At 60.8% G+C, this 115,343-nt stretch carries 109 protein-coding genes and 1 tRNA gene (1 of these 110 only partly in view); 74 read left to right on the top strand and 36 right to left on the bottom strand.

Features of this window, described 5'->3' with window-relative positions:
- Together HP556_RS27070 and HP556_RS27065 are read left to right on the top strand one after the other, a co-directional pair.
- Window positions 1-222: the 3' end of an ATP-binding protein gene (locus HP556_RS27070; RefSeq protein ID WP_420878717.1), read on the top strand. 1,152 nt of this gene lie to the left of the window's left edge; only the last 222 of its 1,374 coding nucleotides appear in the window; the start codon falls outside the window, past its left edge; its stop codon occupies window positions 220-222.
- Entirely contained in the window at window positions 212-745 is a 534-nt protein-coding gene (locus tag HP556_RS27065) for a response regulator transcription factor (RefSeq protein WP_089263395.1), read from the top strand. Before HP556_RS27070 ends, HP556_RS27065 begins: the two co-directional genes overlap by 11 nt.
- A gap of 39 nt (window positions 746-784) precedes the next feature.
- On the opposite strand, the gene HP556_RS27060 is transcribed toward HP556_RS27065, so the two are convergent.
- From HP556_RS27060 to HP556_RS27045, 4 genes are read right to left on the bottom strand one after another with little or no spacing between them, the layout of a single operon-like run.
- Window positions 785-2,224 carry an amidohydrolase family protein gene (locus tag HP556_RS27060; RefSeq protein WP_175369233.1) on the bottom strand — a complete coding sequence of 480 codons (1,440 nt, stop codon included), beginning with the start codon at window positions 2,222-2,224 and terminating at the stop codon, window positions 785-787.
- Window positions 2,225-2,237: 13 nt separating this feature from the next.
- On the bottom strand, window positions 2,238-3,263 hold the full coding sequence (locus HP556_RS27055) for an ABC transporter substrate-binding protein (protein WP_120287570.1): 1,026 nt from the start codon (window positions 3,261-3,263) through the stop codon (window positions 2,238-2,240).
- Between the two features lie 27 nt (window positions 3,264-3,290).
- On the bottom strand, window positions 3,291-4,064 hold the full coding sequence (locus HP556_RS27050) for an ABC transporter permease (protein ID WP_068729960.1): 774 nt from the start codon (window positions 4,062-4,064) through the stop codon (window positions 3,291-3,293).
- A 3-nt stretch (window positions 4,065-4,067) separates the two neighbouring features.
- Complete coding sequence (locus HP556_RS27045) at window positions 4,068-4,922, bottom strand: ABC transporter ATP-binding protein (protein ID WP_210269347.1); 855 nt, start codon at window positions 4,920-4,922, stop codon at window positions 4,068-4,070.
- A 165-nt stretch (window positions 4,923-5,087) separates the two neighbouring features.
- Here HP556_RS27045 and HP556_RS27040 point away from each other — a divergent pair, with 165 nt between their 5' ends.
- Window positions 5,088-5,789, top strand: coding sequence for a GntR family transcriptional regulator (locus HP556_RS27040; RefSeq protein ID WP_120287567.1), 702 nt, complete (start codon window positions 5,088-5,090; stop codon window positions 5,787-5,789).
- Window positions 5,790-5,803: 14 nt separating this feature from the next.
- Here HP556_RS27040 and HP556_RS27035 read toward each other — a convergent pair whose 3' ends face one another.
- Window positions 5,804-7,198, bottom strand: coding sequence for an aminotransferase-like domain-containing protein (locus HP556_RS27035; protein WP_175369232.1), 1,395 nt, complete (start codon window positions 7,196-7,198; stop codon window positions 5,804-5,806).
- A 273-nt stretch (window positions 7,199-7,471) separates the two neighbouring features.
- Here HP556_RS27035 and HP556_RS27030 point away from each other — a divergent pair, with 273 nt between their 5' ends.
- The 4 genes from HP556_RS27030 (at window position 7,472) to HP556_RS27015 (ending at window position 12,250) form a co-directional block, all read left to right on the top strand.
- Entirely contained in the window at window positions 7,472-8,782 is a 1,311-nt protein-coding gene (locus HP556_RS27030) for a hydroxymethylglutaryl-CoA reductase, degradative (RefSeq protein ID WP_175369231.1), read from the top strand.
- A 165-nt stretch (window positions 8,783-8,947) separates the two neighbouring features.
- Window positions 8,948-10,186 (top strand): CaiB/BaiF CoA transferase family protein, encoded by a 1,239-nt coding sequence (locus HP556_RS27025; RefSeq protein ID WP_338117623.1) that lies wholly within the window; start codon window positions 8,948-8,950, stop codon window positions 10,184-10,186.
- Complete coding sequence (locus tag HP556_RS27020) at window positions 10,186-10,944, top strand: enoyl-CoA hydratase/isomerase family protein (protein WP_175369229.1); 759 nt, start codon at window positions 10,186-10,188, stop codon at window positions 10,942-10,944. The genes HP556_RS27025 and HP556_RS27020 overlap by 1 nt, the downstream gene beginning before the upstream one ends.
- A gap of 76 nt (window positions 10,945-11,020) precedes the next feature.
- Window positions 11,021-12,250, top strand: a complete 1,230-nt coding sequence (locus HP556_RS27015) for an ABC transporter substrate-binding protein (RefSeq protein WP_175369228.1) — start codon at window positions 11,021-11,023, stop codon at window positions 12,248-12,250.
- Window positions 12,251-12,316: 66 nt separating this feature from the next.
- Here the strand turns inward: HP556_RS27015 and gyrB are convergent, their stop codons facing one another.
- The 7 genes from gyrB to rpsT all read right to left on the bottom strand — a co-directional run bounded on the left by gyrB (window position 12,317) and on the right by rpsT (window position 24,161).
- Entirely contained in the window at window positions 12,317-14,758 is a 2,442-nt protein-coding gene (gene gyrB, locus HP556_RS27010) for a DNA topoisomerase (ATP-hydrolyzing) subunit B (RefSeq protein ID WP_089263407.1), read from the bottom strand.
- A gap of 226 nt (window positions 14,759-14,984) precedes the next feature.
- Window positions 14,985-16,136: an FUSC family protein gene (locus HP556_RS27005; protein WP_175369227.1), complete on the bottom strand. Its 1,152-nt coding sequence runs from the start codon at window positions 16,134-16,136 to the stop codon at window positions 14,985-14,987.
- A 101-nt stretch (window positions 16,137-16,237) separates the two neighbouring features.
- Window positions 16,238-18,409, bottom strand: a complete 2,172-nt coding sequence (locus HP556_RS27000) for a hypothetical protein (RefSeq protein ID WP_175369226.1) — start codon at window positions 18,407-18,409, stop codon at window positions 16,238-16,240.
- 109 nt (window positions 18,410-18,518) lie between these two features.
- Complete coding sequence (gene recF / locus HP556_RS26995; RefSeq protein ID WP_175369225.1) at window positions 18,519-19,667, bottom strand: DNA replication/repair protein RecF; 1,149 nt, start codon at window positions 19,665-19,667, stop codon at window positions 18,519-18,521.
- A 205-nt stretch (window positions 19,668-19,872) separates the two neighbouring features.
- Window positions 19,873-20,991, bottom strand: coding sequence for a DNA polymerase III subunit beta (gene dnaN / locus HP556_RS26990; protein ID WP_089263411.1), 1,119 nt, complete (start codon window positions 20,989-20,991; stop codon window positions 19,873-19,875).
- Window positions 20,992-21,235: 244 nt separating this feature from the next.
- Window positions 21,236-22,669, bottom strand: a complete 1,434-nt coding sequence (gene dnaA / locus HP556_RS26985) for a chromosomal replication initiator protein DnaA (protein ID WP_089263412.1) — start codon at window positions 22,667-22,669, stop codon at window positions 21,236-21,238.
- A gap of 1,225 nt (window positions 22,670-23,894) precedes the next feature.
- Window positions 23,895-24,161 (bottom strand): 30S ribosomal protein S20, encoded by a 267-nt coding sequence (rpsT, locus tag HP556_RS26980; protein ID WP_068729934.1) that lies wholly within the window; start codon window positions 24,159-24,161, stop codon window positions 23,895-23,897.
- 355 nt (window positions 24,162-24,516) lie between these two features.
- On the opposite strand from rpsT, the gene HP556_RS26975 reads away from it, so the two are divergent.
- From HP556_RS26975 to HP556_RS26960, 4 genes are all read left to right on the top strand, one after another.
- Complete coding sequence (locus HP556_RS26975; protein WP_068729932.1) at window positions 24,517-24,831, top strand: hypothetical protein; 315 nt, start codon at window positions 24,517-24,519, stop codon at window positions 24,829-24,831.
- Window positions 24,832-25,015: 184 nt separating this feature from the next.
- Window positions 25,016-25,672 (top strand): peptide-methionine (S)-S-oxide reductase MsrA, encoded by a 657-nt coding sequence (msrA, locus tag HP556_RS26970; protein WP_175369224.1) that lies wholly within the window; start codon window positions 25,016-25,018, stop codon window positions 25,670-25,672.
- A 183-nt stretch (window positions 25,673-25,855) separates the two neighbouring features.
- Window positions 25,856-26,482 (top strand): polysaccharide biosynthesis/export family protein, encoded by a 627-nt coding sequence (locus HP556_RS26965; protein ID WP_089263414.1) that lies wholly within the window; start codon window positions 25,856-25,858, stop codon window positions 26,480-26,482.
- A 228-nt stretch (window positions 26,483-26,710) separates the two neighbouring features.
- Complete coding sequence (locus HP556_RS26960; protein WP_175369223.1) at window positions 26,711-27,712, top strand: Bug family tripartite tricarboxylate transporter substrate binding protein; 1,002 nt, start codon at window positions 26,711-26,713, stop codon at window positions 27,710-27,712.
- Between the two features lie 162 nt (window positions 27,713-27,874).
- On the opposite strand, the gene HP556_RS26955 is transcribed toward HP556_RS26960, so the two are convergent.
- Window positions 27,875-28,546 carry a dienelactone hydrolase family protein gene (locus tag HP556_RS26955; protein WP_175369222.1) on the bottom strand — a complete coding sequence of 224 codons (672 nt, stop codon included), beginning with the start codon at window positions 28,544-28,546 and terminating at the stop codon, window positions 27,875-27,877.
- Between the two features lie 75 nt (window positions 28,547-28,621).
- Window positions 28,622-28,963 carry a hypothetical protein gene (locus HP556_RS26950; protein ID WP_093757685.1) on the bottom strand — a complete coding sequence of 114 codons (342 nt, stop codon included), beginning with the start codon at window positions 28,961-28,963 and terminating at the stop codon, window positions 28,622-28,624.
- Window positions 28,964-29,177: 214 nt separating this feature from the next.
- On the opposite strand from HP556_RS26950, the gene HP556_RS26945 reads away from it, so the two are divergent.
- Window positions 29,178-30,272, top strand: coding sequence for an HD-GYP domain-containing protein (locus tag HP556_RS26945; RefSeq protein WP_089263417.1), 1,095 nt, complete (start codon window positions 29,178-29,180; stop codon window positions 30,270-30,272).
- Between the two features lie 12 nt (window positions 30,273-30,284).
- Here HP556_RS26945 and HP556_RS26940 read toward each other — a convergent pair whose 3' ends face one another.
- Window positions 30,285-31,880, bottom strand: coding sequence for an AMP-binding protein (locus tag HP556_RS26940; RefSeq protein ID WP_175369221.1), 1,596 nt, complete (start codon window positions 31,878-31,880; stop codon window positions 30,285-30,287).
- 122 nt (window positions 31,881-32,002) lie between these two features.
- Window positions 32,003-32,416 (bottom strand): VOC family protein, encoded by a 414-nt coding sequence (locus tag HP556_RS26935; RefSeq protein WP_175369220.1) that lies wholly within the window; start codon window positions 32,414-32,416, stop codon window positions 32,003-32,005.
- Window positions 32,417-32,570: 154 nt separating this feature from the next.
- Between HP556_RS26935 and HP556_RS26930 the strand changes: the two genes are divergently transcribed.
- Together HP556_RS26930 and HP556_RS26925 are read left to right on the top strand one after the other, a co-directional pair.
- Window positions 32,571-33,560: a Bug family tripartite tricarboxylate transporter substrate binding protein gene (locus tag HP556_RS26930; RefSeq protein ID WP_089263420.1), complete on the top strand. Its 990-nt coding sequence runs from the start codon at window positions 32,571-32,573 to the stop codon at window positions 33,558-33,560.
- A gap of 155 nt (window positions 33,561-33,715) precedes the next feature.
- Complete coding sequence (locus tag HP556_RS26925; RefSeq protein WP_246297920.1) at window positions 33,716-33,976, top strand: DUF3551 domain-containing protein; 261 nt, start codon at window positions 33,716-33,718, stop codon at window positions 33,974-33,976.
- Between the two features lie 24 nt (window positions 33,977-34,000).
- Here the strand turns inward: HP556_RS26925 and HP556_RS26920 are convergent, their stop codons facing one another.
- Window positions 34,001-34,681: a spermine/spermidine synthase domain-containing protein gene (locus HP556_RS26920; RefSeq protein WP_175369219.1), complete on the bottom strand. Its 681-nt coding sequence runs from the start codon at window positions 34,679-34,681 to the stop codon at window positions 34,001-34,003.
- Between the two features lie 425 nt (window positions 34,682-35,106).
- On the opposite strand from HP556_RS26920, the gene HP556_RS26915 reads away from it, so the two are divergent.
- Window positions 35,107-35,436, top strand: a complete 330-nt coding sequence (locus HP556_RS26915) for a GCG_CRPN prefix-to-repeats domain-containing protein (RefSeq protein WP_231078751.1) — start codon at window positions 35,107-35,109, stop codon at window positions 35,434-35,436.
- Between the two features lie 160 nt (window positions 35,437-35,596).
- Window positions 35,597-37,123, top strand: a complete 1,527-nt coding sequence (hutH, locus tag HP556_RS26910) for a histidine ammonia-lyase (protein WP_120287548.1) — start codon at window positions 35,597-35,599, stop codon at window positions 37,121-37,123.
- A gap of 15 nt (window positions 37,124-37,138) precedes the next feature.
- Here hutH and fliI read toward each other — a convergent pair whose 3' ends face one another.
- From fliI to HP556_RS26895, 3 genes are read right to left on the bottom strand one after another with little or no spacing between them, the layout of a single operon-like run.
- The gene (gene fliI, locus HP556_RS26905) at window positions 37,139-38,470 is read right to left on the bottom strand and encodes a flagellar protein export ATPase FliI (RefSeq protein WP_175369218.1); all 1,332 of its coding nucleotides are present in this window, start codon (window positions 38,468-38,470) and stop codon (window positions 37,139-37,141) included.
- A gap of 28 nt (window positions 38,471-38,498) precedes the next feature.
- Window positions 38,499-39,269 carry a flagellar basal-body rod protein FlgF gene (flgF, locus tag HP556_RS26900; protein WP_093757679.1) on the bottom strand — a complete coding sequence of 257 codons (771 nt, stop codon included), beginning with the start codon at window positions 39,267-39,269 and terminating at the stop codon, window positions 38,499-38,501.
- A gap of 1 nt (window position 39,270) precedes the next feature.
- The gene (locus tag HP556_RS26895) at window positions 39,271-40,053 is read right to left on the bottom strand and encodes a DUF1217 domain-containing protein (RefSeq protein ID WP_175369217.1); all 783 of its coding nucleotides are present in this window, start codon (window positions 40,051-40,053) and stop codon (window positions 39,271-39,273) included.
- A 154-nt stretch (window positions 40,054-40,207) separates the two neighbouring features.
- Here HP556_RS26895 and motA point away from each other — a divergent pair, with 154 nt between their 5' ends.
- The 36 genes from motA (at window position 40,208) to HP556_RS26715 (ending at window position 69,544) form a co-directional block, all read left to right on the top strand.
- A complete protein-coding gene (gene motA, locus HP556_RS26890; RefSeq protein ID WP_256461226.1) occupies window positions 40,208-41,113 on the top strand; it encodes a flagellar motor stator protein MotA in 906 nt (301 codons plus the stop codon).
- Window positions 41,113-42,048 (top strand): FliM/FliN family flagellar motor switch protein, encoded by a 936-nt coding sequence (locus tag HP556_RS26885; RefSeq protein ID WP_089263426.1) that lies wholly within the window; start codon window positions 41,113-41,115, stop codon window positions 42,046-42,048. The genes motA and HP556_RS26885 overlap by 1 nt, the downstream gene beginning before the upstream one ends.
- Window positions 42,029-42,313 carry a hypothetical protein gene (locus tag HP556_RS26880; RefSeq protein ID WP_093757678.1) on the top strand — a complete coding sequence of 95 codons (285 nt, stop codon included), beginning with the start codon at window positions 42,029-42,031 and terminating at the stop codon, window positions 42,311-42,313. The genes HP556_RS26885 and HP556_RS26880 overlap by 20 nt, the downstream gene beginning before the upstream one ends.
- A gap of 33 nt (window positions 42,314-42,346) precedes the next feature.
- Window positions 42,347-42,745 carry a flagellar motor switch protein FliN gene (gene fliN / locus HP556_RS26875; protein ID WP_175369216.1) on the top strand — a complete coding sequence of 133 codons (399 nt, stop codon included), beginning with the start codon at window positions 42,347-42,349 and terminating at the stop codon, window positions 42,743-42,745.
- Between the two features lie 27 nt (window positions 42,746-42,772).
- The gene (locus HP556_RS26870; protein ID WP_093757676.1) at window positions 42,773-43,810 is read left to right on the top strand and encodes a flagellar motor switch protein FliG; all 1,038 of its coding nucleotides are present in this window, start codon (window positions 42,773-42,775) and stop codon (window positions 43,808-43,810) included.
- 12 nt (window positions 43,811-43,822) lie between these two features.
- Window positions 43,823-44,899 (top strand): flagellar biosynthesis protein FlhB, encoded by a 1,077-nt coding sequence (flhB, locus tag HP556_RS26865; protein WP_175369215.1) that lies wholly within the window; start codon window positions 43,823-43,825, stop codon window positions 44,897-44,899.
- 93 nt (window positions 44,900-44,992) lie between these two features.
- Window positions 44,993-45,370 carry a flagellar basal body rod protein FlgB gene (gene flgB, locus HP556_RS26860; RefSeq protein WP_092141368.1) on the top strand — a complete coding sequence of 126 codons (378 nt, stop codon included), beginning with the start codon at window positions 44,993-44,995 and terminating at the stop codon, window positions 45,368-45,370.
- Window positions 45,371-45,381: 11 nt separating this feature from the next.
- Window positions 45,382-45,798: a flagellar basal body rod protein FlgC gene (gene flgC, locus HP556_RS26855; protein ID WP_089263697.1), complete on the top strand. Its 417-nt coding sequence runs from the start codon at window positions 45,382-45,384 to the stop codon at window positions 45,796-45,798.
- 2 nt (window positions 45,799-45,800) lie between these two features.
- Window positions 45,801-46,121, top strand: coding sequence for a flagellar hook-basal body complex protein FliE (gene fliE, locus HP556_RS26850; protein ID WP_068729891.1), 321 nt, complete (start codon window positions 45,801-45,803; stop codon window positions 46,119-46,121).
- 9 nt (window positions 46,122-46,130) lie between these two features.
- Entirely contained in the window at window positions 46,131-46,919 is a 789-nt protein-coding gene (gene flgG / locus HP556_RS26845; RefSeq protein WP_089263432.1) for a flagellar basal-body rod protein FlgG, read from the top strand.
- Between the two features lie 24 nt (window positions 46,920-46,943).
- Window positions 46,944-47,420: a flagellar basal body P-ring formation chaperone FlgA gene (flgA, locus tag HP556_RS26840; RefSeq protein WP_115032323.1), complete on the top strand. Its 477-nt coding sequence runs from the start codon at window positions 46,944-46,946 to the stop codon at window positions 47,418-47,420.
- On the top strand, window positions 47,420-48,517 hold the full coding sequence (gene flgI, locus HP556_RS26835; RefSeq protein WP_175369603.1) for a flagellar basal body P-ring protein FlgI: 1,098 nt from the start codon (window positions 47,420-47,422) through the stop codon (window positions 48,515-48,517). The genes flgA and flgI overlap by 1 nt, the downstream gene beginning before the upstream one ends.
- 65 nt (window positions 48,518-48,582) lie before the next feature.
- A complete protein-coding gene (locus HP556_RS30340; RefSeq protein ID WP_246297919.1) occupies window positions 48,583-49,239 on the top strand; it encodes a MotE family protein in 657 nt (218 codons plus the stop codon).
- 5 nt (window positions 49,240-49,244) lie between these two features.
- The gene (flgH, locus tag HP556_RS26825) at window positions 49,245-49,940 is read left to right on the top strand and encodes a flagellar basal body L-ring protein FlgH (protein WP_175369602.1); all 696 of its coding nucleotides are present in this window, start codon (window positions 49,245-49,247) and stop codon (window positions 49,938-49,940) included.
- Window positions 49,941-49,952: 12 nt separating this feature from the next.
- Window positions 49,953-50,438, top strand: coding sequence for a flagellar basal body-associated FliL family protein (locus HP556_RS26820; RefSeq protein ID WP_246297918.1), 486 nt, complete (start codon window positions 49,953-49,955; stop codon window positions 50,436-50,438).
- Window positions 50,435-51,169, top strand: a complete 735-nt coding sequence (gene fliP / locus HP556_RS26815) for a flagellar type III secretion system pore protein FliP (RefSeq protein WP_068729883.1) — start codon at window positions 50,435-50,437, stop codon at window positions 51,167-51,169. The genes HP556_RS26820 and fliP overlap by 4 nt, the downstream gene beginning before the upstream one ends.
- A gap of 222 nt (window positions 51,170-51,391) precedes the next feature.
- Window positions 51,392-52,645: a flagellin N-terminal helical domain-containing protein gene (locus HP556_RS26810; RefSeq protein WP_120287543.1), complete on the top strand. Its 1,254-nt coding sequence runs from the start codon at window positions 51,392-51,394 to the stop codon at window positions 52,643-52,645.
- Window positions 52,646-52,774: 129 nt separating this feature from the next.
- Window positions 52,775-54,418, top strand: coding sequence for a flagellar basal-body MS-ring/collar protein FliF (gene fliF / locus HP556_RS26805; RefSeq protein ID WP_120287542.1), 1,644 nt, complete (start codon window positions 52,775-52,777; stop codon window positions 54,416-54,418).
- Entirely contained in the window at window positions 54,415-55,110 is a 696-nt protein-coding gene (locus HP556_RS26800; RefSeq protein WP_175369214.1) for a hypothetical protein, read from the top strand. Before fliF ends, HP556_RS26800 begins: the two co-directional genes overlap by 4 nt.
- 1 nt (window position 55,111) lies before the next feature.
- Window positions 55,112-56,449 (top strand): MotB family protein, encoded by a 1,338-nt coding sequence (locus HP556_RS26795; RefSeq protein ID WP_175369213.1) that lies wholly within the window; start codon window positions 55,112-55,114, stop codon window positions 56,447-56,449.
- A complete protein-coding gene (locus HP556_RS26790) occupies window positions 56,446-57,633 on the top strand; it encodes a chemotaxis protein (RefSeq protein ID WP_175369600.1) in 1,188 nt (395 codons plus the stop codon). The genes HP556_RS26795 and HP556_RS26790 overlap by 4 nt, the downstream gene beginning before the upstream one ends.
- Before the next feature lie 245 nt (window positions 57,634-57,878).
- Complete coding sequence (fliK, locus tag HP556_RS26785) at window positions 57,879-58,859, top strand: flagellar hook-length control protein FliK (protein WP_175369212.1); 981 nt, start codon at window positions 57,879-57,881, stop codon at window positions 58,857-58,859.
- 43 nt (window positions 58,860-58,902) lie between these two features.
- On the top strand, window positions 58,903-59,388 hold the full coding sequence (locus HP556_RS26780) for a transglycosylase SLT domain-containing protein (RefSeq protein ID WP_246297917.1): 486 nt from the start codon (window positions 58,903-58,905) through the stop codon (window positions 59,386-59,388).
- A gap of 74 nt (window positions 59,389-59,462) precedes the next feature.
- Window positions 59,463-60,713 (top strand): flagellar hook protein FlgE, encoded by a 1,251-nt coding sequence (locus HP556_RS26775; RefSeq protein ID WP_120287537.1) that lies wholly within the window; start codon window positions 59,463-59,465, stop codon window positions 60,711-60,713.
- A 32-nt stretch (window positions 60,714-60,745) separates the two neighbouring features.
- Complete coding sequence (gene flgK / locus HP556_RS26770) at window positions 60,746-62,215, top strand: flagellar hook-associated protein FlgK (RefSeq protein WP_175369210.1); 1,470 nt, start codon at window positions 60,746-60,748, stop codon at window positions 62,213-62,215.
- A 5-nt stretch (window positions 62,216-62,220) separates the two neighbouring features.
- Window positions 62,221-63,264, top strand: coding sequence for a flagellar hook-associated family protein (locus HP556_RS26765; protein ID WP_175369209.1), 1,044 nt, complete (start codon window positions 62,221-62,223; stop codon window positions 63,262-63,264).
- Between the two features lie 40 nt (window positions 63,265-63,304).
- A complete protein-coding gene (gene flaF / locus HP556_RS26760; protein ID WP_068729866.1) occupies window positions 63,305-63,652 on the top strand; it encodes a flagellar biosynthesis regulator FlaF in 348 nt (115 codons plus the stop codon).
- A gap of 8 nt (window positions 63,653-63,660) precedes the next feature.
- Window positions 63,661-64,068: a flagellar biosynthesis repressor FlbT gene (gene flbT / locus HP556_RS26755; RefSeq protein WP_120288068.1), complete on the top strand. Its 408-nt coding sequence runs from the start codon at window positions 63,661-63,663 to the stop codon at window positions 64,066-64,068.
- Between the two features lie 15 nt (window positions 64,069-64,083).
- A complete protein-coding gene (gene flgD / locus HP556_RS26750; RefSeq protein WP_089263447.1) occupies window positions 64,084-64,491 on the top strand; it encodes a flagellar hook assembly protein FlgD in 408 nt (135 codons plus the stop codon).
- Window positions 64,492-64,494: 3 nt separating this feature from the next.
- Entirely contained in the window at window positions 64,495-64,761 is a 267-nt protein-coding gene (gene fliQ, locus HP556_RS26745) for a flagellar biosynthesis protein FliQ (RefSeq protein WP_068729862.1), read from the top strand.
- Window positions 64,762-64,836: 75 nt separating this feature from the next.
- Window positions 64,837-66,924 carry a flagellar biosynthesis protein FlhA gene (gene flhA, locus HP556_RS26740; protein WP_093757658.1) on the top strand — a complete coding sequence of 696 codons (2,088 nt, stop codon included), beginning with the start codon at window positions 64,837-64,839 and terminating at the stop codon, window positions 66,922-66,924.
- Window positions 66,921-67,667 carry a flagellar biosynthesis protein FliR gene (gene fliR, locus HP556_RS26735; RefSeq protein ID WP_068729859.1) on the top strand — a complete coding sequence of 249 codons (747 nt, stop codon included), beginning with the start codon at window positions 66,921-66,923 and terminating at the stop codon, window positions 67,665-67,667. Before flhA ends, fliR begins: the two co-directional genes overlap by 4 nt.
- Window positions 67,668-67,673: 6 nt before the next feature.
- Complete coding sequence (locus tag HP556_RS26730) at window positions 67,674-68,069, top strand: hypothetical protein (protein WP_175369208.1); 396 nt, start codon at window positions 67,674-67,676, stop codon at window positions 68,067-68,069.
- 36 nt (window positions 68,070-68,105) lie between these two features.
- Entirely contained in the window at window positions 68,106-68,570 is a 465-nt protein-coding gene (locus HP556_RS26725) for a rod-binding protein (RefSeq protein ID WP_175369207.1), read from the top strand.
- A 33-nt stretch (window positions 68,571-68,603) separates the two neighbouring features.
- Window positions 68,604-69,095, top strand: a complete 492-nt coding sequence (locus HP556_RS26720; RefSeq protein ID WP_231078766.1) for a hypothetical protein — start codon at window positions 68,604-68,606, stop codon at window positions 69,093-69,095.
- Complete coding sequence (locus HP556_RS26715) at window positions 69,092-69,544, top strand: hypothetical protein (protein WP_175369206.1); 453 nt, start codon at window positions 69,092-69,094, stop codon at window positions 69,542-69,544. Before HP556_RS26720 ends, HP556_RS26715 begins: the two co-directional genes overlap by 4 nt.
- Before the next feature lie 169 nt (window positions 69,545-69,713).
- On the opposite strand, the gene HP556_RS26710 is transcribed toward HP556_RS26715, so the two are convergent.
- A complete protein-coding gene (locus HP556_RS26710; protein ID WP_175369205.1) occupies window positions 69,714-70,427 on the bottom strand; it encodes a response regulator transcription factor in 714 nt (237 codons plus the stop codon).
- A 902-nt stretch (window positions 70,428-71,329) separates the two neighbouring features.
- Window positions 71,330-72,214 carry a hypothetical protein gene (locus tag HP556_RS26705; RefSeq protein ID WP_175369204.1) on the bottom strand — a complete coding sequence of 295 codons (885 nt, stop codon included), beginning with the start codon at window positions 72,212-72,214 and terminating at the stop codon, window positions 71,330-71,332.
- A 516-nt stretch (window positions 72,215-72,730) separates the two neighbouring features.
- Here HP556_RS26705 and HP556_RS26700 point away from each other — a divergent pair.
- Together HP556_RS26700 and HP556_RS26695 are read left to right on the top strand one after the other, a co-directional pair.
- Complete coding sequence (locus tag HP556_RS26700) at window positions 72,731-73,084, top strand: hypothetical protein (RefSeq protein WP_210269345.1); 354 nt, start codon at window positions 72,731-72,733, stop codon at window positions 73,082-73,084.
- 845 nt (window positions 73,085-73,929) lie between these two features.
- On the top strand, window positions 73,930-74,922 hold the full coding sequence (locus tag HP556_RS26695) for a glycosyltransferase family 1 protein (RefSeq protein ID WP_210269344.1): 993 nt from the start codon (window positions 73,930-73,932) through the stop codon (window positions 74,920-74,922).
- Between the two features lie 74 nt (window positions 74,923-74,996).
- Here the strand turns inward: HP556_RS26695 and HP556_RS26690 are convergent.
- A tRNA-Arg gene (locus tag HP556_RS26690) sits at window positions 74,997-75,073 on the bottom strand.
- Between the two features lie 384 nt (window positions 75,074-75,457).
- Here HP556_RS26690 and HP556_RS26685 point away from each other — a divergent pair.
- The 3 genes from HP556_RS26685 (at window position 75,458) to HP556_RS26675 (ending at window position 78,622) form a co-directional block, all read left to right on the top strand.
- Complete coding sequence (locus tag HP556_RS26685; RefSeq protein ID WP_175369201.1) at window positions 75,458-76,270, top strand: class I SAM-dependent methyltransferase; 813 nt, start codon at window positions 75,458-75,460, stop codon at window positions 76,268-76,270.
- A 185-nt stretch (window positions 76,271-76,455) separates the two neighbouring features.
- Entirely contained in the window at window positions 76,456-77,421 is a 966-nt protein-coding gene (locus tag HP556_RS26680) for an amidohydrolase family protein (protein WP_175369200.1), read from the top strand.
- Window positions 77,422-77,533: 112 nt separating this feature from the next.
- Window positions 77,534-78,622, top strand: coding sequence for an acyltransferase family protein (locus tag HP556_RS26675; protein ID WP_175369199.1), 1,089 nt, complete (start codon window positions 77,534-77,536; stop codon window positions 78,620-78,622).
- 8 nt (window positions 78,623-78,630) lie between these two features.
- On the opposite strand, the gene HP556_RS26670 is transcribed toward HP556_RS26675, so the two are convergent.
- The 5 genes from HP556_RS26670 to HP556_RS26650 all read right to left on the bottom strand — a co-directional run bounded on the left by HP556_RS26670 (window position 78,631) and on the right by HP556_RS26650 (window position 82,945).
- Window positions 78,631-79,131: a hypothetical protein gene (locus tag HP556_RS26670; RefSeq protein WP_175369198.1), complete on the bottom strand. Its 501-nt coding sequence runs from the start codon at window positions 79,129-79,131 to the stop codon at window positions 78,631-78,633.
- 46 nt (window positions 79,132-79,177) lie between these two features.
- Entirely contained in the window at window positions 79,178-79,354 is a 177-nt protein-coding gene (locus tag HP556_RS26665; protein WP_175369197.1) for a hypothetical protein, read from the bottom strand.
- A gap of 208 nt (window positions 79,355-79,562) precedes the next feature.
- Window positions 79,563-80,609: a polysaccharide deacetylase family protein gene (locus tag HP556_RS26660; protein WP_175369196.1), complete on the bottom strand. Its 1,047-nt coding sequence runs from the start codon at window positions 80,607-80,609 to the stop codon at window positions 79,563-79,565.
- A gap of 115 nt (window positions 80,610-80,724) precedes the next feature.
- The gene (locus HP556_RS26655; protein ID WP_093757646.1) at window positions 80,725-81,129 is read right to left on the bottom strand and encodes a YccF domain-containing protein; all 405 of its coding nucleotides are present in this window, start codon (window positions 81,127-81,129) and stop codon (window positions 80,725-80,727) included.
- A 94-nt stretch (window positions 81,130-81,223) separates the two neighbouring features.
- Window positions 81,224-82,945, bottom strand: coding sequence for a putative bifunctional diguanylate cyclase/phosphodiesterase (locus HP556_RS26650; protein WP_246297939.1), 1,722 nt, complete (start codon window positions 82,943-82,945; stop codon window positions 81,224-81,226).
- 612 nt (window positions 82,946-83,557) lie between these two features.
- On the opposite strand from HP556_RS26650, the gene ssuD reads away from it, so the two are divergent.
- Genes ssuD through HP556_RS26630 form a run of 4 tightly spaced genes read left to right on the top strand, consistent with a single transcriptional unit; the run spans window position 83,558 to window position 87,053 of the window.
- The gene (gene ssuD / locus HP556_RS26645) at window positions 83,558-84,715 is read left to right on the top strand and encodes an FMNH2-dependent alkanesulfonate monooxygenase (RefSeq protein WP_068730429.1); all 1,158 of its coding nucleotides are present in this window, start codon (window positions 83,558-83,560) and stop codon (window positions 84,713-84,715) included.
- A gap of 19 nt (window positions 84,716-84,734) precedes the next feature.
- A complete protein-coding gene (gene ssuC, locus HP556_RS26640) occupies window positions 84,735-85,541 on the top strand; it encodes an aliphatic sulfonate ABC transporter permease SsuC (RefSeq protein ID WP_175369195.1) in 807 nt (268 codons plus the stop codon).
- Between the two features lie 32 nt (window positions 85,542-85,573).
- Entirely contained in the window at window positions 85,574-86,425 is an 852-nt protein-coding gene (locus tag HP556_RS26635; protein ID WP_420878715.1) for an ATP-binding cassette domain-containing protein, read from the top strand.
- 25 nt (window positions 86,426-86,450) lie between these two features.
- Window positions 86,451-87,053 carry a flavin reductase family protein gene (locus HP556_RS26630; protein WP_175369193.1) on the top strand — a complete coding sequence of 201 codons (603 nt, stop codon included), beginning with the start codon at window positions 86,451-86,453 and terminating at the stop codon, window positions 87,051-87,053.
- Between the two features lie 73 nt (window positions 87,054-87,126).
- Here the strand turns inward: HP556_RS26630 and HP556_RS26625 are convergent, their stop codons facing one another.
- From HP556_RS26625 to HP556_RS26610, 4 genes are all read right to left on the bottom strand, one after another.
- Window positions 87,127-89,352 carry a CHASE2 domain-containing protein gene (locus HP556_RS26625; protein WP_175369192.1) on the bottom strand — a complete coding sequence of 742 codons (2,226 nt, stop codon included), beginning with the start codon at window positions 89,350-89,352 and terminating at the stop codon, window positions 87,127-87,129.
- A gap of 10 nt (window positions 89,353-89,362) precedes the next feature.
- On the bottom strand, window positions 89,363-90,670 hold the full coding sequence (locus HP556_RS26620) for an HlyD family type I secretion periplasmic adaptor subunit (protein WP_175369191.1): 1,308 nt from the start codon (window positions 90,668-90,670) through the stop codon (window positions 89,363-89,365).
- The gene (locus tag HP556_RS26615) at window positions 90,667-92,424 is read right to left on the bottom strand and encodes a type I secretion system permease/ATPase (protein WP_175369598.1); all 1,758 of its coding nucleotides are present in this window, start codon (window positions 92,422-92,424) and stop codon (window positions 90,667-90,669) included. Before HP556_RS26615 ends, HP556_RS26620 begins: the two co-directional genes overlap by 4 nt.
- Window positions 92,425-92,562: 138 nt before the next feature.
- Window positions 92,563-97,107, bottom strand: coding sequence for a cadherin-like domain-containing protein (locus tag HP556_RS26610; RefSeq protein WP_175369190.1), 4,545 nt, complete (start codon window positions 97,105-97,107; stop codon window positions 92,563-92,565).
- 444 nt (window positions 97,108-97,551) lie between these two features.
- Here HP556_RS26610 and HP556_RS26605 point away from each other — a divergent pair, with 444 nt between their 5' ends.
- Window positions 97,552-98,355: a transglutaminase-like cysteine peptidase gene (locus tag HP556_RS26605; protein WP_309941994.1), complete on the top strand. Its 804-nt coding sequence runs from the start codon at window positions 97,552-97,554 to the stop codon at window positions 98,353-98,355.
- A gap of 45 nt (window positions 98,356-98,400) precedes the next feature.
- On the opposite strand, the gene HP556_RS26600 is transcribed toward HP556_RS26605, so the two are convergent.
- A complete protein-coding gene (locus tag HP556_RS26600) occupies window positions 98,401-100,089 on the bottom strand; it encodes a methyl-accepting chemotaxis protein (RefSeq protein WP_175369189.1) in 1,689 nt (562 codons plus the stop codon).
- Window positions 100,090-100,334: 245 nt separating this feature from the next.
- Between HP556_RS26600 and HP556_RS26595 the strand changes: the two genes are divergently transcribed.
- On the top strand, window positions 100,335-101,177 hold the full coding sequence (locus HP556_RS26595; protein WP_175369188.1) for an SDR family NAD(P)-dependent oxidoreductase: 843 nt from the start codon (window positions 100,335-100,337) through the stop codon (window positions 101,175-101,177).
- 18 nt (window positions 101,178-101,195) lie between these two features.
- On the top strand, window positions 101,196-101,705 hold the full coding sequence (locus HP556_RS26590) for a cupin domain-containing protein (protein WP_175369187.1): 510 nt from the start codon (window positions 101,196-101,198) through the stop codon (window positions 101,703-101,705).
- Here HP556_RS26590 and HP556_RS26585 read toward each other — a convergent pair.
- Window positions 101,686-101,982: a hypothetical protein gene (locus HP556_RS26585; protein ID WP_120287516.1), complete on the bottom strand. Its 297-nt coding sequence runs from the start codon at window positions 101,980-101,982 to the stop codon at window positions 101,686-101,688. The genes HP556_RS26590 and HP556_RS26585 overlap by 20 nt on opposite strands.
- A gap of 150 nt (window positions 101,983-102,132) precedes the next feature.
- On the opposite strand from HP556_RS26585, the gene HP556_RS26580 reads away from it, so the two are divergent.
- Window positions 102,133-102,906, top strand: a complete 774-nt coding sequence (locus tag HP556_RS26580; RefSeq protein WP_120288064.1) for an SGNH/GDSL hydrolase family protein — start codon at window positions 102,133-102,135, stop codon at window positions 102,904-102,906.
- Window positions 102,907-103,031: 125 nt separating this feature from the next.
- On the opposite strand, the gene HP556_RS26575 is transcribed toward HP556_RS26580, so the two are convergent.
- Window positions 103,032-104,258: an LLM class flavin-dependent oxidoreductase gene (locus HP556_RS26575; RefSeq protein WP_120287515.1), complete on the bottom strand. Its 1,227-nt coding sequence runs from the start codon at window positions 104,256-104,258 to the stop codon at window positions 103,032-103,034.
- Window positions 104,259-104,449: 191 nt separating this feature from the next.
- Between HP556_RS26575 and htpX the strand changes: the two genes are divergently transcribed.
- The 4 genes from htpX (at window position 104,450) to HP556_RS26555 (ending at window position 108,016) form a co-directional block, all read left to right on the top strand.
- The gene (gene htpX, locus HP556_RS26570) at window positions 104,450-105,382 is read left to right on the top strand and encodes a zinc metalloprotease HtpX (protein WP_175369185.1); all 933 of its coding nucleotides are present in this window, start codon (window positions 104,450-104,452) and stop codon (window positions 105,380-105,382) included.
- 157 nt (window positions 105,383-105,539) lie between these two features.
- On the top strand, window positions 105,540-106,619 hold the full coding sequence (locus tag HP556_RS26565; protein ID WP_175369184.1) for a DUF4892 domain-containing protein: 1,080 nt from the start codon (window positions 105,540-105,542) through the stop codon (window positions 106,617-106,619).
- A gap of 171 nt (window positions 106,620-106,790) precedes the next feature.
- Window positions 106,791-107,213, top strand: coding sequence for a hypothetical protein (locus HP556_RS26560; RefSeq protein WP_089263479.1), 423 nt, complete (start codon window positions 106,791-106,793; stop codon window positions 107,211-107,213).
- A gap of 53 nt (window positions 107,214-107,266) precedes the next feature.
- Window positions 107,267-108,016: a cupin domain-containing protein gene (locus tag HP556_RS26555; RefSeq protein ID WP_175369183.1), complete on the top strand. Its 750-nt coding sequence runs from the start codon at window positions 107,267-107,269 to the stop codon at window positions 108,014-108,016.
- A 76-nt stretch (window positions 108,017-108,092) separates the two neighbouring features.
- Here the strand turns inward: HP556_RS26555 and sthA are convergent, their stop codons facing one another.
- Window positions 108,093-109,487 (bottom strand): Si-specific NAD(P)(+) transhydrogenase, encoded by a 1,395-nt coding sequence (sthA, locus tag HP556_RS26550; protein ID WP_175369597.1) that lies wholly within the window; start codon window positions 109,485-109,487, stop codon window positions 108,093-108,095.
- Between the two features lie 275 nt (window positions 109,488-109,762).
- On the opposite strand from sthA, the gene HP556_RS26545 reads away from it, so the two are divergent.
- The 5 genes from HP556_RS26545 to HP556_RS26525 all read left to right on the top strand — a co-directional run bounded on the left by HP556_RS26545 (window position 109,763) and on the right by HP556_RS26525 (window position 115,288).
- A complete protein-coding gene (locus HP556_RS26545; RefSeq protein ID WP_175369182.1) occupies window positions 109,763-111,172 on the top strand; it encodes an MFS transporter in 1,410 nt (469 codons plus the stop codon).
- A gap of 144 nt (window positions 111,173-111,316) precedes the next feature.
- Window positions 111,317-112,135 (top strand): chromate resistance protein ChrB domain-containing protein, encoded by an 819-nt coding sequence (locus HP556_RS26540; RefSeq protein WP_175369181.1) that lies wholly within the window; start codon window positions 111,317-111,319, stop codon window positions 112,133-112,135.
- A 1-nt stretch (window position 112,136) separates the two neighbouring features.
- Complete coding sequence (gene chrA / locus HP556_RS26535; RefSeq protein ID WP_175369180.1) at window positions 112,137-113,534, top strand: chromate efflux transporter; 1,398 nt, start codon at window positions 112,137-112,139, stop codon at window positions 113,532-113,534.
- Between the two features lie 105 nt (window positions 113,535-113,639).
- Complete coding sequence (locus HP556_RS26530; RefSeq protein WP_175369179.1) at window positions 113,640-113,888, top strand: hypothetical protein; 249 nt, start codon at window positions 113,640-113,642, stop codon at window positions 113,886-113,888.
- A gap of 212 nt (window positions 113,889-114,100) precedes the next feature.
- On the top strand, window positions 114,101-115,288 hold the full coding sequence (locus tag HP556_RS26525; protein ID WP_175369178.1) for an extracellular catalytic domain type 1 short-chain-length polyhydroxyalkanoate depolymerase: 1,188 nt from the start codon (window positions 114,101-114,103) through the stop codon (window positions 115,286-115,288).
- Window positions 115,289-115,343: the final 55 nt, after the last annotated feature.

Below are 115,343 nucleotides of genomic sequence, written 5' to 3'. Positions count from 1 at the left end.
GGACCGGGTTTCGCCAAGGAGATGCTGGCGAATTTCGGCAAGCCCTATAATTCAAGCAAGGGCCAGTCCGGGCGCGGGCTCGGTCTGTTTCTGGTGGTCAATGCTGTCCGCAAACTGGGCGGCGCAGTGGTGGCGGAGAATCGTCCTGTGGGCGGTGCCCTCGTGACGCTGTCGCTACCACTATCCGCCCTCGCGATTGGAGCGCGCAAACATGTCGGATGAACGTCTGCTGATCATTGTCGAGGATGACGAGGGTTTCGCGCGCACGCTGAAGCGATCGTTCGAGCGGCGCGGTTACACCGTGCTGCATTCCGAGGGCTTCGAGACCTTAACCGAGGTGCTCGGCGACAAGGTGCCGGGCTATGCGGTGGTCGATCTCAAGCTCGGCGGAGCCTCGGGCCTGGCTTGTGTCGAGGCGTTGCATGCGCTGAGCCCTGAGATGCTGATCGTAGTGCTCACCGGCTATGCCAGCATTGCCACGGCGGTGGAGGCGATCAAGCTCGGCGCGTGTCATTACCTCGCCAAGCCTTCGAACACCGACGATATCGAGGAAGCGTTCCAGAAGGCGACTGGCGATGTGCAAGTGGCGCTCACGGAACGTCCGACCTCGATTAAGACGCTGGAATGGGAACGCATCCACCAGACGCTGGTGGAGAGCGATTTCAACATTTCGGAGACGGCGCGCCGCCTCGGCATGCATCGCCGCACGCTGGCACGAAAGCTGGAAAAACGTCAGGTGAACTGAAGCCGCTGAAGGTTTGGTGAGCTAGCAGCGCCCCCGCTGCTAGCAACACCCCTGTTGCCGGAACCAGTGCGACACGGCGCTTTCGAACGGTGCCCAGGCGCGTTCGAACGCCTTGAACTGGGGCACGCTCTTGCGATAGAGCCCGCGCAACTCGGTCTCCATGGCCTCCAGGTCGACGCCGGTCGGCTTGCCATCGCGGCTGATGGTGCGCCCGTCGACCACGACATCGCGGATGCAGCTCGTATTGCCGCGCGCAAACAGCATGTCGATCGGATCGACCAGCATGATGGCATCGCGGTCGAGTTGGCCGATATCGAGAACAATGAAATCAGCGGCTTCTCCGGCGGCGAGCATGCCCGAGCCCGGTGCGCCGATCGACTTCCGGCCGTTGCGGACGGCGAGCGTGAGAAACTCCGCACGGCTCCATGTGCGGTTGAAGCCGAGGCCGTCATGCGCCATCTGCACGAGGCGCATTTCGCGGATCGCGTCGTCGTCTTCGTCGAGCGCGACGCCATCGATGCCCACGGCAATGGGGCAGCCGCGGCGATGCGCATCGGCAATCGGAGCGAGGCCTGAATGCAGATGAAGATTGGAGCTGAAATTCGTCACGATGGTCGCGCCAGACTCGGCGATCATATCGAGTTCGTCCGGCCGGGCATGGATGCAATGGGCCAGCGTCAGCCGGTTCGATAGCAGGCCGATATCTTTCAGATAGCGCACAACGCCGCCCGGAAAGGCGCGATCGGCCCATTGCCGCTGATAGATGGTCTCAAGAAGATGCATGTGCACGCGCCGGCCGGTGGCAGCGGAGCGCTCGGCGATGGCTTCGAGCAAAGCAGGCGAGCACCACTGGACGCCGGCCGGGCCGAATTGCACATCGGTCATCGGACTGGCGATGGCGGCATCAATGGCCTCCACACGGTCAAGATATTCTGATGGTGTCGGGCTCGGACGAATGAACATGTCCTGGATCGTGCTGCGGTCGTCTTCGGGCAATGCGGCAAGCACGTCGGCGCTGTCGCCATAGACGATCGGATTCTGGTCGCGGACGGCCAATGCAAAGGCCAGCCGGATGCCGACATCGCTGGCGGCCTTCGCGATCGCAATCGATTCATCGAGAATCGGCATCTTGCCGCTTGGGCGGGTGTAATGAATCATCGCGCCGCCGCAGCCTGCACGCGCTGAACGGGCGAGCGAGACGGCGGCGACGAGATAGGGATCGGGCGGCGTGCCGAAGGCTGACCGTGCGATCCATGATTCCAGCGGCATATCGGATGCGCCGAAGGATGTCATCGATGGACGTGCGTGGTCGTGGGCGTTGACCAGTGCGGGGATGATCAGGTGGTTTGTCTGCGGCGAAATATGCGCGCCGGCCGAGACGCTCGTGATCAGACCATCCGCATGGTGGATGCTGGCCTGAGGCACGAGGCCTCGATCTGCGCCGGTGAAAATATTCGTCGCAGACAGGATCCCGTTCATCCGCGTGCAAGCCTTAGTTCGCCGTATAGACCAATTCGCGATCCCCGCGCGCCGGCAGGAATTCGCGCGAGAATACTTCCTTCGGGGTCGGGGTGCGCTTCAAGTCGTAACCTTCGACGACCATGCCGATGGCACGGGTCATGCGGTCATCCTTGATGTCGCCGACGCCGATTTCCTTCATCTCGGGCGAGACCATCAGCTTGTCGAAAGAATATTGCAGCCGGCGCTTCTCGACGGGGACATCAACGAGGTTGTCGAAGGCGACGACCGAAGCCATGCCGGCATTCTGATCCTTGGCGACGGCGATGTTAGCCTTGTTGATCGCGCGGACCAGACCGGCAACGGCCTTGGGGTTCGAGGCCAGCAACTTCTGCGACACCATCACGCCGTTGGAATACAGGTCGAGGCCGAACTCACCGAACGAGAACCACTTGTAGTCCTTTTCGGGATCCTGACGGTTCAGGACGAGGTTGAAGTAGCTGGTGATGTTGAACACCAGCGCGGCGTCGATATCGCCCTTGATCAGCATCGGCTCCTGCAGATTGGGAGCCATATTGGTGACCTTGATCTTGTCGGCCGCGAGGCCGTTCTTCTGGATGAAGACAGGTAACAGACGCGTCGTCGGCGTGCCCTGCGCGCCGCCGAGCGTGTGTCCTTCGAAATCCTTGATCGTTTTGATGCCGCTGGTGTTCTTGGTGACGATCGAGAAGGGAGGCTGGTTCCACATCATATAGACCATCACCGGCGCGTCCTGTGGGCGCGTCGAGGAGTTCTGGATGATGGCGTTGACGTCGCCGAAGCCAGCGTCCCAGGCGCCGGACATGATGCGGGTCACTGTTGCGCCCGAGCCTTCGCCCTGATCGATGACAACGTTCAGGCCCTCTTCCTTGAAGTAGCCCTTGTCCTTCGCGTAGAAGAATGCCGCATCACTGCCCTGGGTTTTCCAGCCCAGCGTGAACTTGATGGTCGTCTCCTGAGCGAAGGCAGAGCCTGTGAGCAGGACGCTGCCGACTGCGAGGGCGGTCAATCTCTTCAACATGACATTCTCCTGGTTGATGTGGGTGGATTAGGTGGCAACGAGATCGTTCTTGCGTGTGGCCCAGCCGGTCACACGCGCCTCGATCAGAGAGAAAATGACGTAGAGCGCCACGCCAAGGATCGCGAGAATGAACAGGCAGGCGAACACCAGCGGGACGTTGAAGTTCGACGATGCGCTCATCATCACATTGCCGATGCCGCGATTCGACGCGACGGTCTCGGCCAGAACGGCACCGACAAAGGCGTAGCTGACCGCGACTTTCAGCGAGGCAAAGAAGAACGGCATGGTGCGCGGCAGGCCGACATTCCAGAGAATGTCCATCTTGCTGGCGCCAAGCGCCTTCAGCACGTCTTCCAACTCGGGCTCGGTGGTGGCGAGACCGGTCGCGATATTGACGACGATGGGGAAGAAGCAGATCGACAGCGCGGTGAGGATCGCCGGTACCGAGCCGGAGCCGAACCACAGAACGAAGATCGGCACGACGGCGACCTTCGGAATCGACGAGAAGCCGACCAACAGCGGATAGGCGGTGTCATAGGCGACTTTCGAGACGCCGATGACCGCGCCTAGCACTACGCCGAGGCCGACGCCAAGGACGAAGCCGGCCATGGTCGTGCCGAGGGTCTGCAGAATATGCGGCCACAGGATCGGGAAGCGCGCAATCAGCGTCGCAATGATTTCCGTCGGACGCGGAAGAACCAGATCCGACACGCCCGACATGGCGCAAAATAACTGCCATCCGACGAAGAAGATGACGATCAGTCCGAACGACCAGAGTTTTTGACGCAGGCCTACACTCATGACCTATGCCTCCTGCGTTTCGGGAGCGTTGCTCCGGGCATTGACGATGAGTTCCCGCAGGCGCTGGTTGAGCGCGACGAAATCAGGCTCGAAAGTCATGGGGATGGTGCGCGGGCGCGGGAAGTCCACCGGGCTGTCGTCGAGGATGCGGCCCGGTCGTGCGCTCATCACGCAGATGCGGCTGGCCAGGAAGCCGGCTTCGCGGAGGTCATGCGTGACCAGCAGCACCGTCGGTTTGTGTTGCAGCCAGAGGCTCTGCAGGATCGACCAGAGTTCTTCCTTGGTGAACTGGTCGAGCGCGCCGAACGGCTCGTCGAGCAGCAACATGCGCGGCTCATGGATCAGCGCGCGGCACAGATTGGCCCGCTGCAGCATGCCACCGGACAACTGCCAAGGATACTTGTTGCCGAAGTCCTTGAGGCCGACCTGGGCCAGCAATGCAAGCGCCTTGTCGCGAAATTCGCCTTTGCGCTTCTGTCGATACTCGGATCGGAACGGCTCGACGATCTTGAGCGGAAGCATGATGTTCCGCTCGATGGTCAGCCAGGGCAGCATGGTCGGGTTCTGGAACGCCATCCCAATCCGCAACGCCTTGGCGGCGACCTCACGCCCGCCGACGATGACGACGCCGGTAGTGGGGCGGAGCAGATTACTGACGAGCTTGAGGATCGTCGACTTGCCGCAGCCGGAGGGGCCGACAAGGGCAAGGAATTCGCCGTCGGGGATGATAAGGTTCGTCTCCGCAAGCGCCGGCGTGGCGGTCGGGCCGCGGCCGAACGTTACTGAGGTCGCGGACAGCTCAACGGCGACCGGTCTGCGCTGGCCCTCGGTGGGTCCATTTTCTTGCATACTTGTCATGGCGATAAGTGCATGCAATTGGGGTGCCACTTGAGTCCGGAGCGAAACGTTGTCATTTTACGTTCGCTCGCCATTCCCTGAGGAATTATTGGGCAGTCACTCTCCTCGATTGCATGCACTTCGGGCACGGCCCGGAATGCCCAAATCGCGACAGGTTCGATCTGAATGCCAGAAGCGCCGAATTCAAAAGACAAGGTTGGGGTGATCTGCCGCGCGCTGCGGCGGGCGATCATCGAGCAGGCTCTGGAACCCGGCGCCAAGCTTCCCGAGGACTCCTTGGGTGAGCGCTTCGGCGTTAGCCGCACCATTGCGCGCTATGCACTCGGGCAACTGGCGTCCGAGGGGCTTGTGGAGCTGCGACGTAACCGCATCGCTGTAGTCGTGACGCCGAGCTGGCAGGACGCGCGCGACATCTTCGACATTCGGATGGATCTCGAACGGCTGATCGTCCGCAAGATCGCCGGCAAGCTCAGCAGCAGTCAGATCGCGCGCCTCAAGGCGCATGTCGAGGCGGAGCGCGAGGCGCATGACGGGCCGAACGCCGTGTCCATTCGCTTGGCGACTGAATTTCACATCATGCTGGCGTCGATGACCAACAGTCCGGTGCTGGTCCGCTATGTCAGCGAGATCGCCTATCGCTGCTGTCTGACACTGTCGCTGTTCAGTCGCCCGCATTCGTCGGAATGCGGCATCAGCGAGCATATCGCGATCATCGAGGCGCTTCAGGAGGGCGATGCCAACAAGGCGATGTCGCTGATGCATTCGCATCTGGATTCGGTCGCCAACCGCGCGCTGGTGGAGCCGACCCCGGCGCGGGGCCGGGATCTGCTGGATGTGCTGGCGCCCTATACCGAGGAAGCGACCTGAAGGCGTCGCGGCGTCTATTGCAGCCGGCGCAGCAGAAATTCGTAGAATTTTGGATTGTCCGCCCGCGACACATTGATTCTGATCGCCCGCGCCAGCCGACTGTTCTTGTCGAGGCAGAACAGGCTTCCCGGCGCGATGAAGATGCTGTCCTTCGCGCCTTCGCGCGCCAGCGCCATGTCGTCGATTCCGTCCGGCAGCAGCAGATACAGGTAATAGCCCGTGCGTGCGTCGGTATAGAGCTGATGCCCGCCGCGCACGAGATTGGCGCGCACCTGGCCCATGGCGGCTTCACCCCGCTGTCCCAGCCGCTTCAGGTGCCGTTCATAGTGGCCGTCCGCGAGCAGCCGGTGCAGCAGCCGCTCCACATGTCCGGAACTATTGACGGTGGTGAGCATCTTCAGTTCGGCCAGCGTCGCGATGCGGTCGCTGCGGGCCGCAATGAAGCCCGATCGCAGGCTCGCCGACAGCGTCTTCGAGAAGGTTCCGATCGAGATCACATTGTTCAACTGATCGAGCGTCGCCAGCCGGCTGTTCACCGCCATCGGCAGATCGGCAAACGGGTCGTCCTCGACGATCACGAGGTTCGATCGCATCGCCGTCTGAAGCACCGCATGCGCCACGGGCAGCGTGATCGATCCTCCGGTCGGATTGTGGCCAAGCGACTGCGTGAAAAACAGCTTCGGCCGCTCCGACTGGATCTTTGCGGCGAGGTCGTCGACATCCGGCCCATCCGCCAGGCGGCGAACGCCGACGATGCGAACCTGCGCCAGCGTGAGCTTTGCGAACAGAGGATAGTAGCCGGGCTCGTCCACCAGCACCGTATCGCCAGGCGACAGCATCGCGCGGATGATCAGGTCGAGCGCGTGATTGGCTCCGAATGTGAGCAGAAGCCCGTCTTCCTTCACCGCGATTTGCTGGGCTTGCAGCCGCAATGCGATCTGTTGTCGGAGCGGCAGGAATCCGAGCGCGGAGCCATAGGCGTCAGCGGCGGCCGGCAGGATCCGTCCGGTGCCGCTCAGATGGCGCTTGATCTCCGATTGCTCCGTCCATGACGCCGGCGGCCGTCCGTCGCCGACGCGGATCTCGAAATTCTGCGAGAGCTGGGCACTTAGCAGCGATGCGATGTCGACGGCTTCGCTCACGTGTTTCGGTCGCCCGCCATCATCCCCGCGATAGATGACAACGAAACCGGAGCCTGCCTTTGCCGCGACGAGATTGCCAAGCACCAGCCGGTCATAGGTTTCGACTACGGTGTTCTTCGACACGCCAAATTCCCCGGCGGCCTTTCTGATCGAGGGCAGGCGGTTGCCTTCCGGCAATGCGCCGGAGAGGATTTGTACACGCAACCGGCCGGCCAAAGTCTCGGCCAACGTTGTGCCGCGGTCGGACGGCTCACGAGAAGCAGTCAAGCAATGCCTCCAGGTGCAGTGCTGGACGATCCATCAGAACCGTACCTTTCTCCAAGAGCGACAAGATTGAATTCAATCGTCCAGTCTCATGTCTTCGCGCAGATGGACCTGGTCTGCACTCCATTTGCGCGGAAGAATGCTGCATCCGCGAATACAAAGGTCATATCGCCATGGGTACAGTCTAGGACAATATTTCAGAACTGTCTCTTTCGAACGGCATCCGCGGATGCCTAACGTGCCGCCAACAGAAGACCCTGTGTGGGAGGCGCCGCAATGGCCGGTTCGAAGTCGGGCGAACAGCCCGGAAAGATCAATTCGCGTTTGGAAAATCTGCGCAATCTCGTGCCTGCCGAAAGGCTGGACCGTGTGATCGACGCGACCTCGCTCGGTGATACCGAGCGCGCGGCCTTCGGCCCCGGTGCGCTGCCGCTCGAACTCGCCAATGGCATGATCGAGAATGTCATCGGCACTTTCGAACTGCCGGTCGGTATCGCCACCAATTTCACTGTGAACGGCCGTGATTACCTGATTCCGATGGCGGTCGAGGAGCCGTCGGTGGTGGCCGCGGCGTCCTATATGGCGCGCATCGTTCGTAAATGCGGCGGTTTCCAGACCTCAAGCTCAGCGCCGATCATGCGTGCGCAGGTGCAGGTGCTGGGTGTCACCGATGTGCATGGCGCCCGCGCCCGCGTATTGCGTGAGCGCGATGCCATCATCGAGGCGGCCAATGCCAAGGACAAGGTGCTGATCTCGCTCGGCGGCGGCTGCCGCGACGTCGAGGTGCATGTGTTCGAAAACACATCGGTAGGGCCGATGATGGCCGTGCATCTCATCGTCGACGTGCGCGATGCCATGGGCGCCAACACCGTCAACACGATGGCGGAGACGGTCGCGCCGCTGATCGAGAAGATCACCGGCGGTGAGGTTCGCCTTCGTATTTTGTCGAATTACGCGGATCTGCGCATCGCGCGTGCCATGGTGCGCGTCACACCGGAAGCGCTGAAGACCGACGAATACAGCGGCGAGCGGATCGCCCGCGGCATCGTCGAGGCCTGCGCGTTTGCGATCGTCGATCCCTACCGCGCTGCGACCCACAACAAGGGCATTATGAACGGTATCGATCCCGTGGTGGTCGCCACCGGCAATGACTGGCGCGCCATCGAGGCCGGCGCCCATGTCTGGGCCTCGCGCTCCGGCCGCTATACCTCGCTCACCAATTGGGAAATCGATGGCAGCGGCAATCTCGTCGGCACCATTGAGATGCCGATGGCGCTCGGCCTCGTCGGCGGTGCCACCAAGACCCATCCCGCCGCGCGAGCGGCCCTGAAGATACTTGGCGTGCAGAGTGCGCAGGAACTGGCGGAAGTCGCCGTTGCCGTCGGTCTGGCGCAGAACATGGGTGCGCTTCGTGCGCTGGCCACCGAAGGCATCCAGAAGGGGCACATGGCACTGCATGCGCGCAATATCGCCATCGTCGCCGGCGCCACCGGTGACGAGATCGAGAAGGTCGCCGCCGCGCTCGCCGCCAATCACGACGTGCGTGTTGATCGCGCTAAGGAAGTTCTCGAGAAGCTGCGTTCGTAAAAAGTGGAGGCGTTCTAACGCCACTTTGTGCAACGCAACTTCGTGCAGGCGTCACGCTTGCACGCCCGGCGGGTATGAAAATGTATCTTCGATACTCATGCTCTTGTACGAAAACCACGCGCGCCGATGTTGTCGGCGGATATTCGTATGGACTGGGAGGATGATGTGAACACTGCAGAAAAGATAGATGGGCTCAAGGAGCGCAACGGTCCTCTCAAGGGCGTGACGGTGCTTGACATCACGCGTGTTGTCGCAGGTCCATTCTGCTCGATGTTGTTCGCAGACCTGGGTGCCACCGTGATCAAGGTGGAGCATCCCGGAGAGCCGGATTATGCGCGGACCTTTCCACCCTTCGTCGGCAACGACGATGAGCAGCTCAGCGCCTTCTTCACACAGTTCAACCGCAACAAGAGGGGCATCACGCTCAATCTCAAATCCGAGGATGGCAAGGCCCTGCTGAAGAAGCTGGTGCAGAAGGCCGACATCCTCGTTGAGAACTTCCGTCCCGGCACGATGGACAAGCTTGGCCTCAGCTACGAGGTGCTGCGCGAACTCAATCCCAGGCTCGTCTACACCGCTATCAGTGGCTTCGGTCGCACAGGTCCAAATTCATCCAAGCCGGCCTATGACAATACGGGGCAGGCGGCCGGCGGCCTGTGGTCGATGAACGGCTATGCCGATCTGCCGCCGGTGCGCGTCGGCACGATCATCGGCGACCTCGCCGCTTCCCTCTATGCGGCTATCGGAACGCTCGCAGCATTGCGAGAGGCGGAGAAGACCGGCGTCGGTCAGGTGGTCGATGTATCTCAGCAAGACTCCGTGCTGACACTGACCGAGAACGCCGTGGTCCGTTACACCGCGCAGAAAGAGGTCGCCTCGCCACTGGGCAACGATCATCCGTTCGTTCGGCCCTATGGCCAGTTTCCCTGCAAGGACGGCTACGTTTTCTTCGGCGGCTACACCGACAAGTTCTGGGCGATTACCTGCGCGCTGTTCGGCGAGCCGGAACAGGCCAAAGATCCTGCTATCGATACGATGGAGAAGCGGTTCGATCACGCGGTGGCAGAGACCAGGGTCAAGCCGCTGCTGGAACGCTGGTTCGCGAACTACACCAAGGCCGAACTCGAGGAGATGGCGGGCGACAAGATCCCGCTCAGCGCCATCAAGACCATCGCCGAAGTGGTGGAAGACCCGCACATCGCTGCGCGTAACATGATCGTCGACGTTCCGATCGCCGGAAAGCTGATCGGCATGTTCGGTCTGCCGATCAAGCTATCCGGTGCGGGACAGATGTCGTTCGAAAAAGCGCCGCTACCTGGCGAGGACAATGCAGAGGTTCTCTCCCGGCTGGCGGATGTCACGGCGGCCGAGCTGGCGCGTCTCAAGGCGTCGGGAGCGATCTGATGGCGATTGATTTCACCAAGGACGGTCACGTCGCAACCGTTCGGATCAACCGGCCGGACAAGATGAATGCGCTGACGCTCGCCATGTATGACGACCTCGGCCGCGCATTCCACGCCATCAAGGATGACGATGAGATCCGGGCCGTGGTGCTGACCGGTGCGGGCGATCGCGCCTTCTGCGTCGGTGCTGACCTCCGGGAGTCTATTCCTGCACTTGCGGCGGACACGATCGACATCTCTGCCTGGGATCCGGCCCACATCAAGTTTCCCGGATTCTATAAGCCGGTCATCAGCGCCATTCGCGGCATGTGCATGGGCGGCGGGTTCGAGATCATGCTGGCGACGGACATCCGGATCGCGGCGCGCGACGCTGTCTTTCAACTGCCCGAACCGAAGCACGGTTTCGTGCCGGCGGGAGGCACGCTCGTGCGCCTGGTCCGGCAGATCGGCTACGCGCATGCCATGGAGATCATGCTGACGGCGGAGCGCTTTTCCGCGGATGACATGCTTGCCAAAGGCGTCGTCAACCGGGTTGCCGATTCCGATCAAGTCGAACTGCTGGCCTATGAGATGGCAGCCAGGATTGCGGCACTGAGTCCGATCGCCATCCAGACCATCAAGGAAGCGGCGCTGACGCTTCAAGATCTGCCGCTAGCAGAAGCATTTCGCGTGGAGGCCGCACTCGGTCAGCGCACCTTCACGAGTGCGGATGCCAAGCGTGGCCTGGCTGTGTTTGCGAACAGAGGAAACGGGAAGTGACGATGCGATAGGTCCCTGGAGAGATCGCGCGTTGCAGGCATATTGAAAAATCAAGAACGTAAAAGGGGTGGAGGATATGAGACGATCTGAACTGGGTGCATGCTTTACGACGGCGATTGCCAGCGTTTTTCTTTGCACCGCTTCTGCTGCGGCGCAGAACGCACAGGTCTCGGATGGCGTCGTCCGTGTCGGCGTCATCGAGGATATGTCGGGCGTCTATGCCGACATTACCGGCAAGGGTGCCGTGACTGCGGCGCAGATGGCGGTGGAGGATTTCGGCGGCAAGGTCCTCGGCATGCCGATCGAAGTCGTATTCGCAGATCACCAGAACAAGCCCGATATTGCCGCCAACGCTGCACGCAAATGGTTTGATACCGACAAGGTCGATGCCATTCTCGACGTTGCGTCGTCGTCGCCTGCTTTGGCCGTCCTTGAAATCGCCAAGGAGAAGAAGAAGATCATCACGCTGAGCTCGCCGGGATCGACCCGGATCACGAACGAGGTGTGTGGACCCTATGTGGTTCATTGGGCCTATGACACATTCGCGATCGCGAACAGCACAGGTAAGGCGCTAGTCAGCCAGGGTTTCGATACCTGGTATTTCGTGACGGCGGACTATGCGTTCGGTCAAGGCCTCGAGAAGGACACTGGCGATGTCGTCAAGGCATCGGGCGGCAAGGTCGCCGGTGCAACGAAACACCCGGTCGGGACCGCGGACTTCGCCTCCGTCCTACTGCAGGCACAGTCGTCCAAGGCCAAGGTTGTGGCTCTCGCCAATGCCGGCGGCGACACCATTAACTCGATCAAGCAGGCGGCAGAGTTCGGCTTGACGGCAGGCGGCCAGAAGCTCTCGGCGCTGGCGGGATTTATCAACGACGTTCACGGTCTCGGGTTGAAGGAGGCCCAGGGGCTGACGATCACCGAGGCGTCGTATTGGGACATGAACGACGAGACGCGGAAATGGTCGAAGCGCTTCTACGGGAAGGTGAACGCCATGCCGAACATGCTTCAGACCGGCACATATTCATCGGTACTGCATTATCTGAAAGCCGTGCAGGCCGCCGGCACCGACAGCACCGAAGAGGTGATGAAGAAGATGCGTGAACTGCCCGTCGATGACGTGTTCTACAAGAACGGCAAGATCCGCGAAGATGGTCGTATGGTCCACGACATGTATCTGTTCGAGGTGAAGAAGCCGAATGAGTCCAAGGCACCATGGGACTATTACAAACTGCTCGCCACGGTACCCGCCGATCAGGCGTTTCAGCCGTTGGCGCAGTCGCGCTGCCCGCTGGTGAAGAAGTAAGATAAACGCAAAAAGGCCCGCCAGAATGGCGGGCCTTTTCAGTTTTATCTCTAGGGTGCGATACGCTTACACGTCCACATTCGCACTGAGCGAATTGTCCTGGATGAATTCGCGGCGCGGTTCGACCACATCGCCCATCAGTTTGGTGAAGATGTCGTCGGCCTCATCGACTTCCTTGACCCGGACTTGCAGCAGCGAACGCTCATTGGTGTCGAGCGTGGTTTCCCAGAGCTGGCCGGGGTTCATCTCGCCCAAACCTTTGTAGCGCTGCAGAGCCACACCTTTGCGGCCGGCGTCGGTCACAGCCTCGAACAGCGAGACGGGGCCGTGGATCGGGAATTCGATGTCCTTGCGGCGCAGGACGCCGGATTTCGGATAGGCTTCCTGGAGGCTGCCGGCATATTCGTCGAGCTTGCGCGCATCGGCCGAGCCGAGCAGGGCGTCGTCGATGAAGGAGACGTCCTTCACACCGCGAATCGTGCGTTCGAAGAAGAAGCCCTGGCCTTCGCGGAATTCACCGATCCAGCCACGCTCGACTTCGTCGGCCAGCGCGTCCAGTCGCTTGGCGATGTAGTCGGCAGCGGCATTGGCGGTAGCGAGATCAGCGGTGACCCGCGGATTGAGCACGCCAGCGATTGCGGCCTGCTCGACGACTTTGCGATTATAGCGCGAGTGCAGATTGTTGAGCGTGCCGCGGATGATGCGGGCATCTTCCACCAGCGCCAGCAGATCGCGGCCTGTGCGATCCTCGCCCGAAGCGAGCTTGAAGATGCAGTCGTCGAGACCGGTATCGATCAGGTAATCTTCCAGCGCCCGCTCGTCCTTGAGGTACTGCTCGGACTTGCCGCGCGTCACTTTGTAGAGCGGCGGCTGCGCGATGTAGAGATAGCCGCCTTCGATCAGCGTCGGCATCTGGCGGAAGAAGAACGTCAGCAGCAGCGTGCGGATATGCGCGCCATCGACGTCGGCGTCCGTCATCAGGATGATCTTGTGATAACGCAGTTTCGACAGGTCGAAGTCGTCGCGGCCGATGCCGGTGCCGAGCGCCGTGATCAGCGTGCCGATCTGTTCGGAGCCGAGCATCTTGTCGAAGCGCGCGCGCTCGACATTGAGGATCTTGCCGCGCAGCGGCAACACGGCCTGGAATTCGCGGTTGCGGCCCTGTTTCGCGGAGCCGCCCGCCGAGTCACCCTCGACGATGAACAGTTCGGACTTGGCGGGATCGCGCTCCTGGCAGTCAGCCAGCTTGCCGGGCAGGGAGGCGATATCCAGCGCGCCCTTGCGGCGTGTTAGTTCGCGCGCCTTGCGCGCGGCTTCGCGGGCGGCGCCGGCCTCGATCACCTTACTGACGATGATCTTGGCTTCGGTCGGATGTTCCTCAAACCACGAGGCGAGGGCTTCGTTGAGAACGTTCTCGACCACCGGACGCACTTCCGAGGACACCAGCTTGTCCTTGGTCTGCGACGAAAATTTCGGATCGGGCACTTTCACCGACAGCACGGCAGTGAGGCCTTCGCGGCAATCGTCGCCGGTCAGCGCGATCTTTTCCTTCTTGGCGACAACTTCGGCATAGCCGTTGACCTGACGCGTCAGCGCGCCGCGGAAGCCAGCCAGATGCGTGCCGCCGTCACGCTGCGGGATGTTGTTGGTAAAACACAGCACGTTCTCGTGGTAGCTGTCGTTCCACCACATCGCGACTTCGACACTGATGCCGCTCTGTTCGGCGCGCATTACGATCGGCGTCGGCACCATCGCCTTCTTGTTGCGGTCGAGATATTTGACGAATTCCTCGACGCCGCCCTCATACATCATGTTCTCGGTCTTCTCGACCGGATGACGCAGATCCGACAATCTGATGTTGACGCCGGAATTCAGGAAGGCGAGTTCGCGCAGACGATGTTCGAGTGTCGCGAAATCATATTCGAGTGTCGTGAATGTTTCCGCCGAGGCATAGAATGTCACTTCGGTGCCGCGCCTGCCATTGGCATCGCCGACCACCGAGAGCGGCGCCACCGCGTCGCCATGGGCGAATTCGATGCGGTGCTCTTTGTCGTTGCGCCAGACGCGAAGGATCAGCTTGCTCGACAGCGCGTTGACGACGGAGACGCCGACGCCGTGCAGACCGCCGGACACCTTGTAGGAATTCTGGTCGAATTTTCCGCCGGCGTGGAGCTGGGTCATGATGACCTCGGCTGCCGAGATGCCTTCGCCCTTGTGAATGTCGACGGGAATGCCGCGACCATCGTCACGCACCGTCACCGAACCATCGGCATTCAGAATGACTTCGACGGCGCTGGCATGACCGGCCAACGCTTCGTCAATCGCGTTATCGACGACTTCGTAGACCATGTGATGCAGGCCGGAACCGTCGTCCGTGTCGCCGATATACATGCCCGGGCGCTTGCGGACGGCGTCGAGTCCCTTCAGGACCCGGATCGATTCCGCACCGTATTCGATGGGAATGGCATGCTCAGTGTCGGCGATGGGTTGCCGGGCTGGTTCAGTCATGTAGGGGCCTTCGAAGGTGTGCCGAATCAGCGCGGAAAACGGCGTCTGAATCGCTCTATTTGTGCCACGAAAGGCGCATTGCGCCTAGCGCAAAGTAACGCGCAGCAAGCTATTGAATAAATAGGTTTTTTTGGCGTCATTTCAAGCCGATTTGAGGCCGTTTTCGTAGCCTGATTTCGCGCCTGTTCCGGGCGTCGAAATGCCCGGCTTGCGTGCATCCGAGAGGCTATTTTTCGGCCAATCCCGCAGCCGGTTTGGCGGGGGTCCCCTTCAGGCCGCGCCGGGCGATCAAATGCGCGGCCAGCACGACCGGCTCCAGCAGAACCATTCCGAACAGAATGCCAAACAGGCGGTCATAGCCGGGCTCCAGGGCGGCATTGGCGTAGTTGTCAGGCACCAGCACCACGAGGAAGGCCAAAGTGAATTGCAGGCCCGCATAACTCATGGAGGGCGGGCCATTTTCGATGTGACGGCCGATCATGACGCCGAGCGCGAGTCCGATGGTCATCACGACGGGCGAATGGCGGCTGACCAGCAGGATCGCGCTGGCGAGCAGGCCGCCCGCGAGACAGCCAACCAGCCGGTTCATCATGCGCGAGGAAACCGGGCTGAGCATGCCGTCCGCCAGCGATGCCGCCGGCACCAGCATGACCGCGAAGATCGTGATGCTGGATTGGCTGAGCGACGGGATGCCGAGCCACTGCCAGGCCCACGGGATCAGCGCCAATGCAATGCCGCCGACCAAGGCGTGACGCGCCACCGTGGCGTGCCATTGTCGCGTCGGCTGGTCGACCGGCTTGGCGCGCAGATTGTTGTCCGGATTCGGTAGCGCGCGCCGCACTGTCCAGGTCGAGATCGCACTGACGATGACGCAGGCGGTGGTACCGGCCAGCACTTCGAGCACGCGCGTCGAGGCAAAGCGCAGGATCGGCTCGCGCGCATGCTCCATGCCTTCGATCAGCACCATCAGGAAAGTGAGGCCGGTGAACAGCCAAGCATAGGCGCGGCGGCCGACGATGGCGAAATAGAGCGTGACGCCGCCGCCGATCAGAAGACCGAGACTCAGCAGCACCGGCTGGCGCAGCAGCAAAGGCGCAGCGGCAAGCGCGAGTCCTGCGCCAGCAAGCGTCCCAATCACGCGGAGGATGCCGCGCGTAAAACTTTCGGCGACATGCGAGCGCATTACCATGTAGCCGGAGAACGCGGCCCAGCCGACATTCTCCGCGCCGATGGCGTGCGACAAGACGATTGCCAGCAGCACCGAACAGATGCATTCGGCCTCATCGATCATGCGCGGCCCGGGGATCGGCAGCGAACGCATTTCGGTTCCGAACGCGCGTGCGATCCGCGACAGATGAATGGCCAAAAATACCAGCATGGCCAGATATTTATGCTGTCGAACGTGGTCTACAACAGACGATTTCTCATGGCCCAATGCAGTGGCGGACGCGCGCGCTGGCGCGCTTGCACGTTTTGTTCTTAGTAGAGTTGCAGCGGGAGGATATCCCGACCGTCAGGGCCAACCATCAGGCCCCAGCTGTCGTTGGCCGCCACCTTGATCGTACTGTCATGCGCGGGCTTGCCCGCGGCCTTGATCGTGACCTTGTAGGCGCCGGGCGGCAGTTCCATCGTCGGCCCGTTCGGATTTTGCGGTCCGCCCACGCCGGGCGCGACCTTGATCGTCTTGTTGTTGATGCTGACCGACACTTCGGCGTCGCCCATATTGCCGAACAGCAGCCGAACCTTGCCCAGTGCAGGCAGGATGCCCGCCTTCGTCGCTTCTGCGGGATGGCGCACCACCAGACTGACCGTGGTCTCGTCGTTGCGGCGTTCCAGCTTCAGCATGGCCGGCCCATCGGGGGCCTTGAAGGCGAGCGTGGCGCTGTCCAGCTTGATGACAGCGCTCTTCGTGTCTTCCTGCCACTGTCGCTGCGTGAGTTCGCGTCGGTAGAACGCTAGAACCGAGTCCAGTCCCGCAGGCACAGATGCACTCAACTCATGTCTGAACGGCGCGCCGCCTGGCAGCCCTGAAGTACTCAGCGATCGCAACGTCCGCTGCTTCGGCGTGGGATAATCGGTGTCGCCATCGGACTCGAGAACCTGTTCGGCGCTCTTGGCGTTGCCCGTGGTGGTCGTGTTGCTGGCAACGGTTGCGACAGGCGCGCCCTTCAGGCCCGAGCCTGTCGCCGTGACATTGACCTTCGGGCCCATCTGCATCGCCGTCATTGAGATGCTCTGCTTGGCCTTGCTGAAATTCAACACCACCATATTGGGATTGTTGATGACTGACGGCGTGCTCTTCCAGCCGAGCGTCTTCATTCCGCTGCGGTAAAAATCCGCCAGCGCGCTGACGCTTGATGAGCTGGTGAATGCGAGCCTGCCATCGGCGCCGTCGAAGTCGATCTCGCTGGCGGTGTCGGGGACGGGAATCGGTGTGCTCGAACCGTTCATCGCGCGCAACGCAGTTTCCGGCCCACGCGCGGCTTGTGCCGCTGCGCGCTTCGCATCCGCTTCGGCAATAGCCGCTTGCCCGAACGCGAGTGCATCCTTGATAAAGCGGTCGTCTGCTTCCTTCTTGGCCTTGGCGCGCGCAGTGATCACCGATGGCAGAACCTGTACGTCGATCTGCACGGTGGTCAGATCGTATTTGCGACCGATCTGCATCGTTGCCGTCTCTTCCGGCGATGTGAATGCGAGCGAGGCGCGATCGGCGGTGACGACGGTGTCCTTGCCCTGTTCGACCCAGCCCTTCTTGCCGAGTTCGCGGCGATAGAAGGCCAGCACCGGGCCAAGTTCAGCCGGGATCAGCGCATGCGCTTCACGCCTGATAGAATCCGCGCTGCCCGTGGTTCCTGCGGATTTAATGCGTTCCGGTCGCGGCAGGCCTGCGGATTCAGGGCCCGCAGCGAGATCTTGCGGAAGCGCGAAGGGCGCGACGCGAATTTCGACGTTGGTCTTGTTATCGGCGCTCCGCTGCAAGGTCAGCATCACCGGCAATTGCCGCGTGTTGCCGTCACGAGAAAAATAGACGCGCACGCCATTCGCGATCGTCTCGTCGATCTTCGCATCCGGCCAACGCGCCTCGGCTGCGCCCGCGGACAGCGGCGACCAACCCAATGTAGCGAGTTCTTTCTGAAAGAAGGCGAGCGTCGCATCAACGGTTTCAGCCGTCGTGCATCCAAGATACGGCCGCCGTTCGTCATAGACGATATCGGTCGCGCGATCGGGGAAAGGCAGGTTCACTTCCAGGCGCTGCGAGCTGTAGCTGACGCCCGACCGATCGGTTCTACTGCCGTCGCTCATAAAAGAGGCCGACACACCCTGCGCACCCTTCTTGTACCAGCGGCTCCGATCTGATCCCTCGAGCGGTGGCGTGTAGGCGATCCAGCCATCGGCTGCGAGTATTTTTCCGGTGTTGGCAATGGTGTCCGCGACGCTGCCTGCGCCGAAATAGCTGGCGCTGAGATTGGGGTATTTGGTGGCTTCAGGCCGGGCCATCGCGCCTTCGATATGCGGCAGCGTTCTCACATCCACCAGGCCGTCTTCCGCACGGCAGGCCAGCGAGCCGCCAGCGATGGCGGTGCTGACGAGCAGGGCCAACAGATAGCGTCTGGCTTGGACCTGCGCCCCGTGCTTGCTTGAAAACATCACTGAAAGCCTCCGGCGTTTGCTTGCGTGCATGCAAAAGCGCTGCCCACAAGGGCAGCGACATCATTTGCGCGGGGCACATAGAGTGAGTTGTGGGAGGTGTTGCTTTGGTTCAACCGGCCGGCTGGCGACGCGCGATACGCCCATTGGCGACGTCGAAAATCCCGCCGGATGGGCCGATATCTGCGAAAGCAACAGGATCGGCGCCGGTCATCCAGACCTGGGCGCCCAATTTCGAGAGTTCGCCGAACAGCGACTTGCGCCGATCAGGGTCGAGATGGGCGACGACTTCGTCAAGTAACAAGAGCGGCGTGATGCCGGTCATCTCGGCGACCAGCGTGGCGTGGGCGAGGATGAGCCCGATCAGCAGGGCCTTCTGTTCGCCGGTGGAGGCATCGCGCGCCGGCATGTTTTTCGGCGCATAGATCACCTGCAGATCGGTGAGATGCGGGCCGTCGAGCGTGCGGCCGGCGGCGGCATCACGCGGGCGACCATCGCGCAAGATCTGGCGATAGCGATCTTCGACCGCTGTGGCCGGTTCATTGACCAGCGCATTCTCCATCCAGCCGTCGAGCATGATGAGTGCGGATGGAAAGGCCGATGCTTCGCCGCGCACGCGCAGCATCTCTGCGAGCCGCATTGCAGTCTGGCCGCGTGTCGCAGCAACGGCGACCGCGAGTTCAGCGGTCTCGCGCTCGATGGCATCGAGCCAGTGGGCGTCGCCGTTCCGGTCTTCGAGCAAGCGGTTGCGCGAACGCAGGCTACGCTCGAGTGCAGAGACGCGACCGGAGTGATCCTTGTCAATGGCCAGTACGAGGCGGTCGAAGAAGCGCCGGCGTTCGGAGGCGGCGCCCATGAACAGCTGGTCCATGGCTGGCGTCAGCCACACCATGCGCAGGTGATCGCCGAATGCGGTGGCCGAGCCTACCGGCTCACGGTCGATACGACAGCGACGGCTGGTGGACGCACCTTCTGCCGCGGGGGCATCGATGCCGGTGCCGAGTGTGGCGAGACCAACCTCACCCTCGACAGTCGCCGACACGGCCCAGGAACCGTCGCCTTCGTTATTAGCAACGTCTTCGAGTGTCGCGCGGCGCAGGCCGCGGCCTGGCGACAGAAACGAGATCGCTTCGATGCAATTGGTCTTGCCGGCGCCGTTCGGGCCGACGAGGGCGACCATGTCCGCCGACGCCTCCAGCGACGCCGCGCGATAGCTGCGGAAATTGGTAAGCGACAGGCGATGGATGCGGGAGGCGGTCATTCGTGAATATGGGACTCAGCTAAAGTCGTCGCAACGCGCCGCGCCAATCTCCGTTGTCATCCCCGCCGAGTGCGCCGAAGGCGCATGCGGGGCGGGGATCCATGACCACGGCCGGCATAAAACGGCAGAGTCGTGGCTACCTGGCTGCAACTAGTTCTTCGGAGGCTATGGGTCCCCGCTTTCGCGGGGACGACACCTGAAGGACTCACACCCGCATCGGCATCAGCACATAGAGGGCGCCCTTGGCGTCCTTGTCCTGTACCAGCGTCGGCGAACCGGGATCGGCGAGGCGCAGCACGGCGACTTCGCCTTCGATCTGGGCGGCGATGTCGAGCAGATAGCGCGAGTTGAAGCCGATATCGAGCGCGTCGGAGGCGTATTCGACCTCAAGCTCTTCCGTCGCGCTGCCTGAGTCCGGATTGGTCACGGACAGCACCAGCTTGCCCGCCGACAGCGCGAGTTTCACGGCGCGGCCGCGTTCGCTGGAGATCGTCGAGACGCGGTCGACTGCGTTCTCGAAATCCTTCTTGTCGATCACCAGTTCCTTGTCGTTGTTCTGCGGGATTACGCGGCCATAGTCGGGGAATGTGCCGTCGATCAGTTTCGAGGTCAGAACCACATTGCCGAGCGTGAAGCGGATCTTGCCCTGCGACAGCTCGATGGTGATCTCGGCTTCCAGATCCTCGATCAGGCGCTGCACTTCACCGACCGTCTTGCGCGGCACGATGACGCCCGGCATGCCGTCGGCGCCCTTGGGCAGCTTGAGGTCGATCTGTGCCAGACGATGACCGTCGGTGGCGACGGCACGCAGGGTCGCCGCGGTCGCGGTGCCGGCGGCGTGGAGATAGATGCCGTTGAGATAATAGCGGGTCTCTTCGGTGGAGATCGCAAACTGCGTGCGGTCGATCAGGCGCTTGACGTCGGAGGCCGGTAGCGCAAACGAGTGCGTCATTTCGCCGGCGGCGAGATCCGGGAAATCATTCTCCGGCAGCGTCTGCAACGTGAAGCGCGAACGGCCGGCGCGGATCGCCATCACCGAGCGGTCGCCATCGGCTTCGAGCACGATCTGCGAGCCATCCGGCAGTTTGCGGACGATGTCGTAAAACATATGGGCGGGCACGGTGGTGGAACCGGCGGTGCCGACTTCGGCGGCCAGGGTTTCCGTGACTTCAAGGTCGAGGTCGGTGGCCTTCAGCGACAGCCGCGCATTTTCGGCACGGATCAGCACGTTGCCCAGGATCGGAATCGTGTTGCGGCGCTCGACCACGCGATGCACGTGGCTCAGCGACTTCAGGAGTTGCGCGCGTTCGACGGTGACCTTCATAACAAAACCCGCCCGATTCAATCCGGTGTCGTGTGGAAATGCCTGGCGGCCCGAATGGGCGCCGCGGCGATGACACCCGCAAGCTCGATCAAGTGGATTTTGCTCAATCCCGCGGGGGACCGCAAGGTGGCGTGGATAGCCGGGAAGCGCAAGAGAGATGCGCTTCCGGCCCCCAATGTTTTGACGGTTAACACCCTCGTCCTGCCCCGGCGCACGCTTTGGCGCGTCGGGGGCGGGGACGCTTTTACTCCTGCAGTTGGCGCTTCAGCGTCTCGACCTCATCCTGCAGGGCCACGTCCTTGCCAACCAGCGCCTCGATCTTGCGTACGGCATGCAGAACCGTGGTGTGATCGCGGCCACCGAAGCGGCGGCCGATTTCCGGCAGCGAGCGCAGCGTCAGGGTCTTGGCCAGATACATCGCAACCTGACGGGGGCGCACGACATTGGCGGTGCGGCGCGACGACAGGAGGTCGGACCGGCTGACATTGTACTGACGCGCGACGACACGCTGGATGTCCTCGATCTTGATGCGCTTCGGCTCCTGCGGGCGGATCAGGTCGCGCACTTCGCGCTCGGCCATTTCCAGCGTGACCGGCGTGGCGTTCAGCTTCGAATGCGCCAGCAGGCGGTTGATTGCGCCTTCGAGATCGCGGCCATTGTGGGTGATGGTGCGGGCCAGATAGTCCAGCACCGGTTCCGGTACGTCGAACGAGGCATGATGTGCACGGGCCGCAGCAACGCGCGACTTCAGGATGCCCAGGCGCAGCTCTTCGCCGAGCGAGCTCATTTCGACGACGAGACCGCCGGCCAGGCGCGAACGCACGCGTTCGTCAAGGCTTTCCAGATCCGACGGCGGTCGATCGGCGGCGATCACCACCTGGCGGCCGGCATCGATCAGCGCGTTCAGTGTGTGACAGAATTCGGCCTGCGTGGTCTTGCCCTGCAGGAACTGCATGTCGTCGATCACCAGCACGTCGATGCCGCGTAGCGCTTCCTTGAAGGCGAGCGCCGTCTGCGTCTTCAGCGCAGCGACGAAGCCGTACATGAACTTCTCGGCGGTGAGATACAGCACCTTGCGGTCGGGGCCGGAATTGCCAGCCCAGGTCACGGCCTGCAACAGATGGGTTTTGCCGAGGCCGACGCCGGCATGGATGTAAAGCGGGTTGAACATCACCGGATCGCCGCGGCGACCTTCGGCGACCTGACGCGCGGCAGCATGGGCCAGCGTGTTGGCGCGGCCGAGCACGAAGCTCGCAAAAGTCAGGCGCGGATCGAGCGGCGAGCCGCCGAGTGCTTCATGGCTTGCGGACACCGGCGCGGTGGCCGTAGCGCGGAGTTCGGGCGCGGGACGGTTGTTGAACGTCTCGGTGCGGCGCGCTTCGGTCGGCGCTGCGGCTTCCTTGTTGGCGGGCGCAACGTTGCGCATCGCCGAACGCACGGTGAGATCGACGCGATGAACTTGCGGCATCTCGGCCTGCCAGGCGTTCAGCACGCGCTCGGCGTAGTGGGCCTGGATCCAGCTCTTCAGGAATCGGGTGGGTACCGAAAGATGGACGCTGTCGTCCTGCACGCTTTCGAGATCCATCCGCGCGAACCAGCTGGAGTAAACGTCTTCGCCAACCGTCGACCGCAGCCGACCTTTCACGCGAGACCAGTGATCCTGTTCCATATTAGCCATTGTCAAAGAACTTTTCAGATAGAGTGAGTGTCCGGCACAACGCTGCCGATGAATGTCCGCGTATGGAGACGCGGTGCGACCTCGTGTGACGCGTCGTCTTCGGGCACAGCTCCGCCAACGGCCATCCGGCCGAGGTCAGATCAGTGATGTCGAAGAGGACCTCGTCGCGAGGTCAGCGCGTACTGGAGGGTCTGTCGGGAACGTGGGCGGAGGTGTGGATCGCCGTATCTAAACGAGACGCAGATCGCGGTCGCTGGAATGCTGTCGTGGTCGATTTGCGCATAAAGCCTCCCCCGCTCACCGCGGTCGCTCGCGGCAAGATGTCAGTTCACATGTGGTTCAAAGTCAGTCCGCAACGCTGAACATCGAAACTCGTTCAGTCGCATTCCCGTATCGTCGTCTTGCCCGCTCGCCTGCCCGCTTACTTCCGCACCGTCAGCTTTGCTGGTTGCGATTGGCCGGTGCGCATTTCTTTTCAAAGCATCCGGATGGATACCCGAGAAATTTCGACACAGAACAACCCTTCCCATATTGCTATGGGCTGCGATCCGATCAAAGCTTGGAAGGTGTCGCTAACCTGAAGACCGTCGCTGATCCTAAGGTCCGTCCTGGTTCTTAAATCGCGCTGATCTGAAGAACCGCGGGCGCCGCGAGTGATTAAAGAAATACAGCACGCCCGGTTTCTCGCAACGGAATCATTTTTCAGGTGCCCCGCAAAAGCCTCACTTGCGCAGCCCGGAACACGTCGTGATTTTTTTGACGATGCGTCAAGGTTTTGAATCAACGCGCTGAATCGTAATGTGACAGTGCCGTTGCAGATTCGATCCAGCGAAAAAAGAAATTCATAATTCATTTACGAATGAAGGGGCCGAGTCCGCGTTTTCAAACTGGTCCGCTTCGCTATGCCGATAAGTGATTAGAGCCGCGCGTTTTTTTCTGTGCGTTGAGTCAGGGTAACCCTAGACATCGGACTCGTGCTGGCGGCGTGGCGCTGTTGCTTTTTCAGAATCACGCTGACGCAAGCGATAACGCGGATTGGCACTCGGTGTGATGCGTTGTGCGTTCCGGCTGTGCCGTTGAAGAGACATGACGAGACGCGCATCGCGCAAGCGCGCGGCGGTCTTTGCGCTTCATCAGAATTTGTGACGCGATAGCGCGAACGCATTGCGGCATAAAAAAAGCCCGGCGTGAAGCCGGGCTTTTTGGAAAGAATGTTGTCGTCAGATTACTGCGCGAGCTTCGCGATCTGATGGACGAGACGCGAGACCTTGCGGCTTGCGAGATTCTTGTGAACGAGGTTGCGCTGAGCAGCCTTCATCAGTTCGGGCTCGGCGAGCTTCATCGCCTTCAGCGCCGCTTCGCGGTCGCCGCTCTTGATCGCCGCCTCGACGGTGCGGACTGCACCGCGCATCTGGGTGCGGCGGGACTTGTTGACGATGGTGCGGCGGGCAATCTTGCGCGTCGCCTTCTTGGCGGAGGTCGTATTGGCCATATCTCACTATCCTTCAGCAGCGTCCCGTCTCGGGCGCCGGGCTGATTGACGTCTGCCGCTCGACTGCGGCCAACGCTGATCTGTTTCCGGGGTGTTCCTGAAAATGCTATCCCCGGAGCGGCAAAGCTCACGCGTTTCGAAACTCACGGGGCGCGCCGCTCAAAGAACAGCGGCGGCGGGATTGCGCCCACCGCCATTGGCGCTCCTTATAGAGTGCCCGATTTCCACCGTCAACGCCTTCCGGCTGCGCCTTTAGACGAAAAACAGCCGCAGAGTGGCGGTTAAGTTGCTGATGAGGTTGAATTTCTCGGGTTTGCCCGGTATTGCCGGGGGTGAGAGCGATGAGGGGATTCGGATGATCCGCGGGTTTTTCCGCCTGATAGGGCTGTTATTGCTGGCCGGTGGGTTCGTGTTCCTGGTCTATGATGGGGCGCGCTCGATTGCCGATCAAGCGCTGCGGCTGACCCGGCTCGGGGAGTTCTGGAACGACATCAACCAGGCCAGCCAGCGTTCCTTCCAGGCGATGGTCGATGCCAATGCGCCGTTCCTCAGCGGGCTTCTCAAATTGCTGCTCAACCAGCCGGCCTGGGCCGTCATGGGCGTGCTCGGCATCGTGCTGATGCTGTTGTTTCGGCCAAGCAAGCCGTTGATCGGCTATTCGCGGAATTGAACGGCGCTCGACGACGTAACACACCTGCCGTTTCCCTCGTAGATACCTATATTGCCATCTGAGATACGCCGCGCGGCAGGAGTGAATCCGGTTCTGCCTCGCCGGTGCTGTTGGCCCTCAGATCTGCGCGTTCGTCCAGCGAACCGGAGTCCACTTCGTTCGCGAGCGCGCCGGGAGATGATCCATGCTTTTCATGCGCAAGACCGCTGCATTGCCGACCGCCGCCGAAGCACTGCCCGGTCGCGATACGCCGATCCCCACTGCCAAGCATCACTTCGTCAATGGCAGCAACATCCAGCCGCCCTATCCAGAAGGAGTTGAGCGGGCGGTGTTCGGGCTCGGTTGCTTCTGGGGTGCTGAGCGCAAGTTCTGGGAGCTCGGCGACGGCATCTATACGACCGCGGTCGGCTATGCCGGCGGCTTCACGCCGAACCCGACCTATGAAGAGACCTGCTCGGGCCGTACCGGTCACACCGAAGCGGTGCTGGTGGTGTTCGATCCGAAGAAGGTTTCTTACGAGCAGTTGCTGAAAACGTTCTGGGAGAGCCACGATCCGACCCAGGGCATGCGTCAGGGCAACGACATCGGCTCGCAGTATCGTTCCGCGATCTACACCTTCAGCGATGCACAGCGCGATGCCGTCGCAGCGTCGAAGGCGGCGTATCAGAAAGCACTGTCCGCGAAGGGCCTCGGCACCATCACCACCGAGATTGCGCCGGCCGGGAAGTTCTACTTTGCCGAGGACTATCACCAGCAGTATCTGGCAAAGAACCCCGGCGGCTATTGCGGTCTCGGCGGCACCGGTGTGTCGTGCCCGATCGGGGTCGGCGTCACGGCCTAAGCTGACCACGGCTAAGTGTAGATAAACAACGTCAAAAGCCCGCTTTCGGAGCTCCCGAAGGCGGGTTTTTTGCTGCCTGATGGAAGGCCATGACAACGGAATTTTAACCATAAGAGGCCAAAACCGAGGCTGCCTCTATGAGGGATATGTCCAGTGTCGTCTGCCCGCGCGTTTCGTCTGCCCATGATTGTCGCGGTTGCCGCGCTGGCTTTGTCCGGCTGCATGCGGAGACCAGGTCCTGTTGCAGTGGTTGCGCCGGCTGCCGATCTCGACACGCTCGCTTACGGTCGCCCGGGTTACGGGCCGGCAGCAGTGCCGGTTGCTTATGCTCCCCCGGTCTCGACCTATGATGCGCAGTACAAGCTCGATGCCGGCGACAAGCTGCGCGTCGTGGTTTACGGCCAGGAAGGTCTCACCAATTCCTACGCCATCGATGCCGGTGGCGCGATCACCATGCCGCTGATCGGCCGCGTGCCGGCGCGCGGCATGACGCCCGCTGGGCTGGCTGCGAGCATCACCGGCCGCCTGCGTAATGGCTTCATTCGCGAGCCGTCGGTGGCTGTCGAAATCGAAGCCTACCGTCCGTTCTTCATCCTCGGTGAAGTTGCCGCTCCTGGACAGTATCCCTACGTGCCCAATATGAGCGTCGAGAGCGCGATCGCCATTGCCGGTGGCTTCTCGCCACGCGCCAAGCGTGATGAAGTCACGCTGACCCATACCACCGTCGAGGGCTCGTACCGCGCCGTGGTGCCATTGGGCACGCCGATCAATCCCGGTGATACGGTGCTGGTCAGCGAGCGCTGGTTCTGATCGCACGCATCGATCGCGGTCATCACCTCACACGCGATTTTCTCCGCTTCACGGAATAGACGCGCTTTCCCGCGATGAAATTGGCTGCGATGTATCGGCGCATTGGCGTCAGGATACGCGTTGCTCTGTATCAGAATCGTCTCCCGCCCTGTAGCAATGATCAAGCGAGGCCAACTCGCTGAAAATGCGCCGCCATGTCGGCACATATGGATATCAGGGGGAGAAGAGATGAAGACCAGTCCGCCGGTCAACGTGATGCGCGGCGTCACTCTGGCAGCCATCGTGGCGCTGGGAGCGGCGCTGTCTTCGCAAGCATCTGCGCAGACGGCGCAATCCTATCCCGATCGGCGCATTACTTTCGTCGTGCCCTATGCACCCGGTGGTGCCACCGATGTCGCGGCGCGCCTACTGGCGCAGAAGCTGCAGGAGTCCTGGAAGCAGACCGTCACCGTGGAGAACAAGCCGGGCGCCGGTGGCGTGATCGGCAACGATTTCGCTGCCAAGGCTCCGGGCGACGGCTACACGGTGCTGATCGCAATCACGCAGATCATCCAGGCGCCGAGCCTGATGTCGAAATTGCCCTACGATGCGTTCAAAGATCTCGCGCCCGTCACGCAGGTCGCGATCTCGCCGATCGTGCTCGTCGTGCCCGAAGCGCAGCCGATGAAGTCCGTGAAGGAACTGGTCGATCTTGCCAAATCCAGTCCCGGAAAATATCCGTACGGCACTTTTGGCAATGCCACGACGTCGCATCTTTATGGCGAGCTTCTGAAGAAGAACACCGGCATTGATATGACCCATGTGCCGTATCGTGGCGCCGCGCCGCTCTTGAACGACTTGCTCGGCAATCAGGTCACGGCGGCCTTCCTCGACTTCACCACGGCCGGTCCGCAGCTCGAAGCCGGCAAGATCCGTCCGCTCGCGGTGGGCGGCGAGAAACGCAAGCCCAAGCTGCCGAACGTGCAGACCATGGCCGAACTCGGCTATCCCGGTTTCGAGGCTGAAGGCTGGGTCGGCGTCTTCGTGCCAGCAGCGACGCCGAAGGACATTGTGAGCAAGCTGTCGGCCGAGCTCAGTCGCATCATCAATTCGCCGGAGGGGACCGCCGGCCTGCAGGCGGTCAATCTCGTTCCGGTCGGTGACAGCCCCGAATCTTTCGAGAAGAGCCTGCGTCGCGACTTTGAGCGCTGGGCAACGGTGGCAAAGACAGCGGGCGTGAAGGGCGAGTGATATTCCAATCTCTCCCGACTGGCAGGGAAAGATCGAGGCTGCTCCCTCTCAGTCGTCATACCCGGGCCTGACCCGGGTATCCAGCTTTGCCCAAGCGCCTGTTGGTGCCGCAAAGGTGGATTGCGGGGTCAAGCCCGGCAATGACGTGGAGAGGGCGGCGGCTTACTTCAGATGCTTCGCAAGGAACGCGAGGCTCCGTTCTCTCGCAACATCCGCGCTGGCTTTGTTGTAGCTGGCGCGCTGATCGCAATTGAAGCCGTGTTCGGCACCGTCATAGACGAAGATCTCCACATCTGGCCGCTTGGCGCGGATGGTCTCGACGTCCGACAGCGGAATGCCGTGATCCTTTTCGCCGAAATGCAGCTGCGTCGGGACGGTCGGCTTGTCGTCGGCAAAGCGCACCACGGCGCCGCCGTAATAGCCGATGGCGGCGCTGAGGCCCGTCAATTTCGTGGCGGCGGCGAAGGCAATGCTGCCGCCAAGGCAGAAGCCGATGATGCCGACATTGCCGATATCCCCAACGGAATCGATCGCGGCCTGGGTATCGCGCAGCATCGCGGGCCAATCCGGATTAGCAACGAACTTGCGCGCGATGGCGATTTCCTCGGGCGAATAACCGGACTGGAAGTTGGGTTCGGTGCGATCGAAGATCGACGGCGCCACCGCAACATAGCCTTGCACAGCGAAGCGATCGCAGACCGTGCGGATGTGGTCGTTTACGCCGAAGATCTCCTGGATCACCACCACGGCGCCCTTGGGCTTGCCCTCAGGCTGGGTGCGGTAGGCGCCGAGTTTGAAGCCGTCAGATGCAGTCAGCGTGATGTCTTGTCCCACGAGGTATTCCATATCGTTGTTAAGGGGTGAGGTCTGTTTGGCGCGGACGACAGCACGGGTCTACTCACAAAGCGGCTACTGCCACATCCAATGCCGGCCCCAGTCGCCCTTCCAGCCGGTCAGGCGTCCCTTGCGAAACTGGAGATAGAGGCGGTCGCGGCGGTCGAAGAAGCCGCTGCCGCCGAAGGTGCGGATAGCCAGATAGATCTCATCGCCCGGTCGGCCGCTGACATAGGTTAGCGGGGTGCCCAAGATACGGGCGGCGTCATCCGCCGCCATCCCAAAAGCCAGCGGGGTGGCGTTCGAAAGGGTTGCCGTGAATGGCAGATCGGGCCTCGTCCCGGCGGGCTGCCCGTGGGCTGGAACCGTGACGGCGAGGGCGGTCGCGACGCCGAGGATGAACCTGATGGTCTTCATGGCGCGATTGTTTTCCGGATCGGATTCCGGCGCAAGGCGGCATTGCTTAAAGTTTTCGCGAAAGCCCTAACCGACTGATAGTGCTATCCGCCGGAATGAAACCTTCCGGGGGGCGATCAGGAAGCATTAACAATACCCATTAAGCTTCAAGAACCCTGTTCCAAGGTATGTATGTCCTGCTTGCGGCCCGTTCGCCGCAATAGATCGAGGGCATATGACCGCTTCAGTCAACCAATCGCCGGCGCGCCGCCGACTGCTTCTGGCATCGGACCGCAGCGATCACAGCAGCGAACTCGTCGATATCCTGCAGAAGGTCGGCGAAGTCGATGTTGTCCCAACGTCAGCCATTCCGGAGACACCGCCCAGCGAGCTGTCGGGTATCGTGGTCGATATCAATCTGCGTTCGGCAGAGGCCGTGCAGCGCGTGCGCAACAAGCTGCGCCACAAATCCTATGAAGCGATACCGCGCCTGTTCGTACTGGCCGACTCGCTGCATCACGGATCCATGCAGGCCTGGGCGCTCGGCGCCACCGATACGATCGCGCGGCCGTTCGATGCACGTGGCATCATGCAGCGTATCCGCGCCGCGTTTCCGAACCCGCATGACGAGGACTTCTCCGCCCGCGGGAAGGCGCTGAATCGCGGCGTCGAGGCGGCGCATGCGGTCATGGTCAAGATCTTCGAGAAGCTGCCCGCCGGCGTTCCGCTCACCTTCAACGACGTGATGCAGGCCGAGAACCAGATTCTGAAGGCCATCAAGCGCACATCGCTGCGCGAATGGCTGGCCGCCGTCGGCCGTCATCATAATCACAGCTATCGTCACTGCCTATTCGTGACGGGGTTCGCGGTGGCCTTTGCGCAGCATCTCGGCATGCGCGACGAAGATCAGCGCCGCCTCACGCGCGCGGCCCTCGTCCATGATGTGGGCAAGGCCTTCATCCCGGTCTCGATCCTGGACAAGCCGGGTAAGCTCACCGAGGACGAGACGCTCGAGATGCGCAAACATCCGCGTCTCGGCTTCGAAGCGCTGGTGGCGCAGGGCAGTTTTCCGCGCGAGATGCTCGACGTGGTGCTGCATCACCACGAATTCCTGGATGGCAGCGGCTACCCCGATGCGCTGGCCGGCGACCAGATCAGCGACATCGTTCGCCTTATGACCATCGTCGACATCCACGCGGCTCTGGTGGAGCGGCGTGCGTATCGCATGGCCTTCACGCATGCCAAGGCGTTCGAGATCATGGAGCAGATGGGCGACAAGATCGACCAGCAACTGCTACAAGTGTTCCGCCCGGTGGCGCTCGGCGCGTAAGCGCCGTTCGCCTCAGGCCAGCAGCTTGCGCAATTCCGCCTTGGCCACTTTTTCAAGCGTCGAACGCGGCATCTCATCCACGAAGTGGATTTCGCGCGGCACCTTGAAATCCGCCAACCCGCGCTTGCAAGCCGCCATGACACTCTCATGCAGCGCTGGTGGTGCCTGCGCGACGCCGGCATGCGGGATGATGAAAACCACCGGCACTTCATCCAGCATGGGATGTTTTTTGCCGACGACGGCGGCTTCGCGCACGCCGGGCACGGTGATGACGACCTGTTCGATCTCCGATGCGGCAACGTTCTCGCCGCCAACTTTCAGCATGTCCTTCGCACGGTCACCAAACTTGATATAGCCGCGCTCGAGTAGCGTGACGCGGTCGCCAGTGATGAAGAAGCCGTTCGCGTCGAAGCTGTCTGAAGTCGCGGCCTCGTTGTGCAGATATTCCTTGAACAGCGATAGGCCGGGAATGCCCTTGATCGTGAGATTGCCGGTCTCACCCACGGCAGTCGGCGTGCCGTCGTCGTTGGTAACGCGGATGCCATATTCGGTTGCGGCGCGGCCGATGGCCATCGGCGTATTGGGCTGGTCGACCTCGCCAATAATGCCGTGGGTGATGGTCTCGGTCATGCCCCACCAGCCGATGATCTTGACGTTAAATTTCGCGAAGGCGGGCGGATCGCAGAACGAGGCTCCCCACAGACGGAAGTGATGATGCTTCGGCACGTCGTGCTCGAGCAGCGCCTTCATGCAGAACGGGATCGTCGACAGCCAGGTCGCGCGATGTTCGAGCGCCACGTTCCAGAACCGGCGCGCGGAAAAACGCGGCTGAAGCACGAGGGAGGCACCGACCCACAACGTCGCCAGCATCGAATAGGCCAGTGCATTGGTATGAAACAGCGGCAGATAAGTCATATGCGTATCAAACGCATGCAGGTCCTGATGCGCAGCATTTACCTTGCCGCCCCACAGCGCATTGGCATGGGTCCACAGCACCGCTTTGGGCCGCGATGTGGTGCCTGACGTATATTGGACGCTACAATGCGCCCACGGGTCGACCGGGCGGCGCGGACGATCGGCGCTGTCAGCGAACAGGGATTCGAACCGCTCAGCCTTGCCCACTGCATGGCCGTCGGCCGACGCGCCGGCGTTGTGCGACGTCACCGCGATCCAGCGCAGCTTGCGGCAATTGGCGGCGACGAGTTCGGCATAGGATGGCTGGGTGATTGCCGCGACCGCGCCGCAGTGATCCGCAAAATATTCGATCTCCGCAGCCGACGAACGGGTATTCGTGGTGACCGCGATGGCGCCGAGTTCGACACAGGCGAACCAGGCCAGCAACGTCTCGACGCAATTGTCGAGATGGATCAGCACATAGTCGCCCTGGACGATGCCGCGTTGGGCAAGGCCTGCGGCAAGTGCGCCGACGCGATCGTAGAATTCGCCATAGGTCCATGGCCGCGCCGGTGCATCGAATGGCGACCAGATGATGAAAGGGTGATCGCGACGCGTCTCGGCGTGCATGCGCAGCAGCCACGGCACGTCCATGCCGTCGAACGGGCCGATCGAACCGGGAATCATGGCGGGATTCGTCGCGGGGTGGGGCATGCATCCTCCGTCGAAAGCCGCCGGAGCGACCGCTTACGCGGGTGCGGCCTTCTTATTCTTATTTTTACGGAAGATGTTGTGCCATCAGCGGCGGCAGCGCGCAAACCGCAACGCGTGCAGGATCAGCCTATTTCGTAAGACGAAATTTCAATCAGGCTGCCATCGGGATCCCGGCAATAGACCGAGCGCAAGGTGCCGCGCGCGCCCTGTTTGGCCACCGGGCCTTCCTCGATAGCAACATCGCAAGCGCCGAGATGCGCGATCACGGCGTCGGGCGGTGATGCAGTGAGAAAACAGAGGTCGTCACTGCCGGCCATCTCATGATCCGCCGTGAACCACTCGACCTTATCGGCGCCGATCGGCCGCAGATTGATCTTTTGCACGCCAAAACTCACCGATGTGCGGGGCAACTTGCCCGGACCGGGATCGAACACCTTCACCTCCATGCCCAGGACGCGTTGATACCAGGTGGCTGAGCGCTGGACGTCAGTGACATTCAGGACGAGATGATCGAGGGCCGTGACGGTGAGGGACATGAAATGGTCCTTGGCGTTGCCTTGACGTTTCTTTGGGCTGGTGCCGCAGTAGTGTCGCACTGGCCGATAGTTGAATTGTTTGGTAGATACGGCCGTTGTCAATTCAACACACGCTGACCGCGCGCAAAGTTGCGGCAGCCGGAGGGAATAAAATATGACGTCACGTCGTGCCGCGATCGGTCTGATTGCGCTTGGCTTTTCTGCTTTTACTGCAACCGCTCTCGTTCCCGTCAGCTCGGCGCTGGCCGTGGATTATCCGACGCGGCCAGTACGTTTCGTTGTCGGCTATCCCGCTGGCGGTGCAACCGATATTCTAGCTCGGCTGATCGGGCAGAAGCTATCCGAGCGAACCGGCCAGCAATTCGTCGTCGAAAATAAGCCGGGCGCGGGCAACAATATCGGCACCGAATCTGTCGTGAATGCAGAACCCGACGGCTACACGATCCTGCTGGTCAATCCGGCGAACTACATCAACGCCACGCTTTATGGGAAGCTGAGCTTCAATTTCGTGCGTGATATCGCGCCTGTCGCCGCCTTCCATCGCACCGCCAATGTGATGACCGTCAACAAGGACATCACGGCGAAGACCGTCGGGGAATTCATCGCCTATGTGAAGGCCAATCCGGGCAAGGTGAACATGGCGTCGTCGGGCAACGGCACCTCGGTGCATCTATCCGGTGAGATGTTCATGATGCTGTCGGGCGCCAAGATGCAGCATGTGCCCTATCGCGGTGCTGCGCCGGCGATCACCGACATGCTCGGCGGTCAGGTCCAGGTGATCTTCGACAACATGCCGTCAATCATCCAGCATATCCGCTCGGGCAGCCTTCGTGCGCTGGCGGTGACGACCACCGAGAAGTCGTCGCTGTTACCCGATGTGCCGACCGTTGCGGAAACCGTGCCGGGTTATGAGGCCAGCGCTTTGTTCGGCATGGGTGCGCCGAAGAAGACGCCGCCAGAGATCATCGCCAAGCTCAACGCCGACGTAAATGCGGTGCTGGCCGATCCGGCCGTCAAGGCCAAGCTGATCGATCTCGGCGGCGAACCGTTGATCGGACCGCCGGAAGCCTTCGGCAAGATGATCGTCGCGGAGACCGAGAAGTGGGAGAAAGTGGTCAAAGCCGCGGGCCTTAAGGTCGAATGAACCCATGCGGCACTAGAGTGTCTAACCCTCGTGATTGCGCCAGTATAAGTGCGTGATCACGAGACCGGGATGTACCGGAGCCTGCGGGAACGTTCATCCGCAGGCTCTGTTGTTTTCTGGAGATGTCACAGGACCGCTGCCGCGGAGGAAAAGACATGATGCGTAATCTGATGCTGGCCGTGCTGGCTGTTGGTGGTGTTTCGGCCACGGTTTCCAGCCCTGCAGCTGCCGCCCCGACCTATCCCTACTGCATCCAGTCGCAGGCTTTCGGAACCGATTGTTCCTATCCGAGCTATGAAGCGTGCCAGGCCACCGCATCCGGCCGGGGCGTCGACTGCATCGTCAATCCGCGTCTGGCGTTCAGCCCGCAGCCTTATGCCGAACCGCGCCGCAGTCGGCGTTCGGTTGCCTATTAAAACCCATCTTCACGGCGGCAACGGCTATATTTTTGGCTTCGTCGCCAACCAGATGACATGACGGGCGCCACCGCGTGTGCCGGTGGCGCGGATCTTGATTTCCTCGGCGTTGAAGCCTGCCTTGCCGAGGAGTGCCGTGAATTTGTCATATGGAAATGACGACCAGACGGCCAGCACGCCGCCCGGACTGAGCGCGGCCTGGGCCGCGCGCAACCCTTTCAGGTCATAGAGCGCATCATTCGATTTTCGCGTCAGGCCTTCGGGCCCGTTATCGACGTCGAGCAGGATCGCATCATATTTGCCGCGTGCGCTGCCAATGGCCTTGACCACATCGCCTTCAATAATCTCCACGCGTGGATCGCTCAGGCTGTCGCCGGATAGCTCGGCCATTGGGCCACGCGCCCAGGCGACGATCGCGGGCACCAGTTCGACCACCGTGATCTTCGCCTTCGGGCCGAGCACCTTTAGCGCAGCGCGCAATGTAAAGCCCATGCCATAGCCGCCGATCAAAAGCCGCGGCGCCTTCATGTCCTTGAGGCGAAAGCAGGTGAGTGTCGCCAGCGCTTCCTCGGAGCCGAACAGCCGACTGCTCATCAACTCGTTCTGGCCGAGCTTGATGGTGAACTCTTGCCCGCGCTGCATCAGGCGCAGCGGCACGCCGCCGCCGGGTACTTCGGTCGTATCGATCAGTTTCCAGGGTAGCACGGGTGTCTTTCATCAAGCGATTGCGCGGCGGCCCGTGGTAGCGCGAGAACCGAGCTCCACGCAACTCAGCTATCATGCAAAGGCCTTGCGGCAATTGAAGTCGCTCGTGTCGCAGCACTTCGATCGCAGCGGGATCGGATGCAGGGTTCCGGTCTCTGGAATAGCTCCAACACGTCGCTGCATCTTCGTTTAAAGGGAACTACACTGATGGAGTACTTCGCGCGGCAGCTCCGTTCGCCGTTCTTAACGGGCGGATAACTAACCGAACGGGTTGTGCCGGTGCATTGATAGAACGGAATTGCCAACGGTATCTGGTGCCTCTAAGCAGAATGAAGACCAATGCATCTTCGGGTTGCGCATCGCGCGGCAAGGCGAAGACGCTTTCGTCGGGGCCGAGTGATCTTCAACTCATCGAGAGGAATAGAATGACCAAAATTCTGCACATGATGGCGGCATGTCTCGTCGCCATGTTCATCGTCTCGACGCAGGCAAGTGCTGCGCCGATGATGGGCCAGAGCATCGCTGTCGAAGCGCACGTGATCCCGGTTGCGGGTGGTTGCGGTCCGAACGGCTGGCGCGGTCCCTATGGTGGCTGCCGCTATACACCTTATTACGGCCCACTCCCGGGCGGCTACTATCAGGAAGCTCCCGTAATGGGGAACGGCTGCCCTCCCGGTTACTGGCGCGGTCCGTGGGGCCACTGCCGCAACACGCCCTATCACGGCAATCTGCCGGGCGGCGGCTGGAAGCCATAAGGCAAACGTGACGCTGCGTCGCACGTCGCAGCGCACGATCTGACTGTCGATCAGCTGAAAGGCCAGCCGCAAGGCTGGCCTTTTTGTTGCGCGCAAACATTGAAGCGCAGCGTTGAATGTGTTGCCTTGGGCCATCTACAGATGGCCTGGAGACACTTTAATGACGATGCGATTCACACCGGGTACGGTGACGCTGGCGGACTGGCGGTCGATCTATCGGGGGGCAGTACCAGTTCTCGATGGGAGCTGTATTCCCCGCATCAATGCCAGTGTTGCGGCAGTTGCCCGGATCGTCGCCAAGGGCGAACCCGTCTATGGCATCAATACAGGCTTCGGAAAGCTTGCACATGTCGGCATAGAAGCCGAAAGCATCACGGCCCTCCAGAAAAACATCGTGCTGTCGCATTGCGTGGGCGTCGGCGATCCAGCGCCAGCGCCGGTGGTGCGGCTGATGATGTGCCTCAAGCTTGCGAGCCTGGCACAGGGTTTCTCCGGCGTCCGCATGGAGACGGTCCAGTTGCTCAGCGCCATGATTGCGCATGACATCACGCCCATCGTGCCCGCGCAGGGATCAGTCGGTGCTTCCGGCGATCTGGCCCCGCTCGCGCATATGGCGTCGGTCATGATCGGCGTCGGCGAGGCGCTGACGACGTCCGGGCGATTGCCGGCGACGGAGGCGCTCGCTAGTGCGGGTCTGCAGCCGATCGAGCTGCGGGCCAAGGAAGGACTGGCGCTGCTGAACGGCACGCAGTTCTCGACGGCCTATGCACTTGCGGGATTGTTCGAGGCCGAAATCCTATTCAGGACCGCACTCGTCAGCGGTGCCTTGTCCACCGACGCCGCGCGTGGCTCGGATACGCCGTTCGATCCACGCATCCATCAACTGCGCAAACATGGAGGGCAGATCGTTTCGGCCCAGGCATTGAAGGAACTTCTCGCCGGCAGCGCGATTCGCGAGTCGCACCGCACCGGCGACGTCCGTGTTCAGGATCCTTATTGCCTCCGCTGTCAGCCGCAGGTGATGGGCGCCGCGCTGGACGTTTTGCGACAGGTGGCCACCACACTTCTCACCGAAGCGAATGGCGTCTCTGACAATCCTCTGGTCTTTGCCGAGGACGATATCGCGATCTCCGGTGGCAATTTCCATGCAGCGCCGGTTGCCTTTGCGGCGGATATGATGGCGCTTGCGATCTGCGAGATCGGATCGATCTCAGAGCGCCGGATCGCCATGCTGGTGGATCCGGTGTTATCCGGTGTGCCCGCGTTCCTGACACCGAAGCCGGGGCTTAATTCCGGCTTCATGATCGCGCAAGTGACGGCCGCGGCGCTGGTATCTGAGAACAAGCAGCGGGCTTATCCTGCCAGCGTCGACTCGATCCCGACATCTGCCAATCAGGAAGACCACGTTTCGATGGCAGCGCATGCGGCGCGCCGGCTGCTGCCGATGATCGAGAATGCAATGGCCGTCATTGCCATCGAGCTCCTGGCGGGTGCGCAAGGTTGCGATTTTCATGCGCCGCTGAAGTCCAGCGATCGTTTGGAGAGCGTTCGCGCACGTATCCGGGCAGACGTCGCCCATCTCGACGAGGATCGATATTTTCACGACGACATTCAGAAGTCGCTGCGCCTTGTGCGATCCGGTGCGATCGTCGCGGCAGCCAATCTCGATACGATCCCGGGTGTCTAGAACGCGGGAGCGCAGTTAGCCGATTGCGGTCTTGATCACGCTGAGCAATTCCTGGAACGGCTCCGCGCAGGACGGATCGGTCGGGTGCTGTTGCAGCACGTCGTAGATCTTGGGCACGAGCTGGACGGCCTGATCGAGTTCACTGTCGCGGCCGGGCTGATAGCCACCCATCAGGCGAAGGTCGCGGGTGTCCTCAAAGCGGGCGATCATGGCGCGCAGCTTACGCACCAGATTAGCTTCCTCCGGCGACCACACATGCTGGCCGAGGCGCGACACCGATGACAGCACATTGACGGCCGGATAGCGGCCTTGATCGGCGACGTCGCGATCGAGCATGATGTGCCCGTCCAGCGTACCACGCACCGTATCTGCCACGGGCTCGTTGTGATCGTCACCATCGACCAGCACGGCAAAGACGCCGGTAATGGAGCCCTGGCCTTCGAGGCCCGGTCCTGAACGCTCGAGCAGCCGCGGAAGTTCGCTGAAGACACTCGGCGCATAGCCGCGTGCGATCGCCGGCTCGCCGGTAGCGAGCGCGACTTCACGGGATGCGTGGGCGAAGCGCGTTACCGAATCGACGATCAACAGCACCGATTCACCGCGATCGCGGAAATATTCGGCGATGGTCATCGCCGTCTTCGGCGCCAGTCGACGCATCATCGGGCTTTCGTCGCTCGTTGAGACGACTGTGATCGCGCGGGTCCTGTGATGGACCAGCGATTCTTCGAGAAATTCACGTACTTCTCGTCCACGCTCGCCGACAAGTGCAGTGACGACGGTGTCGAAGCCGGCGCTGCGTGCCAGCATCGAAAGAAGGGTGGTTTTGCCGACGCCGGAACCAGCGAAAATGCCGATGCGCTGGCCGATACAGAGCGGTGTGAACAGATCCACGACGCGGACGCCGGTACGGAGCGGCTTGCTCACGCGCGAGCGGCTCATCGCTGGCGGGGGATTAGCATCCGTTTGCATCTCGCGCTCGCCGACCGGCATGTCGCCGGCGCCATCCAGTGGCTCACCGAGCGCATTGATGACGCGACCTTTCCAGGCCGGATGTGGAGACAGTGTCTTGGGAGGCATTCGGAAGGCGGGAACGCCGAGGCCGGCAGCAAAGTGGGAATCGAATGGTTTGGCCGTTACGCCGTCAGTATCGATCCGCACGACCTCACCGAGATGAACCTGCTTGTCGATTTCCAGTCCGATCAATTCACCGAGCCTGACATAGCGCGACAGGCCGGAGACGCGAAAATGCGTCGGCGTCACCTCGGACACCATGCCACCGACACGAACCGTGGGCACGTCCCGGCGCAGGGTTGCGATGGTCGATTCGAGTTTTTCAAGCGCGTTCATCGAGCTCTCCCGCCGGTCACATCAGGCATCAGGCTTTTGGATCGCCCAACGTGCGAATGGCGTTCTGCATGGTACTTTCGGAATTGTCGATCAATGAGCTGACGCTCTGGAAGGTGCGCTGTGCGGTCATCATCTGTGTGAGTTCTGTCAGAGGATCGACATTTGATCCTTCGACGTAGCCCTGCTGAAAGCCGACCGTGACGAAGTCGAGCGCGGTGGTCGCCGGCTTGCTCGGAATCACGCCTGACGTTCCGAATCGTTCCAGCTTTGCGTCCGGAGCGATGTCAAACAGGCCAAGCTGACCGACCTGGATTCGGCCCTGCGAAATGGTGCCGTCGCGCACGATCGTCAGCGGGCCGGCGTCGGGATCGACGATGATCGGCGTGCCGCCAGAATCGAGGATTGGATAGCCGGTGAGGGTCTGAAGCTGCCCGTTGATGTCGATCTGCATGCGGCCATCGCGCGTATAGACGGTGCCGTTCGGCCCAGCAAACGCCATCCACGTCGTGTGGCCGGGATCGGGGCCGCCGGGGTACGCGGCCATACTGTTTCCGGTAACCGCGACGTCCAGGGTATTGCCGGTCTGGGTAATAGCGCCTTCCTTGCGTGAGATGAAATTCTCGCCGGGCGAGGAGAACGCGACCGCCTGCGTTGCTGCGCGCGACATTGCAGTCTCGAACTTCACCGCGTCGGCACGGAACGCGGCGGTCTTCATATTGGCCATGTTGTTGGCAATGGTTTCGAGTCGCTTCTCAAGCGAGACCTGGGCCGAGAGGCTGACATAGAGCGCTGATTGCATTTTATCGTCCGATTTTCAGGTTCTGCAGGGTCGTCAGCACATCCGTGCTGAGGCCCATTTCGAGCGGCTGCGTGATGAAGGTGCTTGAAGCCGACTGGGTGGTGGACGTTCCGTTCTCCATCTCCCACATCACCGAAAAACGCTGGAGGAACGTCTGCAGCTTTTCGGGGGTCTGGAAATCCGCGATGTCGACTTTCGCGCTGAGCATATTCGCCTGTTTGTCGACATCCGCCATCGAGGTCATCGGTGAGATGCCAAGCGCGATCTGGGCGACCTTGATCAACGCCGGATCAGCAAGAATCTGATAGATGCTGGTGATCTTGGGCGCCTTGCGCTCGAAATAGAGTGCCAGACGAACGCCTTCATTTTGCGATCCGGCGTCTTCCTCGAGTTGCTGCCGGACGTATTTCTCGACGGTGCCGACCTGCGCGGCGGTCGTGCTCGTCGCCTGGTCACCCAGTTTGGCGAAGTCGAATGCAGTGGCGAATTCGCGGTAGCGGGCGTCGGAAAGCTTGTTGGCGAATGTGGTCGAGCTGGCAACACCTTCCGTAAGAACCTTGCGCATGAACGCCTTGGCATAGGTCATGTCGCTCAACCCGTAAGCCTTCATGGCATAGCTGAACAACCGATAGTCGCCGACGAACTCGTCGATCGTCTTCACATCGCGGATGTGTGACAGGTAGTATTCCGTGTCCTTCGACACGTCCGGCTTCTCCATCGTCTGCTGCAACGATTTGACAATATTCTTGGAGATCAGCTGGTAGCTTGCGATTGTCGAGACCATCGGCAGTGGGTTCCCAGTCTGCGGGCGCATGCGGCGAGACTGGCCCCAAACTCCCCGCACAAGCTTGCGCGGGGCTGGCCGCCGCAGGCCGATGTCAGCCTCGTGCAAGCATCGTTGCCTAAGTGAATCGTATCCTCAATTTGGAGCGGTGCGCTTGAGCATTCTCTTTGGTGTCATTATCACACTCGCCAGTCTGATCGGCGGCTTCACCGCGATGGGCGGGCATCTCAGCGTGATATGGCAGCCCTGGGAGTTCGTCATCATCATGGGGATGTCGCTGGGCACCTATGTCATTGCGAATCCCTGGAAAACCGTGGTCGACACCGGCCGCGCCACCGTGCAGGCATTGACGGTCGCAGTGCCGAAGCAACGCCATTACCTCGATCTGCTCGGGCTTCTGCATTCTCTGATGCGCGAGGTACGAAACAAGGGTCGCAACGAGGTGGAAGCTCATATCGACGATCCATCATCGTCAGAAATATTCACCGCCTTCCCGACCGTTCTCGCCAATGAGCCGCTTCTGCACTTCATCTGCGACTACTTCCGCCTGATCATCATGGGCAGCGCGCGGCCGCATGAGATCGAAGCGCTGATGGACGAGGAAATCGAAACCATCATTCGCAGCAAGATGAAACCATATGGCTCGCTGATGATGGTGGCCGAAGGACTGCCGGCGCTCGGTATCGTCGCCGCGGTACTCGGCGTCATCAAGGCGATGGGCGCTCTCGACCAATCCCCGAAATTGCTCGGCGGCTTCATCGGCGCAGCTCTGGTCGGCACATTCGCCGGCATCTTCTTGTCCTACGGTCTTGTCGCGCCGCTGGCCCACAAGATCAAGCTGGTGCGCGAGCAGCGCGCGCGGATGTATGTAATCGTCAAGCAGTCACTGCTCGCCTTCATGAACGGGGCCCTGCCGCAGATCGCGATCGAACACGGCCGCAAGATGATCGGCCCCGGTGAACGCCCGTCGATTGATGTCGTCGAAAGCGAAACCATCTCCGGCGGTCCCGCGAAGGCGGCACCTGCTGAATCCTCGGCGAAAGCGGGAGCACGGGCCTGATGTCAGAAGTAAAGTCAGGCCGCGTAGATCAAGGATCAGATCAACTTTTAGGGGCTGCCGGAATTTCCGTCGAACGCATGCCGATGCTGCATGTGATTTTCGACCAGATGACGAATCTTTGTGCCGAAAGCCTGCGATCCATGTCGCCCTCGCAGTCGTATTTCTCGCTAAGCAGCGTGGGCAGCGATCGCCTCTCCGATATCCTCGATCGCTATGAGGGCGAAGCCATTGCCGCGGTGTTCTATGCGCAAGCATGGGATGCGCGCATCCTGATCGGTTTCGATCGCGATTTCGTCTACACCATGATCGAGCTCCTGTTCGGCGCCGATGGTGCGGAGCCGCCGCTGGATATGCCGCGGGTATTCTCGAATGTGGAGTTGCATGTCGCGCAATCGCTGTTCGAGCGCTTTGGCAAGGCGTTGCAGGCGTCATTCGACCGCGCTTCCGACGTGACGTTCAACCTGGAACGTGTCGAGACGCGCATGGACTATCTTGCGATCGGCCGCCTCAACAACATGGCCGTGTGTGCGAAGATCCTGCTGCAGGGTCTCGATCGCGGCGGCGAGATGTTCATCGTCATTCCGCACGCAGCGCTTAATCCGATCCGGCAGTCGCTGTCGCAAATCGTATCCGGTGAGTCGGCATCCACCGATCCGAACTGGAGCCGTCAGTTGCACAGCGAGATCAAACGGACTGAAGTCGTTCTGAAGGCGGTTCTCGAAGAGCGACAGTTTACTCTCGGCGAGGTCGCGAAATTTCACGTCGGCCAGGTGCTCAAGCTTAACGCCACGCCGGACACGATGGTTCGCCTCGAATGCAATGATCAACGCCTGTTCTGGTGCCAGCTCGGCCAAATGAATGGCGTCTATTCACTGCAGGTCAAGGAATCGGCCGACCAAAAACGGGAATTTATCGATGGTATCCTCGCTCGTTGACATCATCCTTTTTGCGGCTCTGCTCTTCACGAGCATTCGCGTTACCAAGATGCATCGTGAACTCGTGAAGTTGCGCGCACATCAGGGGGAGTTCACTGCGGTGGTCGGCAAGACCAATGAGACGGTGGACGACATGGTATTGATGGTACGCGAATTCAGTTCGGACGGACGGCAAATGGTTCAGGCGCTTGGCGACAAAATAGATGAGGCGCGCAAAGCTATCGCGGAAATCGATACTCGCACTGCGGCACAAAATCCGGCTTAGGCCAAGATCTGAGTTTTCAAGAAGGCAGGGGATATGAAGCAACCATTCGATATCGATCCAGTAAGCGCAGCGACCGCTACAGCTAGCGACCCGCTCAAGGCTGACGGCGCGTCGTTCGGCAAACTGGCAGATCTCGCGGCTCGCGCTGCCGAGGAAACCAGCCGGCTGACAAATCTTGAACCTATCCTGCGCATCCCGGTCACGGTGCAGGTGCTGCTCGGCTCAGCCACCATGCCGGTCGCGGATCTGATGAAGCTTGGCCGTGGCGCAGTGATTCCGCTCGATCACCGTGTGGGCGAGCCTGTCGAAGTCGTCGTCAACGGACGCATCGTTGCGCGCGGTGCGGTCGTGGTCGTGGAAGACGAAAATTCGCGTTTCGGTGTATCGCTGACGGAAATCGTCGGAGGAGCGGCCGGGGATCCGGACGCTTAAAGAGATTTTCCCAAAGAGATATTCCTAATGGCATTCAATGCACCTGCTAAGCGCGCCGGCACCAGCATCAAACCGCTGGGTGGTACCGAGAAAGCGGCAGCTCTTTTGCTGGCCATGGGGCGTGAGCTCTCGGGCGGCCTGCTTCGGGAGTTCGATCCCGAAGAGATCAAACTGGTCACGCGCGCTGCCGCTGAGCTCAAGCCCATCTCGGGGCCTGAGCTCGAGGCGATCATCGAGGAATTCGCTCAGAATTTCTCGGAAGGTCCGAATATCTTCGGCACTGTCGGTGAGCTGGAGAAGCTGCTCAACGGTGTGCTGCCGCCGGAACAGATTACTGACATCATTTCCGAAGTTCTGGGCAACAAGACCAAGTCAGTTTGGGAGCGTATCTCTCTCGTCTCGGAAAGCCTGCTCGCCAACTATCTTCTCAAGGAGCATCCGCAAACCGCGGCACTCATTCTCTCGCGGGTGAAGCCGGCATGTGCTGCCCGCGTGATGAGTCATCTTCCGCCGGATATCCGGCACGACCTGATGCGGCGCATGCTTAGCCTCAAGCCGGTTGTCGAGGATGCCATGGGCATTATCGAGAAAACGATGCACGAAGACTTCATGATCAACTTCGCTCGGAACCTGGCATCCGACACCTATCCGCGCATGGCTGACATCATCAACAAGATGGAGCGGACGCAGATGGAGGAATCGCTGAAGAACCTCACCGAATCGCGGCCGAAGTCGGCCGAGATTCTGAAGGGCATGCTGTTTACCTTCGACGACATCGTGAACCTGACCGCCAAGGCACGCATGCTGATCTTCGATCAGGTGCCGACGGACCGTGTGGTGATGGCGCTCAAGGGATCGGATACGACATTCCGCGAGCTCATTCTGTCGTCGCTCGCCTCACGCACTCGTCGTCTGGTGGATCACGAACTGGCAAACGGTATCCCCGCCAATCAGCGCGAGATCCTGGATGCCCGGCGCGCCATTACCGATCTTGCGCTCGATATGGCCGGACGCGGCGAAATTGAACTCAACCCCGATCAAGAAGATCAGCCGGTATTCACCTGAAGATAGAGCATTGTGTCTGACGAACCCGATAAGGACAGTAAAACCGAAGAGGCGACAGAGAAGAAGGTTCGTGATTCCGTCGAGAAGGGCCAAATCCCGGTCTCGCGCGAAGCGCCGATTTTCGCCTCTATGCTCGCACTGCTGATTATTCAAAGCTTTCTGACCACCGACAACGTCAGAAAGCTGACTTTCACTTTAGCCCGATTGATCGACGATCCGTCGGGCATCCGCATCCGTAATGGAACGGATGCTATTGAGTTGCTCACCGCGGTCGGTATGAGTGCGGCGGGACTGGTTATTCCGATTGTTATCGTCCTGATGCTGGCCGGGCTGGCGTCATCTTTCCTGCAGAACGCACCGCGAATTGTGTTCGATCGCATCCAGCCGGAAGCCTCGCGCATCTCAATAGCGAAAGGTTGGGGCAGAATCTTCGGTGCGCAGGGGCGTGTGGAATTCGGAAAGTCGGTCTTCAAGTTCGTCGCTATCAGTCTGGTCGTGATGATCGTCCTGCGGGCTGAGGAGGCCGTGGCCGTGAATGCATTGTTTAGCGATCCGGCGGCCGTTCCGGAATTGGTGCTGACTACCGCAATGCGGCTCGTCTCCGCCATCAGCATTGCAACTATTGTCCTGGTATCGCTCGATCTCGTCTGGGCGCGCTTCCATTGGCGCCGCGAACTGCGCATGACGAAGCAGGAGATCAAGGACGAGTTCAAGCAGGCTGAAGGCGATCCGATCGTCAAATCACGGTTGCGTTCGTTGGCGCGTGATCGCGCTCGCAAGTCGATGCTGGCGGCCGTTCCGCGCGCCACGCTGGTGATCGCGAATCCTACGCATTACGCGATTGCGCTGAAGTACAAGCAGGGCGAAGACGCTGCGCCAACGGTGCTTGCAAAGGGGCAGGACCTGATCGCGCTGAAGATCAGGGAAATCGCCGAGAAGAATGGTGTCCCGGTGGTGGAAGACAAGATGCTGGCGCGCTCGATGTATGATGTTGCTTACATCGACAAGATGATCCCGGCGGAGTTTTTCCGTCCTGTCGCAGAAATCATCTACTTCCTGCATTCGCGCAAGCAGAAGACGAATGCGTAAGCGCTCCGTGCATGTCGTGATGCGCATCTCCAGCCTCGGACAAGTTTCCATTTGTAAACCATGATGAAGGAATCATGTTTGCCTGGGGGATAAGTGGGACCCGTCTATCTCTTCGATGTTGCCTCATCGCATGAGCGATGGCTGTCGCTGCGGCAGTCCGCAATCTCGGCGAATGTCGCCAATGCGAACACGCCGGGCTATCGCGCGCAGGACATCGAGCCGTTCAACAAGATCATTGAATCGAAGGTCGTGCCCGTGACGGTGACGTCACCGGCACACATCACAACCGGTTCTTCAGTTGAGGCCCAGGGCATGCGCAAGGAGAAGAGCTGGGAAACCGTGCACTCCGGCAACTCTGTCAGCCTTGAGCAGGAGATGCTGAAGGCTGGCGATATCAATCGCGACTATTCACTGAATACGGCGATCGTCAAATCGTTTCATCGCATGTTCATGACAAGCATGAAGACCTGAGGGAAATGACGATGATTGATCCGTTACAAGCATCTGTTCAGATCGCAAGTTCCGGCCTCGAAGCGCAGTCGACCCGCTTGCGCGTCGTGTCGGAGAACCTTGCTAACGCCAATTCAACCGGCCGCACGCCAGGCTCGGATCCGTATCGCCGCAAGACCACGACCTTCACAGCCGAGATGGACCGTGCCGCTGGTGTGCGCATGGTCAAGGTGAAGGATGTCGGAACCGATCAGGCGCCGTTCCGCGTGGACTATGAGCCAGGCCACCCGGCTGCCGATCCAACCGGTTACGTGAAGCTGCCCAATGTGAACTCGTTGATTGAAATGGGCGACATGCGGGAAACCAACCGGTCCTTCGAGGCCAACCTACAGGTCATCAAACAAGTGAGATCCATGGTGTCGATGACCATCGATCTCTTGAGGAGCTAACCATGCTTGAAGCGGTATCCTCAGTCATCAGCAGTGCTGGTGAGCTCGCCAAAACCAGCGAAGTCATCAATTCCGCGACACCCGCGGTGCAACCTGGTGCGGCCACCGTCGGTTTCAACAACGTCCTCGAACAGGTCGCAGCCGATGCCATCGGTTCGATCAAGGCCGGCGAAGCCGCGTCAATCCAGTCCATCCACGGCAAGCTCTCGGCACAGAAGGTGGTCGAGGCGGTCATGTCTGCCGAACGGTCATTGCAGATGGCTGTCGCCGTCCGCGACAAGGTCGTTCAGGCGTATCAAGAAGTCAGCCGAATGGCGATTTGAGGTTTAATCATGAGAGCTCTGGCCATTGCTGCCACCGGTATGGGCGCGCAGCAGCTTAATGTCGAAGTGATCGCGAATAATATCGCGAATATCAATACGACCTCGTACAAGCGATCCCGCGCGGAATTCACCGATCTGTTCTATCAGATCGACCGCGCGCAGGGCGTTCCCAACCGAAGCGGTGAGGGCGCAGTACCTGAAGGCGCAAAGCTCGGTCTCGGCGTGCGTTCGGCTGCCGTGCGCAAGCTGCATCTGCAGGGCGCCATGGCGCAGACTGGCAACACTTATGACATGGCCATTAATGGCCGCGGCTGGTTCCAGATCGCCGGTCCGAATGGTGAGACGCTCTACACACGCGCCGGTGCATTCAACCTGAATGAAAACCGCCAGCTGGTGACGCCGGACGGCTATCTGGTGACGCCTGCGATCATTGTCCCGCAGAATGCCGTGGATGTCACTGTCAACGAGTCCGGCCAAGTCTTCGCGAAGGTCGACGGGACCGTTGCGCCCGTTCAGCTCGGGCAACTCTCGCTCGCGAACTTCTCCAATGAAGCCGGTCTGGACCCACTCGGCGGAAATCTCTATCGCGAGACGGTTTCATCCGGCGTGCCCGTTGTGGGCTTCGCAGGCGACATTGGCTACGGCAAGCTGCATCAACACTATCTCGAGAGTTCGAACGTCGATCCGGTGAAGGAAATCACTGAGCTGATATCGGCGCAGCGTTCTTATGAAATGAATTCCAAGGTCATCCAGGCGGCTGACGAGATGGCATCGACCATTTCGAAGGGCATGCGGTAATCCACAGAACGGGATCTCGGCCTGATGCGCGCAGTCACCATCGTCACCCGCTGGCTCGCGAGCTTCGTGCTCGCGGCCGGCATCGCAGGCGTCGCAAATGCTGCGGAAGATGCCGTCCGCTATCCCGTGCCGGCCACGGCGATCTATCCCGGTGACGTCATCAGGGATGAAATGATCATGGATCGCAATTTTGCGCCCAATATTCAGGGCGCAAGTGCATTCATCAACGACCGTGCGTCCCTCGTTGGCCGCATTGCGCGTCGTACACTGTTGGCGGGGCACCTGATTCCGATCAACGGTCTCGAAGATCTGAAGGCCGTCACCCGCGGGGCTGTGGTGAAGGTGCTCGTCGAGGATGATGGGCTCATTATCGTCACCTATGCAACATCCCTGCAGTCCGGCAGTGCCGGCATGATGGTGCAGCTTCGCAACCTCGATACCGGCGTCACGATCCGGGGCATCGTCCAGCAGGACGGATCAGTACGGATTCAGAACGGATGATGCTGCGTCTCCTTTGCGGTCTCCTGCTTTCGCTTTCGATCTCTGCGGCAGATGCCGCTGTGCGTGTGAAGGACATCGCCAATCTCAAGGGCGTGCGGGAGAACCAAATCCTCGGCTATGGCCTTGTGATCGGCCTCAAGGGTACCGGTGACACGTTGCGCAACGCGCCGTTCACCGAACAATCGTTGCAATCGATGCTCGACAATATGGGCATCAATATCCGTGGCACCTCGTTGCGCACGCGCAACGTGGCCGCCGTCGTTGTGACGGCCGATCTGCCGCCGTTTGTCGCGGGTGGCTCGCGAATCGACGTCGCGATCTCGTCATTGGGCGACGCATCATCCCTGCTTGGCGGAACGTTGGTGATGACGCAGTTACGCGGCGCCGATGGCGAAACCTATGCTGTCGCGCAAGGTGCTATCGCTGTAGGCGGTTACAACGTCGAAGGCGCTGCACAAACGCTTAGCCAGGGTGTGGCCACAGCTGGCCGTATCCCAAATGGCGCGCTGATCGAACGTGAAGTCAAGGGGCGTTTCAGCGAGATGGAATCGCTCATTCTTGAGCTAAAGAATCCGGATTTCGTCACCGCAACGCGTATCATGGACGCGATCAACGCGCATGGCAGTGGCCGTTACCAAAAGGCCGTAGCCTTCGAACGCGATTATCGTACTATCGTACTGTCCCGACCGCGTGGCACCTCGCCGGTGCGCTTTATCGCCGAGATCGAGGAACTGCTGGTCGAGCCGGATACGCCGGCACGGGTCGTGGTCGACGAACGCACGGGAACGGTGGTCATCGGCCGGAATGTACAGATTTCGACAGTCGCGGTCACCCATGGAAATCTGTCGGTGCGAATCACCGAGGCGCCGATCGTGTCGCAACCGAACCCATTCGCGCGCGGCGAGACGAAGGTGGTGCCGCAAACCTTCATCGAAGCTAACGAGCCCGGCGCCAAGATCGCCATTCTGCGTGGTGCGGACTTGCAGCGTCTGGTGCGTGGTCTCAATCAAATCGGCCTGAAACCGCAGGGAATCATCGCGATCTTGCAGGCGATCAAGGCGGCCGGCGCGCTGCAAGCGGAACTCGTCATCCAGTAAGCCCGGGTCAGCGTCACGCAAGCCAAAGCGTGCAACGCTCGCTCAGCTGAATCACGAGAACACGAATGGCGCGCGTCGCAAATCGATCGATCAAGTTTCTCATGCTGGTCGGTATGATGCTGTCCACACAAGCATCGGCCGAACCCGAGCAGAAGCTCTCAAGACCACTGAATCTTGGTGAATTTGCAAAGACGCCGCAAGTTGCGCGCCCCCGCCCGGCTGCAAACAAGCAGGACCCGGTGGTGCGTCCGCCCGCTGATTCGGCGCTGATCACTGGTGCAATCGACAAGAAGGACAGCACAGCCGCGAACTCCCAGGAATCCGACGTCGCGCGCTTTTGCAGCAACATCGCGGACCAGGCGCTCGATGCCCGTGTGGCGTGGCAGCAGAAAGAGCTGGAAGCGACAGAATCCAAACTGAAGCTGCGCATTGCCGAACTTGAGGCCAAACGGGCCGAATATGAAGAGTGGCTGAAGTTGCGCGAGGAGTTCCTCAAAAAGGCGGAAGACAGCGTTGTCGAGATCTATTCGCGGATGAATCCCGAGGCTGCGGCGCAGCAGATTGCCAGCATGGCCGATGATACGGCTGCTGCTGTTCTCGCCAAGCTGCGCGTTCGCGTCGCCAGCGCGATCCTCAATGAAATGGAACCGGCACGTGGCGCACATCTCGCCGACACGCTCGCCGGAATGCGTCGCACCGACGACGGGAAAGCCAAGAAATGATGTGGTTGAGAGTGATTCTGATTCCGGTCGCATTGTCGTGCCTGACCGGTTGCGCGAGCAATCTCGCTGAGGTTGGTCAGGCGCCCTACATGTCGCCGATCGGCAACGGCATGCAGGTTGATGCGCGCGCAATTCCGATCGAAAGGCGGGCCTATGGCAGCGCGGGTCCTCACTCGATCTGGAATGATCGCAAGGACCTCTACCGCGATTCTCGGGCAACGCGGGTCGGTGATCTTCTGACCGTGAACATCCTGATGAACGACAAGGCGATCCTCGACAACAAGACGGATCGATCGCGAGACTCGCAGATCAAGGTGGAATCCGATTACTCGGCCAATATTGCCAAATGGCTCTCGGCGGGAAATTTCGACACCAACGTCAAGTCCCAGTCGTCGAACAAGGGCGCTGGCAAGATCGACCGGAACGAAGAAGTACGTTTCTCGGTGGCTGCCGTCGTTGTCGACGTACTCCCGAACGGCAATCTCCTGGTTAGCGGTTCGCAGGAGATGCGCGTCAATTACGAAATGCGCATCGTCAATGTCGGCGGCATCGTGCGTCCGATCGATATCAGCCGCAACAACACCATCGCCTACGAGAAGATTGCCGAAGCCCGCATTTCGTATGGCGGGCGAGGCCGGTCCATGGAAGTGCAGCAGCCGAACTGGGGTCAACAGGTTTACGACCAGGTCGCGCCGTTCTGATGGGAATCGATCATGGCCGATAACACAGCGAATGAAGGCCAGCGCCCCGGGATTATGCAGTGGCTTGGCGCCCTGCTGCTCGTCACCGCGCTGTCGGTTGGGGCAGGAGCCCTTGCAAGCCTTCAGTTGATGTCGACGTTCCAGCGTATCAGCGAGAACCAGAAGGAGGCGCCTGAAAAACCGATCTCGTCGGCCTTCAATGCCAATGATCGTCTGCGCAAGATCACACCGGTCGTGACCAATCTGGCGGCGCCGCCAAATGCCTGGATTCGCATGGAGGCATCGATCGTGACCGATAAATTGACCGAGGAGGAGGCGAGTATCGTGGTCGCCCGCATCGGCGAGGATGTTGCAGCCTATCTGCGCACGCTCACACCCGCGCAAATCGAGGGCGCCCGCGGCCTGCAATATCTGCGGGAAGACCTGAATGAGCGTGCGCTTACGCGCTCAAGCGGCAAGGTTCGTGAGCTGATTATCGAGACGCTGGTGGTGCAATGAAGCGTATCATTCCGATCCTGCTCCTGGTGCTTCTGCCGACGGCTGCAGTGGCGCAGGTTCCGGATCTGTCGACCCTGCTTCCGCAGGGCGAAGGCAGTGCCAGCGGCCGAATCATCCAGATGGTCGCGCTGCTGACGGTGCTGTCACTGGCGCCGGGCTTGCTCATCATGGTGACGAGCTTCACGCGATTCGTCGTCGCACTCTCATTCTTGCGCACCGGGCTCGGCCTGCAGACGACGCCGGCGAACATCGTGATGATCAGCCTCGCGCTGTTCCTCACATTCTATGTGATGGCGCCGACTTTCGATCGCGCGTGGCAGAATGGCCTTCAGCCTCTGATGAAGAATGAAATCACCGAGCAGGAAGCCTATTCGCGTGTCACAGATCCGTTCCGCGATTTCATGCTGCAGCATGTGCGTGAGAAGGATCTGCAAACCTTCGAGAACCTCGCTGCCGAGAGCATGAAGATCAAACTCGAAGGCCAGCGGATCGATCTGCGAATCATCATTCCGGCTTTCATGGTGTCGGAACTTCGCCGCGCATTCGAGATCGGCTTTCTTGTCGTCATGCCGTTCCTGGTGATCGACATGATCGTCGCAACGCTAACGATGTCGATGGGCATGATGATGATGCCGCCCACGGTGTTTGCGCTACCGTTCAAGGTACTATTCTTCGTACTGATCGACGGCTGGAATTTGCTCGCAGTCGGTCTTGTGAAGTCGTTTCTGTAGATCATTTGATTCATCACAAGGTAAGTGACGAATCAAATGATCGCTGTTAACTATACGAGCCGCCGCTCCCTTCAGCTTTGGGTAAGGTTTGGCGGCTAGCTTGCAATTCACGACAGGTTGGGTCGATCAGATATCGACATTCCAAAGGCATGATGCCGCCCTCTCGTACCGGTGAAAGTCCGGTATGTCCCCAGCAAATCAATCAAATTAAAGGGACATACGATGTCTAGCTTGATGACCAACTCCCAGGCCATGACCGCGCTGCAGACTCTGCGCTCGGTCGATGCCAACCTCTCCACCACGATGAACCGCATCTCGACCGGCTATCGCGTGTCGACCGCGTCGGACAATGCCGCTTACTGGTCGATCGCCACCACGATGCGTTCGGACGTTCAGGCTCTGGGCGCCGTGCAGGACGCCCTCGGTCTCGGCGCTGCGACCATCGACACCATGTATACCGGCCTGAGCGCCACGGTTGACGTCGTGTCGTCGATCAAGGCCAAGCTGGTTGCTGCCCGTACGCCGGGCGTTGACCGCGCGAAGATCCAGAGCGAAATCACCGAACTGCAGAAGCAGCTGAAGAACACCGCCGACAGCGCGGTTTTCAACGGTGAGAACTGGATCTCGGGTGATTCGAGCAGCGCCAGCTACAACGCGACCAAGAGCGTCGTGTCGTCGTTCTCCCGCGCCGGCGGCGCCGTCCAGATTGACACGCTCTCGGTCGACCTCAATGCGATCAAGCTCTACGACGCGAATGTTGACACGGCCTATATTGCCCAGACGTTCCCGACGGGTACCAGCACGGCCTATGCTGCTGCCACCGATGTCGGCGGCAACATCACGGTGACCGTCGGTGCCGCTGCGGCGATCAACGTCTCGATCGCCAAGGGTTCGTCGATCAATGACGTTGCCGCGGCGATCAACTCGCTCGGTATCGAAGGTCTGACGGTCGGTATCGCGGGCAATGGCACGCAGCTCGCATTCAAGAGCCGCAACGACGCCAACGTTGTGATCGATGCCAGCGTGGCCGGCTACGGCGCCGCTGTCACACTGACCGCGCTTGCCGCGCCCCTCGACTCCAAGAAGGGCGTTCTCGACGGCACCATGGACGCCTATACCGGCACTGCCTGGGAAACCTTCAGTGTTTCGTCGATGGACATCTCGAAGCTCACCGACAACGCGGCGGACCTCGCCAAGCTCGAGACCTACATCTCGGGTACCGACAAGGCACTGGCCAAGATCACTGACTCCGCCACCAACCTCGGCGCCATCAAGAACCGCATCGGCCTGCAGCAGAACTTCGTGAAGACCCTGACTGACTCGCTCGATCGCGGTATCGGCCAGCTCGTCGACGCAGACATGAACGCCGAATCGACCCGCCTCCAGGCCTTGCAGACGCAGCAGCAGCTGGGCATCCAGGCGCTGTCGATCGCCAACGCCGGCAGCCAGAGCATCCTGTCGCTGTTCCGCGGCTAATCGCTCTCGCATCGTGAACAGGAATGGCCGCGACCAATCAAGGTCGCGGCCATTTCGCTTTCAGGCTCTCCGTAACCCTCGGACAAGCTTCACAATCGATGATCGATTCGGAAGTGGGCAGGGGTATTTATGGTCAATCGCGAGCACGCGCAGAAGCTCTGGAACAATCTGCTTGAGCTGGGTACGAAGCGTCTCATTCTGCTCGCGGTGGTTGGCCTCGCTGTATTCGGCGGCGTTGGCGGCGGCGCATACTACATAAGCCGGCCGGAATACAATGTTCTCTATTCGGGCCTCAGCCGCGAGGACGTGACGCGTGTCAGCTCGGTACTGCGTGACGCGAATATTGCTTTTGATCTGAATACCGCGGGCGATACCGTCTATGTCCGTCCCGGACAGACGGCGCAGGCGCGTACGTTGCTGGCCGACAAGGGCCTGCCCAGCACCACCGGCGGCGGTTATGAGCTGTTCGACAAGATTGGCTCGCTCGGCCTGACGTCGTTCATGCAGGAAATCACGCGCGTGCGTGCGCTCGAGGGCGAGATTGCGCGGACGATCCAGGTTCTCAAAGGCGTCAAGGCAGCCCGCGTCCATATCGTGATGCCTGCGCGTGGCTCATTCCGGCGTGAGCAGTCGCCGCCATCGGCTTCGGTCGTATTGCGAACGGATGGTCCGGCGGATGCACGCACGGCACGCTCCGTGCGTCATCTCGTAGCCGCGGCTGTGCCGGGAATGACCGCGGACAAGGTCACCGTGCTCGACAGTGACGGTTCGCTGCTTTCGGACGATGACGGCAGCGGCAGCGTCGGGGCAACGCCGACCACGATGGCCAATTTGCAGAAGGTCGTCAGCCGCTCGATCCAGGAGAATGTGAGCCGGGCACTGACACCCTATCTGGGGCTCGATAACTTCGAGGTCAGCGTTGCGACCCAGCTGTCGACCGACAAGAAACAGACCAATGAGACGGTCTACGATCCGGACTCGCGGGTGCAGCGCTCCGTGCGCGCTGTGCGAGAGAAGGAAACGTCGCAGAGCCTCGATCGGCAGCAACCGACAACCGTTCAGCAGAACCTGCCAGATCAGCAGGTCAATGCGACCGGCGCCAAGAATCAGAATGATGAGAAGCAGCGCCGCGAAGACATCACCAATTACGAAGTGTCGTCGAAGACGGTGACGACCACGAGCGATGGTTTCGTAGTGAATAAGATGTTCCTCGCCGTTCTGGTCAACCGTCCGCGTCTCATCGCGAGCCTCGGCGACAAGGTGAGCGATGCTGCGATCGAAGCCAAGGTCGCGGAGATCTCGCAGATTGCTGCGACCGCAGCTGGCATCGATCGTCCGCGCGGCGACCAGATTCAGGTTTCGGCGGTCGAATTCATGGAAGGTGCGCGCGATCTCGCGCCGGTGCCGTCGATCACCTTCACAGAGGTGATGATGCGCCAAGCGGGCAGTCTCGTGAGTGCCATCACCATTCTAGCCGTAGCCGGCATGCTGATCTGGTTCGGTCTGCGCCCCGCGATCAATACGATCCTGGCCAGCGCGAAGACGGACGAGACAACGCAGTTCCAGGCGGAGACGAATGCGCTGCTCAGTGGCGGCAGCACGATGGCGGCCGCGGCTCTGTCAGGAGGCGAGGCTCCGCCCAATCTTATCCAGGATGTCTCGAGCAGTATGCAGAATACGCCGCAGAAACGGCTGGAACAGATCATCCAACTCGATGAGAAGCAGGCGGCAGCGATTCTGAAACAATGGATCAGACAAGAGGAAGCGGTATGAGCGCAGAGCAAGTCGCACGTCTGATCGCCGATTTCGATCGACCCGAGCCGCCAAGAACGCGCAGTCGCGTCGTTCCGTTCGACCATCTGCATCACTCCAGCGTGCAGCCGCAGCATCAGCCGCTTCTGCAGAAGGCAAAGCAGCAACCGTCGTTTCAACCGCAGCCGCAGATGCAGCCAAAGCCGCCTCTCGTGCAGGAGGATGATGGCTATGAGCGCGGTCGCGCCGAAGGCTATGCGAGTGCACTCGCCGAGTTCGAGCGGCGCATGGAGCAGGAGAAGCAGGCACTTGCGGCGCAGGCCGCCGAAGAACGGCAGCAATTGCTCAACGAAACGGCGGCCAAGCTCGCCGGCGATATCGCCGAAATGGGCGACCAGTTGCAGGGAAGAATCGCTGGCGTAGCCGCGCGGCTTCTCGAGCCGCTCATCAGTAACGCCGTACAGAAACAGGCAGTCACTGCGTTCATCGAGCATTTGTCGTCGATCACAACCGATAGCCGCCGCCCGGTTCTGCGCATTACCGGTCCATCGGACTTGCTCGAATTGATCCGCAGCAAGCTCGGCGTCCGCGCCATTGCATCGGAGTTGCGTGCCGGCCCCGAAACAGAAGCGTCGATTGTCGTCGACCAGATCGTGCTTGAGACTCAGCTCAAGGTTTGGACCGAACGACTGAAGATGGCGGTCCAGAGCTGAGATGGCCGATCCGCTTCCGCCAGAAATAGTGATCATCCGCCGCCGCAGTTCGCTCGAGAGCGGCGAGACGAAGAACAGTGTCTGGAAAATCGCTTACGCCGACTTCATGACGGCGATGATGGCATTCTTCCTGGTGATGTGGCTGATCAATGCCACCAATCAGGAAACGCGCGAAAGCGTGGCCACCTACTTCAACCCGATCAAGCTGACGGACTCGACGCCGGATCGCAAGGGCATCAACGATGCCCGGCGGGTTGACCCCGGCAAGGCCGTGGAAGGCGAGAGCAAGTGGCCGCACCCGGAGCCAGGTCAGCCGACGGATGCGCTTGCGCGCCCGCAGCCTCCGCAGCCACGCTATGGCGAGGCGACGTTGTTTCGCGATCCTTATGCTGTACTCTCGGAGATTGCCGGCGGTCCTCCGCGTCCGGGACAGACCAGTGCGGCGCTCGACCCAAATCGCAAAGAAGGGCTGAAGGGCGGGGAGGCCTATCGAGATCCGTTCGATCCGATCAACTGGCCGATGGCGTCGATCTCGTCGCTCGAGAAGAAGCTGTCGGGACGCAAGGACGCGGGTAGCCTACCATTCGGCGAAGATGTTGCTGCCGCGGCGAGCGAGGGTCAGGAGCCGCGCCCGCTCGACGCCAAGCCTGATGCCACCGGTACCCCGGGGCAAGAGATGTCCGGATCGAATTCAACTCCCGCGAAATCCGACAAGCAGGAGGCACCGAAGCCCGCCGGGTTGTTTGCCGACGATGGCGACAAGTCCAATCCGGCAGCGGGTCGTCCGCAACCGGCGCAGGCAGACAAGACTGCAGCGCCGGCTGACAAATCCCCGGCGCAGCCTGACAAGGCGCCCGCCCAGCAAGAAAAAGCCCAACCGATGGACGCCGCCAAGCTCCAGGCCGCAATTTCGGCGGCGCTGGCCGCCATTGGACCGGCGCGTCCGGTGGCCGAAGTGAGGGAAACCCCCGAAGGACTTCTGATCAATCTGACGGACGACGTGAACTACGGAATGTTTGCCAACGGCTCGGCCGAGCCCACGCCCGGTCTCGTTCGTGCGCTCGACAAGATCACGCCGATGATTGCGCAGAACCGCGGCCAGGTCATCGTGCGTGGTCACACCGATAGCCGTGTCTATCGCACGTCGGAATATGACAATTGGCGGCTTTCGACCGCGCGTGCGCATATGGCGTATCACATGCTGGTGCGCGGCGGCCTCGACGCCGGGCGGGTCGAGCGCATCGAGGGCTATGCGGACCGCCGGCCGAAAATTCAGAACGACCCGCTTGCCGCGCAGAACCGGCGGATCGAGCTTCTGATCCGTGCTCCCGTGCTATGACCAGCGCCAGGATCATTGCAGCAACGCTTCTAGCCTGTCTTGGCAGTGCACATGCGCAGCCGGCCGACGACCAAATGCGCGAGCCGTATCAGATGGTTCGTTCATTGCAGATGCTGCAAGATCAGATCGCGCGCGGCGATCTCGACGCTCACAATTCCCAACCCGCCCTGCTGAAGCGCTTGGGTGAGAACTTCCTGAAAGCCGATGCCACCGTCTGGAAGGAGCCGCGCAATTCGCGTGCAGCTGTCACCTTCCTCTTGAGTGGCGGGTCGCCGCAAGTGGTTGCGAGCCTCCGCTCCCGCAACGTGCTGAATATTGACGAGGCTATTGTCGATGGCGCCATCGCTTATGTCGAAGGGCGCACGGACGAAGCGAAGTCGAAGCTCGCCAATATCAAGCCACGCAGCCTGCCTGCGGCACTCGGTGCCGAGATCGCGCTGGTGCAATCGGCACTGGTTGCACAGGACGACCTGAAGGTCGCGATCACATTGCTTGACGAGGTGCGGCTGATGATGCCGGGCACGCTGGTCGAGGAAGCGGCACTGCGTCGGGAGATTTTCATCGTCGGACAGGACGACGACTTCGACAAGTTCGAAGCCCTCGCGGTGCGCTACTTTCGCCGATATAGGCATTCTATCTATGCAGGCAATTTCCGCCAGCGCTTTGCGCTCTCTGTGGCACGCTTCAGCTTCGTACAGCGCCCCGATCGTTTCCCGCGTCTTGTCGCTGTGCTCGATCATCTTGATCAGGCGAGCCAGCGGGCACTCTATCTTCTTATTGCAAGAACGGCATTGGTTCGCGGCAAGACTGAAATGACAGTGCTCGCCGCCGACCGTGTATTCGCATTGTCCGATGACGACAGCGCCGAGCGCGTACGCGCGCGCCTGTACCGGGCCGCGGCACGCGTTGCCACATCTGCACACAGTACGGCAATCGCCGAGCTTGAGCAGATCGACAAGGCAAAACTATCCGAACGTGATGTCGAACTGCAAAGCGCGGCGCTTGCCATTGGACTGAATGTTCGAAAGGCGCTGCCGGAGGCAAAAGCCAAGAGCGACGGAAGCAGCGAAGCGAAGACGGCCATGCGGCCGCGCATTGATTTCAGCCGCTCTCTCGCTGCCGTCGATCGGGCACAAAAGTTGCTCGATGCGTCGCAGGAACAATTAAAGGAGAAGGTCCGATGAACAATGCTGATCTCCTGATGGCAGCGCTTCGCCAGACAGCGGCCGGAAAGGCTGGGACGAAAGGCGGATTGAACGGCGGTGCCCATGCCAAGGACGGCAAGGAGAAGGCCGATCACTTTCGCGAGCAGCTCCGTCTGGTCTCAAAGGAGACCAAAACAGTCACGCCGCATGTTGCCAAGACAGCCGATAACGCGAAAATCGTCGACGCAAAGCCGATACTCGACGCGGCATCCGTTCTTGCGGAATTGACCGGTGAAGTCGCGCAAAAGCCAAACGTCAGCGACGATCAAGCTGATGATGACGATTCAAAGGCCACGAAGGGCGACGAGAGCGCGACAAAATCTGCACCCTGGCGCGGACCGGATCCTGCGCTTAGCGCGGTAATGGCCAAACTCGATCACGCACACTCACCTTTGCCAAGTGATGACAAGGCGGCGTCTCGCATTTCGGTATCGGACGTGAAGGCAGATGATGCTCCGCGCGATCCCACGAAGCTCATTCACGCCGCAACAGCCGACGTGCCTGACGCCGATGCGGCCACCACGCAACGATTTACGTTGGCGGTCGAGACGACGGATACCAAGCCGCTTCCGGTTGCGAAGGCGGTCGTCCGTGAGCAAGAGACGCATTTCGAACCCGTGCAACAGATGACGACGCTGCAGAAGATCGTCGATCGGATGGCTACTGATCTGGTGACCGTCGCATCATCTGAAGGGGCTCGCGTGGCTGACGCGCCGGGGCTCGAAACGAACAAAGCTGCGGATAGCCGGCCGGTGCGCATGATGACGCTCGAACTCGATCCGCCCAATCTCGGCTCTGTCACGGTGAAGATGCGGCTTGCCGGCGATTCCGTGGAGATTCATCTCACTGCGGATCGCTACGAAACCACGCAGATGCTGCGGCAGGAGCGCGGTGCGCTCACCGACGCCATGCAGTCGGCTGGCTACACGTTCGACATCGCGGCGATCGATCATACCCGCACCCCCGACGCAAATCTGAACAACGGTCAGCAGCAACAGCAACAACAAGCGCCGTCCGATCAACGTTCTTCGCTGCCGTCGTCAGGCGGATCGCAGGCGGACGGTGGTTCTTCGGGCCGGTCGTCCGGCGATGCGCAGAGCGGCGCACGGCATAACAGGCAGGATCATGAGCAATCGCCAAGGCCGTCAGAACGGCAGCAGGATCAGAATAGCAATCGGGTTCGCAGCAGCACTGTTTATATCTAGCGCTGTAACGGACGCTCGAGCCGGGGGGCCGTGCGAACGGGAGATGGCGCGCGCGGCACGCCGCCACAATGTGCCACTCGGCGTTCTCTTTGCGGTCGGTCTCAGCGAGACCGGGCGCAAGGGTGTGCTGAATCCCTATGCGCTCAATGTCGACGGCAAGACGGTGCTGGCCACCGATCTGCGCAATGCCGTTGCGCGCTTCACAGAAGAAAAAAACAAGGGCGCCAAGCTCGTCGATCTCGGCTGTATGCAGATCAATCACCGCTATCACGGCGAGAAGTTTCCCAGCGTGGAAGCGATGTTCGATCCCGCGCGCAATGTCGATTATGCCGCGCGATTTCTGAAATATCTGCGTGAGCGCGAGGGAAACTGGACGATGGCTGTCGCGCGTTACAATGCCGGGCCGACCAATATCGTCGGCCAAAAACGCTACATCTGCAGTGTTATCGGCAGTCTTGTCGCGAGCGGATTCGGGTCATGGACGAGCAAGGCACGCGACTTCTGCGCGGAACGCACTGCGTCACGATGACCCTGTGGATAACCACCAGCCTCGCACAAGCAACTTCAATTCTAATACTTCACACGTGAAACGGAGGATAATCGATGAGTCTGTATGGGGTGATGCGCACAGGCGGCTCCGGCATGAACGCGCAGTCGAACAAACTGGCGACGGTCGCTGACAATATCGCGAACGTGAATACCACGGGCTACAAGCGCGCTTCGACGGAATTCTCCTCCCTTATCCTTCGCAGCGGAACCGGAAACTACAATTCCGGCAGCGTCGAGACGCAGGTTCGTTACGCGATCTCTGATCCCGGTACGGCGAATTACACGACTTCTGCGACTGATATGATGATTCAGGGCAATGGCTTTTTCGTTGTCAGCGATGCGGGTGGCACGCCTTACCTCACGCGCGCTGGCTCTTTTGTTCCGGATGGCCAGGGCAATCTCTACAATACCGGTGGCTACTATCTGATGGGCTACAACATCAAGAATGGCGCCCAGCCGAACGTCGTTGCCAACGGCCTCGGCAATCTCGAGGTCGTAAACATCGCGCAGCAGTCCTTGTTGGGAAATCCGACGACCCAGGCAGGTATCAGTAGCGCCAACCTGGATTCCAATGCTGCGATCAGCGCCGGACCGCCGAACTTTACGTCGAAAACGTCGGTCATCACCTACGATAATATTGGAAATGCGGTGAAACTTGACATGTATATGTTCAAGACAGCCGCCAATACATGGGATGTGCAGATCTACAACAGCGCAGGCGCGGCAGCAGGCGGCGGCTTCCCCTATGCAGCCGGGTCGCAGCTGGGCACCACCCAGACATTTACCTTCGACGTCAGCGCCACCGGCAAGGGCCGCCTCGCTGCCGCGAGCCCGACCTCGATGGCCTTCACAATCCCGGGCGGCTCGCCCGTCACTTTCGATATGTCGAGTATGACGCAGGTCGCGGACGAGTTCCAGTTCAAGGCCACGACCAACGGCAACGCGCCGAGCGCGCTCGACCGTGTGGAGGTGAGCTCAGACGGCACTATGTATTCGATCTTCGACGACGGCACGCGAATCGCGAGCTACAAGATCCCGCTGGCGACGGTACCGAGTCCCGACAATCTCTCGCCCGAAGTCGGGAATGTCTATTCGATCAGCACCAACTCCGGCAACATCCAGGTCGATTTCGCGGGCAATAGCGGTCTCGGTACCATCAAGCCGGAAGCGCTCGAAGCATCCAACGTCGATCTGGCCAACGAGCTCACGGCGATGATCGAGTCGCAGCGTGGCTACACCGCGAATTCCAAGGTGTTCCAGACCGGCGCTGACCTGCTCGACGTACTCGTCAACCTGAAGCGCTAGCACACAGCGCGGATCACTGACGGGAGTCTCCAATGTCACTTACGGTCGCACTCAATTCGGCCCGCTCGTCGCTTATGGCGTCGGGCGTCCAGTCTTCCGTCATCTCGCGCAACGTCGCCGGCCTGCACCAGGACGGCTACTCCCGCAAGAATGCTCTGATCGTTTCCCAGCCGGGCAGCGGTGTCTATGTCAGTGGTATTCAACGGGCCGCCAGCGCCGGCTTGTTCAACAATGTCGTCAAGGCGGTATCGAACACCGCACAGCAGGATGCCCTTTATAACGGTCTGCAGAAGGTTGCGGCTGTCACCATCGACGACCCCGAGCTCGATCAGTCTGCCGCGGCGCAACTGGCCAAGCTGAAAAGCGCCCTGCAGCAATATGCATCGGCGCCGGATAACGTAACGTTCGCGAATTCCGCCGTCACGGCGGCCAAAAATGTTGCCGCATCGTTGAACGATTCGACCAACACCGTGCAGACTGTTCGCGCGGATGCTGACGCCGAAATGGCGACGTCGGTCGGGAATATCAATCAGCTTCTGACGCAATTCGAGACGGTCAATACGGCGATCATCAAGGGAACGATCTCCGGCTCCGACGTCACCGACTACCTTGATACGCGCGATAGTATCCTGTCGAAGCTGTCCCAGGAGGTTGGGATCACGTTTGCCACCCGCGCAAACAATGACATGGTTGTCTATACGGATTCCGGGGTCACGTTGTTCGAGCGTACCGCTCGCTCCGTAACCTTCGCTCCGACAAATTCCTACACGGCCGCCACAACGGGTAACGCTGTGGTCATCGATGGCGTTCCCGTTACCGGCGCTAACGCGATCATGCCGATCGGCTCCGGCAAGCTCGCTGGTCTCGCGACGCTTCGCGACGACAAGATGGTGACCTATCAGAATCAGCTCGACGAAGTTGCGCGCGCCGTGATCGAGATTTTTGCCGAGAAGGATCAGAGTGCTGCCGCTGGACCAGACCAAACCGGCCTCTTCACCTATGCCGGTGGACCCGGAATGCCGACCACGGGCGTGATCAATACCGGGCTCGCCGGGACGATCAAGGTGACGGCCCTGGTCGATCAGGCCCTTGGCGGCAATCCGAGCCTGATCCGCGATGGTGGGATCAATGGCGTCAATTATGTCTACAATGCCGGCGGTGAGGCGGGTTTCTTCGCCCGCATTCAGGGCCTCGTCGATGGCATGGCGGCATCCCGAACCTATGATCCGGCCGCGCTCGGCAAGCCTAGCGGCAGCCTCATCGACTTTGCCGGCTCCTCGGTGAGTTGGCTGGAATCGCAACGCAAGAGCGTCGGCGACGACGCCACCTATAGCCAGACGCTCCTGGAGCGCAGCGCCGATGCGTTGTCGAACGTCAATGGCGTCAACATGGATGATGAGATGACCTTCATGTTGCAGGTCGAACGCACTTTCTCGGCATCGTCGAAACTGATCTCAACGATCGACGACATGCTGAAAGAACTTCTGATGGCGGTGGGGTAATCGATATGGCTACAAATTTCATTTCATCGAACTCGATCTCGACCACCCTGCGCATCTCCGCGTCGAAAAGCCAGGTGGCGATCTCAAAGGCCACCAAGGAGGCGACGACAGGAAGGCTCGCTGACATCGGGGGGAGTCTTGGTGCACTCACGGGTCGCGACGTGACCCTGCGTGCGGAGCTTCTCGATATGGAGAAAATCGTCGATACCAATGCACTCGTGAGTGCCCGCCTGGACGTCACGCAGGAGCGTGTTTCGCAATTGATCGAGACGGCACAGTCCTTCCAGAAGGATTTGCTGGCGGCGCGCAATTCGGCAAATGGCGGCGTCATCATCGCCCAGCCGGCAGCGTCGAACCTCCAGTCGCTTCTCACGACGCTCAATGTTTCGATGGACGGACAGTATCTGTTCGCCGGCATCAACACGGCGCAACAGCCGATGACGCCTTATCAGACCGGTTCGGCCAGCAAGACGGCGATCGATGCGGCTTTTACTGCCGCTTTTGGTTTTCCGCCCGGTGACGTGGCTGCCGTAAATATCACCCCCGCCGCCATGAATAACTTCCTCGACAATGCGTTTGCGACCGAGTTCGACGATCCGGCCTGGGGAACGAACTGGTCGTCGGCATCCGATCAGGTCATGCGCAGTCGCATCTCTACGACACAAACCGTCGATTCCTCCGCCAGCGCCAATGACAAGGCATTCCGGAACCTGGCGATGGCCTACACGATGCTCAGCGGGCTTGGTCTGGAAACTCTGAATCAGAGCGCGTTCCAGGCCGTTACAGACAAGGCGCTGCTGCTGGTCGGCGGTTCGGTGTCCGACCTCGCGAGTGTCGGTGCACGCCTCGGCACCGCGCAGGAACAGACGACAAATGCAACCAGTCGTCTCAAGGTGCAGACCGACATCGTCAACAAGCAGATCAACGCGATGGAAGTGGTCGATCCGGAAGAGGCATCCGTCCGGGTCAACTCCCTGAAAAATCAGTTGGAGATGTCGCATGCGCTGACCGCGCAAATTCAGAACCTCAGCATCCTTAATTATCTCTGATAGGTGGGCTGATCTATGAAGCAACAGGTTATCGATTGAAATGACACTGGCAGGTTACGACGCGGAAATCGAGGATAGCGGCCGCGAGGCGCGATCCAGAGAACAACAAGCGCTCAATCATGGAATTAAACTACTTCAGAAAATCCAGAGCGGAGCGCTTGCTTCATCCGAAGAAACAGATGCCTTACTCTATATTCGTAATCTCTGGACCTTCTTCATACAAGATCTGTCGAATCCACGAAACGGCCTGCCGGAGCAGTTGCGAGCGCAACTGATTTCGATTGGTCTCTGGGTCATCAAGGAAGCCGAGCGCCTCCGGGAAGGGCAGTTGTCGGACGTGAGCGATCTCGTTGCGATCAATATCGTCATCCGGGATTCGCTGGCATGAAGAAGCCAATGTGCATATCGCTGCGATCGGGCGAGAAAATCTATATTAACGGCGCAGTTTTGCGGGTCGACCGCAAGGTGACACTGGAACTGATCAACGACGTGACTTTCCTGCTGGAAAGCCAGGTCATGCAGGTCGCCGATGCGACAACGCCGCTTCGGCAGCTCTATTTCGTCGTGCAACTGATGTTGATGAGCCCGAGCGATATCGAACAGGCGCGTGCGGTCTTTGGACATCAGCGCTGCGCGATTTACGCGGCGGCCGACAACAAGGAATTGTTGCAGGGCCTCGATGCGATCGAGGAGCTCGTCGAGGCGAAGCGCTATTACGAGGCGTTGCGGAAGATACGGGCTCTGTTCGAAGTCGAACAGGCGATCCTGAGCGGCGCCGACATGCTGCTGCCGGTCGTAGCCTAACCAAGGGAGAGCGAGATGATCGTCAACGGCGTAGATACCGCGAAATCCACAACAAACACGACGTCGACGACGTCGTCGACCAACATGATCGACTACAATGGCTTCCTGCAGCTTCTGATCGCGCAGATGCGCAACCAGGATCCCACCAATCCGACCGATTCAACCGAATATATGAGCCAGCTTGCACAGCTGTCGTCGGTCGAGCAAGCGGTTCAGACCAATGCAAAGCTCGACACGCTGCTTTCGACCAGCGCGATTACCCAAGCAGAAGGCCTGATCGGCCGCACCGCTTCATTCACGGATGAAAGCGGAACGAGCACGACCGGCAAGATCAAAGAAGTCTATATCATCCAGGGCGGTGCGGTCGCGACGCTCGAAAACGGCACGAAGGTCCAGCTCGGGCCCGGCATTACCATTAGCTGAACCATGAACGAGCGCGACGCCCTCGATATCGCCCAGCAGGCGATCTGGACCATCATCGTTGCTGCCGGCCCGGCGGTTGGCGCCGCGATGTTCGTGGGCATCGTCATTGCCCTCCTGCAGGCGCTGACCCAGGTGCAGGAAATGACGTTGACCTTCATCCCCAAGATCGTGGTGATGTTGATCGTGGTCGCCGTCACCGGCTCCTTCATGGGAGCTCATATCTTCGCCTTCACCGAAGTGCTCTACGGCCGGATCGAACGCGGTTTCTAGCCGCCATCGTCTCCACCATCTTCACGCAAGGTCGGCGCTGCACAGTGCGGCCATGATATTCGCGCGAGAATTGCCATGGCCGACGTAACGATTTCAGCCCTGCCGGCCGAACGGCGGGCCGGTACGGACGTCGCCTTTGCATTCGGCATCGTCACCATTCTGGTGATGCTGGTGCTGCCGGTTCCGACGATCCTGATCGACCTCGGCCTGGCCTTCTCGATCGCGTTGTCCGCGCTGATCCTGATGGTGTCGCTGTGGATTCAGCGGCCGCTGGATTTCTCGGCATTTCCCACGGTGCTGCTGATCGCCACCATCCTGCGATTGGCGCTGAACGTGGCGACCACGCGCGTGATCCTGTCGCATGGCGGTGAGGGAGAGCACGCCGCCGGCTATGTTGTCGCCGGTTTCGCCAAATTCGTGATGGGTGGCGACTTCGTCATCGGCCTCATTATCTTTGCGATTCTCGTCACCGTGAATTTCGTGGTGATCACCAAAGGTGCGACGCGTATCGCCGAAGTCGGCGCCCGATTTTCGCTTGACGCCATTCCCGGCAAGCAGATGGCGATCGACGCCGACCTGTCGGCTGGTCTGATCGATGACAAGGAAGCGCAGCGTCGGCGCCACGAGCTGGAGGAAGAGAGCTCGTTCTTCGGCGCCATGGACGGTGCCTCGAAATTCGTGCGCGGCGACGCGATTGCCGGCCTGATTATCACCGCCATCAACATCTTTGGCGGCATCATCATCGGCGTCACTCATCATGGCATGGAGCTGTCACGCGCCGCTGATGTTTTTACCAAACTCTCGGTCGGTGACGGCCTGGTCTCGCAGATCCCCGCACTGATTGTGTCGCTCTCGGCCGGTCTGCTCGTCTCCAAGGGCGGTACCCGCGGCTCTGCCGAGCAGATGGTGCTGAAGCAGCTCGGAAAGTATCCGCGCGCCCAGTCAGTTGCCGCGATGATGATGTTCGCGCTCGGTCTGCTGCCCGGACTTCCATTCCTGCCCTTCGCGCTGCTTGGCAGCGCCATGGCCTTCATGAGCTTTACGCTGCCGCGCCAGCAGGCCGCCCGCGCGAAGGTGGAGCAGGCGCGCATCGCGCAGGTTCAGGAAAAAGCGCAGATCGAGAACAGGGATTCCGTCAAGGAATTGCTCAAGACCTCCGATGTCGAGCTCTGCGTCGGTAGCCAGCTTGCGATTCAGATGCTGAATGCCCATGGCGAACTGGCGCACCGCGTGGCCAAGGTTCGGCGGCGTTTCGCTGCCCAATATGGCTTCGTCATTCCCGAGATCAAGCTGACCGATGACCTCTCCATCGGGCCGAAGTCATATCGTATCAAGATCTACGGCACCGTCGTGGCCCATCACGAACTACGTATCGGCGAGTCCCTCGTGTTGTTTGACGGCGATCGGAAGCCCGATGTTCCGGGCGACGAGACGATCGAACCCGCTTTCGGCATGAAGGCGATGTGGGTTCCGGAGACGTTTATTGATGAAGTCAAACAGGACGGATTCAAGATCGCTGACAATATCTCGGTGCTGCTCACGCATCTCAGCGAGGTCGTCCGCAACAATCTGGCCCAGCTCCTTACCTATAAGGACACCCGGGCACTGATCGATCGGCTCGATCCCGAATACAAGCGGCTGATAGAGGATATGGTGCCATCGCAGATTTCCTATTCCGGGCTGCAGGCGGTGTTCAAGCTACTGCTCGCCGAGCGGATCTCGATCCGCAATCTGCATCTCATTCTGGAAGCCATCGCCGAGATCGCGCCGCATGTGCGTCGTTCCGAGCATGTGGCCGAGCATGTGCGGATGCGCATTGCGCAGCAGATCTGCGGTGATTTCGCCGACAACGGCGTGCTCAAGGTGCTCCGCCTCGGTAATCGCTGGGACCTCGCCTTCCATCAGAGCATCAAGCGCGACGGCAAGGGTGAGATCGTGGAATTCGACGCCGATCCGCGGCTGGTCGAGCAATTTGCGGATGACGTGTCGGTTGCGGTCCGTAAGGCGGCGGCCAATGGCGACACTGCGGTGCTGGTCGCGCCGCCTGACGTCCGTCCTTATGTTCGCATGATCACCGAGCGCATGTTCCCCACGCTGCCGGTGCTGTCGCATGTGGAAATCGCGCGGGGGGCCGAGGTGATGTCGCTCGGAGCTGTATCTTGATCGCAAGCAGCTCGGTCTCCATCCTGGCCACGTTCCTGATCTTTTGCCGCATCGGGACTTGCATGATGGTGGCGCCGGGCTATTCCCGCGTCAATATCCCGACGCAGATCCGGTTGTTCCTCGCTATCAGCGTCACTCTGATGCTCACGCCCCTGCTGGAGTCCACGGTTCGCCCGGCTGTGGAAGCGGCGACGGCGCCGGATCTCCTCCGCCTGATCATGTCCGAGCTGATGGTGGGCCTGGTCATTGGACTCACTGCACGCATGTTCTTCGCTGCGCTGGAAACGATGGCCACATTCGTCGCGTCGGGGATCGGTCTGACCCTCCCTGGTGTCGCCGACGATGGCGAGCATGTGCCGGCGCTGGTGCCGCTGATCACGCTGACTGCGACGGTGGTCTTCTTTGTAACCGACCAGCATTGGGAATTGTTGCGCGGCCTAGTCGGGTCCTATCAGATCTGGTTGCCGGCAACCGGGATCAGCGCCGAGGGCGGGCTAACGCAACTCGTAGATCATCTCTCCATGGCCTTTACGCTGGCGCTCCGGGTCGCCAGTCCCTTCGTTATCTATGCTGTCATCGTCAATTTCGCGGTCGGTCTCGCCAATAAACTGACGCCAAGCATTCCCGTCTACTTTATCTCGATTCCATTTGTACTCACTGGCGGTCTACTGCTGCTCTATCTCACGGGCCGCGAAATGGTGCTGCAATTCAGCATCGCCTTCGCGTCCTGGCTGTCCGGGTGACGAGCCATGCAGAAGCGCGACCGCAAGATCCGCCGTATCGCCGCCGTGCAGGCCAGGCTGCATCGGATTGCCGAGTGGCAGCTGATGGAATGCCAGGCACGAGAAAACCAGCTCGAGGAAAAGCAGCGCGTCATTCTCGAAGGTTTCAATGACGAGAGCAAACTTCCGGACCTCGCCGTGCAGACGGCGAGCCAGAGTTTGCGCGCCGCGAGCATCGAACAAGGCGTCGTGGCCAAGGCCAAGGAAAGACTGGCGGTGCATGCACGCGATGAAGGCCGCAAGCTGAAGCATGCGCTGAAAATGGTGAAGTCGGCGGTCGGACGCACGGTTCGGGCCGACGAAAAGCGGGTTCTGGACGACGAAATCGACAAGGCCGTGCGGCGCTCGATCGAGGGAGGATAGGCCGATGAAAGCTCTCACAACTATGCAGGGCGTGACATGACAGTCGCCCCGGTATCGAACGATCTAATTGCGGATGTCATGAAGGCGGCGGATCCGGCCGCTCAACGTGTCGCGGCAACGAGGCTCGAGCGTATGGCGCCGGCGGGCGATGCGAACTTCGCATCTGCGGTCGCCGACGAGTTTGCCGCAGGGCAGGCCGCCCAGAGCGCGAAGTCTGCCCCCGTCAGCGGCGGAGAGATAGTGTCAACGCCGATCATCCGGAAGGCTGAGGGAAGCAACCCGGTTTACCGCAAGTTCGAAGCCTTCGTGCTGCAGATGTTCGTGGAAACGATGCTGCCGAAGGATGCGGAGGACGTATTCGGCAAGGGTACCGCCGGCAATGTCTGGCGTTCGATGCTCGCCGAGCAGATCGGCAATGAAATGGCCAAGGGCAACGGCGTCGGCATCGCCAAGCAACTGGCCAAATCGCGCCCGACATCGGCTCCAACTTCCGAAGGCTAACGGCCGAATCCGGCCATGACAGTAGAGATCGACATGGAACAGATCGAACAGCAGACCTCAGTCATCCCCGTCGAGGCGCAGGCTCTGGCCTTGCCTGAGACCGACCTTCCTGAATCGGCTGTGCAGGAGGCCCCCATTTTCGGCGAGGGGGACGATACGCCTGGCCAATGGCTCGGCACCCAAAGTAGCGCGCTGACCGCGATTGATCGGTTGAAAGCAACCATCGACGAAGAGACGGAGAAGCTTGAGGTTCGCGCCGTAGTGGATTTCGACGGCTTCAGCCAGCGCAAGAACCGTGGTCTGCTCGAGCTGACTCGCGCGATGCGGCTGACTCAGGACATCAAGAACGATCCGCGTGTCGCGCCGCAACTCACACTGTTGCGCGCCAGCCTGATTCGTAATCAAGCGGCGTTACAGATCCATCTCGATGCGGTGCGTGAGGTCTCGGCCATCATCGCGCGTTCGATCCAGGAGGTTGAATCGGACGGCACCTATTCCCTGGCGATCGCAGGCAAGCGCAAATGATGAAGCTGCTGATCACGGGCATTTGGGCCTGCCTCGTCACTGTGGGTACCAGTTTCGGGATCTCCTACTGGAAGGAGACTGCGGCCGCATTGCCCGCGAAGCAGGACCAACCTGAAGGTCTGGTTTATGAAAAGGTCAAGGTGATCAATGTGCCGATGATCGCTGACGGCAGCGTTCAGGGCTATATCGTCACCCAACTCGTCTTCACCGCTAACGCCAAAGTCCTGCGTCAGCTGCCGGTGCCGCCGGAGCCGTTCGTCGTCGATGAAGCATTCCGTATGATCTATGGCGACCAGAAGCTCGATTTCAAGAATCTCGGTCGTTACGACCTCACACAATTCGCACAGACGGTGCGCGCGCAGGTCAACAAGCGTCTGCAGACGGACGCGCTGCAGGAAGTCCTGGTGCAGGATTTCAACTATGTGTCGAAGGATCAGATTCGCCGCTGAGACTACAGCGAGTGGTCATCGCTGTGGTACGGTGATACTCGATGATCTAGCGTGGTGGATGTGTGGTACTTCGTGTTGCGCGAGAAGCTCTGTGTCTTGCACAGCAGTTCGAGGAGGCGGTGGACGCCAACGCCGTAGTCGGCGTCCTCTTGCGCGTAAGGCGTGAGCCTTAGTTCGCCTTTGAAATAGGCGCTTCGTGAGCGGGACGAGACTTCAGATCGTCCAGCCGGTAACCCATATAACGCTTCGATTCGATCGGGTCGAAGCCGAGATGATCGCGTAGCTTCTTGCGCAGCTTGCTCACATGGCTTTCGATCACATTCTCATCGAAGCTGGCATCGAACAGACCGTAGATGGCGTTGAAGAGCTGGGTCTTCGTCAGCCATTTGCCCTGATGCCCGACCAGGTGTTCGAGAATGCGTAGTTCGCGTCGTGGCAGAATCAAAGTGCGACCGGCAACCTCCGGGTCGCGGCCATCGAGAAAGACACGAATTACGCTCGTTTGTGCCGGTTCATGCTGATCGATGGTGCGGCGGCGAATAACTGCCGTTCGTGCCATGATCTCGCGGACGTGGACCGGTGCGTGAACGACGTCATCGACGCCAGCTTCGAATAACTCAATGGTCTGCTTGAGGTGCTTCAGGCTGTTGAGCGCAATAATCGGCGCCCGTGACCTGTTGCGGATACTGGATGGGATGCTCGTCCGATCCGGACAATCGCCCAGCAGAAAGGCCCGAATGACAGTTAAATCATTACCAACGGCACATTCCAGCCAATCGCGAAAGTCTGTAGAAGTGAAGCCAATCGATACAACCCCTTCGCGATCAAACCCGGCCGCATAGCCTTGTGTGACGCCCTCTCGGTCATCGATTACAACAAACATTTTAATCCCCTGCGTGTTCGCCTTGATATCGTTATGGGGTCGAATTAGGCGCACTCGCCCCATTTTTGTCTTGAAGACGCAACACAACAGTTACTTGAGCGGATGGATGGGCCTTTGAGCGATTCGCTGACTTGCAAATGGGAGGCCCGGTCGCTTTTTACGGGATACCCAATGCTGTGATGCGGTCAGCTCACATTCTCCGACTTGCATTCATCCGTAGTTTCAGAGAGCTCCCTCTCGCTATGTGAACACAACATGACATCTCATGGTCGTGCACGGTCGGTGACAGAACCGAACCAGCGCTAATGTCAAAACGGGGGAAGTGGCCGATCGCGTGCCGTATCGTCGATATCTGGCGCTTTGATCGGCTGAACTTGCCCGAGTTGTCACACACGCGAATCGGCATACTGGTCATCAAGATGATACCGCATCATCAAGTAGTCGAGGTGCACAAATTTGCAAAGAGTCGTGCATGCAAACCATGCAGTTGAAGCAAACTAACAAGTGGATAATTCATGAAGCGCGACGATTTAGTCGGACTCTTTTTGCACCCAACTATCTCACAGCGTGCCGGCATAGATGCAATCGCGACTTCACCGGTTTGAACCAGTGCAGTACCACACGGCAAAACGCATTGATTGTCGTGCGCGGGCATATGGAGCGAGAGTCTGTTCGTCATGTGCGGGGCAGCAACATGCGATTGCGTGGGTCCGATATCAGTCGGCATCGGCCAATACTGATATCCGTTCTCAAGAGCGTGCCATATAGGGCGCTCGGATCGCTCGATGCGAATCCGAAGCTGCCGATCTTGTCGGCGTCGTCCTTGGTAGTCATCCAGCGTGTCACGAGCATCCTGCCTGTGCGTGGCCGTTAGTATCGATCAGTCAGATCGAGGCATCAATTCAGCGACCTGAAAGGATGACGCCTCTGCTGGTCAGAACCTGCCAGCGGTTGTTTTCGTTCTTGATTTCCTGGATCCGCCCGAGAGCAGGGACATCCTGCCCCGGCACGACCTCAATCACGCCGGTCTTCCCCTCGAGCACTGCGACGCCATCATAGGCGCGACGCACGTGCCAGCCGGGAATAACTTCGCGTGACGTATTTGCTGGCCGTTGCGCCTGAGGCTGCACCGTGCCGGTGATATCGGCAGTATTCGCCAGCGTGGCTGCGACCTGTACCGCTTGTGCTTTCTCATCGGCAATGCGTGCAAATTTCGCAGCCAGAGCGGTTTGTTCGCGGTCGGCGCGATCTTGTGCGCGGCTTGCCTGTTCGGCGGCCTGCGTACGGGCAGCTTCAGCGGCAGCGCGACTGCTCGCCACATCGCCGGTCATCTCCGCAACTTGCCGTCGTAGCTGCGCGACGGAATCGCGAATGCTGCGAAGATCCGCATCAGATACGGCTGAAGATGTCATCGGCCGCAGGAGCAGATAGGCAATCGCGCCAGCGGAAACGAGCGTTGACAGGCCGACGACCATCGCCAGGGAGAAGAATGGAGCTTTCCATGCCGGCGATTGTAACGGTCTTGCGACAATACGGGCGGGCGGCACAGTGAAGCGCACCTTTGCCTTGATCGGCTCTTCGCGGGTGGAAATGCGAGCGCGTTGCATATTTGCCCGCGCCTCGCTGGCGAGAAGCTCGTCGATCGCGGCGGCAGCAGCGATGTGAGGTTTTGGCGTGGAGTGTGAATTCGGTGATTGCTCACGAAACAGGCTGCCGTTTTCCACAGCGGTCGACTGTGAATCCGACGGTTTCTTGGACATCGTCATGCTGATCTTTGCATTGGTCATGACTGTCTGCAGTGGCAATCAAATCGTAAGAGCGGCGTAACAAGCGAAGCTTGCGCGAAGCCGTCGAGATAGATGTGTGCGCAAACGATCAACCGACGGTCGATCTTCATCGCACGACGATGCAGATCGTTCGAACGATGATCGGGTGCCGTCCGCACCGATATGTCGTGCACAAGAGCGCATAGGAGTTGTGTAGTTATCGGTGTGGTCTTCGTGTGGTCACGAGATGCTAGCCGCTCATCTCACGACCGTCACGGGGTGGCGATTTGATCGAAGAATGGAGAATGGCGCACGCACGATCAATGAGATGCGCGACAATCAAATTAAAGTCGACCCAAAGAATATTGAAATTGATTCGTAAAAATATAGATGAGTCGAGCTGCCTCACTCCAAAGTCTATCAGATCAAATCGGTAAATCCGCGCATTGAGTTAAATGCCGTAAATCTTGATAATAGATCGATAGGGGCTATTCATCGGTTGATGAAGTGGCGTTTTAAGAAACCGACACTATTGCCGTGGCCATGGATATCGATCTCAAAAGCCTTCGCGATTACGTGAAATTGTTGAAAGCCGAGCGGCAGGATTCGCCGATCGGCAAGATCAAATCTGGCGCGACTGAAATTATTCGAAAGAACCTTCGGGAACTGGAGCGGATGCACCGTGAAGACGGCGCAACGTGGACCGAAATTGCTGCGGGCCTTGCTGCGCAGGGCGTTACCCAGGGTGATGGTCAGCCCATCACTGGCCGTCGCCTCACAGCTCTGATGCATAATATCAGGGTGCAGGAAGAACGGAGTCTCGCCCGGGGGAAGGCGCTTGGTGATGCGCCTGATCAGGATCCGCCCGAACCACAAGGTACTGCCGACTGAGTCTCGTTGCGAATTGTCAAATTCGATCCATTCAAAATGAGTCCCTTGTTGACGACCTTCTGTCACCAAGATCGTTGGAGTGGATCGAGTTGAAAGAGGACGGGCATGGTGCTCCCGCCGCATTGCGGCATGGGCTCTGCCTTTGGCATTCGCTCGACATTGATTGTCTTGTGTGGCGCCTGTCCTTCAGCTCCGACAGTTCGGTTATCTGACGTGCCGACGCTCGGCCTTGTCCACCCTGATATGCGATCAGCTTCATGACCAACCAGGTATGGATCCAGTCCGCCGCACGCTCAGGATGTCATGCTTCATCATGTCCTGTAGAGGATGTGGCTGCAGCGCGTGGTGCACCCAGTTGAAGACATGGAATATGGGTGGTGGCGCGGGGGTCGCTCATCGACTGATCCTGCCGCGTCAGCGGTCGCGGTGCGGAAAGTGAAAATTGGAATGCCCGCCGACCTTCAACAGGTTGAGCAGCGGTCCCCGCCGAGTGTTGTAGAAACTGCAGCCGGTGCAGCAAGCGGATGAAGGGTGTCGGATCGCAGGCGGCTGTGGGAGAGGCTAAAAGGCGCCTTGAGGCCAGCTCGCCAAAAACGTTTGCAGACGGGCATGTTGCAGCCTTCTTCGCCCTCGTCAGACGCGCTTTTTTGTTGCATTCATGTCGTGTCGCGCATCAATCCGTGATGGTGATACCCGTTCTATTGCAACTCCTGTGAGCTGGCCTCGTCTGTTAAGGAATTCCATCGGTGAGTGCGACGGCAGAAAGCCCAAATAGGACCAGACCGAGAATCCTCGAATTGGGCTCCTGGCACTACTGCAAGGATATCTATCCGGAAGAGACGGATGTGCTCTGGACGGGGGAACGTCCGATCCCTCGCGGACGAGCGGCAAAAGGCTTTGCCGACTGCACGCCCTGGCGATTCATCAAGGCGATGCGTGAGGCGCGACGCGGGGCATACGACCTGATCATCGTCTATATGCCACTACGCCCGGCGTGGCATCCGCGCTACTGGCTACGCGCTTTCTTCCGGCAACCGCTTCGCCCGCTATCCGCGATGACAAGAGTGTTCGGCGTCTCCTGGCTACGATTCGTGAAGCCTCCCGTGCCGATCGCCGTTCTGGATATGAACGACGCCTTCATCGTCGGCTCGCATAACTTTTTTCTGCTCGACAAGGCTACCGCGGCTTTTAAACGCGAGCTTCCCGTCGATCGGTGGCACATTCTCTGCCACTCGGCCCATCCGGCACTTCCGACGCGGCGCATACGGCGCAATCGGCGCTGGAACGAACGTCTGGCGAAGATCCGCCCCATTTCGCTTCCTGCAACAAGGATCGATACCGATAGCGAACCTCCGGAAAAGACATCTGACGTGTTTTTCGTTGGCGAGGTCGCGGAAAATTCGTGGGTGCGCCGTGTCGGTCTTTCAGAACTCGAGGCGTTGAGAAGCAAGGGTCTCAAGGTCGATATTCCGCATGAGAGGCTACCGCATGACGAGTTCCTGCGGCGGCTTTCGAGCGCATGGCTGGCGTGGTCACCGTCGGGCTATAGCTGGGAGTGCTATCGAACCGCCGAGGCGGCGCAATGTCTGACCGTGCCAGTTCTCAACTATCCGACGGTCGAGCGTCACGCGCCCGTTCGAGAACACGAGCATGTCCTGCTGTACGACGTAACGCCGGGCAGTCTGTCGGCCGTGATCGAGCGCGGACTGAGCAACAAGCCGCGTCTGCGCCAGATGGCATTGGGTCTGCGCGAGCATGTTCGCAAATATCATCTGCAGGACGCGATGGTCGATTATGTCATCGACGAGACGCTGCGTGCTGATGGTCGAACGGCTTAACGGAAGCAAAACTCTGAGGCGCAATCCGTTGGGCTTGACCCCGCAAAGGCCGCCTAGCGCGGCGCGGCAAGATCTGGCGCACCCGACACGATTCGAACGTGTGACCTTTGCCTTCGGAGGGCAACGCTCTATCCAGCTGAGCTACGGGTGCTTCGAGCGTTCATTTAGCCGATTGGCCGGGCGGCGGCAACGGCTGGCCGGGGCAGGATTCGGCGAAAAATGGCTTGGTTGGAGGGGCGCTGCCCTCTTTCAGGCGATGGTCACACGTTCGAAGCGTGCCTGGATGCGCAGAAGCGCTCGCGCCGCGGGTGTGGCGGGTATTTCGAGAGGGCGAGGGGACCAGGTTGCGCCCGTGATTGTCCTGGAACCTCGCCCATTTGCTCAATCACGCTGTGTTTGGCAACGGGACGTCGTCCGATCGCGAATGCTGAACCTAGACCAAGAGCCGAGTGACATAACTGCGGCTACCTAGGCGCCATTCTGCGAACCGACCCAGGCGCCGGCCGTTCCCGCGTTGAACATCGGAGGACGTCCCATGAATGCGAACCAGGCTCTTTGGGAGAAAGGCGATTTCACCCGTATCGCGGAGACGATGCGCGCCAGCGGCGAGGGGCTCGTTGCGTCGATCGGGATCACGCGCGGAAGTGACGTGCTCGATCTTGGATGCGGAGACGGAACGACGGCAATTCCCGCAGCAAAAGCCGGGGCAAACGTCACAGGCGTCGATATCGCGCGCAATCTGGTGGACGCCGGCAACAGGCGTGCCATGGCGGAAGGGCTTACGTGTCGCTTTCAGGAAGGCGATGCGTCGAATCTAAAAGATATCAAGGACGACAGTTTCGATCTCGTTGTCAGCATCTTCGGCGCGATGTTCGCGCCCAGGCCATCGGATGTTGCCAGGGAAATGGTTCGCGTCACGCGGCCAGGCGGCCGTATTGTGATGGGAAACTGGATCCCGAACGATCCCACCCTGGTGGCGCAGATCCTTAAGATCAGCTCGTCCTATTCGCCCCCTCCGCCGGAAGGCTTCGTAAGTCCCATGACCTGGGGGCTCGAGGACAATGTTGTCGAGCGCTTCACCTCGGCCGGCATTTCGAAGCCAAATATCTCATTCGCTCGTGACTCCTACGAATTCAACTTTGCCGGACCGCCGGCAAAGTTCGTCGACCAGTTCAAGGCATATTACGGCCCGACCATGAATGCCTTCGATGCGGCTGAAAAAGACGGTCGCGCCGACGCCTTGAAGGGAGAGCTTGTAAAGCTCTTCGAGAGTCAGAATAAAAGCTCCGATCCTTCGACGACATCGGTGAAGGCGACGTTCCTGCGCGTCACCGTCCGCAAACCGTGACATGACTGCAAGCGAGCTGCTGCACAGCCAATTCGACATGGGGCTGTGCAGCAGGAAGGCGATCCCCGTCGTCTTTGCTCTGCAGCATGTGGAAGCACACTTGACATGGATCGCGAAACGATCACGTTGGCCTCAATCAAGTGAACGCCGGCCCAAAATGGCGTCACGACATCAGGGAGGAACCAATGTTCACAAGACGCGGTGTTCTGCTCTCTTCAATCGCGGGAGCGGTCGTGCTCAGTAATAGATTTGCGGTTGGCAAGGCCGCGCAGCCGGCGACGCCAGTGAATTTCCAGGTGCCTGCAGACGCCTGCGACTGTCACACCCATATTCATGGCGATCCCGAAAAATTCCCGTTTTTTGCAGGCCGCGTCTATACGCCGGAACTGGCGTCGCCGGAGGAAATGGCGGCGCTGCACAAGGCACTCGGCGTCAAGCGCGTGGTGATCGTCACGCCCAGCATCTACGGCACTGATAATTCGGCGACCCTGTTCGGCATGAAGGCGCGCGGCAGCGACGCGCGCGGCGTTGCTGTTATCGATGACAAGACACCGGAGAGCGAGCTCGACGCCATGAAGGCGGCCGGCATTCGCGGCATGCGGATCAATCTTGCGACCAGCGGCGTGAGCGATCCCGCCATCGGCAAGCAGCGTCTTCTCGGCGCGATCGAGCGCATGAAGACGCGCGGCTGGCACATCCAGATGTTCACCAATCTGCCATTGGTATCCGCGATCAAGGAGGTTGTTGCCAGTGCGCCGATGCCGCTGGTGTTCGATCATTTCGGCGGCGCGGAAGCCAAGCTCGGGCTGGATCAGCCGGGCTTTGCGGACCTGCTCGACCTCGTCAAAACCGGCAAGGCCTATGTGAAGATTTCCGGCGCCTATCGCGCTTCGACACAAGGGCCAGATTACCCGGACGTCGCACCGCTGGCGAAGGCGCTGATCGCCGCCAATCCGGAGCGGATCATCTGGGGCACCGACTGGCCGCATCCGGATTCGGTGACGCCGGCTGGCAGGAAGCCTACCGAGGTCACGCCGCTCTTTCAGATTGACGACGGCCGCCTGCTGAACCAGCTCGCGGTGTGGGCGCCCGACGCGGCACTTCGCAAGACAATCCTCGTCGACAATCCCGCACGGCTTTACGGCTTCTGACCGCTGGCGTCACCTCGCGGCCTTCTTTGTCCCGCAAGAGTTCCGGATCGGCGGAACTCTCGTCTCTGCCAGAGGTTTGCCCCCGACCGCGACGGGCGGTTGAGGGAGGCCCATGCTGTCAAATCTGCAGGTGTTGCGCGGCATAGCTGCCCTTGGCGTGGTGTTCTTCCACACCGGCTACAAGTTCGCGGGCGATTGGCACACCGAATTCTTCGGGGTCTCCACCTTCTTCGTCATCTCCGGCTTCATCATGTGTTTCATCACCCGGAAGGGTGATGACGATTTTCTCGCCAAGCGCCTGGAGCGGATCGCACCGCTCTATTGGCTGTGCACAGCCGTGCTTCTTGTCGTGATGTTCGGATCTGCGCTGCTTGAGGCAGAGACATGGGCAAAGCCGTTGGATGGCCGTTCGTCCGAGCCGCTCTGGGCCTATGTCGGCCGCAGCCTGATGTTCGCGCCGATCGGTGACAAATATCCGATCCTGAATGTCGGTTGGTCGCTGAACTACGAGGTGTATTTTTATCTGATCTTCGCAGCCGCGCTTGTGATCAGCCGCCGTCTGGCGCCGCTGATCGTTGTCGGATGCCTGGTGGCGTTGAACTATGCCGCGGCCGCCGTCTGCACGGCGGCTGCCTGCCACTATCTGTCCTTCGACTATACGAAGTTCTTCATCGCCGGGATCGCGATCTTCTATGCGTTGCAGGTTTTTGCTCCCGCTGCACCACAACGCTCCATTGTCTGGATCGGCGCCGCACTCGTCACACTCTGCTATGGGTCCCAATTCGTGGGACCGCTATGGGCAAACAGCGTCACGCCGTCGGTCTATATGGCGCTCGCCGCAGCCGCGCCGGTCGTGATTGTCGCCAGTGCGCTGTTTGTCGAATATGCCGGCGGTGCCATAACCTGGCAGCCGCTTATTCTGATCGGCAATGCGTCCTACGCCATCTATCTCACGCATCCGATCGTTTTCGACGTTATGAAAACAGGTAATGAGCGATGGCTTCAGCTGCCGACGCCCGAAGCATCGACGATGATGATGCTGTGTTATGTCGCCATAGCCGGCGGCGCGGGCATCGTCGTGCATCTCGCAATTGAAAACCCACTGCTTCGCGTGATCAGGCGCAGGCGGCAACCGGGCATCAAAACACTCGTGTCAGGCAGTGGGCTTGATGCTGTGGGTCGACAGCATCAAGCCGCATAGGTTCTGCCTCAGCTCCGGATCATATTGATCGAGACGTCGCGGATCTGACCCTTGGAGCTGATCGAGACCAGCTGCTTGTTGCCCTTGGTCGTCAGCGTCAGGTTGGCGGCGAAGCCGGCGGCCTCGACGAAGACATCGATCTGGCCACCGCCGGCGCTGCCCTGCAGATTGCCGAAGATATTGCGGCTGGCTTCGCCCCAGGTGCCGGTCACCTGATTACCCTGGCTCTTCACATCGCTGCTGAGTTCGAACTTGTAGCTGTCGCTGGCGCACCGGAGGGACTGTTTCAGCGCGGTACCGCCGACGACGTTGTAGGTGGCGCGGCAGCGAATTTGTTCGGAGGAGCCATCCGACAGCGACACGGTGCCGCTGCCGCTCCACGATCCGTCAAAGCCGGCAAAAGGGCTCGCCGACTGGGCATGGCTCGCCGTCGCCGACAGCATCAGGATTGCGCCGACAGTGGCGGCCTTGAGGGTGTGTCCGATCAGATTTGCGCTGAATGAGGTCATGGTGATGGCTTTCTGTGTCTGGGGATATCGGAGGGGAGCGGTGCGATTAGGCGCGACGCGTGAGCGTCAGATAGGCGAATTTCGCGGTCGCCGTATCAGGGGCGATCTGCGCGCCGTTGTAGGAAAAGGTGCCGATACCCGGCAGGTCGTTCATCGCGGTGCCAGAGAATGACGGGCCGGCAAAGGCGAACGAGAAGGCAAGGATGAAACCGATGATGCGCATGTGACTGTCCCTGTTGGGCGGCGCTGTATGCCGCTTCGTTGGACAGATGAATAACCATGCCCGGTTTCAGGCGGTCTGCGTCGAGGTGGATAATGGTTTCGTCGGGGGATCGTTTTGTTTCGCCGCGCGCCTTGCCACGAAACACAAAAAGGCCGGGGCAGCGGTGCCGCCCCGGCCTCGATTGGGTTCAACCCGAGTGGATCAGGTGTTAGTCGACCGTCTGGATCACGTTGGAAATCGGGCGCGCATTGCTGGTTTTCACTGGCTGCAGCTCGGCGGCGATGGCGGCGTCGTAGCTTGCGATCGTCGGCAGCGTGTCCTTGGCGCGGATATGCACGACCTTGTAACCGCCGGCCTTGAGCTGGGCGAGTAGGTCCGGCACGGCAGCCGCAGACCACTTATGCAGGTCGTGCATCAGGATGATGCCTTTGCCCTTCTTCTTCAGCTTTTCCATCACCGAGGCGACCAGCTTGCCGGCATTGTGGATGCGGAAGTCCTCAGAATCGATGTCGATGGAGAAGGCGGCGATGTTGCGCTCGGCGAGATATGCCTTCAGCTCCGCATTCTGGCGCAGCTGCGGGAAACGGAAGAAGGGCGACAGCGGCTGGCCGGCCATCAGGGTGATGGCGCTGATGCCGCGTTCGATCTCGTCCTTGGCTTCCTGCGGGGTCTTGGTCGCCAGATTCTGGTGCGACCAGGTATGGGTGCCAACCGAATGGCCAGCCGCGATCACCTGCTTCAACACCGCGGGATGCCAGGTGGCATGCTTGCCGATCGGGAAGAACACGGCCTGTACGCATTGCGCGCTGAGCGCAGCCAGCACGGCAGGCGTGGTCACCGGCCACGGGCCGTCGTCGAAGGTCAGCACGACTTCGCCGGGCTGCAGGAAGTCGTAGTCGCGATATTGCGACATGCCAAGGCCGGGGCCGCCGGTGGTGTCGATCTGCACGGTGCGTGACACGCCGAGCGCGTTCGGATTGTTGCAGACGGGCTTGGCGATGGTCGGGCGCTTTTCCGCCGCGGGAGCCACGGGCATGGCAGCCGGTGCGGCTGCGACAGCCTGCACGCGCGGCGGCGGTTCGGTCGAATTCGACTTCGGCGCGCGCGTGTCGATCGAGGCGGTGGTGAGCTCGCCTTTATCGGCTTTCGCACTGGTCTGAGCGCCGGCGGGCCCGAAGAAATGCCAGGCGCCAGCGCCCGCGGCGACAACCGCCGTGAAAGAACCTGCAACGATCAAAAAAGGAAGTTTACGCATAATCACTCCGGCGCCCGAGGCCCACCTCGTTTCACCATTGAGCGAAATAGTTAATCACGCGTATGCGCGGCGCAGTCTCAACGAGAAAATTTGAATTCGTTCAACGCAATGCGCGTTAGGCCGGTACGATGACCTTGCCGATCGGCCAGAGTGCGATGCCGGCGAGCTTCAGATGTGCCCAGGCAAAGGGGATGCCGACGATGGTAATCGCCAGGGCCAGCGCCGCCAGGAGATGGCCGATCGCCAGCCACCAGCCTGCCAGCACCAGCCAGATGATGTTGCCGAGGAGGCCGAAAACGCCGGTGCCAATGTCGCCGCGGCCGGTGACGGCCTCGCGGTCAACGGCGCGCTGGCCGAACGGCAACAGCGTATAGGCGGCGATATTGAAGGCGGCGCGGGCCCAGGGCAGGCCGATGATGGTGATGGCCATCACAACGGCCGCGATCAGCCAGCCGACCGCCATCCCCAATCCGCCGAACACGATCCAGAGGATATTCAGAAACAGCGGAACGACGGGCATGGGGACTCTCTGGTGATGCGTAGCGCGTGGTTTTCAGTCCCTTAACAGATGGGATGTGGTTGCGGGATGACAATGACGGGGAGAGGGCGGTGCCTCAATAGCCCCGGCCGCCGGCGCGGGAATAGGCCGGGCGGGGATCTGCTACCGGGCGAGCCGATGGTGCGCTGCGCACGTCGCTACTGGTGCGCGCCTGGGGCTGCAGTTCTTCCAGAAAGATCGGCTTGGAGAAATAATAGCCCTGCGCATAGCGGATCTTGGTCGCGGCCTGAAGATAGGCCAGTTCCTCGAAGGTCTCGACGCCTTCGGCGATCACGGTCATGCCCAGCGCCTCGCTGAGCGACTCGATGGCGCGGAGGATGCCTTGGCTGCGCGGGCGCTTGTGGATGTCCGTAATGAAGGATCGGTCGATCTTGATTTCGTCGGCGGTGATATCCGCCAGCGCCGACAACGACGAATAGCCGACGCCGAAATCGTCGATGGAGATACCGACGCCGAGCGCGCGGAACATCGGCAGGATGTCGTCCTGGAAATGCGTCTTGGCGACGAATGCGTCTTCGGTCACTTCGACCATGAAGCGCGTCGGGCAGCCGGTCTCCTCGATGGCCCTGGCAAAGGCGCGCATGAATTCCGGGTTGCCAGCCTGTTTGGCGGCGACGTTGATGCTGATACTGGCGGTGGCGCCGAAGGTCTCGTCGATCAGGTCGATCGACTTCATGATCTCGGCGAGCACCAGATGGGTGAGCTCGTCAATCAGGCCGAGTTCGACTGCCAGATTGATGAAGGTGCTGGGTGCCTGGATCACGCCATCGTCGTTACGCAGCCGCACCAGGGCCTCGATACCCTTGATCTCCAGGCTGCGGATATCGACCTTCGGTTGAAACGCGCAGCAGAACCGCTTGTCGAGAATCGCCAGCCGCAACGACTGTTCGGTGGCCATGCGGGTCAGCGCCTCGCTCTCCATGCTGGAGTCGAAGAACACCGCAGCGCCCTTGGTCTCATTCTTCACGCGATACATCGCGATATCGGCGTTCTGATGCAGCGTGTCGTAGTTGCGGCCGTGTTCGGGATAGAGGCTGACGCCGATCGAGGCTGAAGCGAATACTTCGGAGCCGTCGATGAAGAACGGCGCACGCAGCCGCTGCACCAGCAGTTCCAGATATTCGGCGACCTCCTGCTGGCTCTGGATCGGGTTCAGCAGCAGCAGGAATTCGTCACCGGAAATCCGCGACAGCATGTCGGTGCCGCGCAGGTCGAGCGCCAGCCGCTTGGCGAACTGTACCAGCAGCGCATCACCGACACTATGACCGTAATAGTCGTTGATGTGCTTGAAATTGTCGATGTCGAGGAAGGCCAGCGCAAAATGTGATGTCTCGCCGGAATGGCCAATGATGTCGCCGACATGTTTCTCGATCACACGCCGCGTCGGCAGATCAGTCAGCTCGTCGTAATAGGCGCGACGAAACAGCTCTTCTTCCATCTCTTTCTGCCGGCTCACATCGGTGGCGCTGGACAGTATCACGCTGCGGTCACCGATACGCACCGGGCGATGCGTGGTCAGGAACACGCGCCGGTCGCGTTCGGAATTGACGCGTTCCTCGAACACCGCGGAGCGGCCGGACTGCAGCAGGTCGAGTGCAGTCGTGCGTCGATGCGTCAGTGCCTGCACCAGAAAATCCGACTGCGGATCGGGTCTGTTGAACTGGTCTGCCGATGCATTGAACTGGATTGCCGCGGCGTCATTTACCAGCAGAAAGTCGCCCTGATCGTCTTGCACAGTGACGGAGGCCGGCAGCATGCGTACGATCTCGCGCAGCATCTCCAATTCGCGTGCGGCATCGCTATCCACGAATCCGGTAGCAGCCTCGGTGGAAGAGGTTGCGGTCGGGCGGTCGCTGTCCATTGGAGAGGCCGACGAGCCTGAGGTGGATGCGTTCTGCATGGTGGCCGAGCCTCGCAAAACGCCTTGTCGATTTGGTTAAGTCGGTTCGCAAAACGCGGGTAGTTGTGTAAATGCCGCACGATTTGGAGCGGTAGCGGTGCTGACGTCATTAACAAAGCGTCAATGACGGCGGCGAAAGCGCCAGATTGCTCAATGACGGCCTGTACGATCATTCTCATGATGAGCCTTTGCGCAAAACAATCTGAGTGTCGCGCGCCGCAATCTCAGCATGAAATTCTCCACTCAGTCGCGCTGATCGCGGGTCGGGCTCTTGCATTCCAACCCACGCGGTTGTGATCGCTGCGGGATGCAGGATTGGTGGAGAAAAATGCGCTGCATATGCCCGGAAGTTTGAAAGGAACGCCTCGTCATCGACCTAAGTCACAGTGCGCACGTCGCTATTTTCCCGGGCCACTCGACAGACTTATGTCATGACACCATCCTCTCGCGATGCCGCAATGGTCGCCCGATGCGAGAGAGACGTCGCCGATGAGTAATCCATCCAAAGCCAATGTTCTCTGGTTCCTGCCGACCCACGGCGATGGACGCTATTTGGCATCGACCCATGGTGCGCGCGACATCGACTTCAAATATCTCCGTCAGATCGCGCAGGCCGCCGATCAGCTGGGCTATTTCGGCGTGCTGCTGCCTACGGGGCGCAGCTGCGAGGATTCATGGGTGGTTGCATCCGCTGTGGCCCCGTGGACCGAACAGCTTCGCTATCTCGTGGCCGTTCGGCCGGGCCTGCAATCGCCGAGCGTCGCCGCGCGCATGACCGCAACGCTGGACCGTGTCACCAACGGTCGCCTCCTGATCAATGTCGTGACTGGCGGCGATCCCGTCGAGAACAAGGGCGATGGCATCTTCCTGCCGCATGACGAGCGCTATGCCGTCACCCGCGAATTCCTCAACGTCTATAACGACCTGCTGGCTGGCAAGACCGTCAATGTCCAGGGCAAGCATATCCAGATCGAGGATGGTCGTCTGATCTTCCCGCCGGTGCAGTCGCCGCGCCCGCCGCTGTATTTCGGCGGCTCGTCGGATGCCGGCATCGATGTGGCGGTGGACACCGTCGACAAATATCTCACCTGGGGCGAGCCGCCTGCGCTGGTCGCCGAGAAGGTCGCGCGCGTCAAGGCTGCTGCCGAAAAGCGCGGTCGCAAGCTGTCTTTCGGCATCCGTCTTCATGTGGTCGTGCGCGAGACCAACGAAGCCGCATGGAAGGCTGCCGACGAACTCATTCAATATGTCACCGACGACGTCATTGCCAACGCGCAGAAGACATTGGCCCGGCAGGACTCGGTCGGCCAACAGCGCATGATGCAGCTGCATGGCGGCCGCCGCGACAAGCTCGAAATCAGCCCGAACCTCTGGGCCGGTGTTGGCCTCGTACGTGGTGGTGCCGGTACGGCGCTGGTTGGCGATGCGCAGACGGTGGCGGCGCGCATCAAGGAATATCAGGACGTCGGCGTCGATACATTCATCATGTCCGGCTATCCGCATCTCGAGGAGGCCTATCGCTTCGCCGAGCTCGTCTTTCCGCTGCTGTCGCTGCAACAGCACGACAACGTCACATCGCTACGTACGCGCACCGGACCGGTCGGTGAAATCGTTGCCAATGAGCACCGCGCGCAGAGCGCCTCGTAATTCCAACAGGCACCCCATCATGAGCATTGTTGAAATCCTTCCCCGCGTTCGCAGCTTTCGCTTGCCGCGCATCGATGGCCTGACTCAATGGATCGTGCCACTGGTCATCCTGCTCGTCTGGCAGGCCGCTTGCGTCACGGGTTACGTGCCGGCGCGGGTAATGCCGGCGCCGACCGATGTTGCCTTGGCTGGCTGGAAGCTGCTGATTTCGGGCGAACTCGCCCAGAATATCTGGGTGTCGTTCTGGCGCGCATCTGTCGGTTTCCTGATCGGCGGCAGCATCGGCTTTGCTTTCGGTCTGGCCAACGGTCTGTCTCAGCTCAGCAGCAAGCTCACCGACACCACGCTGCAGATGGTGCGCAACGTGCCGCATCTGGCGCTGATCCCGCTCGTCATCCTGTGGTTCGGCATCGATGAATCGGCCAAGCTGTTCCTGGTCGCGCTTGGCGTATTCTTCCCGATCTATCTCAACACGCTGCACGGCATCCGCACCGTCGATCCGCAACTGATCGAGATGGGCCGCATCTATGGCATGAGCAACAGCGAGCTGTTCCGCCGCGTGATCTTCCCGGGTGCGCTGCCGTCGATCTTCGTCGGCGTCCGCTTCGCGCTCGGCATCATGTGGCTGACGCTGATCGTGGCCGAAACCATCGCGGCCTCGTCGGGCCTTGGCTACATGGCGATGCAGGCACGCGAATTCATGCAGATCGACGTCGTGGTGCTCAGCATCCTGATCTATGCGCTGCTGGGTAAGGTCGCCGACAGCGCCTCGCGCGGGCTGGAACGGCTGACATTGTCCTGGCACCCGGCTTTTCAGAAACATTGAGCGAAATTCGGAAGCGAGAATTTGAAATGACCGTGCAACAGTCTCTTCGCCTCAGTCATGCCGATGCACAGGTCATCGATGTGCCCGTCGATTTCGAACAGGCCATCGCCACGCAGGCGCGGCGTCCGTCCGAGCAGAAGTCCCGCGGTCTGTCGCTCACCATCCGCGGTCTCCGCAAATCCTTCGGCAGCAATGAAGTGCTGCGCGGCGTTGATCTGCATATTCCTGCCGGCCAGTTCGTGGCCATTGTCGGCCAGAGCGGCTGTGGCAAGAGCACGCTGCTCCGCCTGATCGCAGGCCTCGACGCGCCGACTGCCGGCACGATCAGCTTTGGTGAGGAAACCCGCGCGGAAGACATCCGCGTGATGTTCCAGGAACCGCGCCTGTTGCCATGGGCCAGCGTGCTCTCGAATGTGGAAGTGGGCCTCGGGACCGACCGGACATCGGCCGATGCCAAGGCACGCGCTGAAAGTGCATTGACGGAAGTCGGCCTCGCCGAGAAGCGCGATCAATGGCCGTCCGTGTTGTCTGGCGGCCAGAAGCAGCGTGTCGCGTTGGCGCGGGCACTGGTCAGCCATCCGCGTGTGCTGGCGCTCGACGAGCCGCTCGGCGCACTCGATGCGCTGACCCGTATTTCGATGCAGCAGTTGCTCGGTCGCGTGTGGCATGACCAGACCTTCACCTCGATTCTCGTGACGCATGACGTGTCCGAGGCCGTGGCGCTGGCGGATCGCGTGCTTGTGATTGAAGACGGCCGCATCGCGCACGATATCAATGTCGATATCGCCCGGCCGCGGCAGCGCGGCTCGGCAGATCTTGCGGCGCTGGAAGGTTCGATCCTGCGCAATCTGCTCGGCCCGGGAGCCGACGCCACTGGCTTGTGAGACTATTGTGACCTGCGAGGCTGCCATGAATTCCGTCGTTCGTAACATCACCGTCGATCGCGAGATTTCCTCTGATCGCGGGGTCTCTTCGCAAGAATTCCGTGGCGCCATGCGAGTGCTGGCCGGCGGCGTCAGCGTCATCACCGTCGGGCGTGGCAAAGACATCACGGGCATGACGGTGACATCGGTCTCGTCGCTGTCGGTCGATCCACCGACGCTGATCGTCAGCGTCAACAGGGAGTCGTCGTCCTGGCCACTGCTGCAGCGCTACGGCGCCTTCGGTGTCAACATTTTGTCGGCTGATCAGCTCGACGTGGCCGAGTGGTTTTCGGGCAAGGGCGGATTGAAGGGCGCAGAACGTTTCGTTGGCGCGCAATGGGTGACCCGGGCAACCGGCGTGCCGCTGCTGGCCGGCAGCCTTGCGGCAATCGACTGCGACGTCGAGGAAGTCATCGAGCGCCACTCCCACGCCATCGTCATCGGCCGCGTCCGCGATGTCATCACTTCGGTTCCGCACACCGCGCTGACCTATTGGGACGGGCAATATGTCGCGATCGACCAGAACGAAGACAATCTGAAGCTCGCCGAAGTCAGCGTGCCCAGCATGCGGGCACTGCGCGAGATTTGATCCGTGGATTGTAGGGTGGGTTAGCGCAGCGTAACCCACAGCCCGGTGGCGCAATGCGCTTTGCTATTGTGCCCTACTTCGACAGCAATGCAAACGAGCCGTTCCAGTCCGCTGGTGGCGGGGTCTCCTGATAGGCGCGGATGCGCTTCTCATAGAGCTCGTAGAGCTTCTCGAGCGCATTCGCGACATCGGAATTGCGGCCGCGCTCGACGGCGTACAATGCGCCGTCCCAGTCGCGACTACGATAGCAAGCCAGCATCTCGATGGTCAGGTTGCGCAGCGTCTGGAAGCGTTCCGAATGCGTCACGTCCTCGCGTCCGGCTATGGCGTAGATCACTTCCGGTTCTTTCTTGCCCTTCACCATGATGAAGTCGAGTTCGAGAATGGCGAACTTGTCCTTGACGGCGAGCGCGGTCTTCGAGCCGACGATGATCGGAAAGCCGTATTCCTTTGACTGGCCCTCGAGACGCGAGGCCAGATTGACGCTGTCGCCGAGTACCGAATAGTCGAAGCGCAGATCCGATCCCATATTGCCGACCACGCAGATGCCGGTATTGAGGCCGATGCCGACATTGATCGGGATATAGACGTGGCCGCCGTTCTCGGCCTCGGTCTGGCGCAGCTTGTTCAGTGCGTCGATGCGATCCAGCATGTCGAGCGCGGCATGGCAGGCATTGATCTGGTGCTGATCGTCATCGAGCGGTGCATTCCAGAACGCCATGATGGCGTCGCCCATATATTTGTCGATGGTACCCTTGCGATCGAGGATTGCATTGGTCAGCGGCGTCAGAAAGCGGTTCATCAGCGTGGTCAGGCCATGCGGATCGTGCTTGTAGGATTCAGAGATTGTGGTGAAGCCGCGCACGTCCGAGAACATGATGGTCATCTCACGCTCCTCGCCGCCGAGCACCAGTTTCTCCGGTGACTGCGCGAGTTGAGCCACCAGCGCCGGCGACAGATACTGGCTGAAGGCCGAGCGGATGCGGCGGCGCTGCGCCTGCTCGCGCACGAAATTGCTGAAGATCAGCGTGAGATAGATCAGTGTGGTCGAGAGCAAGGGATAGGTGAAGTCGATCAGCAGGCGGTGCTGCGTGTAGAAATACCAGGATGTACCGGCGAGCAGCGCCGCAAACACGGCGCCCATGATGATAAGGGTGACGGGGCCGAACATCGGGGCGAGCCAGATCACGATGATGCCGAGAATGATCGCAATGCACAGTTCGGCGCCGCGCGTGTAGGCCGGCTGCGACAGCACGGTCTTCGTCAGCGCACTCTCCAGCACCTGCGCATGAACCTCGACGCCGGGAATCACTGCATCGAGCGGTGTCGTCTTGGTGTCGAGCAAGCCGACCGCCGAGGTGCCGATCAGCACCAGATGCCGTGCGATCATTCCGGGTTGCACCGTGCCATCGAGCACGTCGGATGCCGAGACATAGATGCTCGGATCGCGCTTGGCGAAATGCACCCAGATCCGTCCTTCGCTGTCGGTGGGAATCTCCAGACCCTTGACCGCAATGCTCTTGATGCCGGCGCGGTCGGATTTGATCAGGATCGTGTCGGTGCCGGTGATGGCGCGCAGCATTTCGAAGCTCAGCGACGGCATGACTATGCCTTGCGCTTGCATCATCACGGGCACGCGGCGCACGAGACCGTCGCGCTCCTGACTGATGGTGAACAGGCCGCGTCCCATGGCGGCCTTTTCCAGCAGGTCGATATTCCGGATCAGTCCGGGAAACGCCAGCATGAAAGGCTGCGGATCGCCGCCGAGCATGGCCAATCCCGTCAGGGGCAGAGACTTATCGAGTTCCGAAACGATATAGGGCAGGCCGGACTCGCCAAGCACCACGCGCCCGCGCCGAATGGCGTCGGCCAGCACCTGATCGTTGCTGGGTAATGCTTTCAGCCGGATGCGCGTCTCGTCATCGAGCCCCGTAAAACTCTCCGCCGCCAGCGCAGGATTCAGCCGGTCCGGTTCGGGGAATACGATGTCGAAGCCGGTCACGACGGCGCCGAGCTGGTTCAACCTGGTGACAAGCTCGGCGATACGCGTGCGCGGCCACGGCCACTGGCCATATTTTGCGAGGCTCTTCTCGTCGATATCCACGATGGTAACGGGCTTCGCCGTCTTCAGCCGCGGCTGGATCACTTGATAGGTATCGAAGACCCGCAGCCGCAATTCCTCGATGGCGGGTGGATCAGCGATGCGCAGCAGTGCGAGGCCCAGCAGCAAGACAAGACAGAACGCCCGTGCCCAACCGAACCGCTGCGCCAGCCGTCTCACTCGCCGCATGCGCTTCATGGGTGACGGGTCATTTCTCGCGGAAGGCGCGCATCAACTGATCGCTTAGCGGCTTGGCGAGATAGGATAGCATGGTGCGGTCGCCGGTCTGCACGAAGGCTTCGACAGGCATGCCGGGGATCAGGCGCACATCGCCGAGCTTGGCGACTTCCGATGCCGGCATCGAAATCCGGATCGTGTAGTAGCTCTGCCCGGTGCGCTGATCCGTCGTTGTATCCGGCGAGACGCGGCTGACGGCGCCGTTGAGCTCCGGCGTGGTGCGCTGGTTGAAGGCGGAGAGGCGCAGCAGCGTCTTCTGGCCGATCTGCAGCTTGTCGATATCCTGCGGATTGACCCGGGCCTCCACCGACAGATTGTCGGTCTGCGGCACGATCAGCATGATGGCGTCGCCTGCGGTAATAACCCCGCCGATCGTATGCACGGTGGACTGCAGCACCATGCCGTCCTGCGGCGCGCGGATGTCGATGCGGCGTAGTTGGTCCTCGGCAGTGACCTTGCGTTCGACGAATTCGCCGATCTTGTCATTGGTCTCGCGCAGATCCTTGGAGACCTCGCTGACGAGGTCCTTGTCGATCTGGAAAATCTGCAGCTCGATCTCGGTGATCTTGCCCTTGGCTTGGGCGCGGGCGGCGATGAACTGCGCGCGTTCGCCGGCGAGGCGCGCGGCGTCGCGTTCCAGCACGGTCAGGCGCGAGATCTGCACCAGCTGCTGATCGAACAATCCGCGGACGCCGACCAATTCCTTTTCCACGAGCGCGATTTCGCGCGTCTTGGCAGTCTCCTGCGCGGTGAGGCCGGCGATCTCCTCGTTGAGCTGCGCGATGCGTTCGCGAAGCTGCTGCTTCTGGCCGACGCGGCCGGTCGAGCGCACATTGAACAGTTTCGTTTCGCTGGCGATGACGTTCTTCACGTCGTCATCTGCGATCTGCTCGATAAGCTGCGGTGGAAACGTAATACGATCGACGCCGCGCTGCTCGGCTTCCAGCCGCGCCGCACGGGCCCACAACCCGTTGAGGTTCTTGGTGACGATGGCGAGGCCGGCCTTGGTGACGGTGTCGTCGAGACGCACGACGACATCGCCGGCCTTCACCACGTCGCCGTCGCGGGCGCGCACTTCGCCGACGACGCCGCCGGTGGGGTGCTGGACTTTCTTGACGTTGGAATCGACGACCACCGAGCCGGGCGCGATCAGGGCACCGGAGATCTGCGCCGTCGACGCCCAGCCGCCCAAACCGCCTGCGAGCACGAGCACAACGACGAGGCCGATAATGAGGTGGATTCGGATCGAGCGGCGCGATCCTGTCAGCGGCGCACTCATGGCTTGGCTACTCCGCCGTCGGCGACGATCTTGATCGGCTGTGCTGCCGGGCGCTGCAGCACCTGGCCCAGCACGGTCTCCTTCGGCCCGAAGGCCTGCATGCGACCATCCTTCAGCACCAGCAGCATGTCGACGCCTTCGATGCCGATCGGCCGGTGTGCAACCACGATGACGATGGCGCCGCGCGTCCGGGCCGCGCGCACGGCCTTGGTCAGCGCTTCATCGCCTTCGGTGTCGAGATTGGAGTTCGGCTCATCTAGAACGATCAGGAACGGATCGCCATACAGTGCGCGCGCCAGCGCGATGCGTTGCGCCTGACCGGCGGACAGAACGCCGCCGTGATCGCCGACCTGCGTATCATAGCCCTCGCGCATGCCGACGATGAGGTCATGGACGCCGGCCTGCCTTGCCGCGGTGATGATGTCGTCATCCTTCGCATCGGGATCGAAACGGCAGATATTGTCGGCAATGGACCCTGCAAACAGTTCGACGTCCTGTGGCAGGTAGCCGATATGGCGGCCGAGATCGTCGGGCGCCCATTGGTCGAGCGCCGCGGCGTCGAGCCGGACATGACCGCGCACCGGCTTCCAGACGCCAACCAGCGCGCGCAGCAGCGATGACTTGCCGGAGCCCGACGGTCCGATGATGCCGAGGCCGTTGCCGGCCGCGAGTGCAAACGTGATGTCGCTGACCGTGATCTTCTGCTCACCCGGCGGTGCGATGCTGACGCCTTCGATCGTCAGTTTCTGCGACGGGTTCTGCAGCTGAGTAACAGCTGCCTGATCCGGCAAGGCGTATAGAAGCCCGTTGAGCCGATGCCAGCTCTGCCGGGCGGTGACAAACCCCTTCCAGTGCGCGATCGCCAGATCGACCGGCGCCAACGCACGGGCGCTGAGGATCGAGCCGGCGATGATGATGCCGGCGGTGGCTTCCTGATTGATCACGAGATAGGCACCGACGCCGAGCACCGCCGATTGCAGGATCATGCGCATGACCTTGGCGATGGCACCGAGACCGCCGGCCACATCGCTGGTGCGCTGATTGCCGGCCAGATAGGTCTCGTTGGCCTCGCGCCAGCGTTGCGTCAGACGCCCGGCCATGCCCATCGCGACGACGACTTCGGCATTGCGCCGGCTGGCCGAAGCAATCCCGCTGCGACGTGCCGCAAGGCCGTTGGCCTCGCGCGCAGGTTCGCGGGTCATGATTTCTGTGAGGATCGTCAGGCCCACCAGCAGGATGGCGCCGACCAGTGCGGTGACGCCGATCATCGGATGAAACGCAAAGCAGATCGCCAGATAGAGCGGCAGCCAGGGCAGGTCGAACAGCGCGCTCGGTCCCATGCCGGAGAGGAACGAGCGAACATTGTCGAGATCGCGCAGCGGCTGCAGACCTTCGTTGTGTCCGCCGGCAAGGAGGGGCAGTCGCACCACGGTCTGGAACACGCGAGGGCTCAGCGCCTCGTCGAGCGAACTACCGATCCGCACCAGAATGCGGCCGCGCAGCAGGTCGAGAATACCCTGAGCCACGTAAAGGCCGCCGGCCAGGACGATGAGACCGACGAGGGTCGGCACGCTGCGGCTTGGCAGCACGCGGTCATAGACCTCGAGCATGAAGAACGAGCCGGTCAGATACAGGATATTGATCATGCAGCTCATCAGCCCGACGCCGAGAAAGGCGCCGCGGCAGGCCCGCAAGGCATCGCCAAGCTCGGTCCGCGCCGGCAGGCTGGAGGTTCGTGACAGGCCACGCTGCATCGTCAAACCTTTGCGGATCATGCGGACGGTCGCTCGTCAGGTACCAAGCGCCACCCAAAGCCCCGATCTGACAGCCATTATGCCATCAGTCAGGCGACTTGTGCAGGTGCTGTCCGCGGGACGGTTAACGGTGCCGCGTTACGCCACGTTGGAATAGGGGTGGACGATGAAGTCGCTGGCGTGCAGCTGGGACATGTGCACGTTATTGAGTTGCAGCGTGTCACCGCCATCGAGATGGATCAGGGTATTGTTTCCCTTCTGCTCGATTCCGCCGGACAGTTCCCAAAGGGTCAGCTTCAAATCGCCGAAGGGGCCTGAAAGATTGGGCACACCACGAATGTGGTCGAGCACGATCTTGTCAGTGCCGACTTCGAAGTCCGTGACGATATCCTTATCGATCGATCCGCTATGCGACCCGAAGACGAATTGATCCGAGCCGTGGCCACCCGTCAGCATATCTTTGTTGGCCGTTGCGAAGATGACGTCCTTTCCATCCGTGCCGTTCAGTGACACCTGCGTATTGGACTGGAGAGGTGCTGTATTGAAGATGAAATTGACATGTTCGCTTGCGCCGAAGCCGTCAGTGATGGTGACCGCAACGGTGGCTTGAGGCGTTTCCGAACTGGTTGGTTTGAAGGTGAAACCATCTTCGAGATAATGATCAATAGACGAGAGTGATCCCGACTTCACCGCCGTGCCGTTGATGTCCAGCTTATAGTTCTCACCGCTGGACCAATCTTTGTCCCACACGGACACGTCGGAAATCTTGAAATAGCCGTCGTGGAGCTTGGAAAGCTCAGCCGACGACGTATTGATGTCGGGCGCGTCATTGCTCCAGGTCATCTCGGTGCCACCGTGATGGTCGGAGTCGATGTCGAGATGTTTCAGCACGCCTGGATCGGTCAGCGTGAAATAGTCGTTCTTACCCCAGCCGTAATGCACATCGACGACGCCGTCGTGCTGGTCGAACCAGAGCTGCCAGGGCGAGATGCCCTTCAGGTCGATCGTGTCGCCATAGGACAGACCGGATACCGTGCCGACAAAGTGAGAGCCACGGTCGAGGATCAATTCGTCGCTGCTGACGCCGGAGAATGTCACATTGGCATCCGACCAGCCGCCGAATTCGAGATTGCCGCCGCTGATTTTCGCGGTGCCGTGGCCGGTGACATTGCCGCCGATCTCGAACAGGCCGGCATAGGCTTCGATGGTCCCGTAATTGACCAGATCGCCTTTGATTTCGAGACCGCCGGTGGCCATCGACGCGATCAAACCAAAGTTGATCAGGCTGCCCTTGCCGGTGTCGATAATCAGTGCGTGCGAGCAGTCGGATGCGATGATCTTGCCGTCGCATTGATTGACGATGCTGAGCTTGCCGTCGCCGAGCTTGCCATAGCCGTTGATTGTGTTGTCGGCATTGATGAGTTTCGAGCTGAGCGAGTCGCCGGTGATCCGGTCGGCGCTTCCGTCGAGCGTCACGGTGCCTTCGCCATCGAGCGTGACCGTGCCATGGATCAGCAGGGTTGCGCCGGCCGTGTGATCATCGACCAGCAGCGTGCCGGTGTTTTGCACGACGCCGTGGACTTCGAGCGTCGTGCCCGGTGCGAGCTGGATATCGCCGTCGTTCACCAGTGTGCCGGTGACATTCAGCGTTCCGGTGCCGGTCAAATCGAGCTCGGCCTGGGCACCGATGTGAAGCCCGGCGATTTCCAGCAGGCCGTTGAGATTGAAGGTAACTGTCCCAGTATTGATGTAGACGATCTCGTCTGCCGTCGGGACGATTCCGAGGGACCAGTTGCCCGGCGTGTTCCAGTCACTGTTGACGGCGCCAGTCCAATAGTTGGACGCGCCGTAGGGCGGCGGTGCAGCGATGATCACATCGGTTGGGCCACTGGCAACCAGTTCGGCGGTTCCACCGCCGTCGGTGTAACTGACGATAACATAGACGGTCACACCGACATCTGCGGATGTGAGGACGTAGCTGCTACCCGTGGCCTGCGAAATCGCGACAGGTCCATTGGAGCCGGGGCTCGAGCGGTACCATTGATAGTGAAACGTCTCCAGCCCATCGACATCGGCCACGCTGCCGGTCTGGGCGGTGATCGTCGCGCCTTCCTGGAACGTTCCGGCGATCGTGACCTTTCCGCTGGGCAAATCATTGACCGGCGTGACGTCGAACGCTGCGCTGCCGGGAACTGATGTCACACCGTCGGAGATTTCGTATGTGAATGACACGGGCCCGTTGAAATCGGACGCGGGCGTGAAGGTCCAGGTGCCGTCCCCGTTATATGTCAGCGTTCCGCAGCCGTTCGCAATTTCAAGGCCGGTCACGTGCAGCGTTTGGCCGTCGAGATCTGTAGCATTTGCCAGCAGCTGCGCTTCTGTGATGACCAGACAGTGGTCTTCCGCGATGGCCGTGAGCGCGACATCACCCTCGACAACCGGCGCGTGGTTCTTACCGGGCGCGACCGTGCCCTCATAGGGGGCACTGAGATTGTTGTGGCTGCTGCCATCGTCGACCTGCACCGTAAAGGTGGGCTGACTCGTGCTGCCGTCACTGACGAAACGGACATGATGTTGGGTGAGTTGGTAGCTCGTGAAGGTGTAGGAGGTCTCGGAGGAGTCCGTCTCGTTGGTTACACTCAGGAGCTGAAACACGGAATTCGTCACCGGCACCCATGCGGAGCCGTCCCACACTTCGAATGTGCCGCCAGTGACGTTGCTCACCGTGAAAGTGAAGTCGGTCGTTCCGTCGGGATCGCTGACCGTGAAGCTTGTATCGCTCAGCACCGTAACGCCGCCGAGGACGACCGCGATCGACGAGCCGGTGATCACCGGCGCGTCGTTGACGCCCGTGATCATAATCGTCTCGGTCTGCGCCACGCTCGCGCCATGCGCATCGATGATATTATAGGTGACCTTGAGGGTCGCGGTCTGGCCTTCGCCGAGATAGGAAAATGCGTTCGGAGCGATTTCCAGCGTGGTGCCGTTGAGCGTCACGCCGACATGCGTGTTGGTCGGCGCACCATTGTTCAGTGAAAATTTCCCACCACTCACGGTCAACGTCGCGGTTTCGCCGAGATCGGCGTCGGACGCGCCGGCGAGCAAATCGAAGCTCTGGGCGGCAGTGCTCTGCGTTGCGGCGGCTGTCAGCGCAGATGCAACGACCGGCGCATCATTGGAGCCGTCGACCGTGAAGGTCAGCGTCTCATGGGTTGTATCCGGCCCGGACTGGCTGTCGAAGCCGATGGTGTAGACGGCCTTCTGTCCGGCAGCGAGGAACTTGAACGCTGCCGGATCGTAACTGACATGACCGGTTTGTGGATCGACGGTGACCAGCGATTTGAGGTCAAGCGACGTGGGTGTGCCGCTCGGGCCGCTCGCCGAAATGATATGCGCGGTGCCCGGCACATAGGGTGTCGCAACGTCGCCGCTGTCGGGATCGGTGATCTGGACCTGATCCCTGATTTCAAAGCTGGTCTTGTCGACCGGCAGCATCACGACAACCGGAGCGACGGTGACGATCGGCGCGGTGTTGAAGCGCGTGAAGGTAACATCGATCGGTGGCGTAGTAGAACCATCGCCCTGCAGCTTGATCGGGACGGTGTAGGGCTGGTTCGGCAGAAAATCCGGAATAATGAATTTCAAGGGATCCGGACTGGTGCCGGAATTAGGATCGCCCGGAGATGAACCGCCGCCGGGTCCGCTGCGCGGATTGGCGTTCGGAACGTAGTTCGGGAAATAGGTCTGCAGCGTTTGCTCAATGATCGCCCGTGCGATCGGCGTCAGCGGATCGGCGATGCCTGTGGATGTATCGCCATTGCCGAGCACGCTGGTGACCTGACCGGCCGCATTGACGGTGCCGATCGCCTGGCCGCTGGTCTTGCTATACAGCACATAAGAGCCGGTCACGCCGTTGGGCTCGACCAGAACCTGGAATTTCACCGGCGGTGCGCCGCCCTGTCCGGGCACCTCGAAACCGATTTCGACCAGTACGGCGGTGCCGCGAATGCCCATGGTGGCAACGGGCGTATCGACGCGCATGTTGCCATGCTTGGCAGTTTCGCCGGCAACGAAAGTGATCGTGCCCTGCACGAGGCTGAGCAAGGATGAGTTCGCCGATCCCTGGGGATCGTAGACCATCTCGTTCAGCACCATGCGTGCATTGGCCGAGAGGCCAAACACGGTGCCGTCGATGAAAGTCATGGTCAGCGATGAGTCCCCGCCGGCCTGGACAACGTCGCCCTTCTGCACCTGATCGCCGACATTGAGCATCACGGAGACGCCATTGCGGATCGCAGTTGCGCTGCCGGCTAGCTTGCTGACGGTGCCAATGACTTGCGCGGCGGCAGTGGCACCGCCGCCGAGCTGCGCGACCTGCACTTCACCAACAAGGGCGGTGACGAGGTCGCCGGACAGCTGCGCGCCATCGGGCGACGACAGAGCTGCGCGCAGCGAACCCTTGAAATAATCGGAGACGACGTGTTCGTGCCCGTCCTTGGACAGCACGAGATCGACGCCGGAGCGCTTGTAGTCGCCGGAGAACAGCAGGTTAGCATCCTGCACGACAATCGCGGAACCGGCCGTATGAGCGGAAAACGTATGGCCAATACTGCCGCCGCCAGCCGTTGGTTCGGCCGGAGCATCGCCAGATTGCGAAAAATCGAATGGACCCGCGTAGTTCAATTTCTACCGCGCATGGTTATGGTTATTAATTAGCTAATTTGCGAGCCATGCATACCACTGCGGGGTGCAATGCGATAGTGGACGTCTGCGCATCACTTTTTCAAGTTATCGCCCGCTTTGTGAAATCATCCGGATGCCACTGATCCATATAGTGAATTTTCGTTAACGATGTTCCGAGTTCGGGCTGTGTTCCCGGTTCCGGAAATCGACGCCGCTGGAACGAATGCGTGAGGTAATATAATCCCTCTCGTGCGAGCCTTTCGGCCATTTCGATAAAATTGTCGTCAAGCCGGTTAGCCCCCCTTCAGCCTGTCCGCGAACTTCGCCGACCCGGCTAACCCCTTTTAATCTCGTCGAAAATTAGCCGCCTCAAGATGGCCCCACAAATGATCCGGTCACGTGCGAGCAGCCCTGCTTGCCGATGCCCGGACAGACGGGGCGTCTATGATGTGGACTTCTGCTTTTGCGCGGGTGCGCTGCGCGTCTGTGCTGGCCTTGGGGCTGGCGATTTTCGCGGCACCCACGGATCTCCTGGCCGGAACGGCCTTTCCTGACCAGGCGATCGACGCAGTCGAACGGCCTGCGGAGCCGTTTGGCCTCACCACATCGGCGCTGCCGGAAGGCGAGCTCAAAGCCAAATGGCGCGGGGTGGAACGCGAGCAGGACGACGAGCAGCTTGCCGTCGAGCTTTGTGCCGAGACACCCGTCCGCTGCTCGCCTGAGGCCGCGAAGTTTCTGGATATCGTCGGCGATGCCAGTGCTCGCGATGGTCGCGCCCGCATGGGTGAGGTCAATCGCGCTATCAATCTGGCGGTTCGGCCCGGTGATGATCTTGTGCTCTATGGCGCAACGGATGTCTGGCGCTCGCCGCTGGCGCTGCTCGCCACCGGCGCAGGCGATTGCGAGGACTACGCCATCGCCAAGTTCACCGCGCTGCGTGCCGCGGGCGTCGCCGCGGAGGATCTGCGCGTTGTGATCCTGCGCGATACGCTGCGCCAGGAAGACCACGCTGTTGCGGCCGCCCGTCTCGATGGCCGCTGGTTCATGCTCGACAACCGTCGCATGGCGATGGTCGAGGACGTCAACATGAAGAACACCCGGCCGCTCTTCGTGATGGATCACAACGGCATCCGGCAATATGTCGACGCGCCGCTGCTGGCAGCTACGCAGCGTCCCGTTGCGGATGAAGCAGCTCTGACCACGCTGGCAAGCAATGCCAAAAAGACATCGGGCCGCCCCGCGCTGTAAGCGGAACGGCCCGTATCGATCGAAGGTTTCGATCGCTCGCCTGATTTAGGCCGCGCGAACCTTGGTCAGGAAGTCTGTCACCGCCGATTGCAGCATGCTGGCCTGCCCGTCGAGCTCGCGCGCGCCGCTGAGCACCTGGCCGGCCGCTTGTCCCGTGGCGGAGGCTGCTGCGTTGACGCTGCCGATATTGGTGGCGATTTCGCTGGAGCCCGTGGCTGCGGCCTGAATGTTGCGGGCGATTTCGCGGGTCGCAGCGCCTTGCTCCTCGACAGCCGATGAAATCGCCATCGAAATCTCGCTCATCTTCTCGATGGTCGCACTGATATTGCCGATTGCCGAGACGGCATCTCCAGTCGTCGATTGCATGCTGGCAACCTGCGCCGAGATTTCCTCCGTCGCCTTGGCTGTCTGGGTTGCCAGGGCCTTCACTTCCGAGGCGACAACCGCGAAGCCACGCCCAGCTTCACCCGCGCGGGCAGCCTCGATGGTGGCATTGAGCGCCAGGAGGTTGGTCTGTGCTGCAATCGTGTCGATCAGCTGCACCACAACGCCGATCTTCTCGGCTGCGCCGGACAGGAGCTGAACCGTTGCGTTGGTTCGGTCTGCTTCGCCAACGGCCTGCCGCGCGATCTCGGTCGATTGCGCGACCTGCCGCGAGATTTCCTCGACGGAAGCGGTCAGTTCTTCCGCTGCAGCGGCAACGGTCTGCACGTTGTTCAGCGCCTTCTCGGACGCCATGCTGACGCTGGCGACGCGATCGGTGGTTTCGCTTGCGGTGTTGGTCATGGACGATGCGGTGGCCTGCATTCCGGCCGCGGACGTCGCAACCGATTTCACGACGCCGTTGACGCTTTGCTCGAAGCCATCGGCAAGGCTGTTCATCGCCGACTTGCGTTCGGCGGCGACGCGCTGCTGGACGGCTACCTCTTCCTGCTCGAGGCCCTGCATGCGGATCGCATTGTCCTTGAACACCTGCACGGTCGTGGCCATCGCGCCGATCTCGTCGCGACGATCGGCGCCGGGAATCTCGGCTTCCAGCTTGCCGTCAGCAAGATCCCGCATGCGGGTGCCGAGCTGGCTCAGCGGCCTCGTGATACTGCGGGCGATGAACCAGGCGATCAGACCGGCAATGACCGCGATACCGAGGATCGCTGTCGCCAGTGACCAGATGATCGGCGTCATCTTCGCATCGAGATCGTCGAGATAGGCGCCGGTGCCGACGAACAGATTCCAGTCGGGCACGGCAACCGCATAGGAGAACTTGCGGATCAATTCGGTCGTGCCCGGCTTCATGTATTCGTAATACAGCGTGACATCACCCTTGGCGGCGACGCCGTCGCGCAACTCGCGGGTCAGCGCACGGCCGTTGGTCGGGACGTCCAGCCGGTTGGTGCCGAACTGTTTCGGATCCGGCGTCACCAGCGCGATGCCGTTCATGTCATAGGAGAAGACGTAGCCGTTGCCCTTGTCATAAGTCATTGTGCGGGCGCGCTTGACGAATTCCTGGATCGCGGCATCCTTCGTCAACTCGCCGGCTGTCACCTGCTTCTGCAGACCGAGCGCCATGTTGCGCGCCGTTTCGACGATGGCGAGAACCTGCTCCATGCGAGAGCTGCGCATCTCAGCGCTGACGAGGCGCGTCGCCTGCACGCCGGCGAGGCAGAGACCGATCAGAGTGACGGTGACGAGAAGCCCAAGCTTGGCGGAAATCGGCAGGTTATTGAGCAGCTTCACGGAAAAGGTCTCCAGCAATCGCGAGCCATGCTTGGATGGCGGTACAATGCTGCACGATACGCAGATGCGTCTTAGAACTTCCTTAATCGTAATTCTCGGGACTCTCCGACGGTTGTGGCTTGGAAAGTGCGCCGCTTCATCTGCAAATTCAGCGGGCTGCGAGTCGCGCTGACTCAAAATACGCCTTGCGCGGGCGCAGGTTCGGGGCGTCAAATGCCGGCCATAAAAACAAACGGGGAAACGATATGGGGCGTCTCGACAACAAGGTCGCAGTCATCACCGGTGCAACGAGCGGCATCGGATACCGTACGGCGGAAATCTTCATCGCGCAGGGTGCGAAAGTTATGATTGCCGGGCGTCGTGCGTCGGAAGGCAATGCGCTTGCTTTGAAGCTCGGCGCAAATTGCAGTTTCCGTCAGACCGACGTTACCGATGAAGCGCAGATGAGTGCACTGATCGGTCACGCGGTCGAGAAATTCGGCCGCATCGATTGCCTGTTCAACAATGCCGGCGGTCCGGCGCAAACCGGTGGTATCGAAGGCCTCGATGTCGATCGTTTCGATACGGCGATGGCGACACTCGTACGCAGCGTCATGCTCGGCATGAAACATGCCGCCCCGTATATGAAGAAGCAGGGCTCGGGCAGCATCATCAACAATGGCAGTATTGCCGGCCGGCTCGCCGGCTACTCGTCCTCGGTGGTCTACGGCGCCGCCAAGGCCGCGGTCATCCATCTGACCAAATGCGTGGCGATGGAGCTCGGTGAGAGCGGCGTGCGCGTCAACAGCATCTCGCCAGGCGCCATCGCGACCGGAATCTTCGGCAAGGCGCTGGGACTATCGGTGGAAGCAGCCGAGCAGACGCCGGCGCTGATGCGCGAGGCATTCAAGGCTGCGCAGCCGATCCCGCGCGCTGGTCTGCCGGACGACATCGCTCATGCCGCCGTCTTCCTCGCCAGCGACGAGTCGTCTTTCGTCAATGGCAACGATCTGGTGGTCGATGGCGGTGTCACCGGTGGTCGCAACTGGAGCCAGCAGCAGCAAGGCTATGTCGCGATGCGCAAGGCGTTCGGCCAGGACAATGGCTGACGGGCAGGGGAGCGAAGAATGTCCATCACATGCGATGCGGTCGCACCGAGGCTGCCTGAAGCCCACTATGTGTCCGTTGCTGTTGCAGCAGGATTGATGTGTGCAATTGCCCTTGGCAAGGCACTTCCGGCGACAATGGACGCCTTGTCGATTGTTCTGGCGCCGCTTTGCGCCGTCAACGCTGGCTCCAGCGCCAATCCCGGCGATGCGGTGGAACTGATCACATCGCATGCGCTGCCGAATGTGCCGGGAAAGCGCGTGACCATTGTACGCGTGTCCTATGGACCCGGCGGCTTCAGCGCGCCGCATCGTCATTCCGGCACGGTGACAGCCTACATCACCAAGGGAGAGATCCGCTCGCAGCTCGGCGGCGGTCCGGTCGAAATCTTCAAGGTTGGGCAGTCATTCTTCGAGCCGCCGGGCTCGACGCATCTCGTCTCGGCCAATGCGAGCAATACGGAGCCGGCCGAGCTGATCGCAGTGTTTGTGGCCGATGAAGGCGCGCAGCTTACGATGCCGCTGGACTAGTTGCGGTGGTCAAGGCTGGCGTCTTTGGCATGACGCGTCCATGCCGTTGCAGGAAGGACAAGCCTGCGGCCGTCACTTGAACGACGGAGCCATGTCCGGCGATGTGCATGCGTGTGGCAAATCCGCGGTCGATGCAGTCTTCCCACACCGTCAGTCGCGGGCACGACGTCCGCCATGCATCGAGCACGTCGGCATGGGATCTGGGTTCGCGCGCGATCCATTCCAGGAGATCAAGGATCAGGGGATCGAGGTCATGGGAATCGAGCTCATGGGGCATGGCGCTGTCTGCCTCCCGCGATCGAGGCCGGCGCAATCCGCACCGACCTATGCTATCGATACGCATATCCGCACATAATAAGAACCGGGAGACAATCCATTGTCCAGAACTTTGCGAGTCTTGCTTGTCGCCGTGGCGACCCTTGCTGCCATGGCCAGTGCGTCCGTTGCGGTGCAAGCGCAGACCAAACCCAAGGTCACGTCGCTGGGGCCCGATTTTCCGAAGACCGAGATCTTCATCGGCAACAGCTTCTTCTATTTCAACAACAGCATGCACAGCCACGTGCTGGGGATGGTGCGCGCTGCCGACCCCGCCAACAGGACGAGCTATCAGGCGACCTCGGTGACCATCGGCGGCTCCGGCTTCGAATGGCACGATGTCGAGAGCTACTTTCGACCCAATGCCATCGCGTCCTATTCCTTCGATGATAATAACAACATCATCTTCAACAAGCGGGAGCGGCTGTTCGATGCTGCGATCATGATGGATTGCAGCCAGTGCCCGATCCATCCCAAGCTGAAGTCGGTCTTTACTGAATATGCGAAAAAGGATGCGGACATCGTCAGGGCGCATGGCGCGAAACCGGTCTTCTTCATGTCCTGGGCCTATGAAGACAAGCCGGAGATGACGCAGCAACTGGCCGAGGCCTATACGGTCGCCGGTAATGATAACAATGCCTTGGTGATTCCGGCAGGTCTGGCATTTGCCAGGGTGCGCGCGAAGCAGCCCGAGCTCAATCTGTACCAGCCCGACAGGCGTCATCCGAGCATGGCAGGCACATACCTTGCGTCCTGCGTGGTCTTCGCCGCGCTGACGGGCCGCTCGCCGGTGGGCAATCCGTATCTCGCGGGTCTCGATGAAGCGACTGCGAAGATGCTGCAGACGGCGGCGTGGGAAACGGCGCAGGATTACTACGGGAAGTAGGCCGCCAGCCTCTCCCCGTCATTGCGACGCAGCGAAGCAATCCAGTCTTTCTTTGCCGAAGTGAAGAGCTGGATTGCCGCGTCGCTTCGCTCCTCGCAATGACGGAGGAAAGGCCTGAGCCGGGCTTACCCCTTCTTCTGCAGATCCGGTGCATTGACGAGCGGAATCGCTACGCGCCCTGGTCCGGTGAGCGGCAGCGCCGCGGCGGCCTTGTCGTTGGCCATGATCTTGGCCATCACGGCCTGGCCCGCGCGCTCGAACACCTCGCGGTTCTCGATCACGAATTGCTGCGACTTGCGCAAAGACGCGATGTAGCCGTTGATCTCCGGCACCACATAGCGCGCCACCATGTCCCAGCTGCGCCTCGTGTTCTCCGGATTGGCCCAGTCATGCACGAAGCCGATGATGGTGCCGACACCGCCTGAGACCTGCATCAGGTTCTTGATGGTCTTGATGAGGTCATCCGGCGTGCCGATGGTCGAGGCCGCATTCTCGCCGCCCGCCGTCTTTTCGACTGCGTCCTCGGGTGAGGTGAAGGGCTGCAGGCCCGGCCGCTGCAGCGTGCCGACATTGTATTCGTTGTGCCAGCGCATCAGGCCGGGGCCGGCCTCGCGCGCGGCCTGTTCGCGCGTCTCGGCGATGTGCCAGGACAGCAGCACACGCCAGTTGGCGCGGTCCACCGTGGTGCCGTGCTTCTTCGCGGCATCCTCTGCAAAGCCCCATTGCGTCGGCAGCGCCATCAATCCCTGCGTCGACATCGAGCCGAGCGAGATGATGCCGATGCCGTATTTGCCGGCCAGCGTCATCCCCGACGGCGAGATCTGCGACGCAACCACGAAGGGCATCTCCTCCTGCAGCGGCAGGATCTGCAGCGCGGCATCGTTCATGGTGAACCAGTCGCTCTTCGCGGTGACGCGTTCGCCGTTGAACAGCCGACGGATGATGGCGATGGCTTCGTCCTGGCGGTCGCGCTGGGTCATCGGGTCGATGCCAAGCGTATGCGCGTCGGAAGCGAGAGCCCCGGGGCCGGAACCGAAAATGGCGCGACCGCCGGTCATGTGGTCGAGCTGCACCATGCGTTGCGCGACATTGTAGGGATGATGATAGGGCAGCGAGATCACGCCGGTCCCCAGGCGAATGCGCTTGGTACGTTCGCCTGCCGCGGCGAGGAACATTTCCGGCGAGGCGATCATCTCCCAGCCCGACGAATGATGCTCGCCGCACCAGAATTCATCGTAGCCGAGCGCATCGAGCTGCTCGACGAGATCGAGGTCCCGCCGGAACTGCAGCATCGGATGTTCGCCGATCGGATGATGCGGTGCGAGAAAGGCGCCGAACTTCACGCGAGCCATAGTGTTTCCTCTTTGTAATGTTTTTTAATGTTTTCGTTGCGCGCAGCCTATGGCCACATGTCGCGGCATTCAATGCAGTCCGCTGCATGGCCGCGACGCGCTGCCGCACAATGCCGTCTTGCGGAACGATCGGGCGGATCACCATTTGATGCCTGCACCGCAGCGTTTTCCGCAGGCGGGCAGGAGGACCAATGAGCTACTTCAAAACTGCGATTCTGCTGGCTGGCATGACCGCCCTGTTCATGGGTGTCGGCTATCTCATGGGCGGCGCGTCGGGTGCGATGATCGCGCTGGTGGTCGCCGCCGGCATGAACATGTTCGCCTACTGGAATTCGGATCGCGCGGTGTTGTCGATGCACGGCGCCCAGCCGGTTGATGCACGTAACGCGCCGGACCTGTATCGCATGGTCGGCGAGCTCGCCCAGAATGCCGGCCTGCCGATGCCCAAGATCTACATCATGGACAATCCGCAGCCGAACGCCTTTGCGACCGGCCGGAATCCGGAGAACGCGGCCGTTGCCGTGACCACCGGCCTGATGCAGCAGTTGTCGCGCGAGGAACTCGCAGGCGTGGTGGCGCATGAGCTGGCGCATATCAAGCATCACGACACGCTACTGATGACCATTACCGCGACAATTGCCGGTGCGATCTCGATGATCGCGCAGTTCGGCATGTTCTTCGGCGGCAACCGCAACAATAATGGCCCGGGCATGATCGGCCAGATAGCGCTGATGATCCTGGCGCCGCTCGCCGCCATGCTGGTGCAGATGGCGATCAGTCGCACGCGTGAATATGCCGCCGACGAGATGGGCGCGCGTATTTGCGGCCAGCCGATGTGGCTCGCTTCGGCGCTGGCCAAGATCGACAACGCCGCGCATCAGATTCCCAACGAGGATGCCGAGCGCGCGCCGGCGACAGCGCATATGTTCATCATCAACCCGCTGTCGGGGCGTGCCATGGATAATCTGTTCACCACGCATCCCGCGACGCAAAATCGAATCGCAGCGCTGCAGCAGCTTGCGGGGCAGATGGGTGCTCAGTCGCAGGTGCCGACCCGATCCACACCTCAAGCAACTGGCCCATGGAACGGCGGTCAGTCGCGTCCGCGCGGTCCGTGGGGCTAAAACCCATTTGGACTTAACGAGATTGGTCGCCGCGCAGCATCGTCCGGTTCAATGAAAACCGGGCATGGCTGCGCGGCTATTCGTTGCGCGTGAGTCCGCTTGTTTCCACCTCGTGAATCGTCATCGTGTGCGCTCCTGAAACGGGGGCGCATGGCTCATGCTCGGACGCATTCTGACGGTTGGCTTGTTTGTTCTGTTCGGTGCGTGTGCGGCACAGGCCGATGCGACGATTCCCAACAAGGATATTCCCGGTGCCCGGGATAGTGCGCTGCTGAAGCGTTACGACGGCTCCTTCATCATCAGCTATGAGCGTCTCGCCTTCACTGACTTCACCATCCCGCTGTCGAAGCTCGAAAAGACGGGTGATAGCGACCGCGATCGCATGAACAATCAGGTCTACAAGCCGAACAAGGCGCTTGAAGTGGAAGGTGCGCGGACGCGCATCACCTATCTGCTTCCGGCCAACCGTTCGCCGCTCGAAGTGCTGCGCAACTATCAGGATGTGGTGAAAGCAGCCGGCGGCGAGGTTCTGTACACCTGCAAGACCGATGACTGTGGTGGTGATCCGACACGCTCGGCCGCGGGCGGCGGCGGCGATATGAGCCTGCTGATGTATTTCGTCACTGAGGCGCAGTTGAAAGACGGTGATTTCTCCAATGGCAAATGCGCCATGGCGTCTCATCTCGACGATCAGCGCTTCTTCGCTGCCAAGATCCCGCAAGCTGGCGGCGAAGCCTATGTCACCGTGCAGACCTATCTCGTGAAGGACGATCTCTACTGCAAGGCCTTCAACGAACGCACCGTGGCCGTCGTGCATATCGTCGAGCCGAAGTCACGTGAGCAGAAGATGGTGGTGGTAAAGGCCGACGAGATGGCGAAGACCATCGGCTCTACCGGCCGCGTTGCCCTTTACGGAATATTCTTCGATACAGGCAAGGCCGACCTGAAGCCGGAATCATCGCCGACCCTGCAGGAGATCGCCGGGCTTCTGTCGTCCGATCCCAAACTGGCCGTGTTGGTCGTTGGTCACACCGACAATCAGGGCGCCTATGACTACAATCTCGATCTGTCGCGCCGCCGTGCGGAGTCGGTTGTGGCGGCGCTCACCACGAGCTTCCGCGCCGATGGCAAGCGCCTGCGCGCAGCCGGTGTCGGCATGCTCGCACCCGCAGCATCGAATGACCAGGATGACGGCCGCGCCAAGAACCGGCGTGTGGAGGTCGTCAAGCTGAACTGATCGCAACGGATGTTCGGCTGGGTGGGTTCGCCCGTGTCAGGTCTTCGGATAGGCGAAGGCATATCTCTCCGGATTCGACCAAAGCCCAATAGTGTCGAAGAGGCCCTCGGGGATATTGGTATCGGAAGTTGATGGAAAGGTTGTTGCCCGGACAGATAGAAGGGTAATTGCATGACGCCCGATGCCGTCGCCTTGGCCTCTATGGTCCTTCTGATTTTCTCGATGGGCTTCTTTCTGCTGTCGTCACCGGCCTTTCTGCTGGTGAGGCTGGATATCCCGGAAGTGACTCAGTTACTGCGGGGCCTGTTCCGCTCTTATTTCCTGATGGTCGCTATCGCCGGTGTCATCGCGACAACGGCCTTTGCACTGGCTGGTCGACTGGTTTTCACCATCGGCATCGGCTTGATCGCGGCTTTTGCGATCTGGGCGCGGGGCTGGTTCTTGCGGCGGATGGATAGTCAGATGAGCGCACGAGACGCCGGTGATGCCGAGGCCGTGCGCCGGCTCCGACGGATGCATTGGGGCGGCATGCTGTCGAACGCATTCCAGCTTGCCGCCATTATCGGCAGCATCCCCTACGTCATGTCGGCCTGATCAGCCTCGCAGCACAGCGATGTGCTGACGATAAAGCGCGATGGAGAATGCAGATGAGCAAGTTCTCATGGCGGTGGTTGTCACGTCAGAAGCCGAAGCCTTCGAATGCTGGGTCTCTGGATGCCGCGCAGGGTATCGAACGATTTGCAGGCAGCGATCGGCGTCAGTTACTTCAGGCGCTGTCGGCCATCGCCGGTGGCGGCGCTTTGGTCGCGCTGCCGCAAAGCTCGGATGCGAAAGATGCGAGCGAGCTGCCACCGCCCAAGCGGGTCGTGACCGGCCGCGATGAAGCCGGCAAGTCGGTGTTCAAGTCCTTCGATGTCACGTCCAAGGTCGTGGAGATCGATGCCAATCCCGGCCTGACATTCTACGAACTCTATAGGACCGAGGGCGTGCCGCAGCTCACCGGCCTGGAGCCGGACCCGATGCTCAAGGGAACGCGCGCTTTTCCCGGCCCGGGCGGCACGATGTTTCGGCTGATCTCCTATCCGCCCAGACGCGCCGAAAGCTGGAAGCCGCCGCCCGGCGTCACAATGGAAAGCGGGCTGCGCGAGTTGTCGGACAAGGTCCCGGGCATGGGGAATCATTTCGAGCGCGATGCGCCAGGCATGCACACGTCGGATACGATCGATTACGGAGTCGTGGTTCGCGGCGAGATGACGCTGGAATTGGACGATGGTCAGAAAGTCCATTTGCGTCAGGGCGACTGCGTTGTGCAGAACGGGACACGCCATCGCTGGCGCAACCCGTTGCCGGAGCCCTGTCTCATGGCGTTCATCTCGATTGGTGGCAAGCGCAGCTAGGAGAGTGGGGCTGCCTCCATCATTCCGGACTCGCGCTCTCGGCTGCGCCGAGACCGTGCTCTGGAATGACAAAGAGTTACCTTGCCGTCATCCTGTTCCATGCATCCAGCCCGGCGATCTTGTAGGCCTCGGCCAGCGTCGGATAGTTGAACGTGTTCTGGATGAAGTAGTCGATCGTGCCTTTGAGATTGAGCACGGCCTGGCCGATATGGATCAGCTCGGTCGCGCCTTCGCCAAGGATATGCACGCCGAGCAGGCGGCGGGTCTTGGTGGAGAAGATCATCTTCATCATGCCGCTATCCAGGCCCATGATATGGCCGCGCGAGGTCTCGCGAAAGCGCGCGACGCCGACCTCATAGGGAATGCCCTTCTGGCGGACTTCCTCTTCGGTGAGGCCGGTCGTGGAAATCTCCGGCACCGAATAGATGCCGTAGGGAAAGAACTCCGGGGGCGCCAGCGGCTCCATCCCGAGCGCGTGGCAGGCGGCAACGCGGCCCTGTTCCATCGATGTGGAGGCCAGTGAAGGAAAGCCGATGACATCGCCCGCCGCATAGATATGCGGCACGCTGGTCTGTAGCGTAACGGGATCGACGGCAATGCGACCGCGGTGATCGACGGCGATGCCGGCAGCATCGAGATTGAGCCGGTCGGTCGCGCCGACGCGGCCGGCGGCGAACAGCAACATCTCGGACGTGACGTTGCGGCCGTCAGCGAGCCGGGTGACGATCTGGCCATGTGCGTTCTGCTCGATCGCATTGACCTTGGAGCCGAGCCGTAGCGCGACATTGCGGTCGCGCAGCTCATGCATGAATTCGTCGATCAGCTCCTTGTCGATGAAATCGAGAAAGGTCGGCCGCGGCTCGATCAGGGTCACGGCGACATCGAGCGCGCTGAAGATGGTGGCATATTCGACGCCGATCACGCCGGCGCCGATCACCGCGAGGCTGCGCGGCAGTTTCGGCAGGTCGATGATCTCGTCGCTGTCGAACACCGTCTTGTTGTCGAACGGGACATAATCCGGCCGGAACGGGCGGGTGCCGCAGGCAATCAAGATATGGCCGGCGGAGACATTCTTGATCTCGTTCTTCTCGTTGGCGATCTCGATCTGGTGCGGTCCGGTGAAACGTGCCTCGCCGAGCGCCGTCTTCACGGCATTGCGGCTGAACTGATGCTCCAGCACCTCGACCTCGTGGTCGAGTGTCTTCTGCAGCCGCACAATCAGGTCGTGGGCGTCGATGTCCTGCTTCACCCGATAGGAGCGGCCGTAGAAGCCGCGCTCGCGCCAGCCGGACAGGTTGAGCACGGTCTCGCGCAGCGTCTTCGATGGAATGGTGCCGGTATGGACCGAGACGCCGCCGACCCGCCGGCCCTTCTCCACCACCAGCACCGATTTACCGAGCTTGGCGAATTGGACGGCTGCGCGCCGGCCAGAGGGGCCGGAGCCGATCACGATCATGTCGTAGTCATACATCGAAGAGGCCTCGAAACCGGAAGGGCCGGCATATGCAATCGTCTCGCCATGCAGCAATCGGGCCACAGGCGGTATCTTCCTGCACGAGGAATGCAAATTCGGTGTGACTTGGACGGGGAGATCGACCTGCGAAGCTGGGCCTGCGGTCAGCGCCACCAATTCCGACGGGAGAGTTCAATTGAATAAGGCTACCTCCGAGGTAATCGACGCGATGACTGGAAGCTGGGATCAAAGTGGGCGGCTGCTTCAGGCCGAACCGTTGAGCGAGGCGCTCCATGCACCAGATCGTTGCCAATCCTGTCGACTCCGTGCGCCGCTGGTGGGTGCTGGCGATCGTCGTTGCGGCGCAGTTCATGTTTGGGGTCGATGCCTTCATCGTCAATGTCGCGATCCCAACCATCGCGGTCGAGCTTCGTGCCAGCGCGGCGCAGATCGAGGCCGTGATTGCGGTCTATCTGATCGGATATGCGACGCTGGTGATCACCGGCGGCCGGCTCGGTGATATCTATGGCACCAAGCGCACCTTTCTCGCCGGCGTGCTCGGCTTCACCCTGACGTCACTGTGGTGCGGGCTCGCGCAATCTGGACCGGAGCTGATTCTGGCGCGGCTGGCACAGGGCGCCGCTGCGGCGCTGATGGTGCCGCAGGTGCTGGCCACCATCCATGTGCTGTTTGTCGACGAAACCCGCGCCCGCGCCTTCGCCGTCTATGGCATCGTGCTTGGCCTTGCCGGCGCTGCGGGCTTTCTGCTCGGTGGTCTGCTGGTGACGATGGACCTTGCAGGTCTCGGCTGGCGTGCAGTGTTCTTCGTCAATGTACCGGTGGGGCTTGTCATCATCGCGGCGGCGTGGCGGCTGATGCCATCCGTTCCTCGCCGTCCAGGCACGCGGCTGGATATACCGGGTGCGCTGGTGCTGTTCGCCGGGTTGCTCGGTCTGATCGGCCCGCTGCTGTTCGGGCACGAATTGCACTGGGCGCCGTCTGTATGGCTGGCGATGGCTATGGGTGCGGCAGTGATCGTCGGCTTCGTCAGGCTGGAGCGCCGTGTCGCGCTGCGTGGTGGCATGCCGCTGATCGATCTGGCGTTGCTCGCGGATGCTGCTTTCATGCGCGGGCTGTGCGCGGTGTTCTTTTTCTTCTTCGCCAATCTGTCATTTTACCTGGTGATGACATTGTTCATGCAGAATACGCTGCACATGCCGCCGCTGCGGGCCGGTTTTATTTTCGTACCGCTGGCGCTGGCCTTCGTTGTCGCATCCCGTCACAGCGGCATGCGGTCACGCCATCGTGGCACGCTGGTGCTGATCGAGGGCTGCGTGGTGCAGGTCATCGGTCTTGCCGCACTGGCCGCAACGGTGCTGGCCGTCAACGCGTCGTCTGCATCGCTGCTGGCGGTGCCGCTTGCCGTGTTCGGTTACGGCCAGGGTCTGGTCATGGCGCCGCTGTCCAGTGCCGTGCTGTCGACCGTACAAACGTCGAGCGCGGGAGCCGGCTCGGGCATGTACGGCACCACGACGCAAATCGCCAATGCAGCCGGCGTTGCTGCGATCGGCGCGGTCTATTTCGCGGTGCAATCCGCAGCATCGGCAGTCACCGCGCTGCTCGCAAGCCTCGCATTATGCGTGTTGTCGGTCGCCGCCAGTGCGGGCTTTCTGCTGTGGATGCGCCGCGCGGGCAACGTATAGAATTCCAGCACGGCGTTTGATCGTCCAGCACGCGCCTTGACAGGTCAATCGCGATGGCTTGATATTGGGGCATGGGGACAAAGCGATCTCCCCACGAGGCGACATGCCCAAGTATCGCGTCCCGCATTCCTGCAAGGACGCGCCATGTCATCGATTAACAGCATTTCCGTTGAAAAACTCGTTCGCCTGATCGGGACGCCGAAATGTCCCGCGCTCGTCGATGTTCGCACCGACGAGGATTTCGCCCTGTCGCCGTTTCTCCTGCCAGGTTCGGTCCGGCGGCCATTCGACGACGTGAATGGCTGGGCCGCGGCGCTGCGCGGTCGGTCCGCCATGGTGATCTGCCAGAAAGGTCTCAAGCTCAGTCACGGCGTTGCCGCGCTGCTGCGCGAGGCCGGTATCCCGGCAGAGGTTCTGGAAGGCGGATATCTCGCATGGGAGAGTGCAGGCCTGCCGCGCGTTCCCGCCGGCAAGTTGCCGCCGCAAAACCCGCAGGGCCGCACCGTGTGGGTGACGCGGGAGCGCCCAAAGATCGACCGCATTGCCTGTCCCTGGCTGATCCGGCGTTTCATCGATCCGGCGGCGCTGTTCATGTTCGTTGCGCCGTCGGAAGTGTCGGCAGTCGGCGAGAAATTCGATGCTGCGCCCTTCGATATCGAAGGCGTGTTCTGGAGCCATCGCGGCGAGCTCTGTACCTTCGATGTGATGATCGAGGAATTCGGCCTCACCACGCCGCCGTTGCTGCGGCTGGCTACCATTGTCCGCGCAGCGGATACAGCACGGCTCGATCTCGCCCCGGAAGCGCCGGGCCTGCTGGCGGCGTCACTCGGCCTGTCGCGGATGTATGCCGACGATCTCGAGCAGCTTGAGGCTGGACTGAATCTGTACGATGCGTTCTATCGCTGGTGCCGCGATGCCAGCACCGAAACCCACAACTGGCCGACAGCAAAGACGAAAGCTTGAGATGGCGGAAGCAACTTCGGTCACACCACCGGCCATTCCCGAGCCGCAGACCCACGGCGTGTCCTTCTCCGAGGCGTTTTCGGTGTGGCTGCGGATCGCATTGCTTTCCTTCGGCGGTCCGGCCGGGCAGATCGCGGTGATGCATCGGATCCTGGTCGATGAGAAGCGCTGGGTGTCGGAAAGCCGGTTTCTGCATGCGCTGAACTATTGCATGCTGTTGCCGGGCCCGGAGGCGCAGCAGCTCGCCACCTATATCGGCTGGCTGATGCACCGGACCGCCGGCGGGCTGATGGCCGGCGGGCTGTTCATCCTTCCCGGTGCGATCTGCATCATGGTGCTGAGCTGGATTTACGCTGCATTCGGCAATGTCGGCTTCGTCGCGGCGCTGTTCTTCGGTTTGAAGGCCGCGGTGCTCGCGATCGTGCTGCAGGCGGTGGTGCGGGTCGGTAGCCGCGCGCTGAAGAACGACGTGATGCGCGCGCTGGCGGCCATCGCCTTCCTCGCGATCTTCTTTCTCGATGTGCCGTTCCCGGTGATCGTTTTCGGTGCGGCAGCGATTGGCTTCCTCGGCGGTCGGGCCGGTCTGCCGGCCTTCACGGTGAGTGCGGGTCACGGGTCATCAGGCGGAGGCGACGCTGATAGTTTGCTCGGAGATCAACTTCCTCTCCATGCCCGGCCGAGTGTACGGCAGTCGCTCATCGTTGCGACCGTCTGGCTGGTGCTGTGGCTCACGCCCGTCGCTGTGCTGCTCGTGGCGTTCGGCAGCAATGACGTGTTCAGCCAGATTGCCGTTTTCTTCTCCAAGATGGCAATGGTCACCTTTGGTGGTGCCTATGCGGTTCTCGCTTATGTCGCGCAGCAGGCCGTCGATCACTACGCATGGCTGAAGCCGGGCGAGATGCTCGATGGTCTTGGCATGGCCGAAACCACGCCTGGTCCGTTGATCATGGTGCTGCAATTCGTGGGCTTCATGGCTGCCTTCCGCGCACCGGGGGTGTTGCCGCCGCTGCTGGCGGGCACGCTTGGTGGATTGCTCGCGACCTGGGTGACCTTTGCGCCGTGCTTTCTCTGGATTTTCCTCGGGGCGCCGTTCGTCGAAACTCTTCGTGGCAACCGCGCGCTGAGCGCCGCGCTGGCGGCGATTACCGCCGCAGTGGTCGGCGTCATCCTCAACCTGGCGATATGGTTCGCCATCCACACGATGTTTCGGGAAGTGAAACCTGTTCGCACGCTCGGACTCAGCTTCGACATGCCGGTTCTGCAGAGCGTCAATGGATGGGCTGTCGCGCTGTCGGTCGCGGCGCTGCTTGGGGTCTTCTATCTGAGGATTGGTTTGCTGCAGATCCTGTTGGCTTGTGCAGGCGCGGGTGTGCTTTTGCACATCGTCGGTCTGGTGTGACGTCAATCGCGAAACCGTGTGCGGAACCGGTAATTGACGGCCGACGGAACAGGAACGTTTCGAACCACGTCGCGTTGAAGGCCGTTCACTCAACAGGAGCTGACCATGCGGAAAACCATTCTTGTTGCGATCTGCGCCACGGCCATCGGCGCTACTCCGTTCGCAGCCTTTGCCCAGGCGACCGGCCCGTCCGGCCAGGATTCGACCAAGATGGGCACCGGCACGACGGCGAAGGATGGCGAGACCAAGGCCACGGGCACCCAGGGAATGTCGAAAAATAGCGCGAAGAAGGATTCCATGCACAAGGACAGCATGAAGAAAGACAAGATGATGAAGAACGAGATGAAACAATAACCCGTCATCTCTCCCCGACTCGCCCCGTATGACCTGGCCATGTTATGGCCGGCCCTGCGGGGCTTCCTTTGCAATATAGGTAATTTCGGAAGCGTCCGTGGCGCCTCTCGTTTCGTTGATAGGTATATTGAAACCGTATTTGTTTTATTTTGCAGTGCAGCAACCATATGTCGTCGGTACTGTTGTATAAGCCTGACGACCTAGGAGCTGCCGTGTCTCTTGCCGATAATATCGATTTCCTCCGCAATCTCCCGAAACCGCCCGGAATCAATACGTTGCAGGGGTTGGCGCGGGGCCGTGCGTCGGCAGGTTTGAGTCCGATCAGCGAATCAACGGGTTTCGGCAGCAATCCCGGCGACCTCCGTATGTTCAGTTACGTGCCCGCCACGCTGGCAGCAAATCCGGCATTGGTCGTCGTGCTGCACGGATGCACCCAGAACGCTGCGGGCTATGACAACGGCACCGGCTGGTCTGCTCTCGCCGAGCGCTATGGTTTCGCGCTGCTGATGCCCGAGCAGAAGTCATCCAATAATGGCAACACCTGTTTCAACTGGTTCAATGCCGATGACATCGCGCGCGATAGCGGCGAAGCGCTCTCGATCCGAGAGATGATCGAGCAGATGGCCGTGGACTACGATGTGGACCGCAAGCGTATCTTCGTTACGGGTCTGTCGGCCGGCGGCGCGATGACCTCGGTGATGCTCGCAACCTATCCTGACGTGTTTGCGGCCGGCGCCATCATTGCGGGCCTGCCTTACGGTATCGCCACCACCATGCAGGAAGCGCTGAGCGGTATGTATCGCGCGGCGCCGCGTGCCGCGAACGATCTCGGCAACCTCGTGCGCAAGGCATCGCCGCATACCGGTGAGTGGCCGAAAGTGTCCGTCTGGCATGGTAGTGCCGATCGCACCGTCAATCCGGCCAATGCCGGCGAGATCGTCAAGCAATGGCTCGACCTTCACGGCCTGCCGCCGGCGCCGATGTCGGCGGTGGATGTCGACGGCTATCCGCGTGAGGTGTGGTGGAACAAGGACGGTGAAACCGTCGTGGAATCCTTCACGATCACCGACATGGCGCATGGCACGCCGCTGGCGATTGCCGGACAGGACGAGCCCTATGGTGCCGCCGGTGCCTTCCTCCTCGAAGCCGGCATCTCATCCTCCTATCATATCGCGCAGTTCTTCGGCCTTACCCGGCAGCTTGCACCGCGCAATGTCGAAGCTGCAGCCGTGGAACCCGCCGCGCCGGCGGATGCTGTTGTCTCATTGGTGACGCAAAAGCCGCGCACGTCAGGCGATCGAGGTGGCGCGCGCCGCGATCCCGCAGGACGGCGGTCTATCGATATCAACGGTGCCATTACCCGTGCCCTCACGGCCGCCGGTCTCATCAAGTCACCCTGACAAGTAACAGGGCGTGATCGGCGCCGATTTGCGCCACGTCTGACAGGGCGCTAAG

The organism is Tardiphaga robiniae (assembly GCF_013359755.1).
GTDB classification, from domain to species: Bacteria; Pseudomonadota; Alphaproteobacteria; order Rhizobiales; family Xanthobacteraceae; genus Tardiphaga; species Tardiphaga robiniae.
This window is presented reverse-complemented; position numbering and strand designations above follow the sequence as displayed.

Bases quoted from the DNA above. Each gene is read 5' to 3' on its own strand.
- HP556_RS26555 (WP_175369183.1), top strand. From the start codon at position 107,267: ATGAGCAAGTTCTCATGGCGGTGGTTGTCACGTCAGAAGCCGAAGCCT.
- flhA (WP_093757658.1), top strand. From the start codon at position 64,837: ATGGCCGACGTAACGATTTCAGCCCTGCCGGCCGAACGGCGGGCCGGT.
- HP556_RS27045 (WP_210269347.1), bottom strand. From the start codon at position 4,922: ATGACAAGTATGCAAGAAAATGGACCCACCGAGGGCCAGCGCAGACCG.
- flgK (WP_175369210.1), top strand. From the start codon at position 60,746: ATGTCACTTACGGTCGCACTCAATTCGGCCCGCTCGTCGCTTATGGCG.
- HP556_RS26810 (WP_120287543.1), top strand. From the start codon at position 51,392: ATGTCTAGCTTGATGACCAACTCCCAGGCCATGACCGCGCTGCAGACT.
- HP556_RS26935 (WP_175369220.1), bottom strand. From the start codon at position 32,416: ATGTCCCTCACCGTCACGGCCCTCGATCATCTCGTCCTGAATGTCACT.
- rpsT (WP_068729934.1), bottom strand. From the start codon at position 24,161: ATGGCCAATACGACCTCCGCCAAGAAGGCGACGCGCAAGATTGCCCGC.
- HP556_RS26730 (WP_175369208.1), top strand. From the start codon at position 67,674: ATGCAGAAGCGCGACCGCAAGATCCGCCGTATCGCCGCCGTGCAGGCC.
- flgI (WP_175369603.1), top strand. From the start codon at position 47,420: ATGCTGCGTCTCCTTTGCGGTCTCCTGCTTTCGCTTTCGATCTCTGCG.
- HP556_RS26650 (WP_246297939.1), bottom strand. From the start codon at position 82,945: ATGCTGCGCGAGATCGTACGCATGCTGCCGGCCTCCGTCACTGTGCAA.
- fliE (WP_068729891.1), top strand. From the start codon at position 45,801: ATGCTTGAAGCGGTATCCTCAGTCATCAGCAGTGCTGGTGAGCTCGCC.
- HP556_RS26560 (WP_089263479.1), top strand. From the start codon at position 106,791: ATGACGCCCGATGCCGTCGCCTTGGCCTCTATGGTCCTTCTGATTTTC.
- HP556_RS26915 (WP_231078751.1), top strand. From the start codon at position 35,107: ATGACCAAAATTCTGCACATGATGGCGGCATGTCTCGTCGCCATGTTC.
- HP556_RS26530 (WP_175369179.1), top strand. From the start codon at position 113,640: ATGCGGAAAACCATTCTTGTTGCGATCTGCGCCACGGCCATCGGCGCT.
- HP556_RS26820 (WP_246297918.1), top strand. From the start codon at position 49,953: ATGGCCGATAACACAGCGAATGAAGGCCAGCGCCCCGGGATTATGCAG.
- HP556_RS27040 (WP_120287567.1), top strand. From the start codon at position 5,088: ATGCCAGAAGCGCCGAATTCAAAAGACAAGGTTGGGGTGATCTGCCGC.
- flgA (WP_115032323.1), top strand. From the start codon at position 46,944: ATGCGCGCAGTCACCATCGTCACCCGCTGGCTCGCGAGCTTCGTGCTC.
- HP556_RS26975 (WP_068729932.1), top strand. From the start codon at position 24,517: ATGATCCGCGGGTTTTTCCGCCTGATAGGGCTGTTATTGCTGGCCGGT.
- HP556_RS27060 (WP_175369233.1), bottom strand. From the start codon at position 2,224: ATGAACGGGATCCTGTCTGCGACGAATATTTTCACCGGCGCAGATCGA.
- gyrB (WP_089263407.1), bottom strand. From the start codon at position 14,758: ATGACTGAACCAGCCCGGCAACCCATCGCCGACACTGAGCATGCCATT.
- HP556_RS26720 (WP_231078766.1), top strand. From the start codon at position 68,604: ATGGAACAGATCGAACAGCAGACCTCAGTCATCCCCGTCGAGGCGCAG.
- HP556_RS27015 (WP_175369228.1), top strand. From the start codon at position 11,021: ATGAGACGATCTGAACTGGGTGCATGCTTTACGACGGCGATTGCCAGC.
- HP556_RS26705 (WP_175369204.1), bottom strand. From the start codon at position 72,214: ATGACCAATGCAAAGATCAGCATGACGATGTCCAAGAAACCGTCGGAT.
- HP556_RS26940 (WP_175369221.1), bottom strand. From the start codon at position 31,880: ATGCCCCACCCCGCGACGAATCCCGCCATGATTCCCGGTTCGATCGGC.
- hutH (WP_120287548.1), top strand. From the start codon at position 35,597: ATGACGATGCGATTCACACCGGGTACGGTGACGCTGGCGGACTGGCGG.
- fliN (WP_175369216.1), top strand. From the start codon at position 42,347: ATGAAGCAACCATTCGATATCGATCCAGTAAGCGCAGCGACCGCTACA.
- HP556_RS26950 (WP_093757685.1), bottom strand. From the start codon at position 28,963: ATGAAGACCATCAGGTTCATCCTCGGCGTCGCGACCGCCCTCGCCGTC.
- HP556_RS27005 (WP_175369227.1), bottom strand. From the start codon at position 16,136: ATGCTGGTATTTTTGGCCATTCATCTGTCGCGGATCGCACGCGCGTTC.
- HP556_RS26620 (WP_175369191.1), bottom strand. From the start codon at position 90,670: ATGAGTGCGCCGCTGACAGGATCGCGCCGCTCGATCCGAATCCACCTC.
- HP556_RS26615 (WP_175369598.1), bottom strand. From the start codon at position 92,424: ATGCAGCGTGGCCTGTCACGAACCTCCAGCCTGCCGGCGCGGACCGAG.
- HP556_RS26580 (WP_120288064.1), top strand. From the start codon at position 102,133: ATGGCCAGTGCGTCCGTTGCGGTGCAAGCGCAGACCAAACCCAAGGTC.
- HP556_RS26655 (WP_093757646.1), bottom strand. From the start codon at position 81,129: ATGCCCGTCGTTCCGCTGTTTCTGAATATCCTCTGGATCGTGTTCGGC.
- HP556_RS26575 (WP_120287515.1), bottom strand. From the start codon at position 104,258: ATGGCTCGCGTGAAGTTCGGCGCCTTTCTCGCACCGCATCATCCGATC.
- msrA (WP_175369224.1), top strand. From the start codon at position 25,016: ATGCTTTTCATGCGCAAGACCGCTGCATTGCCGACCGCCGCCGAAGCA.
- fliF (WP_120287542.1), top strand. From the start codon at position 52,775: ATGGTCAATCGCGAGCACGCGCAGAAGCTCTGGAACAATCTGCTTGAG.
- HP556_RS27055 (WP_120287570.1), bottom strand. From the start codon at position 3,263: ATGTTGAAGAGATTGACCGCCCTCGCAGTCGGCAGCGTCCTGCTCACA.
- chrA (WP_175369180.1), top strand. From the start codon at position 112,137: ATGGCGGAAGCAACTTCGGTCACACCACCGGCCATTCCCGAGCCGCAG.
- HP556_RS27050 (WP_068729960.1), bottom strand. From the start codon at position 4,064: ATGAGTGTAGGCCTGCGTCAAAAACTCTGGTCGTTCGGACTGATCGTC.
- htpX (WP_175369185.1), top strand. From the start codon at position 104,450: ATGAGCTACTTCAAAACTGCGATTCTGCTGGCTGGCATGACCGCCCTG.
- HP556_RS26585 (WP_120287516.1), bottom strand. From the start codon at position 101,982: ATGCCCCATGAGCTCGATTCCCATGACCTCGATCCCCTGATCCTTGAT.
- HP556_RS26725 (WP_175369207.1), top strand. From the start codon at position 68,106: ATGACAGTCGCCCCGGTATCGAACGATCTAATTGCGGATGTCATGAAG.
- HP556_RS26680 (WP_175369200.1), top strand. From the start codon at position 76,456: ATGTTCACAAGACGCGGTGTTCTGCTCTCTTCAATCGCGGGAGCGGTC.
- HP556_RS26765 (WP_175369209.1), top strand. From the start codon at position 62,221: ATGGCTACAAATTTCATTTCATCGAACTCGATCTCGACCACCCTGCGC.
- dnaN (WP_089263411.1), bottom strand. From the start codon at position 20,991: ATGAAGGTCACCGTCGAACGCGCGCAACTCCTGAAGTCGCTGAGCCAC.
- ssuC (WP_175369195.1), top strand. From the start codon at position 84,735: ATGAGCATTGTTGAAATCCTTCCCCGCGTTCGCAGCTTTCGCTTGCCG.
- HP556_RS26925 (WP_246297920.1), top strand. From the start codon at position 33,716: ATGATGCGTAATCTGATGCTGGCCGTGCTGGCTGTTGGTGGTGTTTCG.
- HP556_RS26930 (WP_089263420.1), top strand. From the start codon at position 32,571: ATGACGTCACGTCGTGCCGCGATCGGTCTGATTGCGCTTGGCTTTTCT.
- HP556_RS26565 (WP_175369184.1), top strand. From the start codon at position 105,540: ATGCTCGGACGCATTCTGACGGTTGGCTTGTTTGTTCTGTTCGGTGCG.
- dnaA (WP_089263412.1), bottom strand. From the start codon at position 22,669: ATGGCTAATATGGAACAGGATCACTGGTCTCGCGTGAAAGGTCGGCTG.
- HP556_RS26685 (WP_175369201.1), top strand. From the start codon at position 75,458: ATGAATGCGAACCAGGCTCTTTGGGAGAAAGGCGATTTCACCCGTATC.
- fliP (WP_068729883.1), top strand. From the start codon at position 50,435: ATGAAGCGTATCATTCCGATCCTGCTCCTGGTGCTTCTGCCGACGGCT.
- HP556_RS26800 (WP_175369214.1), top strand. From the start codon at position 54,415: ATGAGCGCAGAGCAAGTCGCACGTCTGATCGCCGATTTCGATCGACCC.
- flgD (WP_089263447.1), top strand. From the start codon at position 64,084: ATGATCGTCAACGGCGTAGATACCGCGAAATCCACAACAAACACGACG.
- HP556_RS26780 (WP_246297917.1), top strand. From the start codon at position 58,903: ATGGCGCGCGCGGCACGCCGCCACAATGTGCCACTCGGCGTTCTCTTT.
- recF (WP_175369225.1), bottom strand. From the start codon at position 19,667: ATGACCGCCTCCCGCATCCATCGCCTGTCGCTTACCAATTTCCGCAGC.
- flgG (WP_089263432.1), top strand. From the start codon at position 46,131: ATGAGAGCTCTGGCCATTGCTGCCACCGGTATGGGCGCGCAGCAGCTT.
- HP556_RS26660 (WP_175369196.1), bottom strand. From the start codon at position 80,609: ATGCGTAAACTTCCTTTTTTGATCGTTGCAGGTTCTTTCACGGCGGTT.
- HP556_RS26960 (WP_175369223.1), top strand. From the start codon at position 26,711: ATGAAGACCAGTCCGCCGGTCAACGTGATGCGCGGCGTCACTCTGGCA.
- HP556_RS26870 (WP_093757676.1), top strand. From the start codon at position 42,773: ATGGCATTCAATGCACCTGCTAAGCGCGCCGGCACCAGCATCAAACCG.
- HP556_RS26540 (WP_175369181.1), top strand. From the start codon at position 111,317: ATGTCATCGATTAACAGCATTTCCGTTGAAAAACTCGTTCGCCTGATC.
- HP556_RS26775 (WP_120287537.1), top strand. From the start codon at position 59,463: ATGAGTCTGTATGGGGTGATGCGCACAGGCGGCTCCGGCATGAACGCG.
- HP556_RS27030 (WP_175369231.1), top strand. From the start codon at position 7,472: ATGGCCGGTTCGAAGTCGGGCGAACAGCCCGGAAAGATCAATTCGCGT.
- flaF (WP_068729866.1), top strand. From the start codon at position 63,305: ATGACACTGGCAGGTTACGACGCGGAAATCGAGGATAGCGGCCGCGAG.
- ssuD (WP_068730429.1), top strand. From the start codon at position 83,558: ATGAGTAATCCATCCAAAGCCAATGTTCTCTGGTTCCTGCCGACCCAC.
- fliQ (WP_068729862.1), top strand. From the start codon at position 64,495: ATGAACGAGCGCGACGCCCTCGATATCGCCCAGCAGGCGATCTGGACC.
- flbT (WP_120288068.1), top strand. From the start codon at position 63,661: ATGTGCATATCGCTGCGATCGGGCGAGAAAATCTATATTAACGGCGCA.
- sthA (WP_175369597.1), bottom strand. From the start codon at position 109,487: ATGTATGACTACGACATGATCGTGATCGGCTCCGGCCCCTCTGGCCGG.
- HP556_RS26715 (WP_175369206.1), top strand. From the start codon at position 69,092: ATGATGAAGCTGCTGATCACGGGCATTTGGGCCTGCCTCGTCACTGTG.
- fliI (WP_175369218.1), bottom strand. From the start codon at position 38,470: ATGAACGCGCTTGAAAAACTCGAATCGACCATCGCAACCCTGCGCCGG.
- HP556_RS26670 (WP_175369198.1), bottom strand. From the start codon at position 79,131: ATGACCTCATTCAGCGCAAATCTGATCGGACACACCCTCAAGGCCGCC.
- HP556_RS26665 (WP_175369197.1), bottom strand. From the start codon at position 79,354: ATGCGCATCATCGGTTTCATCCTTGCCTTCTCGTTCGCCTTTGCCGGC.
- HP556_RS26965 (WP_089263414.1), top strand. From the start codon at position 25,856: ATGATTGTCGCGGTTGCCGCGCTGGCTTTGTCCGGCTGCATGCGGAGA.
- HP556_RS26895 (WP_175369217.1), bottom strand. From the start codon at position 40,053: ATGGTCTCGACAATCGCAAGCTACCAGCTGATCTCCAAGAATATTGTC.
- HP556_RS26675 (WP_175369199.1), top strand. From the start codon at position 77,534: ATGCTGTCAAATCTGCAGGTGTTGCGCGGCATAGCTGCCCTTGGCGTG.
- HP556_RS26545 (WP_175369182.1), top strand. From the start codon at position 109,763: ATGCACCAGATCGTTGCCAATCCTGTCGACTCCGTGCGCCGCTGGTGG.
- HP556_RS26630 (WP_175369193.1), top strand. From the start codon at position 86,451: ATGAATTCCGTCGTTCGTAACATCACCGTCGATCGCGAGATTTCCTCT.
- flgF (WP_093757679.1), bottom strand. From the start codon at position 39,269: ATGCAATCAGCGCTCTATGTCAGCCTCTCGGCCCAGGTCTCGCTTGAG.
- HP556_RS26625 (WP_175369192.1), bottom strand. From the start codon at position 89,352: ATGAAGCGCATGCGGCGAGTGAGACGGCTGGCGCAGCGGTTCGGTTGG.
- HP556_RS26590 (WP_175369187.1), top strand. From the start codon at position 101,196: ATGTCCATCACATGCGATGCGGTCGCACCGAGGCTGCCTGAAGCCCAC.
- flgC (WP_089263697.1), top strand. From the start codon at position 45,382: ATGATTGATCCGTTACAAGCATCTGTTCAGATCGCAAGTTCCGGCCTC.
- HP556_RS27065 (WP_089263395.1), top strand. From the start codon at position 212: ATGTCGGATGAACGTCTGCTGATCATTGTCGAGGATGACGAGGGTTTC.
- HP556_RS26795 (WP_175369213.1), top strand. From the start codon at position 55,112: ATGGCCGATCCGCTTCCGCCAGAAATAGTGATCATCCGCCGCCGCAGT.
- HP556_RS26595 (WP_175369188.1), top strand. From the start codon at position 100,335: ATGGGGCGTCTCGACAACAAGGTCGCAGTCATCACCGGTGCAACGAGC.
- HP556_RS26710 (WP_175369205.1), bottom strand. From the start codon at position 70,427: ATGTTTGTTGTAATCGATGACCGAGAGGGCGTCACACAAGGCTATGCG.
- HP556_RS26945 (WP_089263417.1), top strand. From the start codon at position 29,178: ATGACCGCTTCAGTCAACCAATCGCCGGCGCGCCGCCGACTGCTTCTG.
- HP556_RS27020 (WP_175369229.1), top strand. From the start codon at position 10,186: ATGGCGATTGATTTCACCAAGGACGGTCACGTCGCAACCGTTCGGATC.
- HP556_RS30340 (WP_246297919.1), top strand. From the start codon at position 48,583: ATGGCGCGCGTCGCAAATCGATCGATCAAGTTTCTCATGCTGGTCGGT.
- HP556_RS26790 (WP_175369600.1), top strand. From the start codon at position 56,446: ATGACCAGCGCCAGGATCATTGCAGCAACGCTTCTAGCCTGTCTTGGC.
- HP556_RS26880 (WP_093757678.1), top strand. From the start codon at position 42,029: ATGGTATCCTCGCTCGTTGACATCATCCTTTTTGCGGCTCTGCTCTTC.
- HP556_RS26885 (WP_089263426.1), top strand. From the start codon at position 41,113: ATGTCAGAAGTAAAGTCAGGCCGCGTAGATCAAGGATCAGATCAACTT.
- HP556_RS26605 (WP_309941994.1), top strand. From the start codon at position 97,552: ATGATGTGGACTTCTGCTTTTGCGCGGGTGCGCTGCGCGTCTGTGCTG.